The sequence below is a fragment of the Streptomyces europaeiscabiei genome (assembly GCF_036346855.1).
GTDB lineage: Bacteria > Actinomycetota > Actinomycetes > Streptomycetales > Streptomycetaceae > Streptomyces > Streptomyces europaeiscabiei.
Genome location: NZ_CP107841.1, coordinates 3617722 through 3731695 on the forward strand (window position 1 = coordinate 3617722; position 113974 = coordinate 3731695).

Annotated in this window: 103 protein-coding genes, 3 tRNA genes and 4 pseudogenes (2 of these 110 running past the window's edge); 59 read left to right on the forward strand and 51 right to left on the reverse strand. The window is 71.2% G+C overall.

Annotated elements, in window-relative coordinates:
• Positions 1-772, reverse strand: the 5' portion of a protein-coding gene (gene tig, locus OG858_RS15605) for a trigger factor (RefSeq protein ID WP_086750002.1). 632 nt of this gene lie to the left of the window's left edge; 772 of the gene's 1404 nt are visible here — the first part of the coding sequence; its start codon is at positions 770-772; its stop codon lies off the left edge, out of view.
• A 216-nt stretch (positions 773-988) separates the two neighbouring features.
• A tRNA-Pro gene (locus OG858_RS15610) sits at positions 989-1065 on the reverse strand.
• A gap of 177 nt (positions 1066-1242) precedes the next feature.
• On the opposite strand from OG858_RS15610, the gene OG858_RS15615 reads away from it, so the two are divergent.
• Positions 1243-1316: transfer RNA gene (locus OG858_RS15615), tRNA-Gly, on the forward strand.
• A gap of 114 nt (positions 1317-1430) precedes the next feature.
• On the opposite strand, the gene OG858_RS15620 is transcribed toward OG858_RS15615, so the two are convergent.
• Positions 1431-1625, reverse strand: coding sequence for a hypothetical protein (locus OG858_RS15620; protein ID WP_033526477.1), 195 nt, complete (start codon positions 1623-1625; stop codon positions 1431-1433).
• Positions 1626-2204: 579 nt separating this feature from the next.
• Between OG858_RS15620 and OG858_RS15625 the strand changes: the two genes are divergently transcribed.
• Complete coding sequence (locus OG858_RS15625; RefSeq protein ID WP_086750001.1) at positions 2205-3407, forward strand: acyltransferase family protein; 1203 nt, start codon at positions 2205-2207, stop codon at positions 3405-3407.
• Positions 3408-3425: 18 nt separating this feature from the next.
• On the opposite strand, the gene OG858_RS15630 is transcribed toward OG858_RS15625, so the two are convergent.
• Positions 3426-3911: an HD domain-containing protein gene (locus tag OG858_RS15630; RefSeq protein ID WP_086750000.1), complete on the reverse strand. Its 486-nt coding sequence runs from the start codon at positions 3909-3911 to the stop codon at positions 3426-3428.
• 171 nt (positions 3912-4082) lie between these two features.
• Positions 4083-5255 (reverse strand): PP2C family protein-serine/threonine phosphatase, encoded by a 1173-nt coding sequence (locus OG858_RS15635; protein ID WP_086751627.1) that lies wholly within the window; start codon positions 5253-5255, stop codon positions 4083-4085.
• Positions 5256-5480: 225 nt separating this feature from the next.
• Between OG858_RS15635 and OG858_RS15640 the strand changes: the two genes are divergently transcribed.
• Entirely contained in the window at positions 5481-6725 is a 1245-nt protein-coding gene (locus OG858_RS15640; RefSeq protein WP_086751629.1) for a GNAT family N-acetyltransferase, read from the forward strand.
• A gap of 42 nt (positions 6726-6767) precedes the next feature.
• Here OG858_RS15640 and OG858_RS15645 read toward each other — a convergent pair whose 3' ends face one another.
• Both OG858_RS15645 and OG858_RS15650 read right to left on the reverse strand, forming a co-directional pair.
• The gene (locus OG858_RS15645; protein ID WP_319064824.1) at positions 6768-7589 is read right to left on the reverse strand and encodes an Fpg/Nei family DNA glycosylase; all 822 of its coding nucleotides are present in this window, start codon (positions 7587-7589) and stop codon (positions 6768-6770) included.
• A 201-nt stretch (positions 7590-7790) separates the two neighbouring features.
• Complete coding sequence (locus OG858_RS15650; RefSeq protein ID WP_086750474.1) at positions 7791-8276, reverse strand: ribose-5-phosphate isomerase; 486 nt, start codon at positions 8274-8276, stop codon at positions 7791-7793.
• A gap of 275 nt (positions 8277-8551) precedes the next feature.
• On the opposite strand from OG858_RS15650, the gene OG858_RS15655 reads away from it, so the two are divergent.
• Complete coding sequence (locus OG858_RS15655; RefSeq protein WP_086750473.1) at positions 8552-10009, forward strand: amino acid permease; 1458 nt, start codon at positions 8552-8554, stop codon at positions 10007-10009.
• A gap of 97 nt (positions 10010-10106) precedes the next feature.
• Here the strand turns inward: OG858_RS15655 and OG858_RS15660 are convergent, their stop codons facing one another.
• Positions 10107-12293: a serine/threonine-protein kinase gene (locus OG858_RS15660; RefSeq protein WP_328544783.1), complete on the reverse strand. Its 2187-nt coding sequence runs from the start codon at positions 12291-12293 to the stop codon at positions 10107-10109.
• Positions 12294-12543: 250 nt separating this feature from the next.
• Between OG858_RS15660 and OG858_RS15665 the strand changes: the two genes are divergently transcribed.
• Positions 12544-13308 carry a cell wall protein gene (locus OG858_RS15665; RefSeq protein ID WP_327748901.1) on the forward strand — a complete coding sequence of 255 codons (765 nt, stop codon included), beginning with the start codon at positions 12544-12546 and terminating at the stop codon, positions 13306-13308.
• 183 nt (positions 13309-13491) lie between these two features.
• On the opposite strand, the gene OG858_RS15670 is transcribed toward OG858_RS15665, so the two are convergent.
• Complete coding sequence (locus OG858_RS15670; protein ID WP_327724048.1) at positions 13492-14073, reverse strand: biotin transporter BioY; 582 nt, start codon at positions 14071-14073, stop codon at positions 13492-13494.
• Between the two features lie 600 nt (positions 14074-14673).
• Between OG858_RS15670 and OG858_RS15675 the strand changes: the two genes are divergently transcribed.
• From OG858_RS15675 to OG858_RS15715, 10 genes and pseudogenes are all read left to right on the forward strand, one after another.
• A complete protein-coding gene (locus OG858_RS15675; protein WP_086752906.1) occupies positions 14674-15813 on the forward strand; it encodes an ROK family protein in 1140 nt (379 codons plus the stop codon).
• Between the two features lie 300 nt (positions 15814-16113).
• Positions 16114-17178 (forward strand): ABC transporter substrate-binding protein, encoded by a 1065-nt coding sequence (locus OG858_RS15680; protein ID WP_328544782.1) that lies wholly within the window; start codon positions 16114-16116, stop codon positions 17176-17178.
• Positions 17175-18041, forward strand: coding sequence for an ABC transporter permease (locus OG858_RS15685; protein WP_086752902.1), 867 nt, complete (start codon positions 17175-17177; stop codon positions 18039-18041). Before OG858_RS15680 ends, OG858_RS15685 begins: the two co-directional genes overlap by 4 nt.
• A complete protein-coding gene (locus tag OG858_RS15690; protein WP_328544781.1) occupies positions 18017-18766 on the forward strand; it encodes an ABC transporter ATP-binding protein in 750 nt (249 codons plus the stop codon). The genes OG858_RS15685 and OG858_RS15690 overlap by 25 nt, the downstream gene beginning before the upstream one ends.
• Positions 18767-19056: 290 nt before the next feature.
• Positions 19057-20403: an LLM class flavin-dependent oxidoreductase gene (locus tag OG858_RS15695; protein WP_328544780.1), complete on the forward strand. Its 1347-nt coding sequence runs from the start codon at positions 19057-19059 to the stop codon at positions 20401-20403.
• Positions 20404-20483: 80 nt separating this feature from the next.
• Positions 20484-20627, forward strand: a complete 144-nt coding sequence (locus OG858_RS48145; protein WP_408059405.1) for a hypothetical protein — start codon at positions 20484-20486, stop codon at positions 20625-20627.
• Positions 20624-20923 (forward strand): annotated as a pseudogene (locus tag OG858_RS48150) (TauD/TfdA dioxygenase family protein); the annotation flags it as partial. The gene OG858_RS48145 and the pseudogene OG858_RS48150, both read left to right, overlap by 4 nt.
• On the forward strand, positions 20877-21437 hold the full coding sequence (locus OG858_RS48155; RefSeq protein WP_408059406.1) for a TauD/TfdA dioxygenase family protein: 561 nt from the start codon (positions 20877-20879) through the stop codon (positions 21435-21437). The pseudogene OG858_RS48150 and the gene OG858_RS48155, both read left to right, overlap by 47 nt.
• A 618-nt stretch (positions 21438-22055) precedes the next feature.
• On the forward strand, positions 22056-22697 hold the full coding sequence (locus tag OG858_RS15710) for a superoxide dismutase (RefSeq protein ID WP_327743835.1): 642 nt from the start codon (positions 22056-22058) through the stop codon (positions 22695-22697).
• Positions 22698-22926: 229 nt separating this feature from the next.
• Complete coding sequence (locus OG858_RS15715; protein ID WP_086746534.1) at positions 22927-23145, forward strand: hypothetical protein; 219 nt, start codon at positions 22927-22929, stop codon at positions 23143-23145.
• A 9-nt stretch (positions 23146-23154) separates the two neighbouring features.
• Here the strand turns inward: OG858_RS15715 and OG858_RS15720 are convergent, their stop codons facing one another.
• The gene (locus tag OG858_RS15720) at positions 23155-23808 is read right to left on the reverse strand and encodes a DsbA family protein (RefSeq protein WP_046708271.1); all 654 of its coding nucleotides are present in this window, start codon (positions 23806-23808) and stop codon (positions 23155-23157) included.
• Positions 23809-23982: 174 nt separating this feature from the next.
• On the opposite strand from OG858_RS15720, the gene pepN (OG858_RS15725) reads away from it, so the two are divergent.
• Positions 23983-26583, forward strand: a complete 2601-nt coding sequence (pepN, locus tag OG858_RS15725; protein ID WP_328544779.1) for an aminopeptidase N — start codon at positions 23983-23985, stop codon at positions 26581-26583.
• Between the two features lie 328 nt (positions 26584-26911).
• The gene (locus OG858_RS15730; protein WP_086750260.1) at positions 26912-27982 is read left to right on the forward strand and encodes a hypothetical protein; all 1071 of its coding nucleotides are present in this window, start codon (positions 26912-26914) and stop codon (positions 27980-27982) included.
• Positions 27983-28111: 129 nt separating this feature from the next.
• Here OG858_RS15730 and OG858_RS15735 read toward each other — a convergent pair whose 3' ends face one another.
• The 4 genes from OG858_RS15735 to OG858_RS15750 all read right to left on the reverse strand — a co-directional run bounded on the left by OG858_RS15735 (position 28112) and on the right by OG858_RS15750 (position 33557).
• Positions 28112-29272: a serine hydrolase domain-containing protein gene (locus OG858_RS15735; RefSeq protein WP_328544778.1), complete on the reverse strand. Its 1161-nt coding sequence runs from the start codon at positions 29270-29272 to the stop codon at positions 28112-28114.
• Between the two features lie 114 nt (positions 29273-29386).
• Complete coding sequence (locus tag OG858_RS15740; RefSeq protein ID WP_319064829.1) at positions 29387-31165, reverse strand: TIGR03767 family metallophosphoesterase; 1779 nt, start codon at positions 31163-31165, stop codon at positions 29387-29389.
• A gap of 473 nt (positions 31166-31638) precedes the next feature.
• Positions 31639-32100: an NUDIX hydrolase gene (locus OG858_RS15745; protein ID WP_319264015.1), complete on the reverse strand. Its 462-nt coding sequence runs from the start codon at positions 32098-32100 to the stop codon at positions 31639-31641.
• A 365-nt stretch (positions 32101-32465) separates the two neighbouring features.
• Positions 32466-33557 (reverse strand): hypothetical protein, encoded by a 1092-nt coding sequence (locus OG858_RS15750; RefSeq protein ID WP_179201210.1) that lies wholly within the window; start codon positions 33555-33557, stop codon positions 32466-32468.
• 225 nt (positions 33558-33782) lie between these two features.
• Between OG858_RS15750 and OG858_RS15755 the strand changes: the two genes are divergently transcribed.
• The 3 genes from OG858_RS15755 (at position 33783) to OG858_RS15765 (ending at position 35705) form a co-directional block, all read left to right on the forward strand.
• The gene (locus OG858_RS15755; RefSeq protein ID WP_319318529.1) at positions 33783-34778 is read left to right on the forward strand and encodes a helix-turn-helix domain-containing protein; all 996 of its coding nucleotides are present in this window, start codon (positions 33783-33785) and stop codon (positions 34776-34778) included.
• Between the two features lie 224 nt (positions 34779-35002).
• Positions 35003-35239 (forward strand): hypothetical protein, encoded by a 237-nt coding sequence (locus tag OG858_RS15760; RefSeq protein ID WP_086750265.1) that lies wholly within the window; start codon positions 35003-35005, stop codon positions 35237-35239.
• 142 nt (positions 35240-35381) lie between these two features.
• Entirely contained in the window at positions 35382-35705 is a 324-nt protein-coding gene (locus tag OG858_RS15765) for a hypothetical protein (RefSeq protein WP_319064833.1), read from the forward strand.
• A gap of 400 nt (positions 35706-36105) precedes the next feature.
• On the opposite strand, the gene OG858_RS15770 is transcribed toward OG858_RS15765, so the two are convergent.
• Entirely contained in the window at positions 36106-37128 is a 1023-nt protein-coding gene (locus tag OG858_RS15770) for a hypothetical protein (protein ID WP_319064834.1), read from the reverse strand.
• 1 nt (position 37129) lies between these two features.
• Positions 37130-37675, reverse strand: coding sequence for a sigma-70 family RNA polymerase sigma factor (locus OG858_RS15775; protein ID WP_086750268.1), 546 nt, complete (start codon positions 37673-37675; stop codon positions 37130-37132).
• A gap of 357 nt (positions 37676-38032) precedes the next feature.
• Between OG858_RS15775 and OG858_RS15780 the strand changes: the two genes are divergently transcribed.
• Complete coding sequence (locus tag OG858_RS15780; protein WP_319064835.1) at positions 38033-39052, forward strand: aspartate-semialdehyde dehydrogenase; 1020 nt, start codon at positions 38033-38035, stop codon at positions 39050-39052.
• Positions 39053-39103: 51 nt separating this feature from the next.
• Here OG858_RS15780 and OG858_RS15785 read toward each other — a convergent pair whose 3' ends face one another.
• On the reverse strand, positions 39104-39604 hold the full coding sequence (locus tag OG858_RS15785) for a DUF1203 domain-containing protein (RefSeq protein ID WP_319264005.1): 501 nt from the start codon (positions 39602-39604) through the stop codon (positions 39104-39106).
• A 113-nt stretch (positions 39605-39717) separates the two neighbouring features.
• Between OG858_RS15785 and pepN (OG858_RS15790) the strand changes: the two genes are divergently transcribed.
• Entirely contained in the window at positions 39718-42297 is a 2580-nt protein-coding gene (pepN, locus tag OG858_RS15790) for an aminopeptidase N (protein ID WP_328544777.1), read from the forward strand.
• Positions 42298-42397: 100 nt separating this feature from the next.
• On the opposite strand, the gene OG858_RS15795 is transcribed toward pepN (OG858_RS15790), so the two are convergent.
• Positions 42398-43366 carry an EamA family transporter gene (locus OG858_RS15795; protein ID WP_256960667.1) on the reverse strand — a complete coding sequence of 323 codons (969 nt, stop codon included), beginning with the start codon at positions 43364-43366 and terminating at the stop codon, positions 42398-42400.
• Between the two features lie 137 nt (positions 43367-43503).
• Between OG858_RS15795 and OG858_RS15800 the strand changes: the two genes are divergently transcribed.
• Positions 43504-44022 carry a MarR family winged helix-turn-helix transcriptional regulator gene (locus OG858_RS15800; RefSeq protein ID WP_327748896.1) on the forward strand — a complete coding sequence of 173 codons (519 nt, stop codon included), beginning with the start codon at positions 43504-43506 and terminating at the stop codon, positions 44020-44022.
• A 130-nt stretch (positions 44023-44152) separates the two neighbouring features.
• Here OG858_RS15800 and OG858_RS15805 read toward each other — a convergent pair whose 3' ends face one another.
• Complete coding sequence (locus OG858_RS15805) at positions 44153-45754, reverse strand: FAD-dependent monooxygenase (RefSeq protein ID WP_328544776.1); 1602 nt, start codon at positions 45752-45754, stop codon at positions 44153-44155.
• A gap of 109 nt (positions 45755-45863) precedes the next feature.
• On the opposite strand from OG858_RS15805, the gene OG858_RS15810 reads away from it, so the two are divergent.
• The gene (locus OG858_RS15810) at positions 45864-46484 is read left to right on the forward strand and encodes a TetR/AcrR family transcriptional regulator (protein WP_319064840.1); all 621 of its coding nucleotides are present in this window, start codon (positions 45864-45866) and stop codon (positions 46482-46484) included.
• A 115-nt stretch (positions 46485-46599) separates the two neighbouring features.
• On the opposite strand, the gene OG858_RS15815 is transcribed toward OG858_RS15810, so the two are convergent.
• The 3 genes from OG858_RS15815 to OG858_RS15825 all read right to left on the reverse strand — a co-directional run bounded on the left by OG858_RS15815 (position 46600) and on the right by OG858_RS15825 (position 49643).
• On the reverse strand, positions 46600-46851 hold the full coding sequence (locus tag OG858_RS15815) for a hypothetical protein (protein ID WP_319064841.1): 252 nt from the start codon (positions 46849-46851) through the stop codon (positions 46600-46602).
• Positions 46852-47213: 362 nt separating this feature from the next.
• Positions 47214-49406, reverse strand: a complete 2193-nt coding sequence (gene malQ / locus OG858_RS15820) for a 4-alpha-glucanotransferase (protein WP_327724057.1) — start codon at positions 49404-49406, stop codon at positions 47214-47216.
• Positions 49407-49643, reverse strand: a complete 237-nt coding sequence (locus OG858_RS15825; protein ID WP_086754011.1) for a hypothetical protein — start codon at positions 49641-49643, stop codon at positions 49407-49409. It abuts the gene before it with no gap.
• Positions 49644-49890: 247 nt separating this feature from the next.
• On the opposite strand from OG858_RS15825, the gene OG858_RS15830 reads away from it, so the two are divergent.
• Genes OG858_RS15830 through OG858_RS15840 form a run of 3 tightly spaced genes read left to right on the forward strand, consistent with a single transcriptional unit; the run spans position 49891 to position 52492 of the window.
• On the forward strand, positions 49891-50424 hold the full coding sequence (locus OG858_RS15830) for a PadR family transcriptional regulator (protein WP_086754009.1): 534 nt from the start codon (positions 49891-49893) through the stop codon (positions 50422-50424).
• On the forward strand, positions 50421-51134 hold the full coding sequence (locus OG858_RS15835) for an ABC transporter ATP-binding protein (protein WP_086754007.1): 714 nt from the start codon (positions 50421-50423) through the stop codon (positions 51132-51134). The genes OG858_RS15830 and OG858_RS15835 overlap by 4 nt, the downstream gene beginning before the upstream one ends.
• A complete protein-coding gene (locus tag OG858_RS15840) occupies positions 51131-52492 on the forward strand; it encodes an ABC transporter permease family protein (protein ID WP_319263996.1) in 1362 nt (453 codons plus the stop codon). Before OG858_RS15835 ends, OG858_RS15840 begins: the two co-directional genes overlap by 4 nt.
• Positions 52493-52625: 133 nt before the next feature.
• Here the strand turns inward: OG858_RS15840 and OG858_RS15845 are convergent, their stop codons facing one another.
• A complete protein-coding gene (locus OG858_RS15845) occupies positions 52626-53729 on the reverse strand; it encodes a mechanosensitive ion channel family protein (RefSeq protein ID WP_319263994.1) in 1104 nt (367 codons plus the stop codon).
• Between the two features lie 315 nt (positions 53730-54044).
• On the opposite strand from OG858_RS15845, the gene OG858_RS15850 reads away from it, so the two are divergent.
• The 15 genes from OG858_RS15850 to OG858_RS15920 all read left to right on the forward strand — a co-directional run bounded on the left by OG858_RS15850 (position 54045) and on the right by OG858_RS15920 (position 74535).
• Positions 54045-54581, forward strand: a complete 537-nt coding sequence (locus OG858_RS15850; protein WP_037703166.1) for an HNH endonuclease — start codon at positions 54045-54047, stop codon at positions 54579-54581.
• 199 nt (positions 54582-54780) lie between these two features.
• Positions 54781-55617, forward strand: coding sequence for a hypothetical protein (locus tag OG858_RS15855; protein WP_086747918.1), 837 nt, complete (start codon positions 54781-54783; stop codon positions 55615-55617).
• Positions 55618-55780: 163 nt separating this feature from the next.
• A complete protein-coding gene (locus OG858_RS15860) occupies positions 55781-57028 on the forward strand; it encodes an ROK family transcriptional regulator (protein ID WP_086747902.1) in 1248 nt (415 codons plus the stop codon).
• Positions 57029-57165: 137 nt separating this feature from the next.
• The gene (locus OG858_RS15865; RefSeq protein WP_086747903.1) at positions 57166-58503 is read left to right on the forward strand and encodes an ABC transporter substrate-binding protein; all 1338 of its coding nucleotides are present in this window, start codon (positions 57166-57168) and stop codon (positions 58501-58503) included.
• A gap of 13 nt (positions 58504-58516) precedes the next feature.
• The gene (locus tag OG858_RS15870; protein ID WP_256960340.1) at positions 58517-59479 is read left to right on the forward strand and encodes a carbohydrate ABC transporter permease; all 963 of its coding nucleotides are present in this window, start codon (positions 58517-58519) and stop codon (positions 59477-59479) included.
• Positions 59479-60378: a carbohydrate ABC transporter permease gene (locus OG858_RS15875; protein WP_086747904.1), complete on the forward strand. Its 900-nt coding sequence runs from the start codon at positions 59479-59481 to the stop codon at positions 60376-60378. Before OG858_RS15870 ends, OG858_RS15875 begins: the two co-directional genes overlap by 1 nt.
• A 90-nt stretch (positions 60379-60468) precedes the next feature.
• Positions 60469-61734, forward strand: coding sequence for a 6-phospho-beta-glucosidase (locus OG858_RS15880; protein ID WP_086747905.1), 1266 nt, complete (start codon positions 60469-60471; stop codon positions 61732-61734).
• Between the two features lie 134 nt (positions 61735-61868).
• Entirely contained in the window at positions 61869-62879 is a 1011-nt protein-coding gene (locus OG858_RS15885) for an N-acetylglucosamine kinase (protein WP_319264046.1), read from the forward strand.
• A 278-nt stretch (positions 62880-63157) separates the two neighbouring features.
• Positions 63158-64630 carry a hypothetical protein gene (locus tag OG858_RS15890; protein WP_319064844.1) on the forward strand — a complete coding sequence of 491 codons (1473 nt, stop codon included), beginning with the start codon at positions 63158-63160 and terminating at the stop codon, positions 64628-64630.
• A gap of 35 nt (positions 64631-64665) precedes the next feature.
• Complete coding sequence (locus OG858_RS15895; RefSeq protein ID WP_179200920.1) at positions 64666-65703, forward strand: glutamate ABC transporter substrate-binding protein; 1038 nt, start codon at positions 64666-64668, stop codon at positions 65701-65703.
• Between the two features lie 67 nt (positions 65704-65770).
• Entirely contained in the window at positions 65771-67096 is a 1326-nt protein-coding gene (locus OG858_RS15900) for a hypothetical protein (protein WP_086747908.1), read from the forward strand.
• The gene (locus OG858_RS15905; RefSeq protein WP_086747909.1) at positions 67093-69807 is read left to right on the forward strand and encodes a serine/threonine-protein kinase; all 2715 of its coding nucleotides are present in this window, start codon (positions 67093-67095) and stop codon (positions 69805-69807) included. Before OG858_RS15900 ends, OG858_RS15905 begins: the two co-directional genes overlap by 4 nt.
• Positions 69808-71127 carry a PP2C family serine/threonine-protein phosphatase gene (locus tag OG858_RS15910; protein ID WP_086747910.1) on the forward strand — a complete coding sequence of 440 codons (1320 nt, stop codon included), beginning with the start codon at positions 69808-69810 and terminating at the stop codon, positions 71125-71127. It abuts the gene before it with no gap.
• 189 nt (positions 71128-71316) lie between these two features.
• Complete coding sequence (locus tag OG858_RS15915) at positions 71317-72663, forward strand: vWA domain-containing protein (RefSeq protein WP_037703180.1); 1347 nt, start codon at positions 71317-71319, stop codon at positions 72661-72663.
• A gap of 135 nt (positions 72664-72798) precedes the next feature.
• Positions 72799-74535 (forward strand): FHA domain-containing protein, encoded by a 1737-nt coding sequence (locus tag OG858_RS15920; protein ID WP_327724062.1) that lies wholly within the window; start codon positions 72799-72801, stop codon positions 74533-74535.
• A gap of 100 nt (positions 74536-74635) precedes the next feature.
• Here the strand turns inward: OG858_RS15920 and OG858_RS15925 are convergent, their stop codons facing one another.
• Positions 74636-75619 carry a methyltransferase domain-containing protein gene (locus tag OG858_RS15925; protein WP_086747912.1) on the reverse strand — a complete coding sequence of 328 codons (984 nt, stop codon included), beginning with the start codon at positions 75617-75619 and terminating at the stop codon, positions 74636-74638.
• 182 nt (positions 75620-75801) lie between these two features.
• Between OG858_RS15925 and OG858_RS15930 the strand changes: the two genes are divergently transcribed.
• Positions 75802-76206 carry a globin gene (locus OG858_RS15930; protein ID WP_086747913.1) on the forward strand — a complete coding sequence of 135 codons (405 nt, stop codon included), beginning with the start codon at positions 75802-75804 and terminating at the stop codon, positions 76204-76206.
• Between the two features lie 87 nt (positions 76207-76293).
• Here the strand turns inward: OG858_RS15930 and OG858_RS15935 are convergent, their stop codons facing one another.
• The 7 genes from OG858_RS15935 to OG858_RS15965 all read right to left on the reverse strand — a co-directional run bounded on the left by OG858_RS15935 (position 76294) and on the right by OG858_RS15965 (position 85425).
• Positions 76294-76986, reverse strand: a complete 693-nt coding sequence (locus OG858_RS15935) for a hypothetical protein (RefSeq protein WP_086747914.1) — start codon at positions 76984-76986, stop codon at positions 76294-76296.
• Positions 76983-77396 carry an acyl-CoA thioesterase gene (locus tag OG858_RS15940; RefSeq protein ID WP_037703190.1) on the reverse strand — a complete coding sequence of 138 codons (414 nt, stop codon included), beginning with the start codon at positions 77394-77396 and terminating at the stop codon, positions 76983-76985. Before OG858_RS15940 ends, OG858_RS15935 begins: the two co-directional genes overlap by 4 nt.
• Positions 77397-77398: 2 nt before the next feature.
• Positions 77399-79063: an energy-dependent translational throttle protein EttA gene (gene ettA, locus OG858_RS15945; protein ID WP_078935355.1), complete on the reverse strand. Its 1665-nt coding sequence runs from the start codon at positions 79061-79063 to the stop codon at positions 77399-77401.
• Positions 79064-79303: 240 nt separating this feature from the next.
• A complete protein-coding gene (locus OG858_RS15950) occupies positions 79304-80728 on the reverse strand; it encodes a Cys-Gln thioester bond-forming surface protein (RefSeq protein WP_256960343.1) in 1425 nt (474 codons plus the stop codon).
• A gap of 290 nt (positions 80729-81018) precedes the next feature.
• Positions 81019-81498 carry a single-stranded DNA-binding protein gene (locus OG858_RS15955; protein WP_086747915.1) on the reverse strand — a complete coding sequence of 160 codons (480 nt, stop codon included), beginning with the start codon at positions 81496-81498 and terminating at the stop codon, positions 81019-81021.
• A 217-nt stretch (positions 81499-81715) separates the two neighbouring features.
• A complete protein-coding gene (locus OG858_RS15960; protein ID WP_408059407.1) occupies positions 81716-83500 on the reverse strand; it encodes a GTPase in 1785 nt (594 codons plus the stop codon).
• Between the two features lie 287 nt (positions 83501-83787).
• Positions 83788-85425: a dynamin family protein gene (locus tag OG858_RS15965; RefSeq protein ID WP_179200922.1), complete on the reverse strand. Its 1638-nt coding sequence runs from the start codon at positions 85423-85425 to the stop codon at positions 83788-83790.
• Positions 85426-85734: 309 nt separating this feature from the next.
• On the opposite strand from OG858_RS15965, the gene OG858_RS15970 reads away from it, so the two are divergent.
• A tRNA-Arg gene (locus OG858_RS15970) sits at positions 85735-85807 on the forward strand.
• A gap of 179 nt (positions 85808-85986) precedes the next feature.
• Here OG858_RS15970 and OG858_RS15975 read toward each other — a convergent pair.
• Both OG858_RS15975 and OG858_RS15980 read right to left on the reverse strand, forming a co-directional pair.
• Positions 85987-86685, reverse strand: coding sequence for a tyrosine-type recombinase/integrase (locus tag OG858_RS15975; RefSeq protein WP_256960341.1), 699 nt, complete (start codon positions 86683-86685; stop codon positions 85987-85989).
• A 93-nt stretch (positions 86686-86778) separates the two neighbouring features.
• Positions 86779-87042 (reverse strand): integrase core domain-containing protein, encoded by a 264-nt coding sequence (locus tag OG858_RS15980; RefSeq protein WP_319064846.1) that lies wholly within the window; start codon positions 87040-87042, stop codon positions 86779-86781.
• Positions 87043-87115: 73 nt separating this feature from the next.
• Here OG858_RS15980 and OG858_RS15985 point away from each other — a divergent pair.
• A pseudogene (locus tag OG858_RS15985) lies at positions 87116-87239 on the forward strand (response regulator transcription factor); the annotation flags it as partial.
• Between the two features lie 112 nt (positions 87240-87351).
• On the opposite strand, the gene OG858_RS15990 reads toward OG858_RS15985, so the two are convergent.
• From OG858_RS15990 to OG858_RS16015, 6 genes and pseudogenes are all read right to left on the reverse strand, one after another.
• The gene (locus tag OG858_RS15990; protein WP_319064847.1) at positions 87352-88176 is read right to left on the reverse strand and encodes a hypothetical protein; all 825 of its coding nucleotides are present in this window, start codon (positions 88174-88176) and stop codon (positions 87352-87354) included.
• Positions 88176-88715 (reverse strand): SigE family RNA polymerase sigma factor, encoded by a 540-nt coding sequence (locus tag OG858_RS15995; protein WP_086750480.1) that lies wholly within the window; start codon positions 88713-88715, stop codon positions 88176-88178. Before OG858_RS15995 ends, OG858_RS15990 begins: the two co-directional genes overlap by 1 nt.
• A 198-nt stretch (positions 88716-88913) precedes the next feature.
• On the reverse strand, positions 88914-89414 hold the full coding sequence (locus OG858_RS16000) for an IS3 family transposase (RefSeq protein ID WP_218779644.1): 501 nt from the start codon (positions 89412-89414) through the stop codon (positions 88914-88916).
• An 85-nt stretch (positions 89415-89499) separates the two neighbouring features.
• Positions 89500-89844 (reverse strand): IS3 family transposase, encoded by a 345-nt coding sequence (locus OG858_RS16005; protein ID WP_218779643.1) that lies wholly within the window; start codon positions 89842-89844, stop codon positions 89500-89502.
• Complete coding sequence (locus OG858_RS16010; protein ID WP_256960684.1) at positions 89841-89969, reverse strand: hypothetical protein; 129 nt, start codon at positions 89967-89969, stop codon at positions 89841-89843. The genes OG858_RS16005 and OG858_RS16010 overlap by 4 nt, the downstream gene beginning before the upstream one ends.
• 125 nt (positions 89970-90094) lie before the next feature.
• Positions 90095-90169: pseudogene (locus OG858_RS16015) on the reverse strand (transposase); the annotation flags it as partial.
• Between the two features lie 49 nt (positions 90170-90218).
• Here OG858_RS16015 and OG858_RS16020 point away from each other — a divergent pair.
• Positions 90219-90496 (forward strand): annotated as a pseudogene (locus OG858_RS16020) (UTRA domain-containing protein); the annotation flags it as partial.
• A 49-nt stretch (positions 90497-90545) separates the two neighbouring features.
• On the opposite strand, the gene OG858_RS16025 reads toward OG858_RS16020, so the two are convergent.
• The 3 genes from OG858_RS16025 to OG858_RS16035 form a co-directional block, all read right to left on the reverse strand.
• A complete protein-coding gene (locus tag OG858_RS16025; protein WP_327724068.1) occupies positions 90546-90995 on the reverse strand; it encodes a hypothetical protein in 450 nt (149 codons plus the stop codon).
• Between the two features lie 628 nt (positions 90996-91623).
• Positions 91624-92427, reverse strand: a complete 804-nt coding sequence (locus OG858_RS16030; protein ID WP_319319796.1) for an aquaporin — start codon at positions 92425-92427, stop codon at positions 91624-91626.
• A 32-nt stretch (positions 92428-92459) separates the two neighbouring features.
• The gene (locus OG858_RS16035; protein ID WP_319264043.1) at positions 92460-92771 is read right to left on the reverse strand and encodes an ArsR/SmtB family transcription factor; all 312 of its coding nucleotides are present in this window, start codon (positions 92769-92771) and stop codon (positions 92460-92462) included.
• A 129-nt stretch (positions 92772-92900) separates the two neighbouring features.
• Here OG858_RS16035 and OG858_RS16040 point away from each other — a divergent pair, with 129 nt between their 5' ends.
• Positions 92901-93311, forward strand: a complete 411-nt coding sequence (locus tag OG858_RS16040) for an arsenate reductase ArsC (protein WP_327724069.1) — start codon at positions 92901-92903, stop codon at positions 93309-93311.
• A 405-nt stretch (positions 93312-93716) separates the two neighbouring features.
• Complete coding sequence (locus OG858_RS16045) at positions 93717-94004, forward strand: chaplin (RefSeq protein WP_086750475.1); 288 nt, start codon at positions 93717-93719, stop codon at positions 94002-94004.
• 108 nt (positions 94005-94112) lie between these two features.
• Here the strand turns inward: OG858_RS16045 and OG858_RS16050 are convergent, their stop codons facing one another.
• The 8 genes from OG858_RS16050 to chpG all read right to left on the reverse strand — a co-directional run bounded on the left by OG858_RS16050 (position 94113) and on the right by chpG (position 99274).
• Positions 94113-94979 carry a tyrosinase family protein gene (locus tag OG858_RS16050; protein ID WP_319263971.1) on the reverse strand — a complete coding sequence of 289 codons (867 nt, stop codon included), beginning with the start codon at positions 94977-94979 and terminating at the stop codon, positions 94113-94115.
• Positions 94963-95421: a tyrosinase family oxidase copper chaperone gene (locus OG858_RS16055; protein ID WP_373420899.1), complete on the reverse strand. Its 459-nt coding sequence runs from the start codon at positions 95419-95421 to the stop codon at positions 94963-94965. Before OG858_RS16055 ends, OG858_RS16050 begins: the two co-directional genes overlap by 17 nt.
• A 90-nt stretch (positions 95422-95511) precedes the next feature.
• Complete coding sequence (locus OG858_RS16060; RefSeq protein ID WP_179201363.1) at positions 95512-96021, reverse strand: hypothetical protein; 510 nt, start codon at positions 96019-96021, stop codon at positions 95512-95514.
• A 211-nt stretch (positions 96022-96232) separates the two neighbouring features.
• Positions 96233-96838, reverse strand: a complete 606-nt coding sequence (locus OG858_RS16065) for a vitamin K epoxide reductase family protein (RefSeq protein WP_086752200.1) — start codon at positions 96836-96838, stop codon at positions 96233-96235.
• Positions 96838-97335: a DUF5949 family protein gene (locus OG858_RS16070; RefSeq protein WP_086752198.1), complete on the reverse strand. Its 498-nt coding sequence runs from the start codon at positions 97333-97335 to the stop codon at positions 96838-96840. Before OG858_RS16070 ends, OG858_RS16065 begins: the two co-directional genes overlap by 1 nt.
• Before the next feature lie 195 nt (positions 97336-97530).
• Positions 97531-97821, reverse strand: coding sequence for a hypothetical protein (locus tag OG858_RS16075; RefSeq protein ID WP_046708541.1), 291 nt, complete (start codon positions 97819-97821; stop codon positions 97531-97533).
• 253 nt (positions 97822-98074) lie between these two features.
• The gene (locus OG858_RS16080; RefSeq protein WP_327724070.1) at positions 98075-98857 is read right to left on the reverse strand and encodes a hypothetical protein; all 783 of its coding nucleotides are present in this window, start codon (positions 98855-98857) and stop codon (positions 98075-98077) included.
• A gap of 177 nt (positions 98858-99034) precedes the next feature.
• Positions 99035-99274 (reverse strand): chaplin ChpG, encoded by a 240-nt coding sequence (gene chpG / locus OG858_RS16085; protein ID WP_046708543.1) that lies wholly within the window; start codon positions 99272-99274, stop codon positions 99035-99037.
• A 298-nt stretch (positions 99275-99572) separates the two neighbouring features.
• On the opposite strand from chpG, the gene OG858_RS16090 reads away from it, so the two are divergent.
• Genes OG858_RS16090 through OG858_RS16130 form a run of 9 tightly spaced genes read left to right on the forward strand, consistent with a single transcriptional unit; the run spans position 99573 to position 110156 of the window.
• A complete protein-coding gene (locus OG858_RS16090) occupies positions 99573-100715 on the forward strand; it encodes a DUF3344 domain-containing protein (protein WP_327724071.1) in 1143 nt (380 codons plus the stop codon).
• A 39-nt stretch (positions 100716-100754) separates the two neighbouring features.
• On the forward strand, positions 100755-101927 hold the full coding sequence (locus OG858_RS16095) for a glycosyltransferase family 4 protein (protein WP_086751789.1): 1173 nt from the start codon (positions 100755-100757) through the stop codon (positions 101925-101927).
• The gene (locus OG858_RS16100) at positions 101924-103378 is read left to right on the forward strand and encodes an exopolysaccharide biosynthesis polyprenyl glycosylphosphotransferase (RefSeq protein WP_256960864.1); all 1455 of its coding nucleotides are present in this window, start codon (positions 101924-101926) and stop codon (positions 103376-103378) included. Before OG858_RS16095 ends, OG858_RS16100 begins: the two co-directional genes overlap by 4 nt.
• A gap of 11 nt (positions 103379-103389) precedes the next feature.
• The gene (locus OG858_RS16105; RefSeq protein WP_086751793.1) at positions 103390-104718 is read left to right on the forward strand and encodes an O-antigen ligase family protein; all 1329 of its coding nucleotides are present in this window, start codon (positions 103390-103392) and stop codon (positions 104716-104718) included.
• Positions 104715-106424: a lipid II flippase MurJ gene (locus tag OG858_RS16110; protein ID WP_319064849.1), complete on the forward strand. Its 1710-nt coding sequence runs from the start codon at positions 104715-104717 to the stop codon at positions 106422-106424. Before OG858_RS16105 ends, OG858_RS16110 begins: the two co-directional genes overlap by 4 nt.
• Positions 106408-107157, forward strand: coding sequence for a polysaccharide deacetylase family protein (locus tag OG858_RS16115; RefSeq protein ID WP_406196518.1), 750 nt, complete (start codon positions 106408-106410; stop codon positions 107155-107157). The genes OG858_RS16110 and OG858_RS16115 overlap by 17 nt, the downstream gene beginning before the upstream one ends.
• Positions 107158-107164: 7 nt before the next feature.
• Positions 107165-108313, forward strand: a complete 1149-nt coding sequence (locus OG858_RS16120) for a glycosyltransferase (protein WP_327724072.1) — start codon at positions 107165-107167, stop codon at positions 108311-108313.
• A 20-nt stretch (positions 108314-108333) separates the two neighbouring features.
• A complete protein-coding gene (locus OG858_RS16125; RefSeq protein WP_327724073.1) occupies positions 108334-108978 on the forward strand; it encodes a YveK family protein in 645 nt (214 codons plus the stop codon).
• Positions 108975-110156 (forward strand): GNAT family N-acetyltransferase, encoded by a 1182-nt coding sequence (locus OG858_RS16130; RefSeq protein WP_327724074.1) that lies wholly within the window; start codon positions 108975-108977, stop codon positions 110154-110156. The genes OG858_RS16125 and OG858_RS16130 overlap by 4 nt, the downstream gene beginning before the upstream one ends.
• Before the next feature lie 22 nt (positions 110157-110178).
• Here the strand turns inward: OG858_RS16130 and OG858_RS16135 are convergent, their stop codons facing one another.
• A complete protein-coding gene (locus tag OG858_RS16135) occupies positions 110179-111606 on the reverse strand; it encodes a glycoside hydrolase family 26 protein (protein WP_327724075.1) in 1428 nt (475 codons plus the stop codon).
• A gap of 173 nt (positions 111607-111779) precedes the next feature.
• Between OG858_RS16135 and OG858_RS16140 the strand changes: the two genes are divergently transcribed.
• Together OG858_RS16140 and OG858_RS16145 are read left to right on the forward strand one after the other, a co-directional pair.
• Entirely contained in the window at positions 111780-113051 is a 1272-nt protein-coding gene (locus OG858_RS16140) for a carboxylate--amine ligase (protein WP_408059408.1), read from the forward strand.
• On the forward strand, positions 113051-113974 hold the 5' portion of the coding sequence (locus tag OG858_RS16145; protein ID WP_086749562.1) for an NAD(P)-binding domain-containing protein. 336 nt of this gene lie beyond the right edge of the window; only the first 924 of its 1260 coding nucleotides appear in the window; it begins with the start codon at positions 113051-113053; the stop codon falls past the right edge of the window. Before OG858_RS16140 ends, OG858_RS16145 begins: the two co-directional genes overlap by 1 nt.

Consider the following 113974-nt stretch of genomic DNA (forward strand, 5'->3'; position numbering starts at 1 on the left):
TGTCGAACTCCGAGGCGAGCTGGGCGAACTCGTCGTCCAGGGCCGGGAGTTCACGGGCGGCGACCTGGGTGACCTTGACGGTGACCTCGGCCTCCTTGCCGGCCGCCGAGCCGCCCTTCAGCTCGGAGGCGAAGGTGGTCTCGCCACCGGCCTCCAGGCCCTTCACGGCGTCGTCGATGCCGTCCAGCAGCTCGCCGGAGCCGATCGTGTAGGAGACGCCCTCGGCGACGCCGTCCTCCAGGATCTCGCCGTCGACCTTGGCCTGAAGGTCGATCGTCACGACGTCGCCGTCCTCGGCGGCACGCTCGACCGGGGAGGTGGAGGCGAAGCGCTCGCGCAGCTGCTCGACCGCCTTCTCGATGTCCTCCTCGGTGACCTCGACGGCGTCGACCTCGACCTCGATGCCGGAGAAGTCCGGGATCTCGATGGCCGGGCGGACGTCGACCTCGGCGGTGAAGTTCAGCGTCTCGCCGTCCTTCAGCTCGGTGATGTCGACCTCGGGCTGGCCCAGGACATTGAGCTCGGCCTCGTTGACCGCGTCGGTGTAGAACTTCGGGAGCGCGTCGTTGACGGCCTCCTCCAGCACCGCACCGCGGCCGAACCGCTGGTCGATGACGCGGGCCGGGATCTTGCCCTTGCGGAAGCCCTTCACCGTGACCTGCTGGTTGATCTTCTTGTACGCCGCGTCGAGGCTGTCCTTGAGCTCCTCGAAGGGCACCTCGATGCTGAGCCGAACCCGGGTCGGGTTCAGGGTCTCCACGGCGCTCTTCACGGTTCGGTCTCCTTGGGGGCTGACTTCTTGGGGTTCTGCTGACGTACCCCGCCGGGAGTGGCGGAGCTTCAGCGGATTCGCGGCCCTTGAGGGACTTGAGAATGCAGACACACGGGCGCGCAGCTTGCATAGTAGCCGCAGGCGGTACACGCCCCAAAAGGTGATCTTGCCGGTGGCGGTGATCTTGCCGGTGGCGGGTGCCACGTACCGGCGCGGTGGTCGGGGTGGCGGGATTTGAACCCACGGCCTTCCGCTCCCAAAGCGGACGCGCTACCAAGCTGCGCCACACCCCGTCTGGTGCGACACGTAGGGTACATGCCCGCAGGCCATGCGGTTGCCGCATTTACCGAGTGCGCGGGCGCATGCGACGGCGGGTGACGCGCGCGGCCCGGAAGGGGTGTGCGGCGACGGCGCCCGACCCGCTACGATGCCTTCTGTGCCGCGGTCGTCCGACCTGCGGCGCGAGCTGTGCGGGCGTAGCTCAATGGTAGAGCACTAGTCTTCCAAACTAGCTACGCGGGTTCGATTCCCGTCGCCCGCTCCAACGGCCTCCGGCCCGGTTTCGAGGGACTCCTCGAAACCGGGCCGGAGGTCTTTTGTCGTCCCACGGTGCGCCGACTGACGGCTCGCCGCCTCACACTGTGTGTCCGGGCGGTCACTAGAACTGGATCGAGTTGATCGTGTCCGCTATCGAGTTGAGGAAGCGTTGAATGTCGTCGGCCATGCCCGTCGAGGCGAGAAAGAAGCCGAAGAGGATGGCGACGACGGCCGGTCCGGCCTTGATCGTCCCTCCCCGCATCAGGACCACCAGGATGATCCCCAACAAGAGCACCACTGACAGCGAAATGGCCACACAGATCACACCCTCGGTCGGTCCGCACTACCGGCCCGGGGCGCCGACCCCACGCGCACCCCGCCAGAACCATCGTGCCACCAACCAGGCCGTCATATGCAGCAGGTGAGACAACGTCGGCCACGGCACCGTGCGCGCGCCACCCGCACCCCGGGCCAACGGGATGACGCCGGGCGCGAATTCGGGTTGATCGTTTCCGTACACACACAACCCGTCCGCAGGTAATTCGAATTGTTGCCACAGACACATCAAGAGGCATACCCAGGACGGCAATTAACCGGACATTTCACCAGAGTCGCCTGCGCATGTTATGCACCATTTAGTCGGGATGAATGCGGACAGACCGACACGCACCATGTGCCGTGCGGTGTACGCACGGTGATGCTCTGCCCGATGAAGACTTCACCGAATCCTGGGTACACGTGGGTGACGCGTACTCCCAATAACAGGATTCACGTCAGTGGTTTTACGGAATCGCACAGACAACGCTAGGGTGCCTCAGATGTTCACCGCTGCCTCGTCCCCCACTTGCGCAGCGAGTGCTCGGACCACCCCCCGGAGTTCCCGGCGGGAGGGTCTGTGACGAACTCGCTGCGACCGCACGGCCTGCCAGGGGCGCCGCTCCCGCCGGCACAGTCACCACAGTCGTCGGCCGACGGAGTGCCGAGTCCGCGCTCGCTGAAGTCCTCGTCCCCCCACCCGACGCCAAGTGGCGCCTCCCCGGAGGCCAGACCGGCCAAACAACGTGACGCGTTCTTCGACAACGCCAAGTACCTCGCCATCGTGCTCGTCGCGATGGGGCACGCGTGGGAGCCACTGACCGACCACAGCCGTGCCGCCGAGGCGCTGTACATGGTCGTGTACACGTTCCACATGCCGGCGTTCATCATCATCTCCGGCTACTTCTCGCGCAGCTTCGACATGCGCGCCGACCGGCTCCGCCGGTTGGTGACCGGCATAGCCGTGCCGTACGTCCTCTTCGAGATCGCGTACTCCGTCTTCAAGCGGTACGGCGACAACGACCCCTCGCACCCGATCAGCCTGCTCGACCCCTGGTACCTCACCTGGTTCCTGATCGCGCTGTTCGTGTGGCGGCTGACGACCCCGCTGTGGAAGGTGGTGCGCTGGCCGGTCCCGGTGGCGCTCGCCATCGCGGCGCTCGCGTCCGTCTCACCGGACATCGGTGACGACCTGGACCTGCAACGTGTCCTGCAGTTCCTGCCGTTCTTCGTCGTCGGTCTCTTCATGAAGCCCGCGCACTTCCAGTTCATGCGGCGCCGCGAGGTGCGGCTGCTGTCCGTGCCGGTGGCGGCGAGCGCGCTGGCCCTTGCGTACTGGCTGGGCCCGGACATGAACTCGGCCTGGTTCTACCACCGTGACAGCGCACAGGAGTTGGGTGCGCCGTGGTGGGCCGGGATCGTCATGACCCTCGCGCTGTTCGGCTGCTCCATGGTGCTCACCACGTGTTTCTTCGCCTGGGTGCCCCGGCGGAAGATGTGGTTCACCGTCCTGGGCGCGGGCACGCTGTACGGCTACCTGCTGCACGGGTTCCTCGCGAAGGGCTCGCGCTTCTGGGACTGGTACGACGCCAACGCGTGGGTGTACCAGCCGCTCGGCGAGCTCTTCGCCACCTTCTTCGCGGCGGCCGTCATCACCCTGCTGTGCACCCCGCCGGTGCAGCGGATGTTCCGGTTCGCCATGGAGCCGAAGATGGAGTGGGCGTTCAAGCGGGACGCAGCCGAGCTGGCCCGCGAGCGCGGGAAGGCCGGGAGCAAGGTGTAGCCCGGGTTCCCTCGTCCCTCAGTGGTTGTCCGTCGCCTCCTCGGCCGCCGGTTCGTCCGGCAGGCCGAGGAGGTTTCGCATGTGGGCGTACTTGTGGGTCAGACGGGTGCGGGTGGGTTCGTCCAGGGCGGCGAGGCGGGCCGGGTTCGCGTTGTGCGCGAGGTCCGACTGCTTGACGAGGAGAGCGCCCGGGGTGGTGAGGATGCGGGCGGCGTAGGCCTCCGGGGCTTCGCCCTCGCGCTTGGTGAGGGCCAGCACGATGGACTTCGTGCGGTCGGTCAGGGGGGCTTCGGTGAGCCAGTCCCCGGTGAGGGCGTCGTCCTCGATGGCGTCGTGCAGCCAGGCCGCGGCGATCTGTTCCTCGTCACCGCCTCGTGCCCTGACGCCGTGGGCGACCGCTTGGAGGTGCTCGGTGTAGGGGCGGCCCGCCTTGTCGGTCTGGGTGGCGTGCGCGGCCCTGGCGAGGGTCTCTACTTCGGGGAGGGAGAGGGGGGTTGGGGGCATCGGGTCTGGGCTCCTTCATATGGCGTGTGGTGGGTGCCGGTCCGGATGTCGCCCCCGCCGCCCCTACCCGTCCCATCCTCAAGGGGCTGCGCCCCTTTTACCTCCGTCCGCAGGTCCGGTGGGGGTTCTCGCGCAGTTCACCGCGCCCCTTTCAGGGGCGCCGTTGCGCTTCTACCTTGTTGCCGTCGGGCCCTCTCGGCAGATCAGTAGGAGGGCTCGGTCGTCGTTGACGTCCTTGGCCACGGCCTCGATGAGGTGCCAGGCGGCGCCGTGGAAGCCGCCGGCCACGTAGCGGTCGGCCTCTCCGGTGAGACGGTCGATGCCTTCGACTATGTCCCGGTCGGAGGTCTCGACGAGACCGTCGGTGAAGAGCATCAGGACGTCGCCGGGGCGCAGGGAACCCTTGACCGGGTCGAACTGGGCACCGTCGTAGACGCCGAGGAGGGGGCCCTCGGCGGCCTTCTCCTCCCAGCGGCCGGTGCCCGCGCTGAGCTGGAGCCCCGGCGGGTGGCCGGCGGAGAAGAGTTCGTAGTCGCCGGAGTCGAGGTCGAGGACGAGGTGGATGGAGGTCGCGAAGCCCTCGTCCCAGTCCTGGCGGAGAAGATAGCCGTTGGCCGCCGGCAGGAACGCGTGCGGTGGGAGCGATCCCAGCAGACCGCCGAAGGCGCCGGACAGGAGCAGGGCGCGGGAGCCCGCGTCCATGCCCTTGCCGGAGACGTCGGTGAGGACGACTTCGAGGGTTCGGCCGCCGTTCGTACGGGCGGCCACGACGAAGTCGCCGGAGAAGGACTGGCCGCCCGCCGGGCGCAGGGCCATCTCGCGGTGCCAGCCGGCCGGCAGCTGCGGCAACTTGCTCTGGACCCGGATGCGTTCACGCAGGTCGAAGAGCATGGTGCCGCCGCGCCGCCAGGGGACGCCGACACGGCTGCGGAACTGGGCGATGAGGAGACCGAAGAAACCGCAGGCGGCGACCACCAGCACTATGCCGGGCGTGACCCGGGCGGGGCCGTCGGTGTAGGGCCCGAGCCGTACGGACTCCACGATCAGCGCGGTCGCGGCGGCCGCGTACAGGCCGAGGAGGCTGGCGGGCCGCAGCAGCAGGCCGCCCGCGACGATGGGGAGGACGAGCACGGCGGGCGAGAACCACACCTCGTTGATCATCGTGAGGCAGGTGATCAGCGGGATCATCAGCAGCAGGCCGACGAGGGCGATCCAGTCGGAGCCGTCCCCGCGGAAGTAGTCGACGGCGGATTTGCGCACGCCGGTGCGGGCCCGGTGAACCAGCTTCTTCATCCGGGCCGTGAACGTATCGGCCGCCGCGCGCCGCTCTCGTCCTGCTGCCATTGTTCGGGACCTTATCCATCCGACCAGCCCCTGTGCACAGGAGGTCCTACTTGTCCCCCTTCCGAGGGCCGGTTCACGACGAATCTCACACAGATCTCACACCGGAACGCGTCCTTCGGCCCCCGTGCGCCCTCCGTGCGGCACCCGGGAAGGATCCCACGTCGAACCGCGACGCGCGGGAACAATTCGCTCGCTCGTGCCGGATCGCCCTGCTAGGCATGGCGTATGACGACTGAGCTGCGGGCGCTGCGCAAGGAAGACTGGAACGTCTGGTACGACAACCTCATCCGCGCGTTCGGCGGCGCCCCCGAACCGGCGGAGGAGCGCGAGTTGTGGCAGGCGCTCACTCCGTACGACCGCTCCATCGGCGTGTGGGACGGTGACCAATGCGTGGGTACGGCGGGGGCGTTCGACTTCCGTCTCACCGTACCCGGTGGCGCTGTCGTCCCCGCGGCGGGCGTCACGATGGTCGGGGTCGCGGCCACGCACCGGCGGCGCGGGTTGCTGACGTCCATGATGCGGCGGCAGTTGGACGACGTCCGCTCCTGGGGCGAGTCGCTGGCCGTGCTGACCGCGTCCGAGCCGGTGATCTACGGCCGGTTCGGGTACGGCCTGGCCACCCACCGGCTCGCCGCCGACATCGACACCACCCGGGTACGGCTGTCCGTACCGCCCGGCACCGATGACGTACGGCTGCGGTACGCGGACCCCGCCGAGGTGCTCGACGCGTGCGAGGCGGTGTACGCCCGCCGGGTGCCGGAGCGGCCCGGGATGCTGGCCCGGCGGCCCGGCTGGGCGCGGGCCGACCTGCTCGACACGGACCGCCACCGGGACGGGGCGTCGCCCCTGCAGTGCGTGGTGGCCGAGCGGGCCGACGGCGACGGGTCCGGCCTGGTCGGGTACGCGCGGTTCCGGATCAAGTCCGACTGGGGGCCGAGCGGGGCGGAGGGCGTCGTCCAACTGAGCGCGCTGGAGGCCGTGGACCCCGCCGCGCACGCCGCTCTGTGGCGGTTCCTGTTCGACATCGACCTGACGCGGTGCATCGTCGCCCACCGGCTGCCCGTGGACGAGCCGGCGCTGCACCTGATGTCGGACATCCGGCGCTGCGGGCTGCGGGTCAGGGACGACCTGCATCTCCGGCTCGTGGACGTCGGCGCGGCCCTGCGCGTGCGGACCTATCAGGCGCCGCTGGACGTGGTGTTCGAGGTGGAGGACGCCTTCTGCCCCTGGAACGAGGGGCGTTGGCGGCTCACCGGCGACCCGAAGGGCGCGACCTGCGAGCGGACCGCCGACGCCGCCGATCTCTCCCTCTCCGTACGGGAGTTGGGGGCGGCCTATCTGGGCGGTGTGAGCCTGTCCTCCCTGGCCGCGGCCGGGTTGGTGCGGGAACTGCGGGAGGGTGCGCTGGCGGAGGCGTCCGTGGGGTTCCTCGCGTCGGGGCTGGCGCCCTGGCTGCCGCACGGGTTCTAGGGCACGGCTCGGAACCCGAAACCGTGTCCGTGGGTCCGGCCTTCACTTCCGCTGGCAGGCCGGGCACCAGAAGAGGTTGCGGGCGGCAAGATCGGCGGTGCGGATCTCGCCGCCACAGAGGTGACAGGGCATGGCCGCCCTGCGGTACACGTACACCTCGCCGCCGTGGTCGTCGACGCGGGGCGGGCGCCCCATGGCCTCGGGGGTGTGTTCCGGGCGGACGGTGTCGATGCGGTTGTGGCGTACGCCCTCGCGCATGAGGCCGACGAGGTCGGTCCAGATCGCGTCCCACTCCGCCGGGGTGACGTCCTTGCCCGCGCGGTACGGATCGATGCCGTGCCGGAAGAGGACCTCCGCGCGGTAGACGTTGCCGACGCCCGCGATCACCTTCTGGTCCATGAGCAGCGCGGCGATCGTCGTACGGCTGCGGGAGACACGGGTGTAGGCGCGCGCCGGGTCGGCGTCGGGGCGGAGCGGGTCCGGGCCGAGGCGGGCGTGGATCGCCCGCTTCTCGGCGTCCGTGATCAGGGCGCAGGTCGTCGGGCCGCGGAGGTCCATGTACGACGTGTCGTTGCGCAGCCGCAGGCGGACGGTGTCCGTGGGCGGGGGCGCGGGGGCCGGGCCGAAGGTCACCTTGCCGAAGAGGCCCAGGTGGATGTGCACCCATTCCTCGGCGTCCGGGTCGCCGAAGTGCAGGAAGAGGTGCTTTCCGTGGGCCTCGGCGGTGGTGAGCGGGGTGCCCGTGAGGAGGGCCGCCGCATCGGCGAACTTGCCCTGGGGGCTCGTGACGTGGGCGTTCTTGCCGCCGCCGAAGTGGGCGAGGGAGTCCTCGGCGAGGCGGTGGATGGTGTGCCCCTCCGGCACGCTGTCCTCCGGGGGTTCGGCAGGGGGGTGGGGGGTGGTTGGGGGTGCGTTCTCGGGTGTGGGTGTGGGTGGGTGGGTGTGGGTTGCTCGCGTAGTTCCCCGCGCCCCTTAAAAGCATGGGGCGCCCCTGAGAAGCATGGGGCGCCCCTGGTCATTCAGAGGCGCGGGGAACTACGCGGGCGACCACACGCGGCCGGAGCCCTACGGCTGGGGGTGGTGCGGCGGGATCGGCGGCAGGTCGCCGGTGGTCTCGTACGTCGCCAGCATGTCGATGCGGCGGATGTGGCGCTCGTCACCGGAGAACGGGGTGTTGAGGAAGGTCTCGACGAACTTGGTCGCGTCTTCCTGGGGGTGCATACGGGCGCCGACGGCGACGACGTTCGCGTTGTTGTGCTCGCGGCCCAGCGCGGCGGTCTCGGCGCTCCACGCGAGGGCGGCGCGGACGCCGGCCACCTTGTTCGCGGCGATCTGCTCCCCGTTGCCGGAGCCGCCGATGACGACGCCGAGGGACCCGGGGTCCGCCGCCGTGCGCTCCGCCGCGCGGAGGCAGAACGGCGGGTAGTCGTCCTGGGCGTCGTAGATATGGGGCCCGCAGTCGACGGGCTCGTGGCCGGCGGCCTTCAGCCACTCCACGAGGTGGTTCTTGAGTTCGTATCCGGCGTGATCAGAGCCGAGGTAGACGCGCATGGTCCGAGTGTGACACGCGTGTTTCGGCGGGGCACGACGGGGTGCGGACAGATGAAACCGTGAGCCGAACCACAGAACCTCAAGTAAACCTCAAGTAACAATCCGGATTCAAAGGTTCAGGAATCCTTTCACCTCCGATTCACTGGACCGATCTTTACAGCGGCTCACCCGGCCCTCGGTTGTCGACTCTCTCGTTTCCGCTCTTACGAGAGTCGATCGGAGGTCACTGGGCAGACGCACGGAAGTCCCCACCACGGCACAAAGGAACTCCCCCCATGACCTCGCAGCCGACTCTGCCGTCCCAGACGGACACCTCAGACTCTTCCTCTCCCCCCTCCCCCGGCCTGCATGCCGGTCTCAAGAACCGTCATCTGTCGATGATCGCGATCGGTGGTGTGATCGGGGCCGGACTGTTCGTCGGATCGAGTTCCGGTATCAGGACCGCCGGCCCCGGCATCCTCCTGTCGTACGCGCTCGTCGGCACGATGGTGGTGCTGGTGATGCGGATGCTCGGTGAGATGTCCGCCGCCAATCCGACGTCGGGTTCGTTCTCGGCCCACGCCGACCGCGCGCTCGGGCGCTGGGCCGGGTTCTCGATCGGCTGGCTCTACTGGTTCTTCTGGGTCGTCGTGCTCGCGGTCGAGGCGACCGCGGGTGCGGTGATCCTGGAGGGCTGGATGCCGGCGGTGCCGCAGTGGGGCTGGGCGCTGATCGTGATGGTCGTGCTGACCGCCACCAACCTGGTGTCGGTCGGCTCGTACGGCGAGTTCGAGTTCTGGTTCGCCGGGATCAAGGTCGTCGCGATCGCCGCGTTCATCGTGGTGGGCGGTCTCGCGGTGTTCGGGATGCTGCCGGGGGCCGACACCGACAAGGCCGGGCTGGCCAACCTGACCGACCACGGCGGGTTCCTGCCCAACGGTGCGGGCGCGATCCTCATCGGTGTGCTGCTGGTCGTCTTCTCCTTCATGGGCAGCGAGATCGCCACGCTGGCCGCCGGGGAGACGGAGAACCCGCAGAAGGCCGTCACCAAGTCCACCAACAGCATCATCTGGCGGATCGGCGTCTTCTACCTCGGCTCGATCTTCGTCGTGGTCACGCTGCTGCCGTGGAACGACCCGTCGATCAAGGAGAAGGGCTCCTACGTCGCCGCCCTGGACTCCCTCGGGATCGCGCACGCCGGGCAGATCATGAACTTCATCGTGCTGACGTCGGTGCTGTCCTGTCTGAACTCCGGTCTGTACACCGCGTCGCGGATGGCCTTCTCGCTGGGTGAGCGCGGGGACGCACCGCGCGCGTTCGGCCGTACCAACGGCCGGGGTGTGCCGATGACCGCGATCCTCGCCTCGGTCGTCTTCGGCTTCGTCGCCGTCATCTTCAACTACTTCTTCCCCGAGGGTGTCTTCCTCTTCCTCGTCAACTCCTCCGGCGCGGTCGCCCTGTTCGTGTGGCTCGTCATCTGCTTCTCGCAGTTGCGTATGCGCAAGATCATCGAGCGGGAGACGCCGGAGAAGCTCGTCGTGAAGATGTGGCTGTACCCGTATCTGACGTGGGCCACGATCGGGCTGATCCTCTTCGTCCTCGGCTACATGCTCACCGACACCGAGCACGGCAACCGCGAGATCCTGCTGCTGTCGCTGCTGGTGGCGGCCGTCGTCGTCGGCATCGCGATCGTCAAGGAGAAGATCGGCGACCGGAAGGCCACCACCGCCGGGGTGTCCGACAAGGCGCACTGAGCGCGGGCGGTCGAGACCGTTCCGGAGTCCACAGTCCGGGTCCGGGGTCCGGTGGCGGTTCGTACGCCGCCGGGCCCCGTTTCCGTCGCCCAGGGGCTCACAGGGGGGTGAAGGTCTTCTCCACCTTCTCGTAGACGGGAAGGGCCCGGTCCTCGATGTCGGGGTGGTACCAGGTGGTGAGCTGGTAGGACTTGCCGCCGCTGTCGAACCCCAGGGAGCGGACGTGCCAGGGCAGTTCCTGGGCCGTGACCGTGTACTCCCACACGACGGCGGGCTCGCCCCGGAACTCGGTCTCCTCCAGCCGGATCCTGCTGTATCCCGGCCCCTCGCTGGTGCTCTGCTCCTTCTTCCGCCACTGCTCCAGGAGGTCGCCGCGCGCGAGGGAGGCCTTGCCGACGATCTCCTGCCGGGCGTCGGGCGAGGTGTAGTGCACCTCCGCGCCCGCGTGCACCTCCCGTGAGAAGCCCTCCGGCGGCACCCAGGCGAACACACCGGCCTCCGTGCGGGCGCCGGGTGGCAGGTCGGGCGGGCGGGAGGTGCCGGCGACGGTGGGGGTGGGGGACGGGGTGGAGGGGGTGGCCGAGGACGACGCCTTGTCGTCCCTGCCGTCGGACGAGCCGTTCATCGCCGGTACGACGACTGCGGCCACGGCGGCGGTCACGGCCACGGCGGTGGCCGCGACGAGGGCGATGCGGCGCTTGTTCCGCGGGGGTGCCGCGGGTCCCGCGGGAACGGCCGGGGTTTCGGAGGGTTCAGGGGGTTCGGTGCGTGTGGGGCCTGGGGGTTCCGTGGGCTCGGCGGGCTTCGCGCGCCTCGACGGCACGGGTGGGCCCAGGAGTTCGCCGGGCGGCATGGCAGTGGGGGTGGGCCTGGGCCGGGTCGGTGCTTCGCTTCCGTCGGGGGGCGGCGGCGCGCCTTCCGAGGGGAGTTCGGGGGTGCTTGCGGGCGGGGCTTCGGAGGAGGCGTCGGCGGTCTCGGGGGGAGGGCCCAGGTAGGGGTTGCCGGGGACCGCCGGGCGCTGTGAGACGAAGGGGGGTGGGAGGGGGGTGCGGTTGCGGACGGGGGTGGTGGGTCGGTCGGGGGTGGTTGGTCGGTCGGGGTGGGGGGTGGGGGGTTCGGTGCGGGGTGGTGGGTTCGGTGACGGTGCGGGGTGGGGGGCCGGTGTGGGGGTGGGGGGCTGTTGCGGCTGGGGGTGCGGTGCGGGCTCGGGGGGCGATACGGGCCCGGGGTCGGGCCGGTTCCGTACCGTCGGCGTCGGCGTCGGCCGTACCGGGGTGGGGCGTCCGGCGGGTGCGGGTGCGGGTTCCTGGTGTGTGGGTTCCGGGGGCGTCGCCTCGGGGTTCTGGGGGGTGCCGGCCCAGGGATCCGCGGCGCCGATCAGCGGCCGCGGCCTCTCCGCCACCGGTTCCGAACGGCCTGCGACCGGCTCGCCGAACCCGGCCGCGGACTCCGCGATGCCAACCCCCGCCTCCTCGGCTCCGGCCGACTGCGCCCCGGCCCCGGCCCCCGGCTGCCCCGTCCCGGCGACCGGGCCCGTGGCGATGTCGCGGAGCGCCTCGGTGAGTTCGTGCAGGCCGGGGCGGGACTCCGGCTGTTTCTTCAGGAGGGCGTCGAGGATGTCGTGGAGGGCGCCTGCGGCCGCGGGGAGTTCCGGTTCCTCGTAGAGGACGGCGTGGAGGGTGGCAAGGGTGGTGGAGCGGGAGAAGGGGGAGCGGCCGCCGAGAGCGGCGCAGAGGGTGGCGCCGAGGGACCAGAGGTCTGAGGGCGGGCCCTGGGGGCGGCCGGAGACCCGCTCGGGGGCCATGTAGTCGGGGGAGCCGACGAGCATGCCGGCCATGGTGAGGGCCTCGGTGTTCTGAATGGCGGCGATGCCGAAGTCGGTGAGGACGGCCTGGTGGGCGCCCGTGCGCTTGACGAGGACGTTGGCCGGTTTGATGTCGCGGTGCAGAACGCCCTGGGCGTGCACCTGGCCCAGGGCGTCGACGAGTTCGAGGCCGATGCGGGCCGTGTCGCGTACGCCGAGGGGACCGTCCTCCGCCACAAGCCGTTCCAGGGAACGGCCGTCGACCAGTTCCATGACGATCCAGAGCCGGTCGCCCGCGTCGACCACGTCATAGACGCGTACGACGTGGGGGTGGTCGATACGGGCCGTGGCCCTGGCCTCCCGCAGGGTTCGCTCGCGTCGGGTGCGGCTGTCCTCGGGGTCGAGCCCGTCGATACGCATTTCCTTGACGGCGACCTGCCGGTCGAGTATTTCGTCGGTGGCCCGCCAGACCCGGCCCATTCCACCTTGGCCGATGCTTTCGGCCAGCCGATAACGGCCGGCCACCATAAGACCCGGAACACCACCCCGCGTTATTTCCGGCACCCCCATGCCCCCCTTCAACAACCGACCGCACATGTCACAGAAGAACCAAAAAGTCGCGCATTGGTCACACTTCGTGCCGCACCAGCATAGTGGTGGGAAATCTTGTGGTACCTCTTCATAGGCCGTGAATTCAGGCACGGCCAGGGGGACGCAAGGGGGATGGAACATGAGTTCTCATCGTAAGGCCGCCATCGCCGGATCGCTGCTCACCGTGTCGTTCGCATCGGTGATGATCCTCGGCTTCACGGCGTCGGCGGACGACGAGGGGGGATTGAGCGGTCATGGCGGAAAGGCCGTGGACACGGCACCTGCGGGAGTAAAGCTCTCGACGCTGCTGTCCAAGGAGATCAAAGTCGACAACAAGTCCGAGGAAACGAATATCACCGGCGTCGTGAAGAACGAGGGCAGCAAGGCGAGCGGGGCAATCCGATTGCTTGTGGTCGGTTTTGACGGCATGACGGTCAAGAACGTCGAAGGCTGTTCGGCAATCCCGGAGGGGGATCTTCCCGACGGCGCGAACAGTGGCTTCGCATGCGCGATCGACGATCTGGCGGCCGGAAAGTCGAAGACCTATGCGATCGACGCCACGTACGACCTGAGCAAGCAGGGCAGGATCTGTCTTCCGGTCCAGAACTCCGACGGTTCGAAGACGTTCTGGCAGCAGGGCCCGGTCCCCTTCGGCACGACCAACCAGTCACCCAACGAACCCGCCACCCCGCTGCTCCTCGGCACCGACAACAGCCCGGTCACCCCCGGCGGCGGTGACGGTGACGGCGGTGGAGGCGGAGGGAAGGACGACACGCCGGACGAGCTTCCCCAGACCGGTCCGGCCGACCGTGTCCTGCCGCTCGGCATGGCCGGTGCGGCGCTCATCTCGGCCGGTGCGGCGGGCCTGTGGTGGAACCACCGGCGGGCCCGTCAGGAGTCCTGACCCACCGAACAGGGAAAGGCTGACGGAACCTGTCAGGTCATGCGGGCACGGTCCCCTCCGCTGTACGACGCCGGAACGCGCGAGAGGCTCGCCGTGGTGCGGTCGCAGTACGACCCGGCGAACCTCTTCGCAAGGGGCGCTGATTCCTGAGCGGCGCCCGGTCGGCGGGGCTGAGCCGCCGCGTCAGTTCTTCAGCAGCTTCCAGGCCGTCGGCAGCAGCCCCATGGCCAGGGCGACCTTGATGGCGTCGCCGATCAGGAAGGGGGTGAGGCCGACCGCGACGGCGGCGGAGAGACTGATGCCGGCGGTGGCGGCGAGGTAAGGGACGCCGACGGCGTAGATGATCGCCTCGCCGACGAGCATCGTGCCGGCCATGCGCAGCGTGGAGCGGTCGCCGCCGCGGCGGGCGAGGGCGCCCACTGCGGCGACGGCGAGGATCATGCCGAGGATGTAGCCGAAGGAGACGCCGATGCCGGAGGTGCCGTTGGCGAACCACGGCACGCCGGCCAGGCCGGCCAGCGCGTACAGGGCGAGCGCGGCGACGCCGCGGCCCGCGCCGAGGGTGGTGCCGACGAGCAGGGCGGCGAAGGTCTGGCCGGTGACCGGGACCGGGGAGCCCGGCACGGGCACGGCGATCTGGGCGGCGAGCCCGGTGAGCGCGGCGCCGCCGACCACGAGCGCGATGTCGCGGGCGCGGACGCCGGAGACGGGCAGGAGGTCGGCGAGGACCTCGCCGGGGCGGGCTGACGTGGTGGCGGTGCTCATGTTCGGGCTCACTCCGGCGGGTGAAGTCGGCGGGGACCCGGTGACGCTATCCCAGGCCTCTCGCACCGGACACCATCAGCGCTCGACAAAAGGGGGAACGACGGCTTGGTTGACTTCGCACAAAGGATGCGGGTTACACCCGGTACGGCGTGACGCCGGTCACTGAGGTGGGGCGGCTTTGGTCTTGCGGGGGCGCCTCGCTGGATCTGTAGGGTTTTGCCAATCGCGTCGGCGGCGTGGACAGGCGCTGTCTCGCCCGTCGGTCGCCGTCTGGGCAGCGGTGGGTCGTTTTGCTAGCTTCGAGCGCATGGTTGCTCAGGCCCGGTACTTCTCGTCGCGTCGCTACGTCGATCTGCGACGCGTCGGCACGGCCACCTGTCGCCGTCCCGGGTGAGGCGGCTCCGGCACGCACCGCCCTTTCGAGACGGCGCAGTGTCGGACCCGTTCCCGAGGATGATCGCCATGCCCCACGCCGCGGCAGCACCCGCCCTTTACGCTCCCGCCTCCCCTTCCTCTCGCACCTCCCGTTCCTCTCCCACCCCTGCCTTCTCCCCCGTACCGCGTGTCGCCGACAGTGACCGGCGGCGGACCAGCGCCAGCGTGGTGCTGCGGTCCGTGCTGGAGCACGGGCCGGTGGCGCGCAGCATCATCGCCCGGGTGACCGGGCTGTCACCGGCCTCGGTGACCGACTACTGCGCCCGGTTCGCGGGGCTCGGGCTCATCCGTGAGGCCGAACCGCCCCGGCGGGCCAAGGGTGCCGGGCGCCCGCACGTACCCCTCGACCTGGACGACTCGCGGTTCGTGGTGGGCGGGGTGCATGTGGCCGTGCCGTACACGACGGTCGCGCTGCTCGATCTGCGTGGACGGGTCGTCGTGGAGCGGCGGTTGAAGCACGGCTCCACCGACCCCGCCCCGGTCCTGGCGCGGGCCGCCGACGAACTCCGGGCCCTGCTGGACGAGGCGCCGGACTGCCGGGCCCTGGCCGTCGGCTTCGCGGCCGGCGGCTGGGTGGACCGGGAGACCGGGACCGTCGTCGAGCATCCGCTGCTGGGCTGGCGCGAGGTGCCGGTGCGGGAGATGCTCGGTGCCGGGACCGGGCTGCCGGTCCATGTGGACGGGCATGCGCGGGCCTTGGTCAACGCCGAGCAGTTGTTCGGGCGGGCGCGCGGCAGCCGGAGTGTGCTGCATCTGTTCGTCGGCAACATGGTCGACGCGGCGTTCGCGACCAACGACGAGGTGCATCACGGGCCCCGCTCGCAGGCGGGAGCGATCGCCCATCTGCCGTTGCCCGGCGGTACGGAGCCCTGCGAGTGCGGCCGGACCGGCTGCCTCCAGGCCGAGTTGAGCGAGCGGACACTGTGCCGGCGGGCGCGCGCGGCCGGGGTCATCGACGGGGTGAACCCGATACGGGTGCTGGACGCGGCGGCGGACGGCGACGCCGTGGCCGTGCGACTGCTGGTGGAGCGGGCACGGATGGTGGGGCGGGCGGCGGAGTTGCTGCTCGACGTGCTGAACCCGGAGACCGTGGTCGTCACCGAGATCGGGATCATCGGCCGGGCGGACTGCCTCGCCGCGCTGCACGAGGCCGTCGGGCCGGACCGGGCGGTGGCCGTGGGGCCGACGAGCTTCCCCGACTCCGTGCTGGCCACGGCGGGCGGAGCGGTGGCTCTGGACGTGCTCTACCGGGATCCGCTGGGGGCCGTGGCGCGTCTCGACCGCGCCTGCGCCGAAGTCGGTTAATTCAGAAACTCCGAATGTTGACAGGCAATACCGAAGACCGGGAACATCGTATTCATGCTGCTCACGAGTTGTCGCACCCTCTGTTGCTGACACGTTGACGTACCGGAGTGCCCCCGGCACTCCGGCCGACGCGGCACTTCTTCCTGCGTGAGTTCTCCTTCCGCAGCTTCCTTCCTTTCCGTCCGCTTCTGCGGATCCTTCCGTTCGTGATTCCGTTCGTGATTCCCGTGCGCGATTCCCGTGCGCGATTGAGTGCGGGATTTCGTGCACTTCCCACCGTTTCCCCCTGGGGGTCCTCCCATGTCTTCTTCCGCCGCGCCCGGTTTCGACCGGCGACTCTTCCTCACCTCTCTCCTCGGCGTCACGGCCGCGGCGGCCGGTCTCAGCGGCTGCGCCGACAGCAGCGCGGCGACCGCCCGGACGGCCGCGGACGCGCCGCTGCCCACCAAGGTTCCCTCGGGTACGAGCCTGAAGATCGCCTCCTTCCAGAACCAGCAGCAACTGCAGTTCGAGCTCGCGAAACTCGGCGAGCTGCCTTTCAAGGTGAGCAGTTGGGCGAACATCGGCGCCGGGCCCGATGTCATCAACGCCTTCCGGGCGGGGTCGCTGGACGTCGCCAACAACGCGGGAATTCCGCCGATCCAGGCGCATTACCAGGGATACGACGCGAAGATCGTCGCGATCAACGTCACCCGGAAACCGAACTATCTCTTCGCCACCAAGCCCGCCAGCGGCATCTCCTCGGTCGAGGATTTCCGGGGCAAGAGGCTCGCCTTCTCCCAGGGGCAGGCGCAGGGCGTCGTACTGCTGCGGGCGTTGAAGGAGGCGGGGCTCGCGTACGACGACGCGGAACTCGTCCCGCTCACCAGCAACCAGTTCCTGACGGCCCTGCAGTCGGGCCAGGTGGACGTCGCGCCGCTCGCCAACCAGCAGGCGCCCGCCTATCTGCAGCAGTACAAGGCCAAGGGCGCCCGCACGATCCCCACCGACGTGGTGGACCTGCTCAACCTGCTGTGGGCGCCGGCCTCCGTGCTGGGCGACTCCTCGAAGGTGGCCGCCGTCGCCGCGTACATCCCGTACTGGGCGAAGGGCGCGGTCTGGCAGTACGAGAACCCGGACATCTGGAACGAGGAGTTCTACGTGAAGACCCAGAACCTGAACCTCGCGCAGGCGGAGTCGATCAGCGAACTCGCCAACAAGCCGCTCTTCCCGCCCAGTTGGGACGAGGCGATCAAGTGGGAGCAGGAGACCGCGGATCTGCTGGCGGAGGGTGGCTTCGTGAAGAAGTTCGACGTCGGCACGCTCTTCGACCGGCGGTTCGAGGGGATCGCGGCGAAGGCCGTGGCCGCGGAGTACCGGAAGTGAGCGCCGTGACCACCAGTGCCGCCCGGGTCCGCACGACCGCCGTAGGCACGGTCGAGGCCGTGGAGGAGACCTCCCAGGTCCGCAGGCGCCGACGTCTCTCCCCCGGCAAGCGGCTGCCCGCCTCCCGGCTCGTCGGGCCGGTGCTGTTCCTCGCCCTCTGGGCCGTCGCCTCCGCCGCCGGGCAACTCGACCCGGCGGCGATCCCGGCGCCCTGGACGGTGCTGGAGACGGGCGTCCGTCTGTGGACCGGGGGGACGCTGACGACGGACATCACGACCTCGTTGCAGCGGGCCGGATCCGGGTTCGTGATCGGGCTGACCGCCGGCGTCGCGCTCGCCCTGGCCTCCGGGCTCAGCCGGGTCGGCGAGGCGCTGATCGACGGGACCGTACAGCTCAACCGGGCGATCCCGACGCTGGGCCTGATCCCGCTGTTCATCCTCTGGCTGGGCATCGGCGAGACCTTCAAGATCGCGATCATCGCCATCGTCGTCTACATCCCCATCTACCTCAACACGCATGCCGCGCTGGCCGGGATCGACAGCCGATTCGTCGAACTCGCCGAGGTGCAGGGTCTGTCGAGGCTGCAGTTCGTCCGGCAGATCGTCATCCCCGGCGCGCTGCCCGGCTTCTTCGTGGGCCTGCGGCTCGGGGTGACCGGCTCCTGGCTGGGCCTGGTCGTGCTGGAGCAGATCAACGCCACCAACGGACTCGGCTACATGATGTTCCAGGCCCAGAACTACGGCCAGAGCGACGTCATCCTCGTCGGCCTGGTCGTCTACGGGATCTTCGGCCTGATCTCCGACAGCGCGGTCCGTCTCATCGAACGGAGGGTGCTGTCATGGCGACGCACGCTGAGCAGCTGACGAACACCGGGCGGACGGCCACCCCTGAGCCGCGAACGGCCACGGCCACCCGGCCTGCCGTGCAACTCCGGGCACTCACCCGGTCGTTCGACGGGCGCAAGGTCCTCGACGGCATCGACCTCGACATCCCCGCCGGGCAGTTCGTGGCCCTGCTCGGGCACAGCGGCTCCGGCAAGAGCACGCTGCTACGGGCGGTCGCCGGGCTCGACCACGAGGTGGTGGGCAGCGGGCGGCTCACCGCGCCGGCCCGGGTGTCCGTCGTCTTCCAGGACTCCCGGCTGCTGCCCTGGCGCCGGGTCCTCGACAACGTGCTGCTCGGCGCGGAGGGCAAGGAGGCCGCGGCCAGGGGCCGCGAGCGCGCCTGGCCGAACGAGCTGTCCGGCGGCGAGGCCCAGCGCGCGGCCCTCGCTCGCTCCCTGGTCCGCGATCCCGAACTGCTGCTGGCCGACGAGCCGTTCGGCGCCCTGGACGCGCTCACCCGGATCAGGATGCACACCCTGCTCAGGCAGCTGTGGGAGCACCACAAGCCCTCCGTCCTGCTCGTCACCCACGACGTCGACGAGGCGATCGTGCTCGCCGACCGCGTCCTCGTGCTCGAGCAGGGGCGCATCGGCCTCGACCTGACCATCGACCGCCCGCACCCGCGCTCGTACCGGGACCCCCTGCTGGGGGAGTACCGCGAGCGACTGCTGATCGCGCTCGGCGTGACGGAGGACCACCAGTGACCTCCGGTGAAACGCCGACGACCCCCGCAGGCCCACCCATCCCCTCCGGCCAACCACCGACAACTCCCGCAGGCCCACCCATCCCCTCCGGCCAACCACCGACAACTCCCGCAGGCCCACCCATCCCCTCCGGCCAACCACCGACGACCCCCACACGGCCGGCCCATGACCTCCGGTGAACCGACCACGACTCCCCGCGGACCGTCGATCGCCTCCGGCAAGCCGCCGACGAGTCCCGCCGGGCCCCGGACGACCGTCACAGAACCGCCCATGACCCCCGAGGACCACCAGTGACATCGAGACAGCTCCACCTCAACGCCTTCCTGATGCACACCGGCCACCACGAGGCGTCGTGGCGGCTTCCGGAGTCCGACCCGTACGCGCACGTCGAGCTGGACCACTATGTGCGGCTGGCCCGGATCGCGGAGCGCGGCACCTTCGACTCGCTCTTCCTGGCCGACGGGCCGCAGCTGTGGGGCAGCGTGGGCCAGCGTCCGGCGGGCGCCCTGGAACCGCTCACCCTGCTCACCGCCCTGGCGACGGCGACCCAGCACATCGGCCTGATCGCCACCGCCTCCACCTCCTACAACTCCCCCTACAACCTGGCCCGCAAGTTCGCCTCGCTCGACATCCTCAGCGGCGGCCGGGCCGGCTGGAACATCGTCACCACCGCCGGCGCGGAGGCAGCCCGCAACTTCGGTCTCGACGCCGAGCCCGCACACGCCCAGCGGTACGCGCGGGCCTCCGAGTTCCTCGACGTGGCCCTGAAGCTCTGGGACAGCTGGGAGGACGACGCGATCGTCGCCGACAAGGCGTCCGGTGTCTGGGCCGACGACACGAAGATCCATCCGCCCCGGCACCGGGGGACGTACTTCAGCGTCGAGGGCCCGCTCAACGTCCCCCGCTCGCCCCAGGGTTACCCACTGCTCGTGCAGGCCGGGTCGAGCGAGGACGGCAAGACGTTCGCGGCACGGTACGCGGAGGCCGTGTTCACCGCCCAGCAGACCATCGAGGACGCGCAGGCCTTCTACGCCGACCTCAAGTCCCGTACGGCCGCGACCGGCCGGGACCCCGAGCACATCAAGGTACTGCCAGGCATCGTCCCGGTGCTCGGCTCGACGGAGGCCGAGGCGCGGGCGGCCGAGCGGGTCCTGGAGGACCACATCGTGTACACGCACGGGGTGGGCAATCTGGAGCGGTTGCTGCAACTGGACGCGGGGACACTGGAGTTGGACGCCCCGCTCCCCGACGGTCTGCCGCCCGAGAGCGCGATCGAGGGTGCCAAGAGCCGCTACACGCTCGTCGTCGAGCTGGCCCGGCGCGACCGGCTCACCGTGCGGGAGCTGATCGGGCGGCTGGGCGGCGGGCGCGGGCACCTCACCTTCGCCGGGACGCCCGAGCAGGTCGCCGACAAGATCGAGACCTGGTTCACGCGGGGCGCCGCCGACGGCTTCAACATCATGCCCGCGGTCCTGCCGTCCGGCCTCGACGCCTTCGTCGACCACGTCGTCCCGATCCTGCGCGCCCGCGGTCTGCTCCGCACCGAGTACGGCCCGCGCCGGACCCTGCGGGACCGCTACGGCCTGCCGAGGCCCGCCAACCAGCACGTCAGCACGTCCGCACCCGCCCTCGTCTGATCCCCGAAGTCCCGCCGCCCCGAACGTCCGGCCCTCGAAAGTCCAGCCCTCGAAAGTCCGGCCCAGAAAGAAAGCACGCCATGACCATCGACATCCAGAAGGTCACCGCCCACATCGGCGCCCGTGTCTCCGGCGTCGACATCTCCGAGCCCCTCGACGAGGAGACGGTGCCGCCCTGCGCGAGGCCCTCAACGTCCACAGGGCGCTCGTCTTCGACGACGTGAACCTCGACGACGAGACCCACCAGGCCTTCGTCCGCCACTTCGGCGACATCACCACCGCCCACCCGACGGTGGCCGCCGTCGAGGGGGCCGCGAACGTCCTGCCCGTGGACAGCGAGCGGGGGCGCGCCAACCACTGGCACACCGACGTCACGTTCGTCCTCAACCCGCCGCAGGCCACCACCCTGCGCAGCATCACGATCCCGCCGTACGGCGGCGAGACCCTGATCGCGAACTCGGCGGCGGCCTACCGTGACCTGCCCGAACCACTGCGGCGGCTGGCCGACGGCCTGTGGGCCGAGCACACCAACGACTACGACTACGCGGTGCCGGACGAGGAGATCGACGCGGAGCGGGCCGAGCAGCGCGCCCGGTTCACGTCGATCAAGTACCGCACGGTCCACCCGGTGGTCCGCGTCCACCCTCCCCCACTTCTCGACTTCGCTCGAAGCGGGGGGACCCCCATCCGGTGAACGCGGGCTGTTCATCGGCGGTTTCGCGCAGCGGATCGTGGGCCTGTCGCTCGGCGAGTCCCGCAAGCTCCTCGACCTGCTCCGGTCGTACGTGACCCGGCCGGAGAACGTGCTGCGCCACCGCTGGTCGGAGAACCAGCTCGTCGTCTTCGACAACCGCATCACCCAGCACTACGCCATCGACAACTACGACGGCCTGCCGCGCCGGCTGCACCGGGTGACCGTCGCCGGTGACGTGCCGGCGGGCATCGAGGGCACGGAGAGCCACTCGGTCGAGGGGGACGCCTCGCACTACACGTCCGTGGCCTCGCAGCCCGTGCCCGTGCCCGTGGCGGCCTGACCCCGTCGCCGCGGAGCCGGGCGGCGGCCCCGCCGGGGCCCGTGCCGCGCGGGCACAGCCGGCGCCCGACGCGTCCGGAAAGCGGACAGCCCTTCCGTTTCCACGGAAGGGCTGTCCGTGGTGGTGGGCGTCCTCCGGGCCGTCGATCGTCGTCGTCCACGCCCACTCCGGGCTCCTCGCCATGGCGGTGACGCGGACGCTCGGCGAGATGCGCGCCACGCACCCCTCTTCGGGCTCCCTCTCGGCCCTCACCGAACACGCCATCCGCCCACGGGCGGGCTTCGTGGCCGGTCGGCCGGTCGTTCCGGGTACTGGCGCGTCTTCGTCCTGACGGCCCGGGAGCCGAGGCGCGGACGCGGTCGTACCGGTCGGGCGGGACGGCGCTGTTCCTGGCGGCGCCCGGATGTGCCCGACAGAGGGCGCGCCGCCCGCTGACACACCTCGCATGCTTCAGGGCCCTCGCGCCGACACACCTCGCATGCTTCAGGGCCCTCGCGCGGAGGACGGACGGTCGGTTCGCGCGAGGGCCCTTTCGCGTGCCCGAACACGCCCCACCAGCCTCTTGCTGCTAGCGTGCACTTGCAAGTAGTTTGCAATAAGAGGTCGGAGGGGACCCCCATGCCCGTCTACACGCTTCCCGAACTGCCGTACGACTACGCCGCGCTCGCACCCGTCATCAGCCCCGAGATCATCGAGCTGCACCACGACAAGCACCACGCGGCGTACGTCAAGGGAGCCAACGACACGCTCGACCAGCTCGCGGAGGCGCGCGACAAGGAGACGTGGGGCGCGATCAACGGCCTGGAGAAGAACCTGGCCTTCCATCTCTCCGGCCACATCCTGCACTCCATCTACTGGCAGAACATGACCGGCGACGGCGGCGGTGAGCCGCTGGCCGCCGACGGCGTGGGCGAGCTGGCGGACGCCATCACCGAGTCCTTCGGTTCGTTCGCGGGCTTCAAGGCCCAGCTGACCAAGGCCTCCGCCACCACCCAGGGCTCCGGCTGGGGCGTGCTGGCGTACGAGCCGCTCAGTGGGCGACTCATCGTGGAGCAGGTCTACGACCACCAGGGCAACGTCGGCCAGGGCACCACCCCGATCCTCGTCTTCGACGCCTGGGAGCACGCCTTCTACCTGCAGTACAAGAACCAGAAGGTCGACTTCATCGACGCCATGTGGGCCGTCGTCGACTGGCAGGACGTGTCCCGCCGTTACGAGGCCGCCAAGTCCCGCGCGGGCGTGCTGCTGCTGGCCCCCTGAGCAGGCCCCGCCGAGATGTCCTGCTCGTGATCGTCTTCTCAACCTTCACCGGGCAGGCAGAAAGAGGCAGAACCCCCGCGAGGACGTGACCCGCGGGGGTTCTCGCCGTCCGGGACCGGAAAACGCCACCGGCGGGACGCGTTCCGGTCTGACGGTTTCCTGAACTTTCGCCCTATGATCCCGGTTTCCGGCCGGATTCCCGATCCGGCCGACCGGACCGGGAGGTCGCATGTCGACGAGCTACAAGCACTGCCCGCCGTGTGGAGGAAGCAAGCCCCTGCCGTTCTACGAGGCCGACAAGGAAGTGCGGCAGCACCTCGAGTCTCTGGGGAAGAACCCGGCCGGCTGGTGGCGCTGCGCCAACCACGGTGAGAAGGGCCGCTGCCTGTTCGTCCAGCCGTGGGGCAACCAGAGCGAGGGGCTCACCCTCCCGGAGTCCTTCAGGTGACCCGGCCGCTCAGACCAGGTTGCTGAAGTCCGGGCCCTTGGTGCGGGTGCGCTTGAGTTCGTAGAAGCCCGGGACCGAGGCGACCAGGAGGGTGCCGTCCCAGAGCTTGGCGGCCTCCTCGCCCTTCGGGGCGGGGGTGACGACCGGACCGAAGAAGGCTATCTGCTCGCCGTCGGCGCCGGGGACGGCGATGACGGGGGTGCCGACGTCCTGGCCGACCTTGTCGATGCCCTCCTTGTGGGAGGCGCGCAGCTCGGCCTCGTACGGGGTGGAGTCCCAGTGCTCCATGAGGGACTCGGGCAGCCCGACCTCGGCCACCGCGGCGGCGACGACGTCCTTCTCTATGCCCAGGCCCTGGTTGTGCGCACGTGTGCCGATCGCGGTGTAGAGGTCACCGAGGACCTTGGCTCCGTGCTCCTGCTGGGCGGCTATGACGATCCGTACCGGGCCCCAGGCCTTGGTGGCCAGCAGCTCGCGGTACTCCTCGGGCAGGTCGTCGATCTTGGGCTCGTTCAGCACCGCGAGGCTCATCACATGCCAGCGGACCTCGATGTCCCGGACCTTCTCCACCTCCAGGACCCACCGCGAGGTCATCCAGGCCCACGGGCACAGGGGGTCGAACCAGAAGTCGACGGGGGTCTTGCCGGAGGTCTGCTCGGACATGGTTCTCCTTGGACGAGAGTTCGGAAGGCCGTTCGTGTGGGAAGTCGCTTCAGCTGCCAACACCGACGGCCGGGCGTCGCATTCCCACCTGCCCGCCCTCGGACGCGCATGACAGGATCGGGCCTGTCCGCATACTGAACGCCACCTGAACACCACCCCTAGGGAGTGCCGCCCGTGCCCGGTGAGAATCTGTCCCGCGACGAGGCCCAGGAGCGGGCCGCACTGCTGGCCGTCGACGGTTACGAGGTCTCCCTCGACCTGCGGTCAGCCGTCGGCGACACGGATGGCCACAGTGGCGAGCCGCGCACCTTCCGCTCGGTGACGACGATCCGCTTCCGCTGCGCCGACCCGGGCGCCGGCAGCTTCGCCGATCTGATCGCGCCGAGTGTGACGGCCGTCTCCCTCAACGGAAAGGACCTCGACCCGAGCGAGGTCTTCGACGGCTCCCGGATCGCCCTCGACGACCTGGCCGCCGAGAACGAGCTGGTGGTCGACGCCCGGTGCGCCTACTCCCGAACCGGCGAGGGGCTGCACCGCTTCGTCGACCCCGAGGACGGCGAGGTCTATCTCTACACCCAGTACGAGCCGGCGGACTCCCGCCGGGTCTTCGCGAACTTCGAGCAGCCGGACCTCAAGGCTCCCTTCCGCTTCGAGGTGCGCGCGCCCGAGGGGTGGGTCGTGTGGAGCAACGGGGTCGGCGAGCAGACGGACGGGGTGTGGCGGTTCGCGGAGACGAAGCCGATCTCGACGTACATCACGGCGGTCGTCGCGGGCCCGTACCACTATGTGACGGACACCTACGAGCGGGTCTTCGAGGACGGTACGCGGCTGGAGATCCCCCTCGGCGCGATGTGCCGCAAGGGTCTCGCCCCCTACTTCGACTCCGACGACGTCTTCCTGATCACCAAGCAGGGCCTGGACTTCTTCCACGACCACTTCGACTACCCGTACCCGTTCGGGAAGTACGACCAGGCGTTCGTGCCCGAGTACAACCTCGGCGCGATGGAGAACCCGGGGCTCGTCACCTTCCGCGAGGAGTTCATCTTCCGGGGCAAGGTCACGCGGGCGTCGTACGAGCGGCGGGCGAACGTCGTCCTGCACGAGATGGCGCACATGTGGTTCGGCGACCTCGTGACCATGGTGTGGTGGGACGACCTGTGGCTGAAGGAGTCCTTCGCCGACTTCATGGGCTCCTTCTCGATGGTCGAGGCGACCCGCTTCACCAACGGCTGGGTCACCTTCGCCAACAACCGCAAGTCCTGGGCGTACCGCGCCGACCAGCTGCCCTCCACCCACCCCGTCACGGCCGACATCCGTGACCTGGAGGACGCGAAGCTCAACTTCGACGGCATCACGTACGCCAAGGGCGCCTCCGTGCTCAAGCAGCTGGTGGCGTACGTGGGGCGCGAGGCCTTCCTGGAGGGCGCCCGGCGCTACTTCAAGCGGAACGCGTACGGCAACACGAAGCTGGGCGACCTGCTGTCGGTGCTCGAGGAGACCAGCGGGCGGGACATGGTGTCCTGGTCGCGGGCGTGGCTCCAGACGGCGGGGGTCAACTCCCTCACTCCGCAGGTGCTTCTCGACGCCGACGGCCGGATCGACGAGCTGGCCGTGGTGCAGGAGGCGGCCGAGTCGCACCCCGAACTGCGGCCGCACCGGGTGGCGATCGGCCTGTACCGGCGCAACGGCGAAGGCGACGCGCTGGAGCGGTACGCGCGGGCGGAGGTCGATGTGGACGGCCCGCGTACGGTCGTGGGCGAGCTGGCCGGGGCCGAGGCGCCCGAGCTGGTGCTGGTCAACGACGACGACCTGACGTACTGCAAGATCCGTTTCGACGCGGGGTCCCTGGACACGCTGCGGGCCGGGCTCGGGGACGTCTCCGACCCGCTGGCCCGGGCGCTGTGCTGGTCGGCGCTGTGGAACCTGACGCGGGACGCGCTGCTGCCGGCGCGGGACTTCGTCGACCTCGTGCTGCGGTTCGCGGGACGGGAGTCCGACATCGGGGTGTTGCAGATGCTGCACGCGTGGGCGGGCTCGGCGCTCACGCACTACGCGGCGCCTCAGTGGCGGGAGGCCGGGGGCCGGCTGCTGGCGGAGGGTGCGTTGCGTGAGCTGCGGGCGGCCGAGGCGGGCAGTCAGCACCAGCTGACGTGGGCCCGTTTCCTCGCCTCGGTCGCCTCGGGCGAGGGTGATCTGGGGGTGTTGCAGGGGTTGTTGGCCGGGACCGAGAAGGTCGACGGGCTGGACGTCGACCAGGAGCTGCGGTGGGCCTTCCTGGAGCCGCTGGCAACGCACGGGGTCGCCGACGAGAGGGTGCTGGCCGCGGAGCTGGCGCGGGACGACACGGCTTCCGGGAAACGGCATCAGGTGCGGTGTCTTGCGGCGCGGCCGTCCGCGGCGGTCAAGGCGCAGGCGTGGGCGTCGGTCGTGGAGTCGGACACGCTGTCCAACGCGTTGGCCGAGGCGACGATCACGGGGTTCACCCGGCCGTCCCAGCGGGAGTTGGTGGCACCGTACGCCGCCAAGTACTTCGAGGTGATCGAGCGGGTGTGGGCCGAGCGGTCGATCCAGATCGGGATGGACGTGGTGCGGGGCTTGTTCCCGTCGCTGCAGGATTCCCAGGGGACACTGGACACGACGGACGCGTGGCTCGCCTCGCACGAGGGGGCGGCGCCGGCGTTGCGGAGGCTGGTGCTGGAGGCCCGGGACGATCTGGCCCGGGGGTTGCGGGGCCAGGCGTGCGACGCGGCGGCGGGGACGGGGGCGGCGGGTTGACTGCCGCTGAACTCTTACGTGTTGCGCACCCGGCGACTGCCGCCGGGCGGGGGACGGGTGCGCAACTCGGCGCTACGAGGTGCCGCTGCGCCCACCCGTGCCACCCAGCGGCAGGACTGCCCGCAGCGGGGTAGGAAACGGGCGAAGCCTCAACCCGGTTCAGGGTTACCGAATTCGGGTAATCGGAGCCGTAACCTTTCCTGATCCCCATACGGACCAGCGGGTATCGGCAGTCGAACGCACGTACTTTAGCGTGGTCTTGTCCGGATTTGTCGACGAGCGTGTAACAGCGGTTCATGGGCCGCCCCGGAGCGGGAACCTCCGGGTCATGACCCACAACACCCCGCTCTCCCCCCGCCCCCTCCGTCGCCTCTCGGACGCCACGCGCCGGGTGCTGACGGCCACGCAGTTGCGCGCGCAGGGTGTCACCGCGGCCGAGACGAACGAGCAGTGCCGGCCCGGTGGCTCCTGGCAGCAGATCCTGCCGGGCGTGTTCCTGCTGCACCCGGGCCCGCCCACCTCCGAGGAGCGGCTGCACGCGGTGCTGTCGTACGCGGCGCGCTCCCCGTTCCGCGAGACTGCCGCCGGGTCCGCGGGAGCCGTCGGCGTACCCGCGCAGCCGAACGCCGACGAGCCCCGCCCGGCCCCCCGCCACCCGGACGCGGTGATCACGGGCCTGGCCGCCCTGACCCTGCACGGGTTCACGTCCGCTCCCCCGCTCCCCTCCCTCGACGCGATCGACGTCCTGGTCCCGCGCATGCGCCGGCTGCGGACCGCGGGCTGCGCGCGGATCGTCCGCACCCCGGCCATGCCGACCCCGTCGTACGTGACCGGGCTGCCCGTCGCCCCGGTGCCGCGCGCACTCGCCGACGCGGTCGCGGAACTCGCCGACGCTGGCGCCGTACGTCGGCTGCTGACGGAGGCCGTGTGCGGCGGCCACACCGAAGCAGCCTCCGTCGTACGAGAGTTGACGGACGCACGGCTGCTGAACCGTCCGCATGTCGCCGACGCGGTGGAGTCGCTGCTCGCCGAGGGGCGGGCGATCGCGGAGGACCACCTGTACCGGATGGTCCGCGAGTACGCCCTGCCCGACCCGGTCTGGGACGTCGACCTCCGCCTGCCCGGCGGCCCCCACCTCGGCGGTCTCGACGCGTACTGGCCGGAGCAGGCCGTCGCGGTCGAGCTGGACACCCGCGCCCCGCGCCAGGAGGACGACGCGCTGTGGTCCGAGTACGCCCGCAAGCGCGAGATGTTGGAGCGGCTCGGCATCACCGTCGTCCACATCACCCCCAGGAAGCTGCGCGATTCGCTGGAGCAGCAGGCGGCCGTGGTCCGCACCGCGTTGATGGCGTCGTGCGACCGGGATCCGGCGGCGTATGTGGTGGTACTGCCGCGGTGACCGGGTAGTCGACCGGGAAGGCCGGTGACCGGCAGGAGGGGAGAGGAGGGGCCGCCGAGCGTTCGGCGGCCCCTCCTCGTACGTTCCCGGGACGCCCTGAGCTGCGTCGTGTACTCCCCGACCGTGGTTCTACCTCCCGCAGAACTCCGCCTCCATGATCGGCAGGCTGTCGCCCGCCCAGTCGCTGTTGAAGTTGTAGGTGAGGGTGTGTCGGCCGTCGGCCGTGGTGGCGGTTTCGGAGAGGGAACCGTGGATGCCGCCGCTGTGGCCCCAGAGCTGGACGCCGCAGGAGAGCTTGTAGGTGATGAGGCCGAGGCCGTAGCCGCCGCGGTCACCGTCGACGGGGATGACGTTCTTCATCTCGGCGAGCTGCTTCTCGGGAAGGAGCTTGCCGCGCAGGAGGGCGGAGATGAAGCGGTTGAGGTCGTCGGCGTCGGAGATCATCCCACCCGCCGCGCCGGCCGCCGAGGAGTTGAACCTCGTGACGTCGTACGTCCTGCCGTCCGCCGTCTCCGCCAGCTTGGAGTAGGCACGGCTGTGCGGGCCCGGGAGGTTGGGGACGGTGCCGGGGACCTTCGTGTCGCGCAGGCCGAGGGGTTCGATGATGCGGGCGCGGATCTCGTGGCCGTACGAGTTGCCCGTGGCCTTCTCGATCACCATGCCGGCCAGCACGTAGTTGGTGTTGGAGTAGCTCCAGTCGGCGCCGGGGGCGAAGTCCGGCTCGTGCTTCATGGCGATGCCGACCAGTTCCCGCGGGCTCCAGGTGCGGTAGCGGTTCTCGAAGAAGCCCTCGGCGAGGAAGACGTCCTTCACGAACTGCTTGTCCGAGGTGTAGTCGGCGATTCCGCTGGTGTGGTTGAGGAGTTGACGGAGCGTCATCCTGCGGCCGTCGTGGCCCTTGCCGCGCACCACGCCCGGCAGCCACTTGTCGACCTTGTCGTCCAGGGTCAGCCTGCCCTCCGCCTCCAGTTGGAGGAGCACGGTGGAGACGAAGGTCTTCGTGATGCTGCCGACGCGGAAGTGGTCGCGGGCGGAACGCGGTTCGCCCGTCGTCAGGTCACCGACCCCCGAGGTGGCCTTCCAGACCCCGTGTCCGTCCTTCGCCTGGACGGCGATGCCGACGACCCCGTCCTTGACGTTGGCGTCCATCGCCTTCCGGGTGGCGCGGTGGTCGCCTCCCGCCGAGGCCCCGGTGGGTACGGCCGCCACCGCCGGGGCGGCCAGCGCCACCGCGGCGGTCACGGCGGTGACCGCCATCAGGGCCGTACGTCGGCCTGTGCGTACTGACATGTGGATCTCCCCCTTCGCCCGACATTCTCGGCGACTCCGAGAACGGCCGGGTCGGGGAGGGGGACACCGGCGGTGCGCGCCGGGGTTGAGCGGGGCGAGTCGGTTGAGCCGTTTCTAGCCCTTCCGCAGGACGAGCTCCGCGTTGCGGTCGCCGGGCGTGCCGGTGAGTGTGTCGCGGCGGCCGGGGGCGTTGTAGGAAAGCTCGCGGTAGAGGGCGGCGAGGCCGGTCTGCGAGAGGTCCGTGAAGTCGGTGGCGTGCGGGGCGGCCGATTCGATCAGGGTGGTGAAGAGGGAGATCGTGCCGTCCTTGTTGTCCACCAGCTCGATGACGCGGGCGAGTTGGGGAAAGTCGATGTGGGAGGCCGTGGAGATCTCCCAGAAGGAGCCCCCGCTCGCGGACCCGTGCGGGGTGATGCGGTTGCGGTGGCTGTGGCCGTTCACCCAGGCCAGAACGTTGCGGTTGCGGCCGAGCAGGGACAGCACCTCGTCACCGCCGTGGCGGGCCTCGCCGGGGCGGGAGGGGTCCTTGCGGAGGTTCCGCATCGACGCGCTGGTGTGGTGGCTGAAGACGACGGCGTACGAACCGCCCTTGGCCGCCTCTTGCAACGTACTCTCCAGCCACTTGAGTTGGGCCGTGCCGAGTGAGCCCTCGTAGTGGCCGCCGGGGTCGGTGGAGTCGAGGCTGATGCCGATGACGTCGTCGGCGATGCGGAAGGCGTAGTACTGGGTGCGGGCGTCCAGGTTGGCCTGCGAGTAGCCGTGGCCGACCGGGCCGGGGCCCGTGTGGGCCGGGTCCAGGTGGGCCTTCAGGTACTCCCGCGGGGTGAAGGGGGCGCGGCCCTCGTCCGGGGTGACGGACCGCATCTTCTTCGCCTGGGCCTTGAGGATGGCCTTCCACTCGGCGCCCCGGGGGTCGCCGCCGCTCTTGACGTTGTCCCAGATGGCCTTGCCGACCCGCTCGTCCAGCGTCATCAGCTTCCTGCCGCCGACCGCGAAGTCGGCGAAGTAGGAGTCTCCGGGGGCGTAGCAGCCGCCGGGGAGGGAGTCGTGGTTGCCGACCGTGGAGTACCAGGGGACGTTCAGTCCGGGGCTGTTGACCTCGCGGATCGCGGCGGCCAGGAAGCCGTTCAGGCGGGGGAAGCCGAGCTGCTTGTCGGCGTCGCGGAGGGCCGCGTCCGGCTGCCAGTAGAGCTTCAGGCCGCTGTCCTGGACGCCCTCGTAGCGGCGCGGGTCACCGGAGTTGGGGGTGACGCGGCCGCCACTCATCACCTTCAGGAACCAGTCCAGTTCCGTCCTGGAGTTGTTGTCGGTGTTGTCGCCGGTCGTCATGACGAAGTGGAGGGGGGAGCCGGTCACCGGGGCTCCGCGCAGCGCGTTCACCCGCTCGACGAGCGAGACCGCGCCGGCCACGGACAGCGCCTCCTGCGGACGCCAGGCGCTCGCGGTCTGGGAGCGCAGGTACTCGTAGCGCAGCGGGTGCTGGACGTCCACCACGTGCAGGTCGGTGAACTGCACGAAGGAAGCCAGCGCCGTACGGCGCTTCGCGCGGCCGGACTTGGGGGTCGCGAGGTCACCGCGTACGACCCGCGCCCAGGCCGGGCCGGCGCCGAGGCGTCGGTAGCCGGAGGAGTTACGCGGGGCGGCCACCGAGGCGAGGGTCGTGCCTCGTGTGTACGGGGCGAGGGGCGCGGCCGGGGCCGCTCTGTTCGAGAGGTTCGCCAGGGGGACCTCGGTGGCCGCGGCCCGGTCGGCGGCGGTGGCGGCGTGGGCGTCGGTCTCCGGCCGCAGGGCGAAGCCGACCCCTGCGGCGAGGCCGACCGCGCCGGTGGCGGCGAGGAAGGCCCTGCGGTCAGGGTTGGTGGCGGCTGCAGCGACTGAGCGTATGCGCGACATGGCGCGGTCTCCCCGAGTGCGAACGCGTCGGAAGTGGTCGCGGGGGCCTGCGGCCGGGGTGCGGCCGATGGTGTTTCCCGCTCGTACTTGATGCTTGGCAGCCGGGGTGGCCTGGACGTTAACGACGCGGCAACGGGTGACACCGATCACCGTACGTGGATCTTCGGGTACGGTGCGCGTCCACCGGGCGTTTCCGAATGTGAGCGGGAGTGAGGGGAAGGGGTCACTCCTTGTTCACTTGGCGGGGTAGAGCGCCCATTCGCTGTGGGAGCTTCGGTGAATGCGTGCGTGCGGGCGGGCTCGTCCTCGGCGAATGCGGGCGTGCGGGCTCGTCTTCGGTGAATGCGTGCGTGCGGGCTCGTCTTCGGTGAATGCGTGTGCCGGGGCTCGTCTTCGGTGAATGCGGGCGGGCGGGCTCGTCGTGGTCTCTCGCGTCCACGCGGCGGAGCCGCAATCGATACGGTCCCGCGCCCCTACAAGCCCGTCGGCAGTTCCAGGTGGCCGTTCTGGGGGCGTTCCCTCCACAGGCGCAGTCCTGCGTCCACCAGGCCCACCCGCTCCAGGTTCGGGACCTCGTCCAAGGGGTGCCAGGCGGCCATGTCCGTGGAGCCGTTCGTCTCGTGACGGAGGTCGCCGCCGGTGACGCGGGCCTCGTAGACGATGCGCAGGGCCTGGAAGTCGACGCGGGTGCCGAGGCGGCGGGGGTCCTCGCGTCTGTCGGTGCCGATGCCGAGCAGGGCGGTGGGTTCGACGGAGTAGCCGGTCTCCTCGGCCGCTTCCCGGACGACCGTGTCGTACGGGTCCTCGCCGTGCTCCATGCCGCCGCCGGGCAGGGTCCACTTCTTCAGCCCGTCCCGGGAGACCCAGCGGGCCAGCAGCAGATGCCCGTCGCGTACGCACACGGCGTAGGCCGCCACCCTCAACTCCTCACGCATGCGCAGACGTTACCCAACGAGCATGGTGAAGGGGCGAGTGCTCCCCAGTGACACTCGCCCCTTCGCCCGCCAGATCACCGCTCGCGGTGACCGTCCCTCCGTCGGCGGCCCGTCTCGCTCAGGGCGAATCCCGCCGCCGCGGCCAGGCAGAACCGGGATGGTGACCGACCAGCCCGTGGTGACGCCGGTCCAGGTCACCACGGCCGGCAGGAACAGAGCGGTCAGCACGGTTGTGAGCTGGTTGCCGGGCCTTCGGGAAATGTGCGTCTCCTTCCAGGGAGTGACTGACAGCACGTTGGCCCGTCCCCCCGTAGGACGGGCCACCGCACGTCAGAGCGACGCGTGTTGCGTCGACGCGGGGAACATCAGCAGGAGTACCGCCTCCAGCCCGCGATGAACCCGTCCCAGTCGGTCTTGATCTCGACGCACTTCTTCTCGTTCTCCGCGAGGGCGAAGGTCTTGCGGAGCTTCGAGCCGACAGCGACGACGCCGGCCATGCAGCCGACGCGGATCCACGGCACCGGGATCCGGTTGCACATGAAGGTCATCGCGGCGGTCACACCGAAGATGCCGCCCTTGGAGTCGACGGCCTTGACCTCGCTCCTGCCGAAGCGCACGTAGACGTACCGGCCGTAGGAGATCTTCGGGTCGGCCACCACCGGGAAGGTCGTGTCGCCGGTGAAGGCGACGGACTGGACGATGGTGTCGCCCTCGATGCGGTACTCGGTGGGCACCGGGTTACCCAGGGCGTCCTTGGCCCACGGGGCCTCGACCTGGCCCATCACGACGTTTATCCTGCCGTCGCCGTCGCCGTCGAAGTCGACGGTGCCGGGCTCGGTCTCCTCGTCGCCGGCGTTCCGCTCCAGCAGTTCCCCGGGCACATCGGCCGCGTCCATCTCCTGGACGACCTCGATGGTGTTGTTCTCGGTGTTCTCCACGAGGCTCGCGCCGGCCGGGAGGTCGAGGTCGAAGCGGTACTCGCTCGGCGCCGTCGACTTCTTGATGTCGACCAGCGCGCGGACCGAACCGTCGGAGGTGAGCTGGACGGCCGTGGCCGAGGTGGCGGCGGTGGCGTCGTAGTAGATCGTGCCGCTGTCCGTCTGCTGCGCCGTACCGAGGCCGGAGCCGGGCAGGCTGACACCCAGGGTCGTACCGGTGTTGTTCTCCTTCAGCGTGACGGGGGCCGTGGAGTTGCGCGGCACCTCGATCACACCGGCGGAGGAGTCCGACACGGCCACGCTGTCCACGTCGTCCAGCTCCGCCTTGAGCAGATTGGAGACACCGGTTGCCCTCTCGACCTGCTTGCCGACGGTGTCGACCGGCTCCACCTGCGGCTTGTCCGGCGGGACGATGATCGCTTGGGCGGGGGTCGCCGTGGCCAGAACGGAAACCGTGATCGCGCCGATGAAGGTGCTGACGAGACGACGCCGTGTGGATCTGGTCTGCTTCGACGACACGTAGAACTTCACCTCCAGGCGGAATGGTTCGCGTTCACTGCTGCTTCGCTCCGCCCTGATCTTCGACTCACGCACAAGCCGTGCGCCAGGCCTGAAGGGTGGCCGCGATGAGCCGTGGCACCTAAGTGCCAGCCCTGTCGTGTTCGCCACAAGGCCACAGATCCACCGTGAAATCCCTCCGGATCGAACTAGGATTCTCCTTCCGGGGGAGGAGGGGGTGCGGGGGTGAAAGGGCCGACCGTGCTGGGTGCGTTTCTGGAATCGGACACCGAGGCCGTCCGCGTCTATCGGAGCCTGCTCGCGAACCCCTCCTGGACCCTGCAGGACGTCCAGCTGCACACGGGTCTGGCCGAGGAGGACGTGCGGGCGGCCGTGCGCCGGCTCGCGGACCTCTCCCTGTTGAGCCCGGTCACGGACACCACTTTCCTGCCCATGAACCCCGAGACGGTCTTCAGTCCGGCACTGCGCCGCCTTGAGGCCGAACTGGACGCGCAGCGGGCATATCTGACGAAGCATCAGGCAACGGTCGCCGAGCTCGCCACCGAGTACGCCGCCCTGGGGCTGCGGCACACCACCGGTGCCGATCACCTCGTCGGCGTGGACGCGGTCCGCTCCGGGCTGGAGCGGCTGTCGCGGGACGCGGTGCACGAGGTCTGCACGTTCACACCCGGCGGCGCCGTGAGCGCGGCCGGCCTGGAGTCGGCCCGCCCCCTCGACGAGGAGTCCTTCGGCCGGGGCGTACGGATGCGGTCCGTCTACCTCGACAGTGTCCGCAACGACCAGGCCACCTCCGAGTACGCGTCCTGGCTCACCTCCAAGGGCGGCCAGGTGCGCACCGTCCCGGCACTGCCGATGCGTATGATCATTTGCGATCGTGAGGTCGCGGTCGTGCCGGTGAACGCCGAGGACAGCCGGCAGGGCGCCCTGGTGGTCCGCTACCACGGAGTAGTACGGGCCCTCGCGGAACTCTTCGAACTCGTCTGGGCGCAGGGGGTGCCGCTGGGCGAGGAGACCAGGCCCTCCGCGGAGCACGAGGCGAGCGATCGGGACCGCGTCCTGCTGAAGCTGCTGTCCGAGGGGATGACCGACCAGGGAATCGCCCGCAAGCTGGGGATCTCCGTGCGTACGATCCGACGGCTGATGTCCGACCTGATGAAGCGGCTGGACGCGCAGAGCCGGTTCGAGGCCGGAGCGGAGGCCGTGCGGCGGGGCTGGCTCTAGCCGACGGCAGGCAACGGCGCCGCCCGGCAGGCCGGGGAACCGGAGGACGACGCCGACGCCGACGCCGTGGAGCGTCTGCCCGTTGCCGCGGCGGGCATGCTGGCACCGTCCTGCCATGGCCGCAAGAGGCCATGGCAGGAGCTCTACGTTCTCCCCCCGATCCGCCATGATCAGTGGTGCCCCGCAGCGGGCATGTCATGTACTCCACACGAAAGAGGAGCATTGTGCATTCCTCGACGAGCTCTCGGCGCCTCAGCGTCCTCGCCTTCCTCGCCCTGGGCTCCGCCGCGGCGACCCTGATCCTCGGCACCTCCGTGGGCGCGTCGGCGGGCACCCGGCTGGTCGCCGACGACGGGCTGCCGGACATCGTCAAGCCGAAGGACCCGGCCACGGGCAGCATCGAGCCCGGCGTGATCGTTCCCGGGCACAAGGTGACATGGACGTGGGACGACCAGGACTGACGGGGCCCACCTCACGGCCTCGTGCCACGCCGAGCCGCGGATCGGACCGAAGCCCGGCTCAACAGGACACCGACACCCAGAGGATCCCCTGAAGAAGCGGCACCTCGCAGCCAGTGGCATCCTGGCCCTGGCGGCCGTCGCCGTGGCGCAGCCCTCGGCCTCGGCGGCCACCCTGAGCGTGAGCAACGCGGGCTCGCGGGCCTCGTACAACACGGCCACCGCCGTGCTGGAGGTCTGTGACATCGACGGCGCGGACGGCAAGCGCGCGGTCGCGACCCTGGAGCGGAGCGGCACGGTCATCCAGCTGCTCCGGCAGGTGTCCGCCACCAACGGCGCCGGCAACAGCTGTGCGCGGGCCGCCGTGCCCGTGGCCTCCGGCTCCACCGTCATCCTGACCGCCCGGGTACAGGCCGGCGCCTCGGGTGCGCCCGAGGACGAGGTGAGCAGGCAGCTGAGGTTGCCGTAGCGGCCCGGAAAGCCTTCCGGTGCCTCACGGATCCTGTCGGCGAGGTGCCCCATCCCGTTCGTGACGGCCCGTCGGTTCTCCGACGGGCCGTTTCCGTGACCGGGGAAAGGCCCGGAGGCAGATGCGACTGGGGACGCGACGCCCGGCTGACAGCAACGCCAAACCGACGACGACACCAAGCCGACGGCGACACCCGGCCGAGCGACACCCGGCCGACGGAACGGCTCTGGTCGAACCAACTGCTCGTGACGGCCCGTCGGTTCTCCGACGGGCCGTTTCCGTGACCGAGGAGAGGCCCGGAGGCAGATGCGGCTGGCTGGACCCCGCCGCAGAGGGACGTCCGGCTGAGGAGGCACCGGCTGAGGGGCTGCCCCCGGTGCCCGCCTCCCTTCAGCCGTCCTCACTCACACGTCGAACCCCCCGTGCCGGACAGCGCCTCCTCGATCCAGGCCCGGTCACGGGCGATGTCCGCCTCCTTCGTGGTCCAGATGTCGGGCTGGGCACTGTCGTGCGGGATGCCGACGAGGACGTGGTCGCCCTGCTTCAGCCGGGGATCGGCGTCGCGGTCCATGGGGAAGACGATCCGGTCATCGCCCTTGTCGGGCTTGATCCAGCGGTCCACCTCGACCGTGATCCGGTCCTGGTGGGCACCGGTCACGGGTTCGACCTCGCGGACGGTCCCCTCGACGATGAGGCGGGCACAGGAGACGTATCCCTCAGGGCTGAGCGAGGCGGAGCTGTCCCCGCCGCCGTCCTCCAGGCTGCCGCCCCCCTTGGCAGCCGACTCCTCGGCGACACCCGAGTCGGCTGACGACTTCGAGCTGTTCATCCCGGCGCCGGCCTGTACGACAACCCAGCCCACGCCGAGGACCACGGAGGCGGCCGCGGCGGCGGCGAGGGTACCGAAGGTGATCTTCAGGGCTCGCCGGGCGCGGGACGGCCGCGGCAGCAGGGGCGTCACCGACGTGGTGGGGGCCTGCGCGGGCCCGGACACGCGCCCGGAGTCCGTCTCGGCACCGGCCGCGTCCCCCGGCCGCGCGGCCACGGGTCGCCCCGGCGGGGCCCCGGCCGCGGCGTCCTGACCCGTCACCGCCAGCGCCTCACCGATCAGCCCCAGCTGCTCCCTCAGCAGCGCGATGTCGGCGGCGGCCGCGTCCCGCGAGGCCACGAACTCGGCGTCACGCAGGGCCTCTTCGGGCAGCGGTTCGTCGAGAAGGGCGGCCATCAACGCGTCCATGCCGGCGTAGACGGAGCCGTCGTGACCGACGTCGTCATGACGCCGAGCGCCGTCGTGCGCGGGCCCGACGCGCTCGGCGCCGTCACCCAGGGCGAGCTCGTCGTGCTCGCCGTCCCCGTGCTCACCGTCCCCGCGCGCGATGTCGTCGTACTCGGCGTCGCGCCTGCTGTCGTCCCGGGCGGCCACGTCACACCACCTCGTCCTCGTGCAGGCGGTTGCGCAGCGCGCGGACCGCCGAGTGGAGCCTGCTCTTGACCGTGCCCTCGGGGATGCCGAGTTCATCGGCGATCCCGCGCACCGGCAGGTCGGCGTAGAAGCGCAGGACGAGCACCTGACGCAGGGCGTCGGGCAGCTCGTCCAGGCCTCGGGCGACGGCGAGCGAGAGCACGCTGGAGTCCTCGCCGGAGGGGTGCGCCGCCGGTTGCCGCAGCGAGGCCAGGCGCTCCCCCAGGCGCTCCTGGCGCCGCTTGGCGCGGTGCCAGTCCATCGCCAGGTTCGACGCGACCACCGCCGCCCACGCGGACACGTCCCGCGGTGCCTCACGGCCGCTCGCGGCCCGCTCCAGCAGCCGCAGCCGTACCTGCTGTACCCCGTCCAGCAGGTCCGACTGCGGCACACCGCCGAGCGCGAGCACCGCCCGCACCCGCCGCTCCTGGGCCGTGTCCAGTGGGTCGTCGGCCTCCTGGACCCCCTCGACGACCCCCTCGACGTGGCGCGCCTTTCTGCGCAGCACAGTCCCCCCTCCCCTCCCGCGTTTCCCCTACGACGCCGCCGCCGGCCGAAACGTTCGAAGGGTTCGGCCCGACTTTCCCGGCGGAGCGCAGAGGCGTACGTCACACCTTCGCGTGCACCCGGGTGCCGTGGGCAGGGTCGGGGCAGCACAGCTTGCGGTACGGGGCCACCGTAGGGCGAATTTCTCCAGCTCAGCCGGGGTGACGGCCAAAGAAGCGGCTCCGGTGCCCGGGCCGCTCGCGTCCTGTCCGTCGCGCGTCCTGGTCAAACGATTGGACAGGCGGGCCCGGCCTGACCGCATGATGGAAACGCCTCGGCCATGCCGCAGACACACACAAGCCACGTAAAAGGAGTCGCCGTGAGGGTCGGAATCGTCGGAGCCACCGGTCAGGTCGGCACGGTCATGCGCAGGATCCTCAAGGACCGGGACTTCCCGACGAGCGAGCTGCGCCTGTTCGCGTCCGCCCGCTCGGCCGGTTCGGTCATCGACGGTGTGACGGTCGAGGACGCAGCGACCGCCGACTACTCCGGCCTCGACATCGTCCTGTTCTCCGCGGGAGGCGCGACCTCCCGGGCGCTGGCCGAGAAGGTGGCGTCCCAGGGCGCGGTCGTGATCGACAACTCCTCCGCGTGGCGCCGCGACCCCGAGGTCCCGCTGGTCGTCTCCGAGGTGAACCCGCACGCGATCGCCGACCGCCCCAAGGGCATCATCGCCAACCCGAACTGCACGACGATGGCAGCGATGCCGGTGCTGCGTCCCCTGCACGACGAAGCGGGTCTCGAAGCGCTGGTCGTCGCCACCTACCAGGCGGTGTCCGGCTCCGGCGTCGCGGGCGTCGCGGAGCTGCACGGCCAGGTCCAGAAGGTCGCGGCGGACGCGGACAAGCTGACGCACGACGGCTCGGCGGTCGACTTCCCCGAGCCGGGCGTCTACCAGCGGCCCATCGCCTTCAACGTCGTCCCGCTCGCCGGTTCGATCGTCGACGACGGTCTGCACGAGACGGACGAGGAGCAGAAGCTCCGCCACGAGTCCCGCAAGATCCTGGAGATCCCCGGGCTCAAGGTCTCCGGCACCTGCGTCCGCGTCCCGGTCTTCTCCGGCCACTCCCTCCAGGTCAACGCCCGCTTCGCGCGCCCGATCTCCGTGGAACGCGCGACGGAGCTGCTGGCCGGCGCCCCCGGCGTCACCCTCTCCGACATCCCGACCCCCCTGCAGGCCGCCGGCCAGGACGCCTCCTTCGTGGGCCGCCTGCGCGCCGACGAGACCGTCGACAACGGCCTCGCCCTCTTCGTCTCCAACGACAACCTCCGCAAGGGCGCGGCGCTCAACGCGGTGCAGATCGCGGAGCTGGTGGCGGCGGAGCTGAGCGAGAAGTAGGCACGGGTGGGCGGGGCGGTCACTCTGCAAGGGGTGGCCGCCCCGTCGGCGTCACGGCCGTCGCACCTCGTACAGGAAACAGCCGTACTCGACGGCCCGCACCTGCACGAGTGCGACGTCGGGGTCCGAGAAGGCCTCGGCGAAGGCGGCGTCGAAGCCCTCGGGTCCCTCGGGCTCCTGGACCAGCCGTCCGCCGAGAATGCGTCCGTCGGCGGAGTAGCGGCGAACCGTCCGGTGGGCGTTGCCGAACGGGTGACCGTCGCCGACCGGACCCGGGCATGCCTCGGCATGGACGAAGACGGGCCCCTGCTCGTCGTACGCCCCCGGATCGGCACCCGTCCGCGCCGCCCAGCGCCGGAGGGGCGCGTAGGACACCAGGACGATCCGCTCCCCGGGTTCACCGCGCCGCAGACAACAGCGCAGCGGCGCGCCGCCCTCGTCGTCCGTGAACGGCTCGCGCGAGCGCCCCGAGTCGTCGGCCGAGCGGAGTTCCGTCAACGCCTCCGGGTCAATGGGGCGTGGGATGTATGTGGTTGTCGTAGGCGTGGTCATGTGCCCCAGGCTCGCGCGCGCACGGCCTGTTCACCGGCGGGAAACGGACATCGCGTTCCCCGCCGGTGCCATGGAAGGATGGCGCAACCCACACATACCGAGGAGATGACCGCGTGCCTGGCACAAACCTGACCCGCGACGAGGCTCAGCAGCGGGCGGCGCTGCTCAGCGTCGACTCGTACGAGATCGATCTCGACCTCTCCGGCGCGCAGGAGGGCGGCACCTACCGGTCCGTGACCACGGTGCGCTTCGACGTCGTCGAGAACGGCGCGGCGTCCTTCATCGACCTGGTGGCCCCGACCATCCACGAGGTGACCCTCAACGGCGACGCGCTGGACCCGGCGGAGGTCTTCAAGGACTCCCGGATCGCCCTCCCCGGCCTGCTGCAGGGCCGCAACATCCTGCGGGTCGTGGCCGACGCCGCGTACACCAACACGGGTGAGGGTCTGCACCGGTTCGTCGACCCGGTCGACGACCAGGCGTACCTGTACACCCAGTTCGAGGTCCCCGACGCCCGCCGTGTCTTCGCGAGCTTCGAGCAGCCGGACCTGAAGGCGACCTTCCAGTTCACGGTGAAGGCCCCGACCGGCTGGACCGTCATCTCCAACTCGCCGACACCGGAGCCCAAGGACGACGTCTGGGTCTTCGAGCCGACGCCCCGTATCTCGACGTACATCACGGCCCTCATCGTCGGCCCGTACCACTCCGTGCACAGCGTGTACGAGAAGGACGGGCAGAGCGTGCCGCTCGGCATCTACTGCCGTCCGTCCCTCGCCGAACACCTGGACTCCGACGCGATCTTCGAGGTCACGCGACAGGGCTTCGACTGGTTCCAGGAGAAGTTCGACTACGCGTACCCGTTCAAGAAGTACGACCAGCTGTTCGTGCCGGAGTTCAACGCGGGCGCGATGGAGAACGCGGGCGCGGTGACCATCCGCGACCAGTACGTCTTCCGCTCGAAGGTGACGGACGCCGCGTACGAGGTCCGCGCCGAGACCATCCTCCACGAGCTGGCCCACATGTGGTTCGGCGACCTGGTCACCATGGAGTGGTGGAACGACCTCTGGCTGAACGAGTCGTTCGCGACGTACACGTCCATCGCCTGCCAGGCCGACGCGCCCGGTTCCCGGTGGCCGCACTCCTGGACCACGTTCGCCAACTCCATGAAGACCTGGGCGTACCGGCAGGACCAGCTGCCGTCCACGCACCCGATCATGGCGGAGATCCGCGACCTGGACGACGTGCTCGTCAACTTCGACGGCATCACGTACGCGAAGGGGGCTTCCGTCCTGAAGCAGCTCGTCGCGTACGTCGGCCAGGACGAGTTCTTCCGGGGCGTGCAGGCCTATTTCAAGGCGCACGCGTACGGCAACACGCGCCTGTCCGACCTGTTGGGCTCCCTGGAGGAGACCTCCGGCCGTGATCTGAAGGCCTGGTCGAAGTCGTGGCTGGAGACGGCGGGCATCAACGTCCTGCGCCCCGAGATCGGGACGGACGAGCACGGTGTGGTCACCTCCTTCGCGATCCGCCAGGAGGCCCCGGCGCTGCCCGCGGGCGCGAAGGGCGAGCCGACGCTCCGCCCGCACCGCATCGCGGTCGGCCTGTACGAACTGGACGACGACAGCGGCAAGCTGATCCGTGACGAGCGCATCGAGCTGGACGTGGACGGCGAACTGACCGCCGTGCCGCAGCTGGTGGGCAGGCGCCGTCCCGCGGTCGTGCTTCTCAACGACGACGACCTGTCGTACGCGAAGGTCCGCCTGGACGAGCAGTCGCTCGCGTTCGTCACCGAGCACCTCGGCGACTTCGAGGCCTCCCTTCCCCGCGCGCTGTGCTGGGCCTCGGCCTGGGACATGACACGTGACGCGGAGCTGGCGACCCGCGACTACCTGTCCCTGGTCCTGTCGGGCATCGGCAAGGAGTCCGACATCGGTGTCGTGCAGTCCCTGCACCGTCAGGTGAAGCTGGCGATCGAGCTGTACGCCGACCCGACGACCCGCGAGGCGCTGCTGACCCGCTGGACGGACGCCACGCTCGCGCATCTGCGCGCCGCGGCCGCCGCCTCCGACCACCAGCTGGCCTGGGCCCGCGCGTTCGCCGCGACCGCCCGCACCCCCGAGCAACTGGACCTCCTGGAGGCCCTGCTGGAGGGCACGCAGACGATCGAGGGCCTGGCCGTCGACACCGAGCTGCGCTGGTCCTTCGTCCAGCGGCTCGCGGCGGTGGGCCGCTACGACGAGGCGGAGATCGCCGGCGAGTACGAGCGCGACAGGACGGCCGCCGGCGAACGCCACGCCGCCACCGCCCGCGCCTCCCGCCCGACCCCCGAGGCCAAGGCCGAGGCCTGGTCCCAGGTCATCGAGTCGGACAAGCTCCCCAACGCGCTCCAGGAAGCGGTCATCGGCGGCTTCGTCCAGACCGACCAGCGCGACCTTCTCGCCGCCTACACCGACAGGTACTTCGAGGTGGTGAAGGAGATCTGGGAGTCCCGCTCCCACGAGATCGCCCAGCAGATCGCGGTCGGCCTCTACCCGACCGTCCAGGTCTCGGCCGACACCCTGCACAAGACGGACACCTGGCTGAACACCGCCGAGCCCAACGCGGCCCTGCGCCGCCTGGTCTCGGAGTCCCGCTCGGGCGTGGAGCGGGCCCTCAGGGCCCAGGCCGCGGACGCGGCGGCGACCACGGCGTAGCGAAGGACAGGCCGTACGACGCCGGGGCGGCCGGACGGCGTACGACGAGAAGGGGCGCCCGGTGACCGGGCGCCCCTTTCCCGTGCCGGACGGGCGTCCCCTAGACGGTGGTTGACGTCCGCCGGACGGCGGTTGACGTCCGCTGCCGCCCTCCACCCCGCGGCCCTCCCCACGGCCGGCGGGTCGGCGTCGGTGTGCGCGGCTGGAGCTGGCCCAGGACCGTCGCGCCGAAGGCGACACTCATGCCGAGGAGTTGGAGGGGCGTGAGGGACTGGCCGAGGGCCGCCCAGCCGACGACGGCCGCGGTGAGGGGGGAGAGGGGGCCGAGGAAGGTGACCTGGGTGGCGGAGAGACGGCCGATGCCCCGGAACCAGAGCCAGTAGGAGACGGCGGTGTTGGCGAGGGCCAGATAGAGGTACCCGCCGATCGCCCGGGTGTCCAGGGCCGGGGGCGCGCCCTCCACGAAGAGGGCGAGCGGGGCGATCAGGAGGCCGCCCGCGGTCAGTTGCCATCCGGTGAGGGCGAGGGGGCCGACGCCGGCCGGGCGGCCCCACCGCTTGGTGAGGACCGTGCCGGTGGACATGGAGGCGGTGGAGGCGAGCGCCGCGAGCAGCCCGACCGGGTCCAGCGCACCCGCCGCCTTCAGTACGACCAGGCTGACGCCGAGGGCCGCGGCTATCCCGGTGAGCAGCGTGCGTACGGTCGGCCGCTCCCCCAGCAGCACGGTCGCCAGGCCCGCGACGAACAGTGGCCCGATCGAGCCGACGACCGCCGCCATACCGCCCGGCAGCCGGTACGCGGAGAGGAAGAGCAGCGGGAAGAAGGCGCCGATGTTCAGCGCGCCCAGCACCGCGGCCTTCCACCACCAGACCCCGCTCGGCAGCCTGCGGGAGAGGGCCAGGAGCAGCAGCCCCGCCGGGAGCGCCCGGACCAGGCCCGTGAACAGGGGGCGGTCGGCCGGCAGGAACTCCGTCGTCACGGCGTAGGTGGTGCCCCAGGAGAGGGGGGCGAGTGCGGTCAGGGCGATGAGGGGGAGACGACTCGCGGTGTGCGCGGTGTGCGCGGTCATGGGACGCGTCCTTCGCGGCGGGAGGGCCTGCTCGATCGACGTACAGGGTTAACTTGCTTGTGATTAGCTTAGCGCTAAGCCACTTTCCGTCAAGCTACTTTCTTGCGGCCGACCCATCGGCATCCGATACTCGCCCCATGAACGCGCGCTCCGAGCCCGGCAGGCCCCTCCGCGACCCCGTCGACGTGATCGTCGACCAGTGGGCGATCGCACGGCCCGACCTCGACATCACCGCGATGGAGGTGTTCGGCCGCGTCCACCGGCTCTCGCGGGCACTCGGTGACCGGTTGGAGAAGGTGTACGCGCGGTTCGGGATCTCACGCGGCGAGTTCGACGTGCTCGCGACCCTGCGGCGGTCCGACGAGCCGTACACGCTCTCACCTCGCGAGCTCTCCGCCACCCTCATGCTCACCACCGGCGGTATGACCGGCCGCCTCGACAAACTCGAACGCGCGGGCCTCCTCCGCCGCTCCCCCGACCCGCACGACCGCCGCGCCCTCCAGGTCACCCTCACCGACGACGGGCTGCGCCTGATCGACGACGCCCTTGTCGCGGGCCTCACCGTCCAGACGGAGGCGCTCTCCCACCTGAACGACGAACAGGCCGGCCAACTGGCCGGCCTGCTGAGGCTGCTGGTGGTGGGGACGGGGTCGTGACCGCGGACCGAGGAGCCGTACGGGAAACCGTACGAGAAACCGTGCGCTCCTCCCGAGGCAGAGACGCCATCCGAGACACCGCCCGAGAGGCCGTCCGAGACACCGTCCGAGAGGCCGTCCGAGAGGCCCGCTAGGACGCGGCGTCGGCACCCAGCCACGCCGTCAGCGCCGCCTCGACCGTCGTGGCGTCCGCGCCCTCCACGCCGTCGGCCGCCCAGGCCACGTACCCGTCGGGGCGGACGAGGACGGTCGTGCGGCGGTCGCTCGCCCAGGTCTCCACGGCGAGACGGCCCTTGCGGGACGGGGAGTCGATGTCCCACGCGGGCGGGGCGGTCCGTGGGGTGATGAGGACGAAGCGGCCGTCGCGCAGCGACTCGTAGAGGCGGCCGTTGGCGAGGCGGACGTCCGGGACCCGGGTGCCGACCAGGCGGTGGGCGCCGCGGGGTGCCGCGTACCGGTAGCCGATGCCGGTGATCTGACCGATCGCGCGTGTGCGGGCGAGGGGAAGGCGGTTGACGAGGGTGGTGAGGGCGCCGCGGAACGCCAGGGCCCACGGGGACTTGACCATGACGAGGCGGACGATGCCACCGCTGCTCCGGAGCACCGCCCTGCCCACGGGGTGGCGTTCGGCCTCGTACGTGTCGAGGAGGGCGGGGTCCGCGTGGCCGCGCAGAACGGCGGCGAGCTTCCAGCCGAGGTTGGCGGCGTCCTGGAGGCCGGTGTTCATACCCTGCCCGCCGGCCGGGGTGTGGACATGTGCGGCGTCACCGGCGAGGAGGACCCGGCCCACCCGGTACGCGGGGGCCTGGCGCTCGTCGCTGTGGAATCGGGACATCCAGCGGGCGTCACGCATGCCGTAGTCGCGGCCGAGCGCGAGCCTCGTGATCTCCCTGACCTCGTCGAGGTCGAGCGGCTCACTGTCGGGGACATCGCGGCCCCGCCGCCAGCCGATGACCCGGTAGTAGCCGTCGCCGAAGGGGGCGAGGAAGGCGAAGGCGTCGCCGACGGCGTTCGCGGTCAGCACCTGCGGCGGCTCCTCGTCGAGCCGTACGTCCGCGAGAACCACAGAACGGATGACCGACTTCCCCGGGAACGGCAGCCCGATCGCCTCGCGGACCGCGCTGCGGTGACCGTCCGACCCGACGACGTACGCGGCGGTCAGCCGGTCCGTCCCCCCGTCCGCCGTCCGCACCTCGACCGTGACCACGCCCGTGCGGGTACCCGCCCCGGAGCCCGTGTCCGGGTTCGCGTCCACGTCCACGCCCACACCCGGGTTCGGGTTCGGGTTCGGGTCCGCCTGCCCGTCCACGCTCTGCCCGATCGCCGTCACCTCCGTCTCGTACCGGAACCGCACCCCGGCCTCCACCGCCCTCCGCTCCAGGACCCTCTCCACCTCGTACTGCGGGATCACCAGCAGGTGGTTGAAGCGGGAGGGGAGGGTGTCGAGGCGGAGGGAGAGGCGCCCGAAGAGGTCGATGCGGTCGAGGATCCGGCCCTTGGCCTCCAGCTCGTCGGCGAGGCCTCGGGCGTCGAGCTGCTCCAGGGTGCGGGCGTGCACGGCGAAGGCGCGGGAGAGGTTACTGACGCCGTGGCGACGCTTCTCGACGAGCGTGACCGGGATGCCGGCGGCGGCGAGATCACCGGCCAGCAGCAGACCGGTGGGGCCCGCGCCCACGACGACGACGCCGCGGTCGTCCCTGGTGTTGCCGTGTGTGCCGTGCTTGCCGTTCATGGCGGCCTCCTGCCAACACGTGTTGGCCAACGGTTGTTGGCCAACGCCTGTTGTCAAAGTAGAGATGCATCGCTGGACTGTCAACACGCGTTGGCCTACGTTTGTTGGCATGACCGATACGGAACCCACGCCTCCCTCCCCCGCCCCGGCAGTACCCGCGAAGACCGCCCGCCGCTCCGATGCCACCCGGCACGCGATCCTCCTGGCCGCGCGCGAGCGGTTCGCGGCCGACGGGTACGACCGGGCCACCATCCGGGCGATCGCCCAGGACGCGCGGATCGATCCGTCGATGGTCATGCGGTACTACGGCTCGAAGGAGGGGCTGTACGCCGCGGCGCTCGACGTGGACCTGCTGCTGCCGGACCCGGCCGCGTTCGACGCGCGGGACGTGGGCCGGGTGCTGGTGAGCCACTTCCTCGACCTCTGGGAGCGGAACGAGGTGCTCACCGCGATGCTGCGGGTCGGCGCCACCCATCAGGCGGGCGCCGAGCGGATGCAGGGCGTGTTCCGGGACCAGTTGCTGCCGCTCGCCCGCCATGTGTGCCCCGACCCCGAGCAGGCCGCGACCCGGGCGGCGCTGTGCGCGTCACAGGTGCTGGGGATGGCACTGACGCGTTACATCCTGCGGTTCCAGCCGGCTGTCGCGCTGAGCCGCGAGGAGATCGTGGAGTGGCTGGGACCTACGGTGCAGCGGTATCTCACGGCGCCGTACCCGACGCCGTACCCCTGAGCCGACGCACCGTCACAGCGATGGCCGCCCCGGAACGCGACGAGGGCACCCCCGGCGCACGGATGTGCGGAGGGTGCCCTCGATGAAAGCGTCGAGACAGGCGGAGCGGAGGCGGTCAGGCCTTCGCCTTGGCCTTTGGCTGACGGTCCGTCGACCCGTCCAGGACCCAGACCAGGCCGGCGATCACCGCGAACAGCGCGAGCGGCGCCACGACGAAGAGTCCGAGCGTGTCGATCACGCTGAGGCCCGGGCCCGGGTCGTCGCCGTCGTCGGGCGTCACCGCGAGCGCGGGGGACGACATGAGCAGCATCATCAGCGTCGTACCGGCAGCCAGGGCGCCGGCGCGCAGGGCGTTCTTCTTGTCCACGCGCTAAAGGTAACGAACGTGGGTGAGCTTCGCGCGACCGGGGGCGCCTAATAGCTCGAGGGCGGGGGGTGTGTTGGCGGGTGCGGGTCGTCGGTGGTTGCTCGCGCAGTTCCCCGCGCCCCTGAAAGACCACGGCCCGGCGGGCCTGAAGACCAGGGCCCGGCGGGCCTGAAGAGCAGGGCCCGGCGGGCCTGAAGAGCAGGGGGCGGCGGGCCTGAAGAGCAGGGGGCGGCGGGCCTGAAGAGCAGGGGGCGGCGGGCCTGAAGAGCAGGGGGCGCAGCCCCTGCTCTTCAGGGGCGCGGGGAACTGCGCGACCAGCCCCCACCGAACCCGCACCCGCCGATCGACCGAACCCCCGGCTCTCACGCGCCCCTCAGCACATCCACCAGCGCATGCAGCCGAGGTGACGCCGCCAAGTCCTCCAGCGTCACCGGACGCCCCGCCGCGTCGGCGATCGGCAGGCGCCAGTTCGGGTACTGGTCCCACGTGCCGGGGAGGTTCTGGGGGCGGCGGTCGCCGAGGGTGTCGGGGAGCCAGAGGCCGATCATGCGGGCAGGGGTGCGCAGGAGGAAGCGGTGGAGGGCCTGGATCTGGTCCTCCTCGGAGGTGGTGGAGATACCGCCGCCGGCGCCGTCCAGCAGGCCCAGCCTGGCGAGGAGGGCCAGCCATTCGCCCGCGTCCGCGGCGGCCTCCGCCCGCTCCTCGTCCAGGGAACGGGTGAGCAGGCCCAGGCCGTGGCGGAGGTCGACGTGGTCGCAGGTCAGCCGGGAGGCGGTGGGCGGGAGGTCGTGGGTGGTGGCGGTGGCCAGACAGTTCGCGCGCCAGCGTTCGGGCGGGAGGGGGCGGCCCGTGCCCTCCCAGTCACGTTCGAACCACAGGACGGACGTGCCCAGGACACCGCGGGCGTCGAGGGCCTCACGGACGCCCGGCTCGACCGTGCCGAGGTCCTCGCCGATCACCAGGGCACCGGCCCGTGACGCCTCCAGGACCAGGATCGCGAGCATGGCATCGGCGTCGTAGCGGACGTACGTGCCCTCGGTCGGGGCCTGGCCCTGCGGGACCCACCAGAGGCGGAACAGGCCCATGACGTGGTCGATACGGAGGGCGCCCGCGTGACGGAGGAGGGCACGGAGGAGGCGACGGTAGGGGGCGTAGCCGGACTCGGCGAGGCGGTCGGGGCGCCAGGGAGGCAGGCCCCAGTCCTGGCCGCGGGAGTTGAAGGCGTCGGGGGGCGCGCCGACGGACATGCCGGCCGCGAAGTACTCCTGCTGGGCCCAGGCGTCGGCGCCGCCGGGGTGGACGCCGACGGCCAGGTCGTGGACGAGGCCGATGGGCATGCCCGCGTCGCGCGCGGAGCGCTGCGCGGTGCCGAGCTGGGCGTCGGTCAGCCAGGCCAGGCGGGTGTGGAAGTCGACGCGGTCCATCAACTCCCCGCGGGCGCGGGCGGTTTCTGCGGAGCGAGGGTCGCGCAGGCCTGTCGGCCAGCGATGCCAGTCGGAGCCGTGGACCTCGGCGAGCGCGCACCAGGTGGCGTGGTCCTCCAGCGCCTGGCCCTCCTCGGCGAGAAAGTCCCAGTACGCGGCCCGTCGCCCGGGGCCGAGCGGCACGGCACGCACCAGCTCCAGCGCCTCCCGCTTCAGGTCCCACACCGCGTCCCGGTCGATCAGCTCGCCCTTGGACAGGACGGACTCCCGCAGACGCACGGCCCGTTCGAGCAGCACGCCGACGCGGTCACTGTCGTCGGGGGACGAGGGGGAGGACGAGGAGGACGAGGAGGACGAGGAGGAGGCGGCGGAGGCGGCGGAGGCGGCGGAGGCGGCGGAGGCGGCGGCGGAGGTCGCCGAGAGGGCGTACGGGTATTCCGCTACGTCCTCCACGCGCAGGTGGACGGGGTCCGGGTAACGGCGGGAGGAGGGGCGGTAGGGGGAGGGGTCAGTGGGGGTGCCGGGGACGGCCGCGTGCAGCGGGTTGACCTGGACGAACCCGGCGCCGAGGGCGCGGCCGGCCCAGGCGGTGAGTTCAGCGAGGTCGCCGAGGTCACCCATGCCCCAGCTGCGCTGCGAGAGGAGTGAGTAGAGCTGGACGAGGAGGCCGTACGTGCGGCCGGGCGGGGCGGGCAGCCGGGCCGGGGCCACGACGAGGTGGGCCTCGGCGGTGCGGCCGTCGGGGGCGGTGGCGCGCAGTGCGTGTACGCCTGGGGGCAGCTGGTCGACGCCGGTGCGGAGTTCGCCCTGCTCGGTCTCGACGCGCAGCCGGGTGCCGTCCGGGAGCGCGGCCAGCGCGGCGGGGTGCCCGCCGTCGGCCCAGCGGACCACGGTCGGCGGCAGCAGCCGTTCGCCCAGTTGCCGTTCGCGTGCCGCGAGGGCGGCGGTCACGGCCTCGGGGGTGCTCGCGTCGACGTCCAGCGCGGCGAGGGCGGCCACGACCGCGCCGTCCGAGGCCGCGACCGTACGGTCCGGGGAGGGGCTGTAGGAGGTGGCTACGCCGTGCAGGGCGGCGAGCCGGGCCAGCGGGGTCTCGGGCACTGGGCTCGAACCCCCTGGGTCTTCTTGCATCTAGACCCCCGATGCGGCGCCGTTGGACGTGGGTTCACTGGTGAGGGGGGCCGCGTCCGTGAGGGGCGGCTCGCTGGTGAGTGGTTCGGCGTCGGGGAGCGGAGGCTCGCTGGTGAGCGGGACGTCGGCACAGGGGCCCTCGGCGCTGAAGACACAGACGTGGGGTTCGTGGAGCTCGTAGGGCTCCGCCGTGCGTTTGGAACGGGCCGGGGTCGGAAGGTGAGCCGGTGCGGCCATGTGGGGCCTCCTTGTCGTCGTACGGCGATGGGGTGCGGGTCCGGGGTACTCCAGCCCTACCCAGCGGACGCCGCCGCAGACGTGGGTGGCCGGACATCGTGGTTTTGCTCACTTGTACGGAGGGGTTCCCGAATCCCCGGCGCCGGCCGTGGCCGGACCGTTCCCCCATTCCCCTCTTCCCTCTTCCCTCTTCCCTCTTCCCGATCACTATTCACTCAGTACATGTACTCAGTGCATACTGATCTCCATGAGCACCCGTCACATCCTGTTGGGCCTGCTCGCCGGTGGGCCGAGCCATGGCTACGACCTCAAGCGACGGCACGACGAACGCTTCCCGCAGGCCCGCCCGCTGGCCTACGGGCAGGTCTACACGACCCTGCAGCGGCTGGTCCGCGACGGGCTCGCGGAGATCGACGGCACCGCGGCGGACAGCGGCCCGGAGCGGACGCTGTACCGCTCCACGGACGAGGGGGCGCGCGAACTGGCCGAGTGGGCCGGGGAGATCACGCCGCCCGCGCCGTTCGTCACGAACGAGATCTTCGCCAAGCTCGTCGTCTCGATCCTCGCCGACGGCGACCCGGCCGCCTACCTACGGGCGCAGCGCACCGCGCACATGGCACGCATGCGGGAGCTGACCGCCGTGAAGACCGCGCCGGGGGCCGATCTCGCGACCGTGCTCGCGGCGGACTACGCCCTCAACCATCTCGACGCCGATCTCCGCTGGATGAACACCACCGCGGCCCGGCTGACCACCCTGACCGCGGAGGTCGACGCAGCATGAACGAGAAGAACCCCAGCCCCATGCCGCTGCTCGCGGCCCGTGGCCTCGTCAGGGAACACGGCAGGACGCGGGCGCTGCGCGGCGCCTCGATGGAGCTGCGCGAGGGCGAGATCCTTGCCGTCACCGGGGCCAGCGGCAGTGGTAAGTCCACGTTGCTGCACTGTCTCGCGGGCATCGTCCGCCCCGACGAGGGCTCGGTGGCGTACGCCGGGAAGCGGCTCGACCAGCTTCCCGAGAAGGAACTGAGCGAGCTGCGCCGGACGGACTTCGGGGTCGTCTTCCAGTTCGGGCAGCTGATACCGGAGCTGACGGCCGTCGACAATGTCGCGCTGCCGCTGCTGCTGGCCGGCACGGCCCGCTCGGAGGCCCGGGAGCGGGCCGGTGAGTGGCTGGAGCGGTTCGGCGTGCGCGGGCAGGAGGAGCAGCGGCCCGGTGAGATGAGCGGCGGCCAGGCGCAGCGGGTGTCGCTGGCGAGGGCTCTGGTGACCGCGCCGAAGGTGGTGTTCGCGGACGAGCCGACCGGGGCACTGGACTCGCTGGCGAGCGAGCAGGTGATGGCGGCGCTGACGCACGCAGCCCGGGAGTCCGGTACGGCGGTGCTGCTGATCACGCACGACGCGCAGACCGCGGCGTACGCGGACCGCGAGGTAACGCTGAGGGACGGGGTCGTGGTGTCCGAGGCCGACGCCGCGCTGGAGGTGTCCCGATGAGTGCGCTGGCGAACGATCTCCGGCTGGCCGCCCTGCTGACCCGGGGCTCCGACCGGCGGGAGTGGTGGCGGGTGACGCTGACCGCACTCGGGGCGGCCCTGGCCACCGCCTTCGGCATGGCGGCGGCCGCACTGGCCTCGCTGGAGGGCCAGTACAGCGTGCAGTTCGGCAGCGGGCTGCTGGACAGCCCCAACTCGCGCTCCGGGGTGATCGTCAGCCTGCTGTTCCTGCTGGTCCCGGTCCTCGGGCTCCTCGGTCAGTGCACCCGTGTCGGTGCCGTGCACCGTGACCGGCGGCTGGCCGGGCTGCGGCTGGCCGGGGCGTCGGTGGCCCAGGTGCGCCGGATCGCGGCACTGGAGACGGGAGTGGCCTGTCTGGTCGGCTCCCTGGTCGTCACGGTCTTCTTCGTGCTGCTTCTGCTGGGCGTGTGGTCCAGCCCGCCCGCCCTGGCCTGGGTCGGCATCGCCCTGGTGGCGTTGGGAGTGCCTGCGCTGGGCTCGGTCGCGAGTGTGCTGGCGCTGCGCCGGGTGGTGGCCACTCCGCTGGGCTGGGTGCGCCGGGTGCGGCCGAGCACGGGCCGTGGGCCCGGGTGGGTGTTCCTGGGCGCGGTGGCGCTGGTGGTGCTCGGGGCACTGCTCTTCGTCGCCAACACCAACCGCGACATGCCCAACAATTCGTTCAGCCACCCTCCGGTGACGATCCCCGGCCTGCTGCTCGCGGTGGGCGCGGGCGCGGTATGGCTTTCGGGCAAGGTCTCGAAGCTCACGGGCCGACTGCTCGCCCCGCGGGCCGGGAATCCGGCAGTGCTGATCGCCGCCGAGCGGTTGCGCGACGATCCGTGGGCCTCGGCCCGCACCCACGCGGCCGTCCTCGTGGGGACCGTCGTGGGCAGCGGGTTCGTCGGCGTACGGCAGGCGTTGCTCGCGGACGTGAACAGCAGCAAGCACATGTCCGAGCAGGCGTCCTTCTACGTCACCGGGGTGCACCTGACCGCGGTCGCGATCATGGTCGGTTTCGCCATCACCTTCTTCGGGCTGGCCGTCGGTACCGCCGAGTCGCTCGCCACGCGCCGTCGGGGCCTCTCCGTGCAGGTGGCCGCCGGGGTGCCGTACGAGGTGCTGAGCCGTGCCCTGCTCCTGGAGACCGCCCTGCCGCTGGCGCCCTCGGTGCTGGTGGCCGGGGCCGGGGGCTCCGCGATCGCCTTCGCCTACGTCATGGCCCTGCAGGGCACGGCGGTTCTGCCGTTCGGTGCCCTGCTCGTCCCCCTCGCGGTGTACGGCGCCTGTCTGCTGGCGGCGGCCACCTCGCTGCCGCTGCTGCGCCGCACGGTCCGGCCTGCCGAGCTGCGGTACGCCTAGGCCCCCAAGACCCGGCGGCCCAGGAGACACGGGGGTGTTCCTGGGCCGCCGGCAGGTGTGGGCAGAGCGGTGGGGGCGCCCGGAGAAATCCGGGCGCCCCCACCGCTCTGCCCAACCGCGAACGCGCCTGGCGCTACTTCGGCACCCCCGAAGGCGCGATCGGCGTCGCCCGCTCCGACTGCGGTGACGTGGTGGACGCGTAGGCCGACGGGGCCGCCACGCCGGCCGTCGGGTCGGCGTCCGGATTGTCGGCCGCGAGGGCCGGGCCGCCGCCGACGATGGGGATGTCGGCGGCGTCGAAGGCCTTCTTGATGCGCCAGCGCAGTTCGCGCTCGACGGTGAGGGCCTTGCCGGGCATGGTCTTGGCGGAGACGCGGACGAGCATCGAATCCAGGAGCACGTCGTCGAGGCCGAGGACCTCGATCGGGCCCCAGAGGAGCTCGTTCCAGGGGTCCTCCTTGCTCATCGCCTCGCCGACCTCCAGGAGGGTGCGGCGGACCTTGTCGAGGTCCTCGTCGTAACGGACGGTGACGTCGACGCCTGCCGTGGCCCAGCCCTGGGAGAGGTTGCCGATGCGCTTGACCTCGCCGTTGCGGACGTACCAGATCTCGCCGTTGTCGCCGCGCAGCTTGGTGACGCGCAGGCCGACCTCGATGACCTCGCCGGAGGCGACGCCCGCGTCGACGGTGTCGCCGACGCCGTACTGGTCCTCAAGGATCATGAAGACGCCGGAGAGGAAGTCCGTGACCAGGTTCCGGGCGCCGAAACCGATGGCGACGCCCGCGACACCGGCGGAGGCCAGCAGCGGGGCGAGGTTGATCTCGAAGGTGGCGAGGACCATCAGGGCGGCGGTGCCCAGGATGAGGAAGGACGCCACCGAGCGCAGTACCGAGCCGATGGCCTGGGAGCGCTGGCGGCGGCGCTCGACGTTGACCAGCAGACCGCCCAGGGTGCCGCCCTCGACGCCCGGGACGGAGCGGTTCATCCGGTCTATGAGCTTGGTGATCGCCCGCCGGACGAACACTCTCAGCACCGCCGCTATCACCACGATCAGCAGGACGCGGAGACCTATGGCCAGCCATGTGGACCAGTTCTCCTCCACCCAGCTGGCGGCGTTGGTCGCGCTCTCCTGGGCGTCCTCCAGCGACGGCACCGCGGGGGTCGTCGACGTCTCCGAGGGGGACGGCGACGGCGAGGCGGCGGCCGGTAGGAGGGGCAGGGAAGAAACGGACGACACGGCGGGTACCTCCAGGTGCGTTATCTGCCCTCCGGTGCGGCGGTCAAGATCCGTCGGGTCACGGATGGGTCACCGGACGGGCAGGCCCACCACACTAACGGGGCATTGTGTGGAGGTCGTCGCCATGTTCGAGGGAGACAGGGCGCTCACCAGGGAGTGAAGGGAGCACGCGGCGGGGGATGAATCAAGGTGTGGTCGAAAACACTCCCAGCCCGTTACCGGGACATGGTGGCGCTTCCACCAGGCATGAGGGGAGACTGACTACGGATCGTCCACGGCGCGAGCCACGCGCCGCCGGCGTACAAGGAGGCATCCGTGCCGCACGTCCTGGTCCTCAACGCGTCGTACGAGCCGCTCGGTGTCGTACCGCTCCGCCGCGCGCTCGTCCTCGTCCTGGAGAACAAGGCGGTCTCCCTGGAAGAATCCGGCGCCTACCTGCACAGCGCGACCGTCACAGTCCCCGCACCCAGCGTGGTCCGGCTCAAGCGATTCGTCCGGGTTCCCTATCGGGGGCCCGTTCCTCTGACCCGTCGGGCGCTGTTCGCCCGCGACGGGGGCCGGTGCATGTACTGCGGTGGCGTCGCAACCAGCGTCGACCACGTCATCCCGCGCAGTCGCGGGGGCAAACACGTCTGGGACAACGTCGTCGCGTCGTGCCGCCGCTGCAATCACGTCAAGGCCGACCGCCATCTCGTCGAGATCGGCTGGCGGCTCCGTCACAAACCCGCTCCGCCCACGGGTCTGGCCTGGCGCATCATCGGCACCGGCCATAGGGACCCGCGCTGGCTGCCCTACCTGCAGCCGTTCGGCGCGGACGACGCGATGGCCCGGATCGACGGCATCTCCGCCTGACGGTCCGGGTTTTTGCATGCCGGGTGCCCCTCCCCGCGGGGCACCCGGAACGCCAACATCCGTTTGACCTGCGGCTTCTTTACCGTCTTCACAGGTACCCCGCCTACCCCTCACACAAGTGATCGCCTAGTGTCACCTCCACAGGCGGCCCTTGTTCTGGAGCGCAACGCCCAGGGGCCCGCCTCGAATGTGGGGACTCATGCGCAAGCTCGCCATAGGTGCCGCCGTGTCCGGCGCCCTGGCTCTCACCGGCCTGGCCGCGCCCGCCGCGCTGGCCGACTCGCCGGACCTGACCTTCGGCGCCATCACGGTCAACAGCGGCAAGCCGATCGTGGTCGGCACCAAGGCCGCGGTGACCGTTCCGGTCACCTACAGCGTCACCCGGCCGACCGCTTTCAAGGTCGACTACAAGAACAACTTCCTGGGCATCGCCCTCTACCGCGGCAGGCTCGCGGAACCCGACAACGCCATCGAGGGCTCCCCCAAGAAGCCCGTGTGCACGCCGACCGCGACGACCGACACCACGGTGACCGAGTCCTGCGCGACGAAGCTCACCATCGATCCCCGGGACAGCCTCTTCGAGGGCGCGGACGCCACCACCTGGAAGGCGGCCGCCTTCTACAGCGAGCAGGCCATCGACGAGGACGACTCCGACGACCACATCAGCTTCCACCTCGGGAGCGACATCTGGGGCAACCTCGGCACCGCCAAGCTCCAGCGGCTCGCCAAGGCCACCGTCAACGCCACCCCGGAGCCGGTCGTCAAGGGCAAGACCCTGACCGTCAAGGGCACGCTCACCCGCGCCGACTGGGACGCCTCCCGCTACGCGGGCTACAAGGGCCAGAAGGTGACGCTCCAGTTCAAGGCCAAGGGCGCCACCGCCTACACGGACGTGAAGACGGTGACCTCCGGCACGGCCGGCGCCCTGTCCACCACCGTGAAGGCGTCGAAGGACGGCTCGTACCGCTACAAGTTCGCCGGTACGTCCACCACCGCGGCGAAGACGTCCGCGGCGGACTTCGTCGACGTGAAGTGACATGAGGTAACACCTCGTCCCGCGTTGCGGGACACCGCCCCCGGGTAACGACTCCGTTGCCCGGGGGCTTTTTTGTTGGCCGGATATTGACGCCCATCTGGTCTAGTCCTATCGTCCTGGCATCCGACAGGAAACTTTCCTAACAGTTGGCAGGTGGCGGACCATGGCAGGAACCCCCCGTGTACTGCGCGCCATGAACGACCGCGCCGCGCTCGACCTGCTGCTGGAGCACGGGCCGCTCTCCCGGACCCGGCTCGGCAGGCTGACAGGACTGTCCAAGCCGACCGCCTCGCAGCTCCTGGCCCGCCTCGAAGCCGCCGGGCTCGTGATCGCCACGGGCACCGGTACGGACGGGTCCGGTACGGGCGGACCCGCCGAGAGCGACTCCGGGGCGGGCCGACCCGGCCCCAACGCCCAGCTCTACGCGGTCGACCCGACCGCCGCGTACGCCGCGGGCCTGGACGTCACCCCCGAACGCGTCCTGGCCGCCGTCGCCGACATCACCGGCCGCACGGTAGGCGAGCACGCCGTCCCCACCCCCGGACGACGCCCCGCCGAACCCGTCGTACGGCAGGTCACCACCGCCCTCGACGGGGCGGTCAAGGCCGCCGGACTCGTCCGGTCCGACGTGCGCCGGCTGGTCATCGGCACGCCGGGCGCCTTCGACCCGGGCACCGGGCGGCTGCGGTACGCCTCGCACCTGCCCGGCTGGCACTCCCCCGCCCTCCTCGACGAACTCGCCGCCGTGCTGCCGATGCCGGTGGAGTACGAGAACGACGTGAACCTCGCCGCCCTCGCCGAACAACGGCTGGGCGCGGCCAAGGGCCACGAGGACTTCGTCCTGCTGTGGAACGAGGGCGGTCTCGGCGCCGCCGTGGTCCTGGGCGGACGGCTGCACCGGGGGTTCACCGGGGGCGCCGGCGAGGTCGGGTTCCTGCCGGTCCCCGGCGTACCGCTGGTCCGTCACGTCACCAAGGCCAACAGTGGCGGCTACCAGGAACTCGCCGGTTCGCAGATCATTCCCCGGCTCGCCCGCGAGCTGGGGATCTCCCCGGTGCCGGAGGGGCCGTACGCCGAGGTCGCGGCGGTGCTCGTCGCACGGGCCGCCGCCGACATCGACTCCGGGTCCCACCGACAACTTCTGGCCACCTACGCCACCGGGCTCGCCACGGGTATCGCTTCGCTCGTAGCCGTACTCGACCCCGAACTAGTCGTCCTCAGCGGTACGGCGTTGACCGCCGGCGGCGAGCCGCTGCGGGCCCTCGTCGAGGCCGAGCTGGCGGAGCTGGCCGCGTCCAGGCCGCGGCTCGTTCTCGGCGATGTGCGTGAACACCCTGTGCTGCGGGGGGCACTGGAGAGCGCGCTCGCCGCGACCCGTGACGAAGTCTTCGACACGTTGACGCTTCGCTGAATCGGCCGACTCACAAGCCGTCCGACAACTGCGGGCCGTTCGTGGCCGGTCGCGCCCACGCGGCGGAGCCGCACATCGACACAGCCCCGCGCCCTTCGGGGCGCTTCACCTCACCTCTCTCCTCAGGAGGCCTCGCCATGTCCGGAATGTCCAAGAAAGCGGCGATCGCACTCGCCGCCGCAGCCTCCCTCTCCCTCCTCGCCACCGCCTGTACCGGTGAGGCCGGCACCGCCGCCTCCGACGATCCGAACGCCAGGACGACGATCACCTTCTGGCACGGGTGGAGTGCGCCCGGCGAGGTGAAGGCGATCCAGGCGAATGTGGACCGGTTCGAGAAGGCGCACCCGAACATCACGGTGAAGGTCGTCGGGAACATCAACGACGACAAGCTCAACCAGGCGCTGCGGGCGGGCGGTTCGAACGGGCCCGACGTGGTGTCGTCCTTCACGACGTCGAACATCGGCAAGTTCTGTTCGTCGGGGGCGTTCGCCGATCTCAAGCCCTTCATCGAGAAGTCGAAGCTCGACCTCGACAAGATCATCCCGAAGGCGATGCTGGACTACACGCAGTTCGAGGGCACCCGGTGCGCGCTGCCACTGCTGGGCGACGCGTACGGGCTGTACTACAACAAGGACGCGTTCGAACAGGCGGGCATCAAGTCGCCGCCGAAGACGTGGTCGGAGTTCGCGAAGGTCGCCAAGAAGCTGACCAAGACCGAGGGCGACAGCTACTCGCAGCTCGGGTTCATGCCGAACTACCACGGCTACGAGACGGTCGTGGACCACTACATGTCGCAGTGGGACCACGCGTACTTCAACGCGGAGGGCGAGTCGAACATCTCCGAGGACCCGGCGTTCGCGGAGATGTTCAGGTACCAGAAGAGCCTGGTGGACTCGCTCGGCGGCTTCGCGAAGCTGGAGAAGTACCGGAACACCTTCGGTGACGAGTGGGGGGCCAAGCACCCGTTCCAGACCGGCCAGGTGGCCATGCAGCTGGACGGCGAGTGGCGGCTCGGGATGGCGAAGGAGGCCGGGACCGACTTCGAGATCGGCACCGCGCCGATGCCCGTGGCCGACGACGAGGTCGACGAGTACGGCAAGGGCTTCCTCTCCGGCACGATCATCGGCATCGCCCCGCAGAGCAAGAAGCAGAACGCGGCCTGGGAGCTGGTGAAGTACCTGACGACCGACACCGAGGCCGTCGTCTCCTTCGCCAACGCCATCCACAACGTGCCGTCCACGTTCGCGGCCCTCAAGTCGCCCGACCTGAAGGTGGACGAGGGCTTCCGGACGTTCCTGGACATCGCCCAGAACACGCACTCGAACACCCCGCCGGCCTCCATCAACGGCTCGACGTACCAGACGACGCTCCAGGACTTCGGCTACCAGTACGAGTCCGGCAAGGTGAAGGATCTGCAGAAGGGTCTGGAGAAGACCGCGACGCAGATCGACACCGACATCGCGCAGGCGAAGTAGCGGTATCCGGCCGATGTCCACGCACTCCCTGCGCGTGTCCACGCACACGCTCCGTTCGAAGCGCCGCCGGTCGGCGCTTCGGACGGTGGCCTTCCTGTCACCCTGGCTGATCGGGTTCGGTGTCTTCTTCGCCTATCCGCTGGTGTCGACCGTGTACTTCTCGCTGATGAAGTACGACGGCTTCGGTACTCCGGTCTTCCGCGGCCTGGGCAACTGGTCCTACGTCTTCGACGACTACCCGCTGTTCTGGCCGGCCCTGCGCAACACGCTCTGGCTGGTCCTCGTGATGGTGACCTGCCGGGTGGTGTTCGGGCTCGGCGTCGGTCTGCTGATCACGAAGATCAAGACCGGCGCGGGCGTCTTCCGCACCCTCTTCTACCTGCCCTACCTGGCCCCGCCGGTCGCCGCGACCCTCGCCTTCGTCTTCCTCCTCAACCCCGGGACCGGGCCGGTCAACTCCGTCCTCGACGGGCTGGGCCTGCCGACGCCCGGCTGGTTCACGGACCCCGCCTGGTCCAAGCCGGCACTCACCGCGCTCGCGCTGTGGGGCGTGGGCGACCTGATGGTCATCTTCATGGCCGCGCTGCTCGACGTGCCGAAGGAGCAGTACGAGGCCGCCGAGCTGGACGGGGCGTCCGCCTGGCAGCGGTTCCGGTACGTGACGCTGCCGACCATCTCGCCGATCGTGATGTTCGCCGTGGTCACGGGCGTGATCCAGACCATGCAGTACTACACGCAGCCCCTGGTGGCCGGGAAGGTCGCCTCCGGCATCATCGGCGGCTCCGGCCAGCAGTTCGAGCCGGGCTACCCGGACAAGTCGACGCTGACGCTGCCCCAGCTCGTCTACAACCTCGGCTTCCAGCGCTTCGACTACGGCTCCGCCTGTGTGGTCGCCCTCGTGCTGTTCGCCCTGTCGATGGTGTTCACCGCGCTGCTGATGCGGCGCCGGGGCGGACTGATCGGAGCGGGTGACTGATGACCCAGGCAACGCAGGTACTCGACAAGCCCGTGGCACCGGTCACCGCTCCGGCGAGTGAACGCACCGCCCGCCGCCGGGCCCTGCTGGAGTGGATCGCGGTCCACTCGCTGGGCGTGGCCGTCGCGCTCTTCTTCACCCTGCCCTTCGTCTTCGTCGTGCTGACCTCGCTGATGGGCGATCAGCAGGCCCTCACCCGTGACCTGGTGCCGGACACCTGGGAGTGGAGCAACTACCGGCAGGTTCTCGACACCCCCGGCTTCCTGACCTGGTGGAAGAACACCCTGATCTACGCGGGCCTCGGCACCGCCCTGACCGTCGTGTCGTCGGTCCCCGTGGCGTACGCGCTCGCCAAGTTCCGCTTCCGGGGCCGTAATCTGGCGTTGATGCTGGTCATCTCGATGATGATGCTGCCACCGCAGGTCGTCGTGATCCCGATGTACCTGTTCTGGGCCAAGCAGATGGACCTGTCCGGCTCGCTGTGGCCGCTGATCATCCCGATGGCGTTCGGGGACGCGTTCTCCATCTTCCTGCTGCGGCAGTTCCTGATGACCATCCCCAACGAGTACCTGGACGCGGCCCGGGTCGACGGCTGCGGCGAACTGCGCACCCTGCTGCGGGTCGTCCTGCCGATGGCGAAGCCGGGCATCGCGGCCGTCGCGCTCTTCCAGTTCTTCTACGCCTGGAACGACTACTTCGGCCCGCAGATCTACGCCTCCGAGAACCCGGCCGCCTGGACGCTCAGTTACGGCCTGGAGTCCTTCAAGGGCGCGCACCACACCGACTGGAACCTGACCATGGCCGCGACCGTGCTGGTCATGGCCCCCGTGATCCTCGTGTTCTTCTTCGCTCAGAAGGCGTTCGTCGAGGGCGTCACCCTGACCGGCGTAAAGGGTTGATCCACGTATGCAGTGCTTTCCCGGGGGACAACCCCCGGCCCCCCGGCCGTCTCTCGGCGTACCCCGTGTCCTGAAGTCAGGGAGTCCTCAGTGAAGCTCACCGTGGTCGGCGGAGGGTCGACCTACACACCCGAACTCGTCGACGGGTTCGCCCGGCTCAGAGACACCCTGCCGATCGAGGAGCTGGTGCTCGTCGACCCGGCCGCCGACCGGCTGGAGCTGGTCGGCGGCCTGGCCCGCCGGATCTTCGCCCGCCAGGGGCACCCCGGGCGGATCGTCACCACCGGCGACCTGGACCGGGGGGTCGAGGGCGCCGACGCCGTCCTCCTCCAGCTCCGTATCGGCGGCCAGGCCGCCCGCGAGCAGGACGAGACCTGGCCGCTGGAGTGCGGCTGCGTCGGCCAGGAGACGACCGGCGCGGGCGGCCTGGCGAAGGCGCTGCGCACGGTCCCGGTCGTCCTGGACATCGCCGAACGCGTCCGCCGTACCAACCCCGACGCCTGGATCATCGACTTCACCAACCCGGTGGGAATCGTGACCCGCGCCCTGCTCCGGGCCGGCCACAAAGCGGTCGGCCTGTGCAACGTGGCGATCGGCCTGCAACGGAAGTTCGCCGCGCACCTGGGGGTGACCCCGGCCGAGGTCCACCTCGACCACGTGGGCCTCAACCACCTCACCTGGGAGACCGGCGTCCGCCTCGGCGGCCCCTCCGGCGCGGACGTCCTGCCGAAGCTGCTGGCCGACCACGGCGACACCATCGCCGCCGACCTGCGCCTGCCCCGCCCCGTCCTGGACCGTCTGGGCGTGGTCCCCTCCTACTACCTGCGCTACTACTACGCCCACGACGAGGTCGTGCGGGAACTGGCGACCAAGCCCTCGCGGGCCGCCGAAGTGGCCGCGATGGAAAGACAGTTGCTGGAGATGTACGCCGACCCGGCGCTCGACGAGAAGCCCGCGCTGCTCGCCAGGCGGGGCGGGGCCTTCTACTCGGAGGCGGCCGTGGACCTGGCCGCGTCGCTTCTGGGAGACGGGGGCAGCCCGTACCAGGTGGTGAACACCCTCAACCGCGGCACGCTGCCCTTCCTGCCCGCCGACGCGGTGATCGAGGTGCAGGCCGCCGTGGGCAGGCAGGGGGCGGAACCGCTGCCGGTGCCGGCCGTGGACCCGCTGTACGCGGGCTTGATGGCGAACGTGACCGCGTACGAGGACCTGGCCCTGGACGCGGCCCTGCGCGGCGGCCGGGACCGGGTGTTCCGGGCGCTGCTCTCCCATCCCCTGATCGGGCAGTACGAGTACGCCGAGGCCCTCACCGACCGGCTGATCGCACACAACCGGGAGCACCTCGCGTGGGCGTGAGCGACGGCGTGAGCGACGGCGTGAGCGACGGCGTGAGCGACGGCGTGAGCGACGGCGTGAGCGACGGCGTGAGCGCGGGGCCGGCCGACGGCAGGCATACGGGTTGGGGCGCGCGTACGGGTTGGGGCGCGGGCATGCGCACGGACTCGGGCGCGGGCGTGCGCGGGCGCGACGGCGGGCGCGGGAGTGTGCTCGCCGTCGACGCGGGCAACAGCAAGACCGATGTCGCCGTGATCGCGCCGGACGGGGAGGTGCTGGGGGCGGCGCGCGGCGGCGGCTTCCAGCCGCCGGCCGTGGGCGTGACCGTGGCGGTCGACGGCCTCGCGGAGGTCGTACGGCAGGCGTTCGCCGAGGCCGGGGTCGACTCGGTCGGCCATGTGTCGGCGTGTCTCGCCAACGCCGACTTCCCCGTGGAGGAGGAGCGGCTGGCGGCGGCGCTCCGCACGCGCGCGTGGGGCACGACCGTCGAGGTCCACAACGACACCTTCGCCATTCTGCGGGCCGGCGTGGCCGAACCGCGGGGCGTGGCCGTGGTGTGCGGCGCCGGCGTGAACTGCGTCGGGATGCGCCCCGACGGCCGCACCGCCCGTTTCCCGGCGCTCGGCCGCATCTCCGGGGACTGGGGCGGCGGCTGGGGCCTCGCCGAGGAGGCGATGTGGCACGCGTCGCGCGCGGAGGACGGCCGGGGCGGCCCCACGGCCCTCGCCACCGCGCTGCCCGCGCACTTCGGCCTGGACTCCGTGTACGCCCTGGTCGAGGCCCTGCACCTGGAGCACATCCCGGCGATCCGCCGCCACGAACTCACCCCGGTCCTCTTCGCCACGGCGACCGCCGGCGACCCGGTGGCCCGTTCCCTGGTGGACCGCATGGCCGAGGAGGTGGTGGCCATGGCGACGGTCGCCCTGACCCGCCTCGACCTTCTCGGGGAGGAGACCCCCGTCCTCCTCGGCGGCGGTGTCCTCGCCGCCCGGCATCCCCTCCTCGACGCCCGGGTCCGCGAGGCGCTGGCGGCCGCCGCGCCCAAGGCCGTCCCCCGGGTGGTCACGGCCGCCCCCGTGCTGGGCGCGGCGCTGCTCGGACTGGACCACGTGGGAGCGCCGAGGACCGTGCACGCGCGCGTGCGGGAGCATTACGAAGGAGGGTGACCCGGAGGCCCGCGCCACCCCACGAATCTCCCCCTCGAACGCGTTCGAACCCCCAGGGAACCGAACCCGACCGAAGCGCGTATTCATGGGCAGGGGGTGGTGCGGGAAGCCTTGTGCTGCGCCGGAATTCGACAAGCACAGCAGGTACGGACACGATCGGGGAACAAGATCGAGTCAGGGTCTGTGCGATGTCAGTCCCGACGGCGATACTTGCGGCCGTGCACCTCTGTCCGTGCGAGCGGGCGGAAGCGATGGACGGATGACCAGGGGGAGGTCAGGTGACATTCACGCCGGAGGGCAGCGCGGTACCGACGGCACCACCCGCGGGCCCGGCCCCGGCCGTGCCGCCACAGGCCTCGCACCCGCCGAGGCCCCCCGTGCCGTCCCCGGACCCCGACGGCGGCCCGCCCCGCCGGACGGCGTTCGCGGAGGGTGTCGACCAGTTGCGCGCCGCCGCGACGACCGAGCCCGGCCGACTGCGCATCATCGGCGCCGTCCTCGCCCTCCTGGTCGTCGCGTTCGGTTCCGTCACCGCCTGGCAGATGAACGACCGCTCGGCCGCCGCCGACGACGTACTCCACAGCAGCCAGCCCCTCAGCTCGGCCGCGGCCGAGATCTACAGTTCCCTGGCCGCGGCCAACACGGCGGCCTCCAGCGGATTCCTCGCGGGCGGGCAGGAGACCGAGCAGTCGCGCAAGGACTACGAGCGGGAGATGCGGGAGGCCGCGAAGCAGCTGGCCTTCGCCGCGACCGCGTCGGAGTCCGGTTCCGACTCCGAGGAACGCATCGCCAAGCTGAACGCCCTGCTGCCCGAGTACAAGGGCCTGGTCGAGCGGGCCCGCGCCAACAACAGGCTGGGCTACCCGCTGGGCGGCGCCTATCTGCGCTACGCGAACGACAAGATGCAGGGCATGCTCGACGAGGCGCAGAACATCTACGACAACGAGAACGCACGGCTCCGCGACGACTACGCGGACGCCACGTCGTATCCGTGGGCCGCGATAGCTCTCGGTGTCCTCGCCATCGGCGGCCTCGTCTGGGCCCAGCGCCGTAACTACCGGCGAACGAACCGGGTGTTGAACCACGGTCTCGTCGCGGCGACGGCTGCCTCGACCGTCGTCCTGCTGTGGTTGGCCGGCGGTCACACCCTCGCCCGCTCGGGACTCAACGACTCCTACGACAACGGTGTGCGGTCCCTGACCGTGCTCAACGACGCGCGGATCGCCTCCCTCACCGCACGCGGCAACGAGAACCTGACCCTGATCAGCCGGGGCGCGGAGACCACCGAGAACGCCGAGGGCGAAAGCGTGGACAAGTTCGACTTCGCGTTCAAGACCAGCATGGCGACGCTCGAGAAGCAACTGGCCGCCGCCGAGGAGATCGCCGACAACGCCGGCGGGGAAGAGCCGCTGAAGGCCGCCGGCGCCGGCATGGAGGAGTGGCAGGCTCGGCACAAGAACGCCCGCGCGGCCGACGACAAGGGCGACTACCAGTGCGCTCTCGACCAGGTGATCGGTGGCGAGTCCACGGCCGCCTGCAAAGACGGTGACAAGCCGACCGGTGAGTGCTTCGACGAGGTCGACAAGAACCTGGGCATCGCGAGCAAGTACGAGGCGAAGGAGTTCGAGCTGGCGGCCCGGAGCGGCCGCGACGCGATGCTCGGACTTCCCGTCGGCGCCGCGGTGCTGGCCGTGCTGGGCGCGGCGGGCGCGGTGCTGGGCATCGGGCGCAGACTTTCGGAGTACCGGTGACGGCGGCGGGAGGAGACACGGTGGAAGGGGTCGCGATGAATGCGGTACGACGCCTGCGGGCCGGTCTCAGGGGCTGGGGCGGTGTGGGCGCGATGGCGGTTCTCTGCGCCTTGGCCGTGGTCTTCGCCCTCGTGCTGCCGGTGAGCGGGACACGCGGCGACGGCGTCACGGGCATCGGGGGCCAGGGGGTCGCCCGGGGGACGCAGGCGCGGGCGGACGACGACTGCAAGAAGAAGAACGACCCGCAGAACCGGAGCCTCAGGCCCTCCTCGGACGACTCCGGCGAGACGATCCGGCGGATCCAGGAGAACGACTACCTCACGGTCGGCGTCGACCAGAACAGCTTCCGCTGGGGTTACCGCGATCCGAACAGTACGAAGGACGGCGCCCAGCTGGAGGGCTTCGACATCGACATCGTGCACCGCATTGCCGAAGAGCTACTCGGCGACGCGGACAAGGTTCATTTCAAGGCGATTCCCACCAGTCGGCGCATCCCCGCGCTTCAGGACGGGGAGGTCGACATGGTGGTCCGCACGATGACGATCAGCTGCGACCGCATGGACGACGTCGCCTTCTCGCAGCCGTACTTCAAGACCGGACAGCAGATCCTGGCCCCCAAGTCCTCGACGATCAAGGGCTACGGCAAGACGCTGGCGAACAAGAAGATCTGCACGGCCGCCACTTCCACGGCACTGTCCGCCCTCACCGCCGGCAAGGAATCGGGCGAGCTGCCCGCCTCCACCGACATCTCCCTGACCGTCCCCAACCAACTCGACTGCCTGGTAAGGCTCCAGCTCGGCCAGGTCGACGCGGTGGTCACCGACGGCGCCCTCGCCGCGAGCCAGGCGGCGCAGGACCCGACGGTCGATCTGAAGGGTGAGCCGTTCACGACCGAGTACTACGGCGTGGCGATGAACCGGGACGCGACGGATCTGGTACGCCGGGTCAACCAGGTGCTGGTGGACTATCTCAAGGACGGCTGGCAGGACTCGTACACCACCTGGCTGTCCGCCACGATGGTCGGGAACGCGGAGAAGTCCCGGCCGCCGTCCCCCCAGCAGTACCGGGACTGACACGACAGGACCGACGTACGAGGACCGCATTCAACTGACGGACACCGACAGCAGCGAGAGGTGATCGATGGGCGTCGCGGGATCCACCGGGCCGGTGATGGACCGGGACGAGGTGGACCGTGCGCTCGCGCGGCTCGGCGCGGAGCACGAGGCCATCGAGACCTCGCTGCTCGCCCTGCAGGACCACGCGGGCCGCAGGCTGCTCGAGGGCGCCGCGCTGACCGGCGTCACCAAGGAGCGCTGGACGTCCGCGGACGCCTCGATCACGCTGCTGTGGGCGTACTTCGACGCGTACGCGGACGCGCTGCGCTCCGCCCGGGAGATCCGTTCACGGCGCCGCTGGTCCAGCCGTGAGGACCTGGTGGAACTGACCGAACTCCTGCGCGGCGAGGCCGTGACGGTCGCGGGCAGTGCCACCGCGATGGCGAACGCACCGACGCTGCAGGGCACGAGCAGGCTCAGCGAGCGGTTCTCACTGGTCACCCTCGTGGACCGGATGAACGACCTGTACGCGTCCTCGCTGGACATGGTCGTGGCCGCCGACGCGGTGTGGTCGGCGCTGCCCGCCCGGATCGATCTACTGGCCGCCGAACTCCAGCGCACCCGCCAGCTCGCGCACTCCGTCGGCGTACGCCCCGGCGAGCACCCGGCCGGCGACGACCTGGAGCAGATCACCCGCACCCTGACCCGGCTCCGCGAGCAGGTCGTCTCCGACCCGCTGGCCTTCTGGGTCCCCTCGCCGGGCAGTTCGGCGCCCGGCGGCGGCCGCCCGGACACCACCACGTACGACCGCGAGGCACGCGCCCTGGAGGACGTACGGCGGGAGATCGACGCCGTGTTGACGGTCCGCCAGGACGCGGAGTCGCGGCTGCTGAAGCTGCGGGACGTGCTCAGCCGCGCGGACCGTACGCTCGCCGAGGCGCGCAGCGCACGCGGTGAGGTGCTGGCGAAGATCGCCGCGACCGAGGTGCCCGTGGTGAGCGGCCCGCCGACGGTGTTGCAGGAGCAGTTGGCGATGGCGGCGGAGTACCGCAGACACGCGCAGTGGCACCGGTTGTCCCCGCTGCTGGAGTCCCTGGAGCAGAAGGCGGACGACGAACTGCTGCGCGCCCGGGAGTCGTTGACGGCGGTCACCGCGCCGCTGGCGGTCCGCGCGGAGCTGCGCGGCCGACTCGACGCGTACAGGGCGAAGGTCGCCCGGCACGGCTTCGCGGAGGACTCGCTGCTGATCGAGCGGTACGACGCGGCGCGGCGCATGCTGTGGAGCGCCCCCTGCGACCTGCGCGTGGCCGAGATGACCGTGCTGCGCTACCAGCAGGCGGCCGCCGAGTTGCTGGGCCAGTCGGTGCCGGCCCGGCCCGCGCCCCAGGACCGCAGGGAGGAGGAATCGTGAGTCAGACGGACGAAGGCCTGGCAGGCGAGGGCCGGACGGGCGAAGAGGATCCGCAGCAGTCGTGTCAGCGGCCCGGTTGCTCGGGATCGTACGAGGACATGGGCGGCGGCGAGCTGTACTGCGACACCTGCGGTCTGGCGCCGGTCGTCTCGGCGAGCGGCATGGTCAGTTCCCCGCCCACCGGCATCACCGGGGGCGGCAGGGGCTCGCGCGGCTCCGGTACCAGCAGTTCGCGCTCCTCGCGTTCGTCCGCGCGCTCCTCGCAGTCCCGGCGCTCGGTGTCCGGGCGCCTCTCGCGCGCCCTGTCGGGCAGGACGACGGGCCGCTCGGTGTCGGTGCGCAGCTCCGGCAAGACCGCCGGCTCCTCGGGACGGGCCCGGCTCGGTGTCGGTCTCGTCCAGGTCCCGGACGTGCCGCGTCCGGACCCGCGCGCGATGGTCCTGGAGACCGCCGAGGTGCCCGAGCGGAAGCGGTTCTGCTCGCGCTCCGACTGCGGCGCGCCGGTCGGGCGGGCGCGCGGTGAGCGGCCGGGGCGCACGGAGGGCTTCTGCACCAAGTGCGGCCATCCGTACTCGTTCGTGCCGAAGCTGCACGCGGGCGACATCGTGCGCGGACAGTACGAGGTCGTGGGCTGTCTCGCGCACGGCGGTCTGGGCTGGGTCTATCTGGCCATCGACCGGGCGGTGTCGGACCGGTGGGTCGTGCTGAAGGGCCTGCTCGACACCGGCGACCAGGACGCGATGGCCGCCGCGATCTCCGAGCGCCGCTTCCTCGCCGAGATCGAGCACTCCAACATCGTCCGTATCTACAACTTCGTCGAGCATCTCGACCAGCGCACCGGCTCGCTGGACGGGTACATCGTCATGGAGTACGTCGGCGGCAAGTCCCTCAAGGAGATCGCCAACGACCGCCGCACCACGGACGGCCGCCGGGACCCGCTCCCGGTCGAGCAGGCGTGCGCGTACGGCATCGAGGCCCTGGAGGCGCTCGGCCACCTGCACAGCCGCAACCTGTTGTACTGCGACTTCAAGGTCGACAACGCGATCCAGACCGAGGACCAGCTCAAGCTGATCGACATGGGCGCGGTGCGCAGGATGGACGACGACGAGTCGGCCATCTACGGCACGGTCGGCTACCAGGCGCCCGAAGTCGCCGACGTCGGCCCGTCGGTGGCCTCCGACCTGTACACGGTCGCCCGTACGCTCGCGGTCCTCGCCTTCGACTTCCAGGGCTACACGAACGTCTTCGTGGATTCGCTGCCCGACCCCGACAACATCGAGGTCTTCCGCCAGTACGAGTCCTTCTACCGTCTGCTGGTCCGTGCCACCGACCCGGACCCGGCCCGCCGGTTCGCCTCCGCGCAGGAGATGTCGGAGCAGCTGACCGGTGTGCTGCGGGAGGTCGTGTCCCTCCAGACGGGCCGGGCGCGCCCCGCCCTGTCCACGATCTTCGGCCCCGAGGTGAAGGTCACGGACACGGAACTGTTCGCGAAGCTGGACGGGGATGTGTCCCGGCTGGGGACACGGGTGATTCCGGTGGGCAAGGGGCTCCGGCGAGGCAAGGTGGTGGCCGCCCGGAACGGGGGTTCGGCTTCCGCGTCGCCTGCCCGGAACGGTGGTTCCCCTTCCGGTACGCCCGCTCTGCCGACCGGCGGTGCCGTCGCCGTTCCGGCCCGGCTCACCAGGGAGCTCGACACCGCCGCCGCGGCCCTCGCGCTGCCCGTGCCGCGCGTGGACCCGGGGGACCCGAACGCCGGGTTCCTGGCGGGGCTCATGGCCTCCGCGCCCACCGAGCTGATCACGGCGCTGCACTCGGCCCCCAGCGGCTCGCTGGAGCTGCGGCTGCGCGAGCTGCGGTCCCGGCTGGAGATGGGCGAGTTCACCATCGCGCTGGCCACCCTGGACGCCCTGGAACGGGACCACCCCGACGACTGGCGGGTGGTCTGGTACCGGGGCGTGGCGGCGCTCGCCACCGGCGACCACGAGAACGCCGCGCTGTCCTTCGACGCGATCTACGACGCCTTCCCGGGCGAGCCCGCTCCCAAGCTGGCCCTCGGACTGTGCGCCGAGGTGCTCGGGCAGCTGGACAACGCCGCCGAGTACTACCGCCTGGTGTGGACGACCGACCCCAGTTTCGTCAGCACCGCGTTCGGGCTCGCCCGGGTGCGGCTGACCGCCGGGGACCGGCAGAACGCCGTCCACACCCTGGAGTCCGTACCGGAGGCGTCCATCCACTACACCGCCGCCCGGGTCGCCGCCGTACGGGCGCGACTCAGACACCGTACGGAGGCGAGGCCCGGGTCCGGGGCCGTGCCGTCCGGGGCTGTGCCGCCCGGGACCCTGCCGTCCGGGACGCTGTCGTCCGGGATCGCGAAGTCCGAAGCCGTGCCGGACGCACCCTTCCTGGACGACCTGATCGCGGCCGCCGGGCAGGTCGAGGCGCTCGGCGGGTACGGTCTGGATGCGGTGCGCCGCGAGCAGTTGTCCACAGAGGTCCTTGGCTGCGCCCTTGACTGGGTACTCTCCGGGGGCCAGGGTGTCGCGCCCCCGGCAGGCGGGCGGGTGCTGCTCGGCAGCGCGCTGGACGAGCGCGGCCTCCGCTTCGGACTGGAGCGGTCGTACCGCACACTGGCCCGGCTCGCCCAAGGCGGCGAGGAGAGGATCGACCTGGTGGAACGTGCCAACCGTTACCGCCCCCGGACGTGGGTGTAGTTGATGTCGCAGATGCCCCAGCCGACCGCGCTGACGAAGTGCCCGATCTGCGAGTGGCCCCTCGCCTCGGACGACCGCTTCTGCGGTGCGTGCGGCCATGACCTCTCGGCGGCGCCCGCGCCGCCGGAGGACCAGCCGACCGTCACCCTGAACGGGACGGCGGGTGACGCGCCCGACGAGGCCTCGCCCGTGGACTGGCCCCTCGCCTCCCAGCCCAGCACCGACACGCCCCCGCCGGTGGTCCGCCCCACCGACATCCCGGGCACCGACTCCGGCGGCGGCGAACTGCCCGGTCCGGGGCGGGGCGTACGGTTCGACCGGCCCCGCGAGCCCGACGAGTACCCACTGGCCGCGCCCCAGCCGCCGGATCCGCGCACCGCCGACCTCGCCACCCCGCCCGCCGGCACGAAGGTGTGCGTGGCCTGCCGTGCGGGCCACGTCGACCGGGACGGCTACTGCGAGAACTGCGGGCACGCCCAGCCGCGTGAACGCGACCACATGGAACTGGAGTTGGGCGCGGTCGCCGCGGTCAGCGACCGGGGTCTGCGCCACCACCGCAACGAGGACTCGTTCGCGATCTCCTCGACCGCGCTGCCGGACGGCTCCCCCGCGGTCGTCGCGATCGTCTGCGACGGCGTGTCCTCCGCGACCCGCCCCGACGACGCCTCGCTCGCCGCGGCCCGCGTCGCCAACGAGGCGGTCCTGGACTCGCTGCCGCGCGGCACCCACCCGCAGCAGGCCCTGCACGACGCGATCGTCGCCGCCGCAGGCGCCGTCAACGCACTGGCGGAGGAACCGGAGACGGCCCAGGAGCACGCCCCGCACCAGAACGCGCCGGCGTGCACCATCGTCGGCTCCGTCGTCACCCCGACCCTGCTCGTCGTGGGCTGGGTCGGCGACAGCCGCGCCTACTGGGTCCCGGTCGACCGGAGCGCACCCCCGGCACGGCTCACCGAGGACGACTCGTGGGCGGCACAGATGGTGTCCGCGGGACTGATGAGCGAGGCCGAGGCGTACGCCGACGAGCGCGCCCACGCGATCACCGGCTGGCTCGGCGCGGACGCGTACGAACTGGAGCCGCACACCGCTTCCTTCAAACCGGACCGGCCGGGTGTAGTGGTGGTGTGCACCGACGGACTGTGGAACTACGCGGAGGCCGCCGAGGAGATGGCCGAGGCCGTGCCCCTCGACGCGGCCGAGAGGCCGCTGCACTGCGCGCAGGTTCTGGTCGGCCGGGCCCTCGACGGCGGTGGCCACGACAACGTAACAGTGGCCGTCATGCCGTTCCCGGCACCTCCTCAGGGGGCAGGATCGGCCTGAGGGTGCTCGCGGACGGGGTGTCCGCGGGCGCCACGGCGGCCGGACGGGAAGGGCCGACGGACCGGAGGGGACCGGTCCGGTACGGGCACGCACAGTCATACGGGCATGCACAGTCATACGGGCACGCACAGTCATCACCCCACAGGCTGTGGGGCCAACAGTGGGGCTGCTAGGGGGATCAGAGTAGGCATGGCCAATTTCTCGAAGTCGAACGTGCCGCAGTTCTCGGTCGAGGTCTACCAGAACGAGTACCTGCCCGAGGGCGGCCGCGAGGTCAACGCCATCGTGACGGTCAGCGCGACCGGCGGCGGCACCATCGGCAGCGCGGTCGCCGCGCCGCACCTCTATTCGCCCGGCCAGGGCCCGTCCGCCGCCGTGGCGCTCATGGTCGACTGCTCGGGGTCGATGGACTACCCGCCGACCAAGATGCGCAACGCCCGGGACGCCACGGCCGCCGCGATCGACACCCTGCGCGACGGCGTCCACTTCGCGGTGATCGACGGCACCCACGTGGCCCGGGAGGTCTACCCCGGCGGGGGTCGGCTCGCGGTCGCCGACTCCGCCACCCGGGACCAGGCCAAGCAGGCGCTGCGCAGGCTCAGCGCGGGCGGCGGCACCGCCATCGGCACCTGGCTGAAGCTCGCGGACCGGCTGCTCGCCTCGGCGGACGTCGCCATACGCCACGGCATCCTGCTCACCGACGGCCGCAACGAGCACGAGTCGCCGCAGGACCTGAAGGCCGCGCTGGACGCCTGTGCCGGACGGTTCACGTGTGACGCGCGTGGAGTGGGCACCGACTGGGAGGTCAAGGAGGTCACCCAGATCGCCTCCGCGCTCCTCGGCACCGCCGACATCGTCGCCGACCCGGCCGCCCTGTCCGCCGACTTCACGCAGATGATGGAGGCGGCCATGGGCAAGGAGGTCGCGGACGTCGCTCTGCGACTGTGGACCCCGGTCGGCACCCAGATCAAGTTCGTGAAGCAAGTGGCGCCCACGGTAGAGCAGTTGACCGACCGTCGCACCGAGTCCGGGCCGCGCGCCGGGGACTACCCGACCGGCTCGTGGGGGGACGAGTCCCGCGACTACCACGTGTGCGTCGAGGTGCCGGCCGCGTCCCTCGGCCAGGAGATGCTGGCCGCCCGCGTCTCCCTCGTCATCCCCCAGCCCGACGGCACGGCACAGAACCTCGGCGCGCAGGGTCTGGTGAAGGCCGTGTGGACCGACGACATGGTCGCGTCCACGTCGATCAACCCCCAGGTCGCGCACTACACAGGCCAGGCCGAACTGGCACAAGTCATCCAGCAGGGGCTCGATGCTCGCAAATCCGGCGATTTCGACGGAGCGACGGCCAAGTTGGGACGGGCCGTTCAGCTCGCCAGCGCGTCGGGCAACGCGGATACTGCGAAACTGCTTGCGAAGGTGGTGGACGTGGTCGACGCGGCGACAGGTACTGTGCGACTGAAGGCGAAGGTCACGGAGGCCGACGAGATGACTCTCGAAACACGGTCGACAAAGACTGTTCGTGTAAAGAAGTAGGCAGAAGCAACCGGAAACACCGCTGCACGTCAGCCTGACGCTCCCAGCGGAAATCCGGGCAGAACCAGCCACACCGGCCCGTCGCGGCCACAGGAACCGGCCGTGAGGCCGGAAAGGAGAGGGGGAAGCGCCGACATGCCGACCTGCCCGAACGGACACCAGTCGGGTTCCGACGACTGGTGCGAGGTCTGCGGTCACCGTATGGCCGGTGCCGTACCCCCGCCGCCGCCACCGCCGCCCCCGGGCGCCGGCTACGGATACCCGCCGCCCGGTTCACCTCCCCCGCCTCCGGGCGCGGGCGGTCCCGGGGGTCCCGGTGGACGCCCGCACCTCGCCGCCCAGCCGGAACTCTGCCCGCAGTGCCGCACGCCCCGTGAGGGCGGCGCGCCCTTCTGCGAGGAGTGCCGGTGGAACTTCCTGACCAACACCGCGACGACGTACACCCCGGCCGCGCCCCGGCCGTCGGCGCCCGGACCCGGCGCCGGTCCGGGGGGTCCCGGCCCCGGCGGTCCCGGTCAGGGTCCCGGTCCCGGCGGGAACCCTGCGCTCCGGTTCCAGCAGCAGCCGCCCCCTCCGTCCTTCGGCGGCGGTGACGGGTACGACTACCAGGGTTCCCGCCCCTCGCAGATCAACCGTCCCGCCGAACCGATCCCCCCGGGGTCGCCGTTCGGCGGAGAGCCGTCGGGTCCGGGTGGGCCCGGGGGTCCGGGCGGAAACGGTGGGTTCGGCGGGCCGGGTGGCCACGGGGGTCCCGGCGGTCATGGCGGCCCGGGTGGGTCTGGCCGTCCGGGTGGTCCCGGTGGGCCGTCGGGGCCGGGTGGTTCCTCCGGGTTCGGCGGCGGGCCCTCGGGCCAGCCCGGTCAACCCGGCCAACCCGGTCCGGGACAGTCCGGCCAGCCCGGTCCGTCCGCGTTCGGCGGAGATCCTTCGCGACCTGGGCCCTCGGGCTTCGGCGGCGACCCTTCACGGCACAGCCCCTCGGCCTTCGGCGGCGATCCTTCCCGCCCCGGGCCCTCGGGCTTCGGCGGCGACCCTTCACGCCCGGTTCCGCCGCCGCCCGGCCCTACGCCGGGTGGGCCTGGCGGCCCCGGTGGCCCCGGTGGGCCTGGTTTCCCCGGGCCCGGCCAAGGTCCCGGTGGTGGTCAGGGCCCCGGTGGGGCGCCGCAGGCGTTCCAGCAGGCGGGGCCGTCGGCTCCGCCCGCCTTCCCGCAGGAGACCCGGCGACCGCAGCCCGGGGGGCCTGGTGGGCCTGGTGGTCAGGGCCCCGGTGGTCAGGGCCCCGGTGGTCAGGGCCCCGGTGGCGGCCCCTCCTTCGGTGCTGACGACGACTGGGTGATCTCCCCGCCATCGACCGGCCCCGGTGGATCCGGTGGCCCCGGTGGTGCGGGGGCTCGCCCCGGTGGCTACGGCTACCCGCCGCCCGGCGCCACCCAGGCCCCGCCCGGCCCCGCGTATCCCCAGGCGCCGACGACCTGGAGCGCGACCATCGGCCCGGACCGCGACTACTTCATGGCGATGATGCAGCGCTCGGGCCCCGAGGCCACGGGCCTGAACCTGCCCGCGTACTCCCCGGAGCAGCGTCGCGCCCTCACCGGCAGCCAGATCACCATCGGGCGCCGTCGTCACTCCACCGGCGACACCCCCGACATTGATCTCTCCGTGCCGCCGGAGGACCCGGGCGTCTCCCACCAGCACGCGGTGCTGGTGCAGCAGCCCGACGGCGGCTGGGCGGTCGTCGACCAGAACTCCACGAACGGAACCACCGTCAACGGTTCCGAGGACCCCATCCAGCCGTTCGTCCCGATCCCCCTCCAGGACGGGGACCGCGTACACGTGGGCGCGTGGACGACGATCACTATCCGCCGGGGCTGACAAGCCGGCACCAGCGAAACGATCAGGGCCGACCGAGCGACTTCGGTCGGCCCTGATCACTGCCCCGAGGCTCCGATCATGCTCGGGCGAACCCGCTTCCTCAGCCCGGGAGAGGCCAGGCGTACGGCCCTTCCGGGTCGTCCAGCCAGGCCCAGGCGTGCTCGCCGCGGACCGTGATGCCGTAGCGCTCGCGGGAGGGCATGCCCTCGCGCTGCCACAGGGCGAGGGCCTCGTGCGGGTCGAGGCTGCCCGCTGTGAGGGCCAGCAGGAACCGGAAGAGCTCGTGGTCCCTGGCCCGGCTCGGCAGCCCGCCCAGATGCGGATGCATCGCCTCCGGCTCGCTGCCCCCGCGCAGCGGCACGAAGTACGCCGACGTGTGCAGGAAGCGCCCCTCGGCATGCTCCGTGTCCTCGACCAGCAGCCGTACCAATCCCGTGGCCAGCGGCGTCAGGATGCGTGCGCCAGGGGCGCACTGGGCTAGCCAGGCGCGCGGGATCGAGTGCAACGTGCAGGTCGCGATGATCCGGTCGTACGGCGCCCGCTCGGGCACCCCGCGCGCCCCGTCCCCGGTGACGACGGTCGGGTGGTACCCGGCGGCGTCCAGATGCCTGCGCGCCGCCTCCGTGATGTCGGCGTCCAGATCGACGGTCGTGACCAGGTCGTCCCCCAGCCGGTAGGCGAGCAGGGCGGCGTTGTACCCGGTGCCGGCGCCGATCTCCAGCACTCGGTCGCCGTCCTCCACCTCCAACTCGGCCAGCATCTTCGCCATCAGCGACGGCTGACTGCTGGAGGAGATCAACTGCCCGTCGCGCACCCGGGTGGCGAGCGGGGCGTCGGCGTACGCGCCCCGCACCCAGCGGCCACGCCGCCGCGGGTCACGCTCCTCGCCCCACAGCCGCTCGAAGCCGTCCACGGCACTCACGTAGTAGTAGGGCACGAAGAGGTGCCGGGGAACGCTCTCGAACGCCTTCCGCCACTCCGGGTCGGCGTCCCACGCCCCGCTCGCCTCGATCTCGCGCACCAGCGCCGACCGGGCCTCGGCGGCGAGGCGTTCCAGATCGTGGTCCACAGCGTGCGTGCCCATACCTCCACTGTGCGGCCGGACGCCTCCGGAGGCGAGCACCACGCCATACCGGTCCGGAATCAACCGGTCCACCCCCTTCGCCCGGCGCCCGCGCCCTGCCAGGCCGCCGGTCTCCCCACAGCGTCCTTCTCGATGGTCCTAAGCCTCAAGACCTCCGCCGCCGCGTCTGAGACCATGGGAAGGTGAACGAGATTCGGCGCGGCACGCTTCAGGAGCAGACCTTCTACGAGCAGGTCGGTGGCGAGGAGACCTTCCGGCGCCTCGTACGCCGTTTCTACGAGGGTGTCGCCGAGGATCCGATCCTGCGGCCCATGTACCCCGAGGAGGACCTGGGCCCGGCCGAGGACCGTTTCACGCTGTTCCTGATCCAGTACTGGGGCGGCCCCACCACGTACAGCGAGAACCGCGGTCACCCCCGGCTCCGTATGCGCCACGCCCCCTTCACCGTCGACCGCGCCGCCCACGACGCCTGGCTGAAGCACATGCGCGTCGCCGTGGACGAGCTCGCCTTGTCCGAGGAACACGAGCACACGCTGTGGAACTACCTGACGTACGCGGCGGCCTCGATGGTGAACGCCCCGGGCTGAGCGGCGGCCGTGGGGCCCGGCACCGCCGCCGGGCACTCACTCCTGGCAGTACTCGGAAGTACGGACGAGACCCCGGCGGTGCCGTACTCAGCGAACGCTGACGCCGAACGCCCCGAGTCCCGCCCTGCGTACGGCGATCGACCCGTACGGCGTGCGCAGCCTGAGCCACGCGCCCGACGAGAACAGTCCCGGCGACGCCTCCTCGGACGGGCCGGCCGTCCGTGCGGTGCGGAGGAAACCGAGCGACTGGGCCGCGTGCACGGCCCGCACCGGCAGAGGTGTGTCCCCGACCGTCCGGGACCATATCTCCCGCCCGATCCGGTCGAGCTCGGCCCGCGTACGCCGCTCGGGCACCAGTTCCTCGGTACGGGAGCGGAATTCGCGCACCGCCGCGGAGACCATCGCCCTTAGCGCGTCCGGCGCGGGCAGTCCCGCTTCCGGCCGCCATCCGCCGCGCGGGGGAAGCACTCCGGCCCACGGCGGCCCGGTCACCGCCCCCGGGACGAGCGCCGTACCCCCGGCCTCGTCGACGGACTCCAGGAGTTCACCGGCCGACACGGTCACGTCGAGCGTGACGTCGAGTCCGTTCTCGTAGGGCTTGGCGAGACGCGCGGCCCTGATCGCCAGGACCTCGAAGGAGGGTGGCCGGCCGAAGACGGCCAGTGCCGTGCCGGTCGCCTGGAGACGCACCGCTGCTCCACGGTCGTAGTGGAGCAGCCTGGAGAGGAAGGCCGCGAGATCCGCCGCCTCCCCCTCGTCAGCGAGATGGAGCACCGTCATGCGGCGACGGCCTCCTCCTCGTCGTCGTCCCTGTACTCCTCCAGGAACTCGCGCTCCTCGGCCGTGATCCGGCGAGGCCGCTGGGTCGCGAAGTCGAACGGCACTATCACCGTCGAGGCCCGGACGTAGACCTGCTCGGGGTCCTTGACCTCGTAGGCGATCGTGAACGACGCCGCTCTTATCTCCGTGACCCACAGCTCGATGTCCACCGGCGTGTGCCGGTGGACCAGCTGCCGCTTGTAGTCGATCTCATGGCGTGCCACCACGGACCCCTGCTTGAAGTCCTTCTCCGGGCGGAACAGGAAGTCGATACGGGCTTCCTCCAGGTAGCGGAGGAAGACCACGTTGTTGACGTGGCCGTACGCGTCCATGTCCGCCCAGCGCAGTGGGCAGCGGTAGATGTGCCGCAAGATCAGCCTCGAGTCAGCTTCTTGTAGGTGGCACGGTGCGGACGGGCGGCGTCGGCGCCGAGTCGCTCGATCTTGTTCTTCTCGTACGACTCGAAGTTGCCCTCGAACCAGAACCACTTGGACTCGCCCTCGTAGGCGAGGATGTGCGTCGCCACCCGGTCCAGGAACCAGCGGTCGTGGGAGACGACCACGGCGCAGCCGGGGAACTCCAGCAGCGCGTTCTCCAGCGACGACAGGGTCTCGACGTCGAGGTCGTTGGTCGGTTCGTCGAGGAGCAGCAGGTTGCCACCCAGCTTGAGGGTGAGCGCCAGGTTGAGGCGGTTGCGCTCACCACCGGAGAGCACCCCGGCCGGCTTCTGCTGGTCCGGGCCCTTGAAGCCGAACGCGGAGACATAGGCGCGGGAGGGCATCTCGACCTGGCCGACGTTGATGTAGTCCAGCTCGTCGGAGACGACGGCCCACAGCGTCTTCTTGGGGTCGATGTTCTCGCGGCTCTGGTCGACGTAGGAGATCTTGACGGTGTCGCCGACCTTGATCGAACCGGAGTCGGGGTCCTCCAGACCCTGGATCATCTTGAAGAGGGTCGTCTTGCCGGCGCCGTTCGGGCCGATGATGCCCACGATGCCGTTGCGCGGCAGCGTGAAGGAGAGATCGTCGATCAGGACCTTCTCGCCGAAGGCCTTGCTGAGGTTGTTGACCTCGACGACCACGCTGCCCAGGCGCGGGCCCGGCGGGATCTGGATCTCCTCGAAGTCCAGCTTCCGCATCTTGTCGGCCTCGGCCGCCATCTCCTCGTACCGGGCGAGACGGGCCTTGGACTTGGCCTGGCGGCCCTTGGCGTTGGAGCGGACCCACTCCAGCTCTTCCTTGAGCCGCTTGGCGCGCTTGGCGTCCTTCTGGCCCTCGACCTTGAGACGGGACTGCTTGCTCTCCAGGTACGTGGAGTAGTTGCCCTCGTAGCCGATCGCTCGACCGCGGTCGAGCTCCAGGATCCAGCCCGCGACGTTGTCGAGGAAGTACCGGTCGTGGGTGACCGCGACGACGGTGCCGGGGTACTTCGCGAGGTGCTGCTCCAGCCACTGCACGGACTCGGCGTCCAGGTGGTTGGTGGGCTCGTCGAGCAGCAGCAGGTCGGGGGCTTCGAGCAGCAGCTTGCACAGCGCGACACGGCGACGCTCACCACCGGACAGGTTGGTGACGGGCCAGTCGCCGGGCGGGCAGCCCAGGGCGTCCATGGCCTGCTCCAGCTGGGTGTCCAGGTCCCACGCGTTCGCGTGGTCCAGGTCCTCCTGGAGCTTGCCCATCTCGTCCAGGAGCGCGTCCGAGTAGTCGGTCGCCATGAGCTCCGCGACCTCGTTGAAGCGCCTGAGCTTGCCCATGATCTCGGCGGCGCCGTCCTGCACGTTCTGCAGGACCGTCTTGGACTCGTCCAGCGGCGGCTCCTGCTGGAGCATGCCGACGGTGTAGCCGGGCGACAGGAACGCGTCACCGTTGGAGGGCTGCTCGATGCCCGCCATGATCTTGAGAACGGTGGACTTACCGGCACCGTTCGGACCGACCACACCGATCTTCGCGCCGGGCAGGAAGCTCAGCGTGACGTCGTCAAGGATCACCTTGTCGCCGTGCGCCTTGCGTGTCTTGCGCATCGTGTAGATGTACTCAGCCAAGAGAAACCGTCCGGCAACTTGAAATCTGGCAGTGGGCAGTACCACCCATCTTGCCGCACGGCCACCCCTCGACGGAAACCGGATGGTGAAGCCCCCCGGACGAGCGACGCGGCCCGGCGCCTTGGGGGCATACCGGGGCCGCGTCGTACGCACGTGTCAGCGCGCGGTCACCCACTGTTGAGTTGCCAAGGATCTCTTCCTCTCACGGATCCACCGCACGGTTCTCTCGGCGGAGTCCCTTCACGGATTCCGCTTGCGAAGGAGGATCATCACCGCGCCGCCGATCACGACCAGTCCGATGGCGATGCCCCCGATCAGCGGGGTGGCGCCGGAGCTGCCCGTCTCGGCGAGATCGGCGGCGGAGTCGGCGGCCACGCCGCCGCCCACCGTCGCCGGGCTCGGCTCGCTCAGCGTCTGGACCGAGTCCCCGCCGGCGCCGGTCGCGGTCTCCGTCCGGCAGTCGAGCACGCCCCGGAACTGCTTCGCGAAGCCGTTCGGTCCCTCGATCGTGAAGTCGTACGCCTGGTCCTCCTGGAGCGGGATCGTCACCGTGCGGGTCTCGCCCGCGTCGATGGTGTACGTGATCCCCATCAGCTCGAAGTCGAACGGCTTGTCGCCCTCGTTGGCGGCCGTGATCTCCAAGCCGCCCTCGGCGCAGTTCTTCTCGGCGGACAGTGCGGGTATCGCACCCTTCCCGGCCCAGTGCGCGGTCGCCGTCACGGAGACCGTGGACTCGCTGGAGCCCGCGAGGATCTGGGTCTGGCTGCGGGTCTCGGAGGCGAAGGCACGGCCGACCGGCACGGTCGTCGAGGCCTCCACGGTCAGCTCGGCCGAGCCGTCCGCGGTCTTCTCGGGCACCTCGAAGTACAGCTCACTGCCGTCACCGGCCGACGTCACGGCCTCGCCGTCCGCGTCGACGACCCGCACGCCGTCCGCCGTCCCGTCCGAGGGCGGGGTCACGGTCACGGCGTCCGCGTTGGTGTGCACCGTGACCGGGCCGAGCCGCTCGCCCGGCCGGCCGGAGACCGCCGGCGGGTCGAGCGTCAGGGAGGCGGCCGGTTCCGCCAGGTTCCGCGCGCTCTTCTCCAGGTGGTCCGCGAGCTTCTCCGCCTCCGGGTCCAGAGCCGTCACCTCGGCACCGTCCGAGTACCGCCAGATCGCCACCTGCGTTCCGGTCGCGGCGTCCTCCTCGGTGAGGGCCTTGACCCCGGCCTTGTCGGCGAGTGCCGCGAGGTCGTTCACCTGCGGGTAGGAGTTCTGCAGGATCCAGCGGATCTTGCCCGCTTCCTTGTTGGCTCCCAGCGAGGTGCCGCTCCAGGGGGTCTCCTGGTACTCGGCGTCCTTCTGCGTGGGGTTCTGGATGTCGACACAGTAGGTCTGCAGGGTGCCGCCGCCGTCGACGAACATCTCGAACAGTCCTGCGGGAAGCTGCTGTTCCTGGCCGTCGTCGGTCCGGAGCACGGCCGTCCCGTACGTCTTGAGGCCGCCTATGGTCGCGGTCGCTCCGCCCGAGCTCTGCGCCGTCTCGTCGGCGACGGCCGGGCCCGCGGTGACGATCGCACCCGCGAGGACGAGTCCGGACGCGAGTGACACCGCGGCGAGGCGGGCCGCCCCTCGCCTGCACGCCGCCCAGCCGGACGACCCGGACGACCCGGAGAACGACACCGAGAACGTAGAAACCACAGAATTTCCCTTCGAGCAGGACCCGTTGACGTGGGGGGTTGTGGTCCCACCAGCAGAATCAGAAGCCCCGTGAGCTATGCCCGGCATCCTAGGGATGAGGCGCACCACTCTTCCCAGTCGTATCGTCGGACAACCGATCCGAATCGGAATCGTTATCGCCTGCACAGCTCGCGAACAACTCTTAGCGACAAATCGACCAGATGCACGCACGGACTCTTCACCATGCATTCGCCGATGAGCCACGACCGGAGCCACGGCCTGATGTTCTGATGTCACGTCACCCCGACGGGCTCCGGCCGGAGTTCGGTTTCCGGGTCGAGCCGGCTCCCGGCCGGCGGTGTCTCCCAGTTCGGCTCCGGCCGGGACTGGGACTGAGCCCCCACCGGCGTCTCGCCCCGGGCCGCCCGCCTGAACGCCGATGTACCCCGCGACAGATCGTGGCCGATGGTGACCGCGTCGACGTCCGCCGAGGCCCAGCTCTGCCCGTCCCGCTGTTCGGTCCGCACCTTCAACCGCCCCTGCACCACCACCGGATCACCCAGTGACACGGACGACGCCACGTTCGCGGCGAGCGTGCGCCGCGCCCACACCGTGAAGAAGTTGGTGTGCCCGTCGGTCCACTCGTTCTTCTCCCGGTCCCAGTACCGCGAGGTCACCGCCAGCCGGAACCGGGCCGACGAACCCGTCGACAACTCCCGGCAGACCGGCTGGGTCGCCACGTTCCCCACCACGCACACCATCGTCTCGTTCATCTCGCGAACCCCTCCTTCACGCCGGCACCGACGCCGGCCGGACACGCGTACGGGCCCGTCCCGTACGACTGCTGCGTCTGTCGTGCGGCGGTGCTGTGATCGCCGCGTGTTCAGACTGCCGTCGTCGGGCCGAGCCCGCTGAGCCCTGTGCACTACCCGCCGGTTGTGGACAACTCCGTCACCCGACGGGGTGAACCACCCGCACAGGGGCCGCCTCTCACCCCACCGGGGCCGCCCCCAGCACCCGCCCGTACTGCTCCCGCACCTCCCGGTACCGCAGCAGCTCGGCGGCCACCGGATCCAGCACCCGCGCCCGGCCGCACCCGGCGGCGGCCTCCCGCAGCCGCCGTTCCGCCTCGTGGCCGTACCGCCGGGCCGGACCGCGGGCGGCCAGTCGACAGCCCCACTCGACGGCCGGGCCGCCGACGATGCCGGTCACCATCAGCAGCACCGGCACCCCGAGATTCGGTGTCATGAAGCCAATGATCTGCCCCAACAGCCACAATCCGCCGATGACTTGGAGGAGGGTCATGGACGCCTGAGCGAGCACCGCGGCGGGCCACCAGCCCGGCCGCGGCGGCCGCCCCGTCGGCGCCCCGACCCGCACCGCCAGCTCGTCCAGCGCCTCGGGCAGCCCCTGCGCCCCGCGTACGGCCGCCTCACGCACCGCCTGGGCCCAGGGCGTGGGCAACCCCGCCGCGGCACGCTCGGACAACGTACGCACTGCCTGCTCGACGCGCTGTCGGGCGGTGGACTCCTCGTCCACGGGCGCCGCCAGGGCGAGCCGCCCCGTGGGGGGTTCGCTCCGGTCCTGGTACCACCGCCACAGCCGTAGCCAGGGGGTGCCGCACGCGCGGTTGGCGTGGCGCAGCCAGACGCGTTCGGCGGCCTCGCCCGCCGCGGTGGCGCCGACGGCGTCCGCAAGCCGCGCGGCGAAGTCGTCCCGGGCCTGCTCGCTGAGCCCCGTACGCCGCTGGTTCGCGTACACCGGCCACAGCCGCGCGGCCGCCGCGTCCAGATCGGCTCGCACCCGGCGGGCGGGCGCGCCCCGCTCGGCCACGAACTGCTCCAGCGCGTCGCGCAGTTCCCCCACCCCGTCCCCGGTGAACGCGGACAGCGCGAGCACGGTGGCGCCCGGTTCGCCGTGCTCGCCCAGCGCGATCCCGTCCTCGTCGAGCAGTCGCCGCAGGTCGTCGAGCACCTGGTGGGCGGCCTCACCGGGCAGCCGGTCCACCTGGTTGAGGACGACGAACATGACCTCCGCGTGACCGGCCAGGGGCCTCAGATAGCGCTCGTGGAGGACGGCGTCGGCGTACTTCTCCGGGTCGACGACCCAGATGACCGCGTCCACGAGCGCCAGGATCCGGTCGACCTGCTCCCGGTGCTGCACCGCCGCCGAGTCGTGGTCGGGCAGATCCACCAGCACGAGGCCGCGCAACCTGGCCTCCGCCTCCGGGCTCTGCATCGGCCGCCGCCGCAGCCGACCCGGAATGCCCAGCCGGTCGATGAGACTCGCCGCGCCGTCGCTCCAGCTGCACGCGATGGGCGCGGCCGTGGTGGGCCGCCGTACGCCCGTCTCCGAGATCGCCACCCCCGCGAGCGCGTTGAACAGCGTCGACTTGCCGCTGCCGGTGGCGCCCGCGATGGCGACGACCGTGTGCTGCCCCGAGAGCCTGCGCCGTGCCGCGGCCTCGTCCAGAACCCGTCCGGCCTCCGCCAGGGTCGTACTGTCCAGCCGCGTACGGGACTGCCCCACCAGCTCCCGCAGCGCGTCGAGCCGCGACCTCAGGCGCCCGTCGTACGCGAGCGGGGTGACCGTCTGCGCCGCCGAAGCCCTGCTCTCCACGCCCGGAACCCGCTCGGCGGCACTCGTCTCGGTGGCCCGCCGGGCGATGAGCCCGTCGTCCCACGGGTCGCCCGAGTCCGTACCAGCGGACGGATCCCCGGAAGTGCCGGCGCCGGAACGGTCGGGCACGCGCGCGTGGACGTCGTTCCCGCCCATCGAACGCTGCTCGCCGTTCGATCGCTGCTCGCGGCTCGGGAGGGCCGGTGGACCTGCGGTCCGGTCCCGCGCCTCGCTCCTCTCGGAACGCCGGCTCTCGGCACTCCCCGACGGCCCCCCGTCCGGGTTCGCCGGGCGCCCTTCTTCGGCAGCGGCCTCCAAGGAGAAGCCCCTCCCCCCATCGTCACGCCTCCTGTCGGCCTTCCTGTCGGCCCCCGTGTCGTCACCCGTCTCGGGGACGTCGTCTCCGGTCTGATCCGTGTGGTCAGCGACGGCGGTCACGGCGGTCACCTCTCCTTCTGCAGTACGGACAGGGCGGCGATGAGTTCGGCCTGTGGTTCGGGGTGCACGTCGAGTGCGTCGAGCGGGGCGAGACGGCGTTCGCGCTCGGTGTCGAGGGCCCGGTCGAGGTACTCGGTGAGCAGCCGTCCGCCCCGGTCGCGCAGCCGCAGCGCGCCGTGCGCCCCGATCCGTTCGGCGAGCCCCTCCCCCGCGGACCGGGCCCGCCGGCCGCCCAACAGGGCGGTGGCGCCCAGGGCGGCCACCGCCTCCACGTCCGGCGCGACACTCCGGTCGAGGCCACGCACCTCTTCCTCGGCGTACTCCTCAAGGACGCGCCGCCAGCGTCGTACGGTCATCCCGATCCGGTGCTCGACGCTCTCCCGCGTGGCGTCACGTTCCGTCAGCCCGGCGGCCACGGCGGCCGGTTCACGGCGCCAGGCCTCGCCGATCCGCTCGTCGGCGGCGGTGACGGCGCACAGCAGCAGGGTGCCGAGGCTTTCGGCCAGTGCGTCGAGCAGTTCACCGGCGGTGCAGTCGAGGGGATAGCTGCGCCACCGCTTGAGGGCGTCCCCCGCGAGTACGGCCCCCGACTGCAGACGCCCCTTCACGCGCGCGTGCTCGCTGTCGTACGCCGTGTCGACGGCGGTGGTGAGCCGCAGGGCGGCGGAGTACTGCTGGGCCGCCGCGCTCGCCAGCTCGGGCATCCGGGACCTCAGCGAGTCGAGAACCCCGTGCGCGGTGCGGGCCACGGCCTCGTGCCGGACTGCCGGATCGGTCGCCTGCTGGACGAGCCAGGCCCGTAGCGATGCGACGGCGGTGCCCGGCAGCAGCCCGCCGCCCCACGCGGACTCGGGCAGCTCGGGCACGGTGAACCGGGGCACGTCACCGAGCCCGGCCTTGGTCAGCAGCGCCCCGTACTGCCGGGAAACCTCGGACACCACCTGGTGGGGCACCCGGTCGAGCACGGTCACCAGGGTCGCCCGGTGTTCCTTCGCGGACCGCAGCAGATGCCACGGCACGGCGTCGGCGTAGCGGGATGCCGTGGTGACCATCACCCAGATGTCGGCGGCGCAGATGAGTTCGGCGGCGAGGACGCGGTTGTCGGCGTCCAGGGAATCGACGTCGGGCGCGTCGAGGAGGGCGAGCCCGGGCGGAAGGCTGTCGGCGGTCTCGATGCGCAGAATGCGCTCGCTCCCCTTGCCGCCACCCTTGCCCCCGCCCGGCGGGAACGACTCGTCGCCCGGATCCTGACCGGGCTCCTGCTGAGGTACCCACGCTCGGGTGAGGTTGGGCAGCACGCGCATGCCACTGAACCAATGATGGTCCTCGGGATGGCAGATCAGTACGGGCGTGCGGGTCGTCGGCCGCAGCACGCCGGCCTCACTGACCTTCCGCCCCACCAGGGAGTTGACGAGAGTGGACTTGCCGGCTCCGGTCGACCCCCCGACAACGGCCAGCAACGGCGCTTCGGGTTGCCGCAACCGGGGCACCAAGTAGTCGTCGAGTTGCGCGAGTAGTTCGTCGCGGTCGGCACGCGCGCGCGGGGCTCCTGCCAGGGGCAGCGGGAAGCGCGCGGCGGCGACACGGTCGCGCAGGGTGGATAGCGCGTCGAGCAGCTGGGGCCGTACGTCCAAGGTCACCACATGCGAAGAATGCCCAATTTTGTGGACATTCTGAAGCATATAAGTACGCCTGCGCGCCGACAGGACACACGGGACGGAGGGGACGAGAGGGGCGCAGGCATAACGAGTGCACAACACCCGGGGCCCGAGGCGCCAAAAGAGGTGCACGATTCGTACCTGCCTGCGATTATCAGGACCGCTTCACCGAACCTCCACATTGAGCCACGGAGGCGAAGCAACAGGGACAAGGACTCGGGAGCCCTATCCTTGTCCCCGGCAACGTCACGGATCAGCCCACACCCGGGCACCACGACAGAGGCCACCACACCGGCCCCCGTAGCTCAGTGGATAGAGCAGGCGCCTTCTAAGCGCTTGGCCGCAGGTTCGAGTCCTGCCGGGGGCGCAAGTCTCCACCCTCCCTTTGGGAGGGTTTTTTGCTGGTCACAGCGGGTATCGCTCGCAACGACAAAGCCCCGGGACACTCCCCCGACGATCAAGGGGAGGGTCCGGGGCTGTCCGGCTGTCACCGGGTTTTCGCGGGTGACCCTGTCGAATACGTGTCGAAATTCTTGGCGAGAAGCCTCAGTCTCCGTCGGCCGGCTCGGGCAGGTCTCCAGCGGCCTCCAGGCGCCTTTTCAGGTCAGGCAGCTGACCCTCGACGCACCGTGCGTATGTGGCCAGCAGGACCGGCACGCTGTTCCCGGCCCATTCGGCCACCTGGGCGGGTGGAATTCCGTCATTGAGCCACTTCGTGAGGCGCGTGTGCCGGTTGTCGTACACCCGCCTCCCTGTGGGCGAGTCGAAGACGTGCGGGAGCAGGACGGCCTTGCGGGCGCTGCGCCACGCCCGGCGGATGACCGAGCCCGCGAGAATGCCGCCCGTCTCTCCCTGGAACAGCAGATCCCCTGGCTTGAGTTGTTCGTCCTCGATGTGCTGCCGCAGGATGCGCGTCAGGGCGGGATGCCCTGGCACGGTGCGCGTCTCGCCCTCGACACGGCCCTTCAGGTCGCGTTCCTCGTGGATCTCTCCGGTGTCGGTCCACTGCTTGCCGACCTCCGGAGTCGCCGTGTGGATCAGCAGCTCGCACCACTGGTCCCCGCCGTCGGGTCCTGGCAGCGTCACGTCCTGCACTCGCATGGCTATGGCTTCCTCCGGTCGCAGAGCGCAGTAGTACAGCGTGGCGAAGAACGCGTGCAGTCGCTGTCCTCCACGCGGCCTGTTCCGGATCCAGCCGAGGAGTGCCGCCGCCTGGTCCGCGTTCAGCAACGACCGCTTGTCCACGGCGTTGCTGGTCTTGGCGACAGCCGTCGACTCCTTCCCCCTTGGGGAGGGGATTGGTCCGCTGTCAATCCCCTGGTTCTGTAGAGACTTTGGTTATGCGGTCTGATCTTTCTGGCCGTGTCGCTCGCGCGCTTCGGCGATGATTCTTTCGAACTCCTCGGGCGGTGGGCCGCCGGCCGCGCTGTGCCTTCGTCGCGGGTTGTAGAACCCAGTGACCCATGTGGCGATCTTCAGGCGGGCCTCGGTCCGGGTCGCGAATTGCCGGCGGTGGATGTACTCGACCTTGATCAGCGAGTTGAAACTCTCCGCGGCGGCATTGTCCAGAGCGGACCCCACCCGTCCCATGGACTGCACCACGCCCAGGCGGTCACAGAGCTTGTTGTACGCCTCGGACGTGTACTCCGCGCCGCGGTCGCTGTGGAAGATCGTCGCGGCCAAGCTCCACCTCTCGGAGTCCACGGTCCGCAACTACCTCTCCTCCGCGATCGGCAAGACAGGCACCCGCAACCGGATGGAGGCGATGCGGGAGGCGGCGGCAGCAGGGGTGGTTGTGACCCTGCTGCCGCGGTGGGGGTGGTGACCCCTGCTGCCGCGGTGGGGGTGGTGACCCCTGCTGCCGCGGTGGGGGTGGTGACCCCTGCCGCCGCCCTGCCGGCATCGCTCACCTCACCCCGTGACCTCCGCCTTCTCGTAGTTCACTCCGTCCGGTCCCAGGCACACGAACCAGTCCTTCGGGGAGCCGTCCACCTCGCGGATCAGGTTCTTGAAGTCGCCGGCCCCCGCAGCGGCCCGTTCCACCCGGGTCTTCGTGCCGTCGTCCCAGGTGCAGGTGACCTCCTGGACGGTCCGGGCGACCTGGCCGATCACCAGGCGCTGCGGGGCGTCGACCCGGTCGGTGTCCAACGGCCTCGGGTACGCCTCGAGCCCCTTGCCCGCGACCACGTCGTCCTTCTTGACTGCTCTCAGGATCACCGTCGACGGCTTGCCCTCCACGGTCAGGTGCACGAAGTGCCAGCTCCTGCCCACCAGGTCCGAGGCCTTCTCCACCTTGACCGGCTCCTCCCCGTACAGGGCCATCTCGGCGAGCTGGGCGCGTGCCTTCGCCGTGGTCTTCGGCGCGGTCCAGACGGCGGCGTCGACCTTCCACTTCCTGCCGTGGTCCGTGCCCCTGGCCAGAGTCGTCACCCGCCGTTCGGGCGTCTGCTTCGCCATCCCCGCCGAGGGCCGCGCGGCCACCTGCCCCGCCCCGTGCCCGCCGCCCGTGCCTCCCGCCAGCGCCAGCGTCGTCCCCGTGGACCCCGCGATCACCGCCGCGGCCGCGGCGGCCACCGCCCAGCGGCGCGTCTTGCGGCGCCTCCCTCCCCGTACCACCGCCTGATAGGGGGCCGCGCCGACCTCGACCTCGTCCGCCGCGTCCGCCAGCAGGAGGGCGATGTCCGTGTGCGCCTCGTCGTACGTCATGTCGTGGTTCGTCTCCCTGTCCCCGCTCATCACTTCCGCCCTCCGCTCGTGAGTGCCTCGGCCAGTCCCGGCAGGGCGCGGAGCTTCGCGATCCCCCGCGCCGTGTTGCTTTTCACCGTGCCGACGCTGCATCCCATGGCCTCCGCCGCCTGCGCCTCACTCAGGTCCTCCCAGTACCGCAGGACCACCGCCTCCCGCTGGCGCGCGGGCAGTGCGGCGAGCACCGTCAGCAGCGCGCCGCGGTCGTCAGACCGCGCGATGCGGTCGTCGGCGTCGGGCAGCTCGTGGGTGAGGCCCGAGTGGTCCTTCGGCGCCAGGAACTCCTTGAGACGTCTGCGGTGCCTGCGGGCGTGCGCGTTGATCATCACGCGCCGTATGTACGCGTCGGGGTCGTCGGCCGCGCCGACCCTGCGCCAGGCCGCATAGGCCCGTTCGAGCGTCGACTGGACCAGGTCCTCCGCGGCATGCTGCTCCCCCGTGAGCAGGAATGCCGTGCGCAGCAACCGTGGCCAGCGGCCGACGACGAAGCTCTGGAACTCCGCGTCCCGAGCCTCTTTCCGATCCAACATGGTCACCTCCTAGATGGTTGAAGGAGTCCATGAGGATCGGATTTCGTTGCACCGCCGCGCGGAGGATTTTCTTCGAGCCTCGGGCCCGGAGATTGTGCGGCAGGCCCGCGCGGCCGTGGCCTCACGCCTGCCGCACCGGCACCTTCCGCGGCAGCCACAGCAGCATCTGTCAATCCCCTGGTTCTGTAGAGACTTTGGTTATGCGGTCTGATCTTTCTGGCCGTGTCGCTCGCGCGCTTCGGCGATGGTTCTTTCGAACTCCTCGGGCGGTGGGCCGCCGGCCGCGCTGTGCCTTCGTCGCGGGTTGTAGAACCCAGTGACCCATGTGGCGATCTTCAGGCGGGCCTCGGTCCGGGTCGCGAATTGTCGGCGGTGGATGTACTCGACCTTGATCAGCGAGTTGAAACTCTCCGCGGCGGCATTGTCCAGAGCGGACCCCACCCGTCCCATGGACTGCACCACGCCCAGGCGGTCACAGAGCTTGTTGTACGCCTCGGACGTGTACTCCGCGCCGCGGTCGCTGTGGAAGATCGTCCCATCCAGGCTGCCGCCACGTGTCACGGCCGCCATCTTCAACGACGCCCCGGCCAGGGCCGCGTCGTGATGCTCGCCCATCGCGTAGCCGAGACAGCGCCGCGAGAACGCGTCGATGACCGTCGCCAAGTAGATCTTGCCCTCGCCGGTCTCGATCTCGGTCATGTGCCGTACCACAGCAGATCCGGAGCGACGGCGTCGAACCGACGACGCACCAGGTCAGGGGCGGCTTTCCGCTTGCCCTGCCGGGTCAGTGACTTCCGCCGACGCGGGGGGTGCGCCCCTGTAGGCCGAGCTCGGCCATGATCTCGGCGACGGTGTTCACCGACACCTGCCAGCCCTCCTCCCACAAATCCAGCGTGATCCTCGGCGACCCGTATGTCTCGCCCGACGCGCGGAAGGAGTACCTGATCCTTTCCTCCAGCTTCACGCGCCTGACCTCACGGTCCGTCGGCTCCGCGGAACGTCGCCGCCATTCGTAGAACCACACCTCGCTCACCCCGAGCAGGCGACAGGACATCCGATGGGGCACGTTGTGCTCGGCTCTCTGGCGACCGATGAAGGCGACCAGCGCCTCCGGTTCGTTCTCGGTCACTTCACCCAGAGAGCCATGGCACGCTTGAAGACATCACGCTCTATCGCAACTTCCTTGATCCGCTTGCGGTTCTCCACGCTCTCCCGGCGCAGCCGCACGAGCTCCTCGCGTTCCAGCTCGCCCATCGTCCCGTCCCCGCCGGCCCTCCGGGCCCGCGCCACCCAGCTGCCCAGCTGCCCAGCTGCCCAGCTGCCCAGCTGCCCAGGGTGGTCTCCTTGATCCCGAGATCGGCCGCTACCTGCGCGATCGTCTTCCCCGTCCCAGTCACGATCCGCACAGCCCCCTCACGGAACTCGGCATCGTACGACTGTCGCTTCTCCGCCATGACTCTCAACTTCCCCTGCAGTCACAGCCTCAACGCTACGAGGGGAAGGTCACTCGTCGTCCTCCCCGAGGGAGGGCCACACGCCGGGGCGGCGTCGTGAACCGCATGGCCTCGATCGGCATCACCGTCGGCCACGCCGTGGAGCAGCCGGAGCCACGGCAGGCGACCGTCGAGGAGGCGTCACTACTCGGCATCCAGAAGGCCGCGCTCGTCACGCACATCCGACGGACGTACTACAGCGACCAGGGGCAGCCCGTGGAGACAGCGGACATCGTTGTGCCCGCCGCGCACTGCGAGATCGTCTATGAGATCCCGATCAACCGGTAGCGCTGTGAGCGCGTAGGTTCACCGGCGGGTGGTCGTGGCGGTCGGAGGTCTACTTGTCGCGCAAGGTCTCGATTTCGGCTGCCAGCACTGCCATGTCGCGCACGTGTGTGTAGTACTTGGCCCCGTACTCGTCGCCGATCGCGGGAAGTACCTTTTCGAACGCCGCTGTGAGCCTGCTCAAGCCAGCGCGACGCCGCTCATCGAGCGGGCCTTCGAGGACAACGGCCGCGTAGGCGTAGGAGTCCGCATCGAGCAGCACCATGTCCCGACCTTCGATGGAAAGGCCGCGGAAGCCCGGAGGGAACGGCGCGGCCATATGCTCGGCCATCATCTGTGCCAGCGCGTCCAGCCTCTCTTCGAACATGCGGGAGATCATGCCAGGCACGGGTGCGTCGAGGCGCGACTCCACCTCAACCCGGTGAACCCATGCGGTCTCCAGCACTAGTGTGCGCCGCATGACCAACGACGCCCCGGCCTGCCCCGATTGCGGCCGGCTCATGGAGTTCGGCGGCCTCCTACTGTCCAGGCGGGAGGACGACGGCCGGCGGGTCTGCCGGTCGCTGTGGAGATGTGCCGGTCGGCATGTCTGGTGGAACTGGGCCGACCGGCCGGAGGAGCCGTTGGAGGCCTGCCCAGTGCCGCAGCTGTTCCGCTGACATCCAAGTGCGCCCGGGATGCGTGGACGTAGCCGAAGCGCGTTCGTATCCTCCTCGGTCGAATGCGTGTCGAAGTCGCCGAACGTCCGGAGTCGGTGCCCGGAAAGGGCCAGGTCAGACCCGCTCACCCAGTGGTCCGCTCAAGCGCCTTCTAAGCGCTTGGCCGCAGGTTCGAGTCCTGCCGGGGCGCCACACGGGTTCCGACCAGGGAACATCCCGGCAGACACATTCCCCTCGGGGCCGCGACACCCAGCCGGGACGGCAGAGGGCAGTATGGCGAGAACCAGCCTCAGATCATGGGGCACTCAGGGGCAACCGCGACTCTGAACGCGCGGACACGCACGCCCTGCACCGCTCCTTCCGGTGACACCACCTCCACCGCGAGCGTCTCGCGGTGGAGCCGCTCCCTCTCCCCGCCCCGCCCCGAGAGCCGTCCGCGAAGCCTTCGGCACGGGAGCCCGTGGGCGAGGGCTACGAGGCGGGTGGCCGCGGGGCGGGGGCGGCCCGGAAGATGACGGTCACCAGCCCCAACCCGATCGCCCCACCCACCAGTTGAGCCCCCACGAAACCGGCGACCGACCCCGGCGCGATTCCCGCGAAGGTGTCGGTGAAGGCTCGGCCCACCGTCACCGCCGGGTTCGCGAAGGACGTGGATGAGGTGAACCAGTACGCCGAACCGATGTACGACGCCACCGCCACCGGTGCGAACCTCAGTCGCCCGGTGCGGGCGAGGCCGAAGATCAACAGCACCAGACCGGCCGTGGCGACCGCTTCGGCCAGCAGCAGATGCCCGGCCGCACGCTCATGCGTGGACCACTTCACCAGGGGCTCCGCGAACATCGCGTCCGCCAGCACGGCCCCGGCGACCGCCCCGACAGTCTGAGCGGAGACGTACGCGGCCACCTCGCGGCCCATGACACCCGTGGCACCCTCGACTCCGGCCGCCCCCGCGGCCTCCGGGTCCCCCACACCGCCGCTCCGCCGCTCCGTCCACCACTCGGCCAAGGTCACGACCGGGTTGAAGTGCGCGCCGGAAACCGGCCCGAGCAGGACGATGAGCACCCCCAGCCCGAAGACGGTGGCGAGGGAATTCGCCAGCAACTGCACCCCGACGTCACGCGTCAGTCCGGTGGCCTGGATACCGGACCCGACGACCACCGTCACCAGCGCCGCCGTACCGACGAACTCGGCGGCGACACGCGCCCCCAACGGCGTACGCACGGACCCAACGGCAACCGGAACGGCCCCGGTGGTGCTCTCCTCGATGGCAGTCATCAGGACTCCTCGGCGTGGACCGGCGACGCCGGTCAGGAACAGGACCGCTTCACGTCGTTCTCGGCCGTGACCCGCGCGGCCTCGGCCAGTTCGGCGAACCCGCCCGCGAGGGAGGCGAGGACCTCCGGCCGGAGCCGGTAGTACGTCCACCGCCCGCACGGTTCCGTCTCCACGATCCCGGCCTCGCGCAGCACCTTCAGGTGGTTGGAGAGGTTGGTCTGTCTGGCGCCCGTCTCCTCCACGAGGTGAGTCGTGCAGAGGGTCTCGTGCGCGAGCAGGGTGACGATCCGGAGGCGAAGCGGGTCGGCCAGCACCCGGATCAGCTCCCGAACCGGATCCGGCAGCGGGTCCCGGCTCCGACCTCGAGTTGCATCACTGTCGACTGACTTCAGCATGCGCTGATATTGTCACAACACCTCAGTCCGAAGCGAGCCGCCCCGCAAGGGAAGCCAGCGAAGGAAGCAACGCCACCCATGACCTCCCCCATCGCCTCCGTGCTCTTCGTCTGCGTCCACAACGCGGGCCGCTCCCAGATGGCCGCCGGTTTCCTCCGTCACCTCGCGGGCGACCGGATCGAGGTCCGCTCGGCCGGTTCGCTCCCCGCCGACGAGGTCAACCCGGCCGCGGTCGAGGCCATGAAGGAGGTCGGCGTCGACATCGCCGGCGCCGCGCCCAAGGTGCTCACCACCGAAGCCGTCCAGGCCTCCGACTACGTCATCACCATGGGCTGCGGCGACGCCTGCCCGATCTTCCCGGGCAGGAAGTACCTCGACTGGGCGCTGGAGGACCCGGCCGGCCAGGGTGTCGAGGCGGTCCGCCCCATCCGTGACCGGATCAGGACCCGCGTCGAGGCCTTGATCTCCGAAATCGACGCCACGCCCTGATCTCGGAGAACGACACCCGGATTCCCTTGAACGGCACCCGGACGAGTCACCCTGTCCGACGGACCGGCCGCCGGGTGCCGGGTGCCGCTGCGTCGAACTCGGCGCCGACCGGTCCGCCGCGAGGGGGGGACCGCCGACCGGCCCACCCGGTCATCGCCTCCCGCAACGCCGTCATCGACCGGGAACACCCTGCTCACCGCCCCGCGCGAGGAGGGCTTCGCGGCCGTCGGCGTCGACGCCAGCGCCGTCGGTCCCCGCCGGAAGGACGCCGTGCGAGCCGCCCCACGCTCCCGTGCGGAAAGGGTGATCCCCCGGCAGACGCCGTGACCCCCGGTGCGCGGGCGCGTTGAACGGGCGTACGGCCGCGAAGAGGGGTCGTACTCACCGATCAAGAAGGAGAACGTGATGTCTCGCATCGCGAAGGCAGCCGTCGTCACGCTCGGCACGTCCGCTGTCATGCTCAGCGGCGCCGGCCTGGCCGCGGCGGACGCGGGCGCCGAGGCCAAGGCCGTCGGCTCCCCGGGTGTCCTGTCGGGCAACATCGTGCAGGTCCCCGTCAACGTGCCGGTCAACCTGTGCGGGAACACGATCAACGTCGTCGGCCTGCTGAACCCGGCCTTCGGCAACGTCTGCGTCAACAACGGCGGCGACAGCCACAAGGGCAACCACGGCCCGTCCGGCTACGGCCACTGACGGGGCCTACACCCCCGAGCGGCACAGCAGCGACAAGGCAGTGACAGGAAGCCCCCGACGGTGGGACACCGTCGGGGGCTTCCTGTCATCCCCAGAAACCTCCGCCGGTCACGCGTACCGGTACAGGTGACCGATCTCCTCCATGCTGCCCGGAGTCACGTTCCAGGGGGGCATCCGCTCATCGCGCGCGACGATCCGCCCCCGCTGCGAGTGGCCCTTCCCCAGCGGCTTGGCCGGCAGATAGCGCCCGTTCCGGTGACGCCGCTGCCAGCGCGTCCACTGCAGGTCGATGAAGGCGTGGTGCAGCCAGAAGACGGGGTCGTTGACGGAAGCGCCGCCGACCATGTGCCCGCCGACCCACCGGTGCACGCGATTGTGGTTGAGCCACGAGCCGTTGCCTGTCCCCTGCCCCCACCCTTCGAGCCGGTTGCGGAAGCCCCCGCGGGTGACCGAGTTCCAGGGGGTCTTGTCGTAGACCGGCTCGGCGAGGGCCGTGTCCAGGTCAAGGGCGGTGGGCAGGCCGACGGGGTTGCGCGGGTAGCCGAAGTCCCGGGTGAGGTACTTGATGTCCGTCAGCCCCTCCCTGATGGTCCACCTGCCCGTCCCGTACGCGAAGGGGCCGGTCATCACCCGCAGGTCGGAGCGCCGTCCGTTGCCGCCGAGCAGATCGACGGTCCACGGCACCGACGTGGTCGTACGGTCCCGGGTCCAGTCCCAGTACGGCACGGTCACCGAGTCGTCGATCCGGCGCAGCGCCTTCTCCAGCTCCAGTACGAACCGGCGGTGCCAGGGCAGGAAGGAGGGCGCCATGTGGGCCGTACGCAGACCGCCGTCGCCGTCGGAGACGTAGTGGTCGATGTGCATCCGCACGAACTCGTCGTACTCGCCACGCTGTTTGAGCTCCAGCAGCGCGGCGACGAACCGCCGCCGCTCCGTGCGTGTGAGCGTGCTGACGTCCTTACGTGTGTAGGCCATGGCCGACCGCTCCCTCCGCCTTGTCCCACACGCGCAGGCGCTGGGTGGCGCCCAGTTCCTCGACGGCGGCGCGGGTCGCCTCCAGGGCCGTCGGGTACGAGCGGTAGTGGTCGATCATGCTCAGGTATGTGCCGTCCGCGCGGCGCATGAGGTGCAGGGCGCGCCCGTCGACGGTGATGTCCCACTCGCCTGGGCCGGGCGTCCGGGCACCCAGGTAGGCCGCCTGGCCCGTGTCGGACTTCACGCCGCGGATACGGCGGCCCCGGTACGTCTCGTGGAAGTCCGCCTCCTCGGGCCGCGCCGACCGGCGGGGCCACACGGCGGCGACGACGGGGGCCACGGCCAAGGCGACGGCCGACACGCCCAGGGCGCGCAGCGCGTTGCGGCGCGTTCTGCCGCGACCGGCTTCGGGGTCCACCGTCACTCTGCTGACGAACAACACTCTCTCCTCGTCGTGTTCGATAGCGGTGCCCCCGGACGGCCGGGCCCGGGTTCGTACGCCCCCGGGCCTCGTCTCCGTGTCGCCACGGGCTCAGACGAGCCCGAGGTTCGCGGTCGGCGCCGTCCGCAGCAGCGGAGGGAGGACGGCCACCTGGGGGTCCTTCAGGCTGGGCACGCCCAGCGCAGCGGGGTCGGGCGCGGTCAGTGGGGTCTCCACGTTCAGCCCGGGGGTCAGGGTCCGCAGGTCGGCGGCGGGGGCGTCGACGCCGACCCGCTCGAAGCCCTCCCCGACGATCCGGGGCAGCGGGGTCTCGGCCTTCAGCCCCGGCAGCGCGGCGCCGAGCGGCATCTGCGGCAGGGCGCTCGCAGGCAGCAGCCGTCCCTCGACGTACTTCGGTCCTCCTTCGGGAGCGCCTGGCATGAGCAGCGGCAACTCCCCTCCCAGCTTGGGCGCCTTCACGTTCAGGGAGTGCTCCACCGCGTCGAGCGGCAGGGGGACGGGGACCGCCCCGGCCGCGGCGGCGGGAGCGGCGGAGGCGCCCACAGCGGCCGCCACACCGGTGACGACGGCGGCAAGGGTTCCTCGTGTGGTCGGCTTCATCTCGGTACGGTCCCTTTCAGGAATGGGCGGATCCAGGATCGGCGATCGTGGGAATCGACCGCATCAACCGAATCGACGGATTCGGAATCGGCGGTGCGCGAGCCGTGATCCGAGGCTCGGCGTCCGTACCGGGTGAACGATCCGGAGATCTCCCTCAGCTCAAGATTCACCCGCCTGCCGCATTAGTCCGAGAGGCCTATCGGTCCATTGGTCAGCTTGTCCAGAAGTCCCACCAACGGGTCAGGATGAGCATCCCGATCACTCCGAGGTGCACCACCGGAAGCACCCACGTGAATTCACCGAGAAAGCCCCGCAGCCAGGCCGGTGCGGGCAGGAAACCGTTGCGGACGTTGAAAGAGGCCAGGTACCAGAAAAGGACGATCGTGGCGATCCACGCCAGGCAGCACCACAGGCACAGCGAGTTGATCCGGTACAGCGACTCGAACTGCAGCCAGGTCACGAAGCCGACCCCGAACAGCGCGCCCGCGCCGAAGGTCAGCCAGTACCAGCGGGGGAAGGCCGCTCCGGCCAGCAGGCTCATGCCGACGCAGATGACGATGCCGTAGGCCACCAGGCCGAGCATCGGGTTGGGGAACCCGAAGGCGGAGGCCTGGTCGCTCTTCATGATGTTGCCGCAGGAGACCACGGGGTTGAGGCTGCACCCGGGGGTGAAGTTCGGGTCCTCCAGCAGCTTGAACTTGTCGAGCGTGATGACCCAGGACGCGAGCAGCCCGGCCGCGCCGGTGATCAGCAGCAGGATCGCGAAGGCACGGCTGCCGCCGGCCGTACGCACCGACCGCCCTGCCGGGGCGGTCATCAACCGCGCAGGCTGCGGGCCGGCAGGAGGACGTGCGCCGCGCTGGTCAGCGTCGCGGTGTCGCCCGCGAAGGCGGCGAGGGCCTCCGGCTCGACGGGCATGCCGGGCCGGGCCTCGGGCCAGGGGCGGGTTGCGAAGAGCAGGTAGGCGAAGCCTCGTGCGCCGACGGCGGCGAGCCACTCCGGCGGGGCCGGGCACTGGGCGTTGAGCTGGGGCAGCGTGATGACGGCCTGGCCCGCCTCGACGAGCAGGGTGACCGGCAGGCTGGGGTTGGCGGCGCCGTCGACGACCTTCTCACCGATGGACAGACCGAGGCTCGTCAGCAGATCCGCCACGGCGGCCGTGGAGCCCTCCGGGCCGTTCCGGCCGTCGCCCAGGGTGTAGGCCAACAGATAGGGCATGTCCCCGTCGGGGGCTTCACCACTCCACGCCATGACGACGAGCGTGCCGAGGTCGGCTGGGCGGAAAGGACGAATTTCAGCGGAAGTTGAAGTCACCGCGGAACCCTATCCACGCCCGCCAAACGACTCAGCCGTGTTTTCACCCGACCGGGCGACACACCACGACCGACCACACGAACGAGGGACACGCCTCGAACAACGTGGAATTCACCCGCCGGAGGGACCGAGGAACGCGCAGGGCCGGTGCCGCACCTTCGCGGAACCGGCCCTGCGGGGCTGCGGCGGGGACCCTCAGCCCTGGAGGGGCAGACCGCCGAGGAGCTTGCTGGGGCCGCCGGGAGAGTTGAGTGCCTTGGTCGCACCGCTCACCGTGTGGAGCACGGAGCCCTTGCTCTCCGTGTCGAGCGCGTTCGACTGGTGCTGCAACGGCGCAGGCTCGATGGGCCCCTTGAAGAGCGTGTTCACCGCACCGTTGAGGCTGGTGGGCGTGACGTCCGTGGCGTCGTAGGCAAAGGCCGGTGCGGCGGCACCGGCGATGGCCATGGACCCTGCGACGACAGCGGCGGCCTTCAGCGACTTCATCGTGTTCCTCTCCTCGGTACTGGAAGCACTGCGCCGTGTCCAACGAGCCCTCGCTCCGACGGAAACCCTTACCGGACAGGTCATATCTGACGCCGAACAACAGGTCATACGAAACAGCCGTCGGACCGACCCGGACGGCGGTCGGTCCGACGGCCGGCGGAGAGCGACGGACTCGCCCCAGTCGGTTCACCTCGGTCGGCTCGCTTCAGCCGGTGAACCGCGGTCTGCTCGCCCCAGCCGGTTCACCTCGACCTCACCCCACGGGCGGCGCCTCCGGCAACGCGTCCGTGGGAGGCGTCACCGCCGGGTCCGCCGGAGTCTGCACCGGCGGCAGGGCGGCCGGAGCGGGCAGGTTGCTGCCCAGGAGGGTGGCCGCGATGAGCTTGACCAGGCTGTTCACCACGCCGGTGACGGCGGGCAGCACCTGGGCGGGATCGCCGGAAGCGACCGCCTTGAGCAGGGTGTCGACCGCAACCTGCAGGGCGGTGAGCGCGTCGGTCACCGGGTCCGCCGCGGATCTACCGGCCGGCTGCGCGAGACCACGGTCGAACGCCGGCAGCGTGACGGCCTGCTGCGGAGCGGCCGGGACCGACGGCACCACCGGGGCTCCCGGGACCGTGGGCGTGGTCGCGGAGGGCGGGGTGCTGGGCACGGCGGGCGCGGCCGGGTCGGCCGGAAGGGCGGCCGGCGGTACGGCCGGCGGGGTCACCGGTGCCTCCGCCTTGGCCTTGGCGATGGCGTCCTGGACGGCCTTGCCCAGCTTGGCCGCCTGGTCGGCGGGGAGCCGGCCGTTGTCCGCCTTGAGCACGGCGTCGAGCAGGTCGGTCACCGGCTTCAGTACACCACCGAGGTCGCCGAGGCCCTTGAGCTGTGCCTGGAGCGCCTCCGCGTCCGCGCCGGGGACGGGGGCTGCCGACCGGGCGCGGTCACGCGCCGACTCGACGTCGGCCGCCAGGGCGGCCGGGGCGGAGACGCCGAGCAGGAGCGTGGCGCAGAGTGCGGAGACCGCGAGACGCCGTGCGGGCAGAACACGCATGGATGTTCCTTTCAATCGGTGCGAAAAATCGTCTTCTCACCGTGAAATCGATGATCGGCGTCTGCAACCGAAGGGCCCCATCTGGAGCAACACGAAGCGGCCGCCCTCCCCGTGGGGAGAACGGCCGACTCGTGTTCAACGCGCGAACCTCAGTGCGGGGACGTCAGTCCTCGAACGTCAGTCGTTGAAGCACTTGTTGCCGAACGACGGGTTCAGCAGACCGATGACGTTGATGGTGTTCCCGCACACGTTGACCGGCACGTGGACCGGAACCTGCACGACGTTGCCCGACAGCACGCCCGGGGAGTGGGCGGCGAAGCCCTTCGCCTCGCTGTCGGCGGTGGCGACGCCGGCGGTGCCCGCCACGGCTGCGGCAGCAACGGAGGTCAGGGCCAGGCCCTTCGCGATACGCGACATGGAGAGGTGCTCCTTGGAGTTGATGCATAAACACTCGGGCGGGGGTGCCCGGCGCTGAGTCAACGCGCGGCATGCACCGGGGGTTGTGCCTCCAAAGGGGTGATCTCGCAGAACGCCTGCTTCACCATTCCGACACAGTTGGCGCGTTCCGCAGATAAGTACGCATAGCGGGCTAGAGTTGCGCACCTCCCCAGGTCGCTGCGGCCCTTATCAGATCCGCAGATTTTCGGCCCTTCGACGGTCCTCGACTTTCCCCAGACAAGCACCCGAACGAGCTCCCGAAAGGGCACCGCCGGTCATGCGAATTCATCCGGGTCCTCTGCTGCGCCGCGCGATGGTGGGCTGCTGCGCCCTCGCCGCCCTCTGGGGGCCGGGCGCTCCCGCGACGGCCGCGCCGCCACCCGCACCCTCGCCCGAGGCCGAGCGCCTCGCCTTCGGGCAGCGCTACCGGGCGGTGCAGCACGGCGGGATCGTCCGCGCTGCCAACTCCTCGATCACCTGCCGTACACCGGTGACGGCAGCCCCGGCCACGGCCGCTCCGTCCACGGCGCCCGCGCCCGCGGCGCCGTCGTGCGCCGACGCGCGTGCGGGGCGTACCGCCGTCAACGACGACTTCGACATGTTCTACATCGACGTCGACCAGGACCCGAACACCTACAACTCCAGCCGGGGCGAGGTCCGGCTGCCGCCGGGCGCGCGGGTGTCGTACGCGCGGCTGTACTGGGGCGGGAACCTGCTGGTGGGTGAGCAGAAGCCGCCGAAGGACAACGGGCGCGTGCTCGTCGCGGAGCCCGGGGGCGAGTACAAGGAGGTGCTCGCGGACTCGGTGGTGGGGCATCGGGTGGCGCGGGGCGCGGACGCGTTCCAGGCCTCGGCGGACGTCACGGAGCTGGTGCGGTCCAGCGGTTCGGGGCTCTACACGGTGGCGCAGGTCAATGTGGCCATGGGACGTTCGGCGGCCGGGGCATGGGGCGGCTGGACGCTGATGGTGGCGTACGAGAACGCGGCGGAGCCGCTGCGGCACCTGGCGATGTGGGACGGCTTCGACACACTCACGCAGGGCGGGGAGCAGCGCGTCCGGCTGAACGGAATGGCGCTGCCCGAGCGCGCGCGCGGGACCGTGGGCCTGGTCGCCTACAACGGCGATCGGGGGAGCCGGGGTGATTCGCTCACCGTTTCGACCGGGCAGGGCCCGGCCGTCGCGCTCGGCGACGCGGCCAACCCACGTGACGACGTACTGAATTCAACGATCAGCGAACCGGGGCCGCGCATCTCGGGGCGTACACCGGCGTACTCGAACACGCTCGGATACGACTCGGATGTTCTCGAACTGGGCGATGAAATCCGGCGTGGCGGTGACCAGTTGGCCTTCCGGATCGTTTCGCAGCGGGACGCGGCTTGGGTCGGGGCGCTCTTCGTCGCCGTCGACGCCAAGCCGTGACGCGCGCCGCCCGGCGCCGCCTCTGAGCAAGGAACCCGCATGCAACTGTCACCATCCGACCCTCCGTCGCGGGTCCTGCATCTCACCCAGCCGGTCGACGGCGGCGTGGCCCGTGTCGTGACGGACCTGGTGCGGGCTCAGCTCGCCGACGGCCTGCACGCCACGGTGGCCTGCCCCGACGGCCCGCTCGCCCCGGGCCTGCGCGCGCTCGGCGCGGACGTACGGCACTGGGCGGCCACCCGGTCGCCGGGGCCCACCCTCGTGTCCGAGGTGCGCCGGCTGCGGCGGATCCTCGACGACGTACGGCCCGACCTGGTGCACGCGCACAGCGCGAAGGCCGGGCTGGCGGGCCGGCTAGCCGTGCGGGGGCGCGTACCGACCGTGTTCCAGCCGCACGCCTGGTCGTTCGAGGCGGTGGGCGGCGCGATGGCGGCGCTGGCGCTCGGATGGGAGCGAACGGGGGCGCGCTGGGCCGCGCGGGTGGTGTGCGTCAGCGAGGCCGAACGGGTCACCGGGGAGCGGGCCGGGGTTCGGGCGCGGTGGACGGTGATCCCCAACGGGGTCGACGCGGGGCGCTTCCACCCCGCCGCCGTCGACGCCGTACGCGCCGGGATCCCGCTGCTCTCCGGGGTCGATCCGGCCGCACCGCTGGTGGTGTGCGTGGGACGGCTGTGCCGGCAGAAGGGGCAGGACGTGCTCCTCGCGGCGTGGGACTCGGTGCTGCGGCGGGTGCCGGGGGCGCGTCTGGTGTTGGTCGGGGACGGGCCGGAGGGCGAGCGGCTGCGGGCCCTGGCCCCCGAGGGTGTGCTGTTCGCCGGGGGTGTCGCGGACGCGGTGCCCTGGTACCAGGCCGCCGATCTGGTCGTACTGCCGTCGCGGTGGGAGGGCATGGCGCTGGCGCCGCTGGAGGCCATGGCGTGCGGGCGGCCGGTCGTGCTCACCGATGTGGACGGGGCCCGCGAGAGTCTGCCGCCCGGCCAGGAGCCGGTGCCCGTCGAGGACCCCGCCGCGCTCGCCGGGGCCGTCGCCCGTCTGCTGTGCGATCCGCTGCTGCGCGAGTCGCTCGGCCACCAGGGCCGCCATCACGTACTGACCACGCACGACGTGCGGCACACGAACGAGGCCGTCGCGGGCGTGTACCGCGAACTGCTCGGCGGTGCGGACGGCCGGCGCGGGAAAGCCACCGAGTGCAGGGAGTCCATCCACACGTGACTGCGGAACGTACGGAAAGTACCGTTGCCTCCCCCGGTGGACAGCAACGCGAGTTCGGCGGCTCGTCCGTCTCGGTGGTCCCGCCGCGCGGGACCGTCGGCGGCCTGGCCCTCCCGTCCGGGCGGCGCCCCGTCGCCCGGCCTCCCTCGGGACTGCCGCTGCTCACGGTGGACGGCGGCGCGGCCCTGCTCGCGGTGCTGGCGCTCACCGGCGACACGACTCCCGGGCGGCCGCTGATGGCCGCCGTCCTGGCACTGGCCGTGGTGCTGCTGAACACCCGGGCGCGCCTCTACCGGCCGCCCGCCGTGCCCGCCGTGCTCGACGAACTGCCTGCCGTGTGCGGGCGGATCGTGCTCGGCTGGTGCGTGCTCGGCGCCGGTGTGGCCGCGCACTCCCCCGACCACGCGCTCGCCGCCCACGAACTGGCCCTCGGCTGCGCCCTGCAGTCGGCGGCGGCCTGTGTCGGCCGGGGCACGGTGCACTGGCACCGACGCCGGGCACTCGTCAGACGTCCCGGCGCGGCCCTGGTGGTGGGCCCGGCGGCGACCGCGCAGCGCGTGGCCGCCGCGTTCCTGCGCCACCCGGGGTGCGGCATCCGGCCCGTCGGTGTGGTCGCGGACCATGCGGCCGGGACCGAGGGCCTGCCCGTGCTGACCACCACCGAGGAGGTGCGGCGGGCGGCCGTCCAGAACGGCGTCCAGGCCGTGCTCGTCGTCGGCTCCCGCGTCGAGCGCGCCTCGCTGCTCCAGACGTTGGAGGACGGCGGCTGTGCTCTGTGGGAGGTGGACGCCGAGTCCCCCTCGTACGACCGGGACGGTTCGACCGAGCTGCTCGCCGGGTTCGCCTGCCGTCGGCTGGAACTGACCAGGACGCACGAAGCCTTCGGCAAGCGACTGCTGGACGTGACCGTGTCCGGGGCGCTGCTGCTGCTGGTGAGCCCGCTGCTGCTGGTGTGCGCGGTGGCGCTGCGGATGGGCGACGGGCCCGGGGTGGTGTTCCGGCAGGAGCGGATCGGGCGGGACGGGCTGCCGTTCACGCTGCTGAAGTTCCGCACCCACCGCCCGGCCGACGCGCACGAGGCGGCGACCCGGTGGAGCGTGGCGAACGAGCAGGAGATGGGCTGGTTCTGCCGCTTCCTGCGGCGCAGCTCGCTGGACGAACTGCTGCAGCTGTGGAACGTGCTGCGCGGCGACATGAGCCTGGTCGGCCCGCGCCCCGAACGGCCCTACTTCGTGGCCAAGTTCGGGCAGACCTACGCGGGTTACGCGGCACGGCACCGGATGCGGACCGGGATCACCGGGCTGGCCCAGGTCACCGGGTTGCGCGGCGACACCTCCATCGAGGACCGGGCCCGCTTCGACAACGCCTACATCGACAACTGGTCGCTGTGGCAGGACTTCTGCATCCTCGTGCGCACTGCCGCCGCGCTCGTCCGTCCGACGGGAAGCTGACCTTGACGTCTCTGCGCGCTGCGGCGCCCGTCCTGCCCGTGGTCGCCGTGGTCGCCGCGCTCGCGCTGCCGATCACACAGGGCGCCGAGGGCGGGGCGATCACCGCCGACGTCGTCTCCGGGCTGCTGGTGCTGTGGTGCGCCGTACGGCTGCTGCGGGACCGGCGGCGCCCCCTGACCCGTACGACGGCGGTGGTCCTGGGGCTGCCGGTGCTCGGACTCGCGCTGGCTGCGGCCGGGGCGAGCGACCCCGGGGCCGGGGTCGAGGGGCTCGGCCGGTACCTCCAGATCTTCGTGCTGGTGCCGATGGCCGTGCTGCTCTGCATCCGGAACCGGTCCGACTTCCGGGTGGTGGCCTGGTCGTTCGTGGGGCTCGCGCTGTGGCAGGGCGCCGTCGGTGTGCACCAGTTCGCCACCGGGACCGGGGCCAGTTACTCCGGTGAGAACATCCGGGCCGTCGGAACCTTCGGGGCCGGGGACGTCATGGGGATGGCGACCGTCGTGTCGTTCGGGCTGGTGTGCGCGGTCGGTCTCGCGCTGGCGCCCGCGACGGCGAAGCAGCGGGCCTGGGCGCTGGCCTGCTCGGCGCTGCTGGTGCTGCCTCTGGCGGTGTCGTTCAGCCGGGGCGCGTGGATCGCCACGGCCGCCGCGTGCGGACTCCAGGTGGTGCTGGCCGGGCTGCGGCGGGCGGTGGTGGTCTTCGCGGCCGTCGCCGCCGTGTGTGTGGTCCTCGTCGGCGGGCTCGGTATCGGGTCCGCGATGCTGCAGGACCGGATCAGCAGCATCACCCAGGTGGCCGACGCGCCGGACCAGTCGGTCATCGACCGGTACACCATGTGGGCCGCCGCCGCCGACATGTGGCGCGAGCGGCCGCTGACCGGCGTCGGGCTGAAGGGCTTCCCCGAACACCGCGACGGCCACGCCTCGCTGGCGCTCTCCTCCGGCAGCGACATCGCCGGCGCCGGGACCACGTACCAGAAGCAGCCGCTGCTCTCGCCGCACAACATGTACCTGCTGGTCCTGAGTGAGCAGGGTCTGATCGGCCTCCTGACGCTGGCGGGGAGCTGGCTGGCGCTGGCGGTGTGCGGGGTGCGGAACCTCGCGCGGGTCCGGCGCGGCGACGGAACCGGCGGGCTCGACTGCGGGCTCGCCGCATGTGGGCTGATCGTCTGGGTGCTGGTGGACTTCGTGTACGCGGACATCGGCGGACCGACGACCGTGCTGACGGCCGTGTGCTTCGGGCTGGTGGCGTGGTGGGCGCTGGCGGACCGGACCGCCACGGGTGCCGCTCCGGTCGGGGCCGTCGCGTCCCGCGTACCGGAGGAGGCCGGGGCGCGATGACGACGACGCCTCCTCTGCCCCCGCAGCAGCCACCCCCTCAGCCGTCGGCCTCCGATGCCGTCGGTCCCCCGCCACCCGCCCCCCACCCCGTCGGCCCCTCGGTGCCCGGCGCGCGCGCCGCCGACCTCTCCGAGGTCGCGCCGCCCACGGGACGGTTCCTCGCGAAGGCGACGCTCGTCACGGCGGCACTCACGGCGGCCGCCGCGCTGCTCGGGCTCGGCCGGGACCAGTCGCTGTCGTACCTGTTCGGGGCCGGCCGCGAGACGGACGCCTTCCTGGTGGCCTGGACGGTGCCGGAGTTCGCGGCGACGCTGCTGATCGAGGACGGCATGGCGTTCGTGCTGGTGCCCGCGTTCAGTGTGGCCGTGGCCCGCCGGGCCCGGGGCGGCGCGGGCGACCCCGTCCGTACCCTGGTCGCCTCGACGCTGCCCCGGCTGACACTGGCCTTCGCGGCGGCGGCCGTACTCCTCGTCCTCGGCGCGCCCTACCTCGTCCAGACCCTCGCCCCCGGGCTGCCCAACCCCCGGCTGGCCGTCGACTGCACCCGGCTGACCGGCACGTGTGTCCTCACCTTCGGCCTGGCCGGCTACTGCAGCGCGGCCCTGCGCGCCCACCGCCGGTTCGTGGCGCCCGCGGCGATCTACGTGGCGTACAACGTCGGGATCATCACGGCGATGTTCGTGCTCGGCGGGCGCTGGGGGGTGCGCGCGGCGGCCGTGGGCGTGGCGGTGGGCGGCGTGTTGATGATTCTCACCCAACTCCCGTCCCTGCTACGACAGTTGCGCAGAAAAGAGCGGGCTCCGCAGGAGGCGGCGGCCCTGGAGGCCGCCGACAGTGCCCGTCCCGTCGAGCTCACCCTCATCACCACCGTCCTGCTCTTCGCGCTCTGCCGCCAGTCCCAGGTCCTCATCGAGCGCTTCCTCGCCTCGACGCTGCCCGCCGGGGCCATCTCGCATCTCAACTACGCGCAGAAGGTGGCCCAGATCCCGATGACGTTCTCGCTGATGCTGTGCACCGTCACCCTCCCGGTGGTGGCGCAGGCGATGGCGGAGGGCGACACCGAGCGGGCCCGCAGCCGGGTGGAGAAGGACCTCGCGCTGGTGTCGTGCATCGTGCTGCTCGGCGCGGCGGCGATCTTCGCGTGCGGACCGCAGATGATCGAACTGCTCTTCCAGCGCGGCGCGTTCACCGCGCAGGACACCGCCGCCACCGCCGCCGTGATGCGGGTGTACGCCCTCGGGCTGCTCGGCCACGCCCTGGTGAGCGCGCTGGTCCGCTCGTACTTCTCGGCGGGCCGGCCCACCTGGTACCCCCTGGCCGCGATGGCCGCCGGAATCGTCGCGACCTCGTGGATCGGCGCGGCCACCGTCGGCTCCTGGGGCGTCCTCGGCATCGCCGCCGCCAACGCCACCGGCATCACCCTCACCGCCCTGCTCCTGCTGTACGGCATGGGCGGCCGGGCGGTGCCGATCCGTATCCGGCAGGTGGTGACCGAGATGAGCCGGCCGGTACGGGCGGCCGTGGCCGCGGGCGCGGTGGGGATGTACTGCGCCGACCGGATCGACTCGCCCGTCCTCGGCCTCGCCGTCGGCGGCGCGGTCGTCGCCTTCGTCTTCGTCCTGCTGGCCTCGGCCATGGGCGCCTCCGGCGTCACCCCCGCTCTCCGTTCCGTCACACGAAGGCTGCCGCATGTCCGTAACCGCTGAACCCAGACCGACGACCACCGCCACCCCCCTCTGGGTGGCCATGTACCACTCGGTGGGCGACTGCTCCGACGACCCGTACCGCATCACCGTCTCGCCCGACCGCCTCGACGCCCAGCTCGGCTGGCTGCGGCGGCGCGGGCTGCGCGGGGTCGGCATGGCCGAGCTGCTCGCCGCCCGCGCCCGGGGCGAGGGCCGGGGCCTGGTGGGGCTGACCTTCGACGACGGGTACGTGGACTTCGTCGACACCGCGCTGCCGCTGCTGCGGGCGCACGGCTGCGGTGCCACGCTCTTCGTGCTGCCGGGGCGGCTCGGCGGCGAGAACGCCTGGGACCCGCTGGGCCCGCGCAAGCCCCTCCTCGACAAGCAGGGCATCCGGGTGGCCGCCGGGACGGAGGGCATCGAGATCGGCTCGCACGGGCTGACCCATGTCGACCTCACCCGGGCGGACGACGAGACCCTGCGCGCCGAGACCGTCGACAGCAGGACACTGCTCTCGGAGCTGACCGGCGCTCCCGTCCAGGGCTTCTGCTACCCGTACGGCACGCTCGACCAGCGCGCCGTCGACGCCGTACGGGACGCCGGGTACGCGTACGCCTGCGCCATCGACCCCGGCCCGCTGAGCGGCCCGTACGCGCTGCCCCGCGTGCACATCGGCGAGGAGGACACGGCCCTGCGGCTGTTGCTGAAGCGGAAGCTGCACCGGCTGCGCAGGCGTCCCGTCGAGGGGGTCTGAGGCCGACGTGAAGGCGCTGCACATCATCACCGGTCTGGGTGTCGGCGGCGCGGAGCAGCAACTGCGGCTGCTGCTGCGCCACCTGCCGGTCGCCTGCGACGTGGTGACACTCACCAACCCGGGCCCGGTCGCCGACGGTCTCACCGCCGACGGGGTCCGCGTCACCCACCTCGCCATGGGCGGCAACCGCGACCTCGCCGCGCTCCCCCGCCTGGTGCGGCTGATCCGCAGGGGCGGCTACGACCTCGTCCACACCCACCTCTACCGGGCCTGCGTCTACGGCCGGATCGCCGCCCGGCTGGCGGGGGTCCGGGCGGTCGTCGCCACCGAGCACTCCCTGGGCGACTCGCAGATGGAGGGGCGTCGGCTGTCCGCCGGAGTGCGCGCCCTGTACCTCGCCAGTGAGCGCCTCGGCCGTTCCACGGTCGCCGTCTCGCCGACCGTCGCCGACCGGCTGAAGCGCTGGGGTGTGCCGGCCGCCCGTATCGAGCTCGTCCCCAACGGCATCGACCTCGCCGGTTTCCGCTTCGACCCGGACCTGCGCGAGCTGACCCGACGGCGGCTCGGGCTGCCGGAGGACGCGTACGTCGTCGGCGGCGTCGGACGGCTCGCGGCGAGCAAGCGGTTCGACGTGCTGGTCCGGGCGCTGGGCCAACTGCCCGACGAGTGCTGGCTGTTGATCGTCGGCGGTGGCCCGGAGGAGAGTGTGCTGCGGCGGGCCGCCCAGCGGGCCGGGGTCGCCGACCGGGTGCTCCTCACCGGGGCACGACCGGCCGCGGGCGCCCCCGGCGCGGATCTGCCCTCCCTGATGAACGCCATGGACGTGCTCGCCTCGCCCAGCGCCGAGGAGGCCTTCGGGCTCGCGGTGGTGGAGGCGATGGCCTCCGGGCTGCCCGTGCTCTATGTCTCCTGCCCGGCGATCGAGGACCTGCCGCCGGACGCGAGCGCCGGCGCCCGCCGCGTCCAGGGGGGCGCGGAGTCGTTCGTACGCGCCCTGCTGGACCTCCGCACGCAGGGCCCGCGCTCCCGAGCCGTCCCTGCCGCCGCCCAGCACTACTGCATCACCCGCAGCGCCGCCCAGCTCATGGACGTGTACGCGGCCGCCGTCTCCAGCACGCCCTCGCCAACCCCGCCCCTGGGAGTGAGTTCCGCATGACCGACCGCACGCCTGAACGTATGACCGACACTTCTCACCGTGGACCGGCTCACGGCGTCCGCACCAGGTCCCTGCCCTCCTGGTCCCTGCTCGCCGCCGGTGCGCTGCTGGGCGGGGCGGCCGGGGGCGCGTACGGCGTGGTGAAGGCGCCCGTCTACACCGCCACCAGCTATGTCGTCGTCGTGCCCACCGAGGGATCGGACACCCAGTCGGCGCTCGGTTTCGCGCAGGCGTACGGGCGGGTGGCGACGCAGGTCGCGGTGCTCGGGGACGCCCAGGTGTGGGCGGGGGTGCCGATCGGGACGCTGAGGAAGAGCGTGCGGACGGCGACCTCGCCGGACGCGCCGATGGTCGCCGTGTCCGCCACCTCCTCACGCCCGGACCTCGCCGCCGACATGGCCAACGCCGTCACGCGGGCGCTGACCCGGCACGCGAACGACTCCGAGAGGTTGACGCGCGTCGAGCTGCGGCAGTTCGCCCGTGCGACCAGGCCGACCGAGGCGTCCTCGGCGTCGCCGACGGTCACCGGTCTGGTGGGTGCCGCGGCCGGCGGGCTCCTCGGCGGGCTGGCCCTGCTGGTCCGGCCCCGGCGCACCCCCCAGGTCCCGCCCGCGGCCTCCGTACCCGGCCCCGCTCTCGCCGCCGACACCCACGGACAGCTGTGACCAGCACACTGCACACGGGGACGAGAACCACCCTGCGTGCCGAACTCTGCACCGACGAGGACGAGTTCGCCGAGCTGGCGGGGCCCTGGGACCGCCTGTACCGGCGATGCGGCGCGGCCACACCGTTCCAGAGCCACGCCTGGCTGCACTCCTGGTGGCTGTCGTACGGCACCCCCGGCAGACTCCGGCTGGTCCTCGTCCGCGACGGTGCCGAGCTGCGCGCGGTCGCTCCGCTGCTGCTCGTACGGCATCCGGTCCCCGCCCTTGTCCCGCTCGGCTGCCCGATCTCCGACTTCGCGGACGTGATCGTCGACGACGAGTACGCCGATCAGGCGTCGGACGCGCTCGCCGAGGGGCTGTCGGCCGCCGCCCGGACCGCGCTGATCGACTTCCGTGAGGTACGACCGGGGGCCGCCGTCGAACGGATCTACGACCGCTGGCGCGGTCCGCGCCGCAAGGTGGCCGACTCCGTCTGTCTGGAGCTGCCCGCCCAGCCCATGGACGAGCTGCTCAAGCGGCTGCCCAGCTCCCGGGCCCAGCGGGTGCGCGCCAAGCTCCGCAAGCTCGGCGACCTCGGTATCGAACCGCGTGCCGTACGCGCCGAAGAGGTGGACTCGGCCCTGCGGACCATGCTGGATCTGCACCGCCTCCAGTGGCAGGACCGCAAGGTGACCACCGAGCACATGCGGCCCCGCTTCTCCGAGCATCTGGCCCGCTCGGTCGAGCCGATGGTGCGCTCGGGAGACGCCGTGGTGACCGAGTTCCGGCTGGGCGGCGACGTCCTGGCCGTCGACGTCACCCTGCTGTCGCGCCGACTGGCGGGTGGATACCTCTACGGCGCCCATCCGCGCCTGCGCGAACGCAAGGCGGACGTCGCCACCATGCTGCTCAACGCCTGCGCCGGGCAGGTCGGCGCGGGCTCCCACCAGGTGCTGAGCCTGCTGCGGGGGGCCGAGCCGTACAAGCTGCGCTGGCGCCCGGACACCGTTGTCAACCAGCGGCTGCTGCTCGCCCGCCGCCGCACCGCGCCGCTCCTGTCGGCGGTCGCCTACGACGCGGCGGCCCGCCTCCGCGGCAAGGAACTGATCCGCCGGTGGCGGGCGCGGAAGGACCCCGAGCAGAACCGGGATCGAGGGGAACAGCCGGAGCGGAAGGAACCCGGTGGCGGCGGGCGGTGAGCGGCCCGCCGCCGGCTCCGGATCACCGGTAGCGCGCCCACCAGTCCGTGCGGATGCAGAGCTTCCCGCCGATCCAGTACTCCACCCAGTCACCCAGTTCCAGCGGCGAGCAGTTCGGACGTACGGGCGTGGTGGGAGCCGGCTTGGGCGTGGGCGTGGGAGTCGGCTTCGGGGTCCCGGTCGCGTCGCGGCCGAAGAGCATCGACCGGTACACCTGCGCCGCGTTCGGGTTGCTCGCACACTGCCAGACGCCGTGCGGGCAGTAGTCCGTGAGCGTGTTGTAGAGCGGTTTGTGCTCGTCCATCCAGGCGAGCATGCGCCTCATGTACTCCGGGTTGTCGCCGTTGCGGAAGAGTCCCCACTCCGCATATGAGATGGGCTTCTTGTGCGCCTTCGCGAAATCGACGTGTGCCTGCAGGCCGTACGGTTCCTTCACCTGCTCGTCGAAGGTGATTCCGCGCGGCTGGTCGTAGGAGTCCATGCCGATGATGTCGACCGTGTCGTCCCCCGGATAACACTGCGTCCAGGGAACCGCGTCCCGGCCCCTGTTCGGGGTCCAGTCGAACTTGAATTTCTGGCCCGGCACCGCGCGCATCGTGGTGACGATCCTGTTCCAGTACTTCTTCCAGCTCTCCGGGTCGGGTCCGCAGCGATGGGTGTACGTGATGCCGTTCATCTCCCAGCCGAGCACGATCACCGTGTCCGGGATCTTCAACTCGACCAGCCGCTGCGCGAGCCGACGGTAGTGGTGGTCGAACTCGCCGGCGGCGGCGCGGGCCAGCAGCGCGCGGACCTCCCGGTCGGAGACGCCCTCCTCGTTGCGCTCCATCATGGGCACGTTGAGGACGAACATCCGGTCGTCCTCGTCCAGCCGCCATTCCGCCCAGGAGTCCAGGAAGCCGGGCAGGCCCTCGATGTTGGACCAGCGGTCGCCCGGCAGGTAGGTGTGCGCCACCCGCAGGTCGGAACCGCCCAGCCAGTCGCTCAGCTCGGCGATCCGGGCGACGCCGCGGGGCCCGTAGTGCAGGTAGGCGCCGATGGCCGGCGACTGCTCGGGACGCTTCGCGGTCTCGGAAGGAGCGGCCGGTACGGGCGAGGTGCCCGGCGGCGGGACGGATGCGCTCGGTGCGGCCGGTGCCGTCGGCACGGTGGGGACGGGCGCCTGGGTGACCGGCACCGGGGTCACGGCGGCGGGTGCCGCCGGGACCGTGGGTGCGGCCGGGACCGTGGGTGCGGCCGGGACCGTGGGTGCCGCCGGGACCGTGGGTGCCGCCGGGACCGCCGGAACGACCGGTGCCGGTGGGTCGGTCGCCCGGACCACCGCCCGCGCACCCATGGCGTACACAGGGACCGCCGCGAGGGCGAACGACGCGACCACGCCGGCCGCGACGAGCGCCAGCCGTCTGTTGCGGGGCCTCCTGTGCCCGGGCCGCCGCTGATGTGGAGCCATGACCGCTCCCCTCTCCTCTTTCTTCACTTCACTGCTTTCCGCCGCCGATTTCCACCTACTGACAATCAGTCATACGAATATGAATTCCGCCAACTGGGGCTACGGCCTTCGGGTGCCCGAATCGCCCGCACGGGTGACCCGACGTCAAAGAAATGTGCGAGGACCCCGACGAAATGAACGTGTCGCCGCTCGACCTCCGCGTTCCGGCCGTTCTGCTGCGGACGGACCGCAATCCCTTCCATCACGGAACGCTGGGAGCCGTACGGTCCCTGGGCCGCGCCGGTGTGGAGGTGCACCTGGTCGCCGACTGCGCGGGAAGCCCCGTAGGCAGCTCGCGGTTCATCCACGCGACGCACGCCCCGCCCCGCCTCGGCGCCTCCCTCGACGAGTTCGCCGCCGTTCTGCGCCGAGTGGCGGCCCGGGTCGGCCGTCCGGCCGTCCTGGTCCCCCTGGACGACGCGAGCGCCGTGGCCACCGGCCTGCTGCGCGAGGAGCTGACGGACGGCTACCTGCTCCCGGCCGGACCAGCCGCCCTCGCCGAGCAGGTGGCCGACAAGGCGGAACTGGCCACGCTGTGCGGGCGCCTGAACCTCGCGCACCCGGCGACGACGGTCCCCGCCGGCCCGGCGGAGGCGGCGGCGGCGGCCAGGGAGCTGGGACTTCCGGTGGTGGCCAAGTGGAGCCGCCCTTGGCTGCTGCCCGCCGACACGGGGCTGCGCAGCACGGTGGTGGTGCGCTCGGCCGGGGAGGCCGCGGCCCTGTACCGGCGCTCGGAACAGGCGGGCAGCCGGTTGCTCCTCCAGGCGTTCCTGCCGCCGGGGCTCGATCACGACTGGTTCTTCCACGGGTACGCCGACCGTGCCGGGGTCGTGCGCGGCGGCGGCCCCGGACGCAAGCTGGCCGCCTGGCCGCGCGGCGCGGGCCTGACCACAGTCGGCCGCTGGACCCCGAACCCGGAGGTGCAGGCCCTCGCCGAGCGGCTGACCGGCGCGCTCGGCTACCGGGGCGTGTTCGACCTCGACTTCCGCCGCGAGGACCGCACCGGCGCCTACCACCTGCTCGACTTCAACCCACGCCCCGGCGCCCAGTTCCGGCTCTTCACGGACACGGCCGACATCGACGTCGTACGCGCCCTGCATCTGGATCTGACCGGCCGCCAGGTCCCGGACGGGTCGCCCGTGCCGGGCCGGACCTTCGTCGTGGAGAACTACGCGCCGCTCGCCGCGCTGCGTCCCCCGCCCCTCCCGTACCCGCCGTCCCGACACGGTGCGCGCGAGCTGGCCTGGTACGCGCGGGACGACCGCGCCCCCGGCCTCGCGCTGTGGTCGCTGTGGCCGCGCCGCGCGCTCGGCCGGCTGCTGGCACCCCGCACGCCCCTTCCCGTCCAGCACGACCACGCTCCCGTCGAGAACCGCGCCAAGAACGAGAAAGCGAGCAGCCCCTGATGTACGACCTGCTGGTGGTGGGCGCCGGCCCGTACGGCCTGTCCATCGCGTCCCATGCCGCGACCGCCGGGCTCAGCCTGCGCGTCCTCGGCCGTCCCATGGCGTCCTGGCGCGACCACATGCCGCCCGGCATGTTCCTCAAGTCCGAACCCTGGGCATCCAACCTGTCCGATCCCGAGGGACGTTGGCGGCTGGACGTGTACTGCGCCGAGCAGGGCTTCGAGGCCCGCCACGGCCGTCCGATCCCCGTCGGCACGTTCGCCTCGTACGGCCTCTGGTTCGCCCGGAACGCCCTCCCGCCCGTCGACGAACGGATGGTGACGCATCTTCAACGGTGCTGTGGCGGCTTCGAGGCGGTCCTGAACGACGGCGAAGTGGTCCGCGCCCGCACGGTGGCCCTCGCCATCGGCGTCGTCCCCTTCGTCGAAGTGCCGTCCGTACTGCGCGAACTGCCCCCCACCCGGGTCTCCCACAGCAGCCATCACCGCGACCTCGACCGTTTCCGGGGCAGGGACGTCACGGTGATCGGTGGGGGCCAGGCGGCCCTGGAGACGGCCGCGCTGCTGGCCGAACAGGGCACGCGCGTAAGAGTGCTGGCCCGCTCCGGCACCCTGCGGTGGAACGACGTCCCGCCCCCTCTGGAGCGCTCCCTGTGGCAGTCGGCCCGATCCCCGCACAGCGGTCTGGGCTGCGGCTGGCGCAACTGGTTCTACGCGGAGCGTCCGGGCTGGTACCGGCGCCTGCCGGAGGCGAGACGGGTGCGGGTCGCGGCCGAGGCGCTGGGACCCGCGGGCGCCTGGTGGGTACGCGACCGCATCGAGCCGGCCGTCGAGGTACGGCTCGGCCAGGAGGTCGCGGTGGCGTACGAGACGGGCGGCGCCGTACGCCTGGAGACGGTGGGCCGGGGCGGTGAGCTGACCTCG

Coding starts and splice junctions, on each gene's coding strand:
- OG858_RS15630 (WP_086750000.1), bottom strand. CDS start 3,911: ATGCCCCCAACCCCCCTCTCCCTCCCCGAAGTAGAGACCCTCGCCAGG.
- OG858_RS15635 (WP_086751627.1), bottom strand. CDS start 5,255: ATGGCAGCAGGACGAGAGCGGCGCGCGGCGGCCGATACGTTCACGGCC.
- OG858_RS15640 (WP_086751629.1), top strand. CDS start 5,481: ATGACGACTGAGCTGCGGGCGCTGCGCAAGGAAGACTGGAACGTCTGG.
- OG858_RS15650 (WP_086750474.1), bottom strand. CDS start 8,276: ATGCGCGTCTACCTCGGCTCTGATCACGCCGGATACGAACTCAAGAAC.
- OG858_RS15655 (WP_086750473.1), top strand. CDS start 8,552: ATGACCTCGCAGCCGACTCTGCCGTCCCAGACGGACACCTCAGACTCT.
- OG858_RS15660 (WP_328544783.1), bottom strand. CDS start 12,293: ATGGGCCGGGTCTGGCGGGCCACCGACGAAATACTCGACCGGCAGGTC.
- OG858_RS15665 (WP_327748901.1), top strand. CDS start 12,544: ATGAGTTCTCATCGTAAGGCCGCCATCGCCGGATCGCTGCTCACCGTG.
- OG858_RS15670 (WP_327724048.1), bottom strand. CDS start 14,073: ATGAGCACCGCCACCACGTCAGCCCGCCCCGGCGAGGTCCTCGCCGAC.
- OG858_RS15680 (WP_328544782.1), top strand. CDS start 16,114: ATGTCTTCTTCCGCCGCGCCCGGTTTCGACCGGCGACTCTTCCTCACC.
- OG858_RS15690 (WP_328544781.1), top strand. CDS start 18,017: ATGGCGACGCACGCTGAGCAGCTGACGAACACCGGGCGGACGGCCACC.
- OG858_RS48145 (WP_408059405.1), top strand. CDS start 20,484: ATGACCATCGACATCCAGAAGGTCACCGCCCACATCGGCGCCCGTGTC.
- OG858_RS15710 (WP_327743835.1), top strand. CDS start 22,056: ATGCCCGTCTACACGCTTCCCGAACTGCCGTACGACTACGCCGCGCTC.
- OG858_RS15715 (WP_086746534.1), top strand. CDS start 22,927: ATGTCGACGAGCTACAAGCACTGCCCGCCGTGTGGAGGAAGCAAGCCC.
- OG858_RS15720 (WP_046708271.1), bottom strand. CDS start 23,808: ATGTCCGAGCAGACCTCCGGCAAGACCCCCGTCGACTTCTGGTTCGAC.
- OG858_RS15730 (WP_086750260.1), top strand. CDS start 26,912: ATGACCCACAACACCCCGCTCTCCCCCCGCCCCCTCCGTCGCCTCTCG.
- OG858_RS15735 (WP_328544778.1), bottom strand. CDS start 29,272: ATGTCAGTACGCACAGGCCGACGTACGGCCCTGATGGCGGTCACCGCC.
- OG858_RS15740 (WP_319064829.1), bottom strand. CDS start 31,165: ATGTCGCGCATACGCTCAGTCGCTGCAGCCGCCACCAACCCTGACCGC.
- OG858_RS15745 (WP_319264015.1), bottom strand. CDS start 32,100: ATGCGTGAGGAGTTGAGGGTGGCGGCCTACGCCGTGTGCGTACGCGAC.
- OG858_RS15785 (WP_319264005.1), bottom strand. CDS start 39,604: ATGACCACGCCTACGACAACCACATACATCCCACGCCCCATTGACCCG.
- OG858_RS15795 (WP_256960667.1), bottom strand. CDS start 43,366: ATGACCGCGCACACCGCGCACACCGCGAGTCGTCTCCCCCTCATCGCC.
- OG858_RS15800 (WP_327748896.1), top strand. CDS start 43,504: ATGAACGCGCGCTCCGAGCCCGGCAGGCCCCTCCGCGACCCCGTCGAC.
- OG858_RS15805 (WP_328544776.1), bottom strand. CDS start 45,754: ATGAACGGCAAGCACGGCACACACGGCAACACCAGGGACGACCGCGGC.
- OG858_RS15810 (WP_319064840.1), top strand. CDS start 45,864: ATGACCGATACGGAACCCACGCCTCCCTCCCCCGCCCCGGCAGTACCC.
- malQ (WP_327724057.1), bottom strand. CDS start 49,406: ATGCAAGAAGACCCAGGGGGTTCGAGCCCAGTGCCCGAGACCCCGCTG.
- OG858_RS15825 (WP_086754011.1), bottom strand. CDS start 49,643: ATGGCCGCACCGGCTCACCTTCCGACCCCGGCCCGTTCCAAACGCACG.
- OG858_RS15830 (WP_086754009.1), top strand. CDS start 49,891: ATGAGCACCCGTCACATCCTGTTGGGCCTGCTCGCCGGTGGGCCGAGC.
- OG858_RS15835 (WP_086754007.1), top strand. CDS start 50,421: ATGAACGAGAAGAACCCCAGCCCCATGCCGCTGCTCGCGGCCCGTGGC.
- OG858_RS15840 (WP_319263996.1), top strand. CDS start 51,131: ATGAGTGCGCTGGCGAACGATCTCCGGCTGGCCGCCCTGCTGACCCGG.
- OG858_RS15855 (WP_086747918.1), top strand. CDS start 54,781: ATGCGCAAGCTCGCCATAGGTGCCGCCGTGTCCGGCGCCCTGGCTCTC.
- OG858_RS15860 (WP_086747902.1), top strand. CDS start 55,781: ATGGCAGGAACCCCCCGTGTACTGCGCGCCATGAACGACCGCGCCGCG.
- OG858_RS15865 (WP_086747903.1), top strand. CDS start 57,166: ATGTCCGGAATGTCCAAGAAAGCGGCGATCGCACTCGCCGCCGCAGCC.
- OG858_RS15870 (WP_256960340.1), top strand. CDS start 58,517: ATGTCCACGCACTCCCTGCGCGTGTCCACGCACACGCTCCGTTCGAAG.
- OG858_RS15875 (WP_086747904.1), top strand. CDS start 59,479: ATGACCCAGGCAACGCAGGTACTCGACAAGCCCGTGGCACCGGTCACC.
- OG858_RS15885 (WP_319264046.1), top strand. CDS start 61,869: ATGCGCACGGACTCGGGCGCGGGCGTGCGCGGGCGCGACGGCGGGCGC.
- OG858_RS15895 (WP_179200920.1), top strand. CDS start 64,666: ATGAATGCGGTACGACGCCTGCGGGCCGGTCTCAGGGGCTGGGGCGGT.
- OG858_RS15900 (WP_086747908.1), top strand. CDS start 65,771: ATGGGCGTCGCGGGATCCACCGGGCCGGTGATGGACCGGGACGAGGTG.
- OG858_RS15915 (WP_037703180.1), top strand. CDS start 71,317: ATGGCCAATTTCTCGAAGTCGAACGTGCCGCAGTTCTCGGTCGAGGTC.
- OG858_RS15920 (WP_327724062.1), top strand. CDS start 72,799: ATGCCGACCTGCCCGAACGGACACCAGTCGGGTTCCGACGACTGGTGC.
- OG858_RS15925 (WP_086747912.1), bottom strand. CDS start 75,619: ATGGGCACGCACGCTGTGGACCACGATCTGGAACGCCTCGCCGCCGAG.
- OG858_RS15935 (WP_086747914.1), bottom strand. CDS start 76,986: ATGACGGTGCTCCATCTCGCTGACGAGGGGGAGGCGGCGGATCTCGCG.
- OG858_RS15955 (WP_086747915.1), bottom strand. CDS start 81,498: ATGAACGAGACGATGGTGTGCGTGGTGGGGAACGTGGCGACCCAGCCG.
- OG858_RS15960 (WP_408059407.1), bottom strand. CDS start 83,500: ATGGGCGGGAACGACGTCCACGCGCGCGTGCCCGACCGTTCCGGCGCC.
- OG858_RS15990 (WP_319064847.1), bottom strand. CDS start 88,176: ATGAGCGGGGACAGGGAGACGAACCACGACATGACGTACGACGAGGCG.
- OG858_RS15995 (WP_086750480.1), bottom strand. CDS start 88,715: ATGTTGGATCGGAAAGAGGCTCGGGACGCGGAGTTCCAGAGCTTCGTC.
- OG858_RS16000 (WP_218779644.1), bottom strand. CDS start 89,414: ATGACCGAGATCGAGACCGGCGAGGGCAAGATCTACTTGGCGACGGTC.
- OG858_RS16010 (WP_256960684.1), bottom strand. CDS start 89,969: ATGGGCGAGCTGGAACGCGAGGAGCTCGTGCGGCTGCGCCGGGAGAGC.
- OG858_RS16025 (WP_327724068.1), bottom strand. CDS start 90,995: ATGAGCCGGCCGCAATCGGGGCAGGCCGGGGCGTCGTTGGTCATGCGG.
- OG858_RS16030 (WP_319319796.1), bottom strand. CDS start 92,427: ATGACTGCCATCGAGGAGAGCACCACCGGGGCCGTTCCGGTTGCCGTT.
- OG858_RS16040 (WP_327724069.1), top strand. CDS start 92,901: ATGACCTCCCCCATCGCCTCCGTGCTCTTCGTCTGCGTCCACAACGCG.
- OG858_RS16045 (WP_086750475.1), top strand. CDS start 93,717: ATGTCTCGCATCGCGAAGGCAGCCGTCGTCACGCTCGGCACGTCCGCT.
- OG858_RS16050 (WP_319263971.1), bottom strand. CDS start 94,979: ATGGCCTACACACGTAAGGACGTCAGCACGCTCACACGCACGGAGCGG.
- OG858_RS16060 (WP_179201363.1), bottom strand. CDS start 96,021: ATGAAGCCGACCACACGAGGAACCCTTGCCGCCGTCGTCACCGGTGTG.
- OG858_RS16065 (WP_086752200.1), bottom strand. CDS start 96,838: ATGACCGCCCCGGCAGGGCGGTCGGTGCGTACGGCCGGCGGCAGCCGT.
- OG858_RS16075 (WP_046708541.1), bottom strand. CDS start 97,821: ATGAAGTCGCTGAAGGCCGCCGCTGTCGTCGCAGGGTCCATGGCCATC.
- OG858_RS16080 (WP_327724070.1), bottom strand. CDS start 98,857: ATGCGTGTTCTGCCCGCACGGCGTCTCGCGGTCTCCGCACTCTGCGCC.
- chpG (WP_046708543.1), bottom strand. CDS start 99,274: ATGTCGCGTATCGCGAAGGGCCTGGCCCTGACCTCCGTTGCTGCCGCA.
- OG858_RS16090 (WP_327724071.1), top strand. CDS start 99,573: ATGCGAATTCATCCGGGTCCTCTGCTGCGCCGCGCGATGGTGGGCTGC.
- OG858_RS16095 (WP_086751789.1), top strand. CDS start 100,755: ATGCAACTGTCACCATCCGACCCTCCGTCGCGGGTCCTGCATCTCACC.
- OG858_RS16110 (WP_319064849.1), top strand. CDS start 104,715: ATGACGACGACGCCTCCTCTGCCCCCGCAGCAGCCACCCCCTCAGCCG.
- OG858_RS16115 (WP_406196518.1), top strand. CDS start 106,408: ATGTCCGTAACCGCTGAACCCAGACCGACGACCACCGCCACCCCCCTC.
- OG858_RS16125 (WP_327724073.1), top strand. CDS start 108,334: ATGACCGACACTTCTCACCGTGGACCGGCTCACGGCGTCCGCACCAGG.
- OG858_RS16135 (WP_327724075.1), bottom strand. CDS start 111,606: ATGGCTCCACATCAGCGGCGGCCCGGGCACAGGAGGCCCCGCAACAGA.
- OG858_RS16140 (WP_408059408.1), top strand. CDS start 111,780: ATGAACGTGTCGCCGCTCGACCTCCGCGTTCCGGCCGTTCTGCTGCGG.